Raw genomic sequence first — 111734 nt, forward strand, 5'->3', positions numbered from 1 at the left:
AGATTGAACAGGAATTTGGCAGGATCATTGATGTTCCAGACCACTTGATAATCGATATCGACGACGTTTTCGTCACCGGTCAACATCAGGCCGTCATCACTGCCACGGGCACCGCCCATGTCTTCGTTCTGTTCGCGTGTCACCGGAATGACCTCAGCGGTAACAAACGGCCAGGGCGCAAAATTCAGACCGGGATTACCGACGGCCGAGAATTCACCCAAGAACAACTCAACCGACTGTTCTTCCGGTTTAACGGTGTAGAAACTCGCCAGACCCCAAAGACCTGCAGCGACCAGAACGCCAATTGCAATCGTGCCCTTGGTAAAGGCCGGACCACCGCCGCCTTGACCGCCACTGCCACCTTTGCCCGAACCGCCGCGACCGCCCATCAGAACGCGCAGTTGCTCTTGGCCCTTCTTCATCAGCTCATCGATCTCGGGAATCTGCGGGCCATCGCCTTCGGGCGGGCGACGCCCGTCCCCGTTATTTCCCCGATTTCCTCCGCCACCGGAAGAGCCTCCGCCCCCCCAGGGGCCACCGCTGTTGCCCGCCATATGTACATGTTCCCTTGTGTTTGACCGTGTGATCACGGCGTCCTTTGTAACTTGTGTGCGCGCGGTTGCAAATCAAGCCGTGCGCACAGGTTGCCGCATTGTCACCAGTTCTTCGGCCATCACCGGATGCACGGCGACAGTACGGTCAAAATCTTCTTTGGTCGCCCCCATCTTTACGGCGATTCCGGCAAGCTGGATCATCTCACCAGCACCGGGGGCGACAATATGGCAGCCAAGAACCTTGCGTGTGGCCTGACTGACCAGAATCTTCATCAGAACCCGCTGCGTTCCGCCCGCGAACGATTTCTGCATCGGCTTAAACGACGTGGCATAGACTTCGATCGGTTCTTGCGCCGCGGCCTCTTCTTCGCTCAGACCAACAGTTCCGAATTCCGGCTGCGTAAAGATCGCTGTCGGGATCAGTTCGTGATCCACAGGTGTCGGGTTACCTTTGAAGACGGTCTCTACAAAAGCCATTCCCTCGCGGATCGCGACCGGTGTCAGGTTCACCCGATCCGTGACGTCACCAATAGCGTAAATCGAAGGCACTGCGGTCTGGCTGTATTCATTTACGACAATCTCACCCTTGCGACCGCGTTCAACGCCCAGGTCTTCCAGCCCAAGGTTATCGGCATTTGGCGCACGGCCCGTGGCGTACATAACGACGTCAAAACGATCCTCGGTGCCATCGGTCGCCTTGACGCGGATCTGGTCCCCGTCTTTGGTCATTTCCAGCACGTTGGTGCCCAGTCGCACGTCTATTCCGTTCTGGCGCATCTCTTCACAGATCAACCCGCGCGCTTCTTCATCAAAGCCGCGCAGGATTTGCGCGCCGCGATAGAACTGGGTGGTCTTGACGCCCAGCCCATTCATGATCCCGGCAAACTCGCTGGCGATATAGCCACCGCCGACGATCAGGATGCTTTCAGGCAACTTGTCCAAGTGGAAAATCTCGTTCGAGGTGATCGCCAGGTCTGATCCCGGGAAATCAGGCACGACCGGACGGCCACCCGTGGCGATCAGAATATGCTTAGCGGTTTTTTGGGTACCATCAGTCAATTCGACTGTGTGCGCATCCACAAGACGAGCGCGCTGATCAAAGCTTTCCACTCCGTTGTTTTTCAGGATGTTACGATAGATACCTTCCAGCCGATCCAGTTCCGTCACCAACTTGCCGTGGAAGGTATTCCAGTTGAATGCACCGGGTTGAATGTCCCAGCCATAAGCTTGTGCATCACCCACCATGCCCGAGTATTCGCTGGCAAAGACCATCAGCTTCTTGGGCACACAGCCCCGGATCACGCAGGTGCCGCCATAGCGGTCTTCTTCGGCCAGCCCGACTTTGGCACCGGTTTCACCCGCCGCCACACGCGCAGCACGGACCCCCCCCGAGCCTCCGCCGATGGCAAAAAGATCATAGTCAAAGCTCATGCCGGTTTCCTTCGTTCAACTTGCAAAATCCTCTGGATATCTGGGCGCAAAAACCCTGGTGCCAACCCCTGGGCACAGAAAATTCAAACATTCACGGGCGCTTGTCGGAGATAAGAGCATCAAACTTAGTCCGAAACATCGGAAAACAGGTTATCGCGGGATCCGCTCAACAACTGGTCCAGTTGGATGGTACCTGCATTGATGTCCCGCAGTTCGACCCTGCCATCTCCGTGGCCCAGAACGACCTTGTCGCAGATATCGACGAACAGACCATTTTCCACCACACCCGGCACCTGATTCAGGATCAGCGCCATCTGGCGCGGATTGCCGATGCGTTGCAGGTGCAGATCCAGAATGTGGTTTCCTTCATCGGTTACAAAAGGGGCCTGACCGTTCATGCGCAGCGCAGAGGTGGTCCCCAGAACATCCATTGTGTCCAGCGCTTCTTCGATCAGCGTCCGCGTGGTTTGCCAGCCAAAGGGAACCACCTCGACCGGCAGCGGGAAAGCGCCCAGTGTTTCAACTTCTTTTCCGGCGTCTGCGATGACGACCATCTGATCGCTGGCCGTGGCGACAATCTTTTCCTGAAGATGTGCACCACCGCCGCCTTTGATCAAGTTCAGGTCCGCGTCAAACTCATCTGCGCCGTCAATGGTCAAGTCCAACCATCCGGCCTGATCCAGGGAAATGACCTCGATTCCAACCTCACGTGCAAGCTGGGCCGTTCGGGTCGACGTGGGCACGCCCTTGATCTGCAAGCCTTCGCCTCGTACGCGCTCACCCAAGCGGCGTACCAACCAAGCGGCTGTAGATCCCGTTCCCAGGCCCACACGCATTCCGTCTTCGACCATCTCGGCCGCACGGCACGCGGCCACGTATTTTGCAGTGTCGATGGGCGATAGATCTCCGGTCATGGCAGCTTTCCAAAGTTGGCCTGCCGAAGTTATAGGGAAAGCCTCGGGTGACTGCGACCCCAATTTGTGACCCAGCGAACTCAAAGATACCAAAGTACTACGCGTTTCCTATCGGAAACGTCGCAATCATGTCTTACAAGACCATCTTTGAGCTATAAGTTGCCGCCATGTCGAAGCCCTACCGCCTGCACTATATCCCTGATAACGCCTCGCTGGTAATCCGCCTGGTGCTAGAAGAGATAGGTGCGCCTTTTGACACGGTCCTGGTGGATCGGCGCCAGAATGCGCAGGACAGTACAGCCTTTCGGGCACTCAATCCCAACGGTCAAATCCCAGTGTTGGAAACGCTGCAAGGGCCAATCTTTGAAACAGCGGCCATCCTGCTTTGGCTATCCGAACAACATGGCCAGCGGGCCCCTGCAAAAGATGACCCGGAACGCGCAGGCTTTCTGAAGTGGTTGTTCTTTGCATCCAACACGCTTCACGCCGATCTGCGTATCGTGTTTTATGCCGAGAAATACATCGACCCACGGCAGGCCGACAAATTGCGGGCCGCTACACATCCTCGCCTGAGACGTCACCTTCAATTGCTGGACGCAATGGCCAAAAGCGCGCCGGGTTGGTTCTGTGCAGATCACCCTTCCGTTCTGACCTATAATGTCGCGTGCATGATGCGCTGGATGGCGCTTTACCCTGCTATGGCAGACCGAAGTTGGTATCAGCTGACAGAAACGCCTTGCCTGCAAACGCTGTTAATGAAGCTTGAAACACGCCCGGCGACCCGCTCGGCCATTTTGGCCGAAGGTCTTGGGGCCAACCCGTTCACCTCCCCTGTTCACCCAACCCCTCCAGAAGGCTCAGCTATCTGATATGTTTCTCTCTGTCTTCGATATGTTCAAAGTGGGCATCGGCCCGTCCTCCTCCCACACCATGGGACCCATGGTGGCTGCTGCGCGCTTCCTTGATATGATGCGTGCCTCGCCGTTTGAATTTTCCGGTCTTAAAGGGTCGCTGCACGGCTCGTTGGCCTTTACCGGTGTCGGCCACGCGACCGACCGGGCGACAATCCTGGGTTTGGCCGGTTTTGTACCGGACACCTATGACAACAACAAAGCCGAGGCTGCTTTGGCAGATATTGCCAGCACGCATACGGTCACCCCTGAAGGGTTGCCAACCCTACAGTTTGACCCCAAAGCCGATCTGGTTTTCGACTATGACAACACCCTGCCCGGGCACGCCAATGGCATGATTCTGATGGCAACGGACGCACAGGGTGACGTGATCCTGCGACAGGTGTTCTATTCCATCGGCGGCGGATTTGTCCTGACCGAAGAAGAACTGGCCGAGGGCAAAGCAACCGACGAAGGCGCTCCGGTGCCGTTCCCCTTCAAATCCGCGGCCGAGATGCTGGAGATGGCAAAATCCAGCGGCAAGAGTATTGCTGACATGAAGCGTGAAAATGAAATCGCGCGGGGTTGCGCCGACAGCTTTGCCAGAGGCTCCGCCCGTCTTTGGGAGGTCATGAACGCCTGCATCGAACGTGGATTAGCCACAGACGGCATCCTTCCGGGTGGGTTGAAAGTTCGTCGTCGCGCCAAGGGCATTTATGATGCTCTAATGGCTGAACGTGGTATGAACCTGACCGCCCCACACACAATCAACGACTGGATGAGCGTCTACGCGATGGCGGTCAACGAAGAGAACGCTGCCGGTGGGCAGGTTGTAACGGCCCCTACCAACGGTGCGGCCGGCGTTCTGCCTGCGGTGCTGCGCTATTATCTGGATCACGTGCCTGGCGCTTCGGAAAGCCATATCGAAGATTTCCTGCTGACCGCTGCTGCGATAGGCGGGCTGGTCAAATTCAATGCCTCGATCTCAGGCGCTGAAGCAGGATGTCAGGCCGAGGTCGGCAGCGCGTCTGCCATGGCCGCTGCTGGGCTCTGTGCCGTGATGGGCGGAACACCTGAACAGGTAGAGAACGCCGCCGAGATTGCTCTGGAACATCACCTGGGCATGACATGCGATCCCGTTGCGGGTCTGGTTCAGGTGCCTTGTATCGAACGCAACGGATTGGGAGCCATCAAGGCAGTGTCCGCCGCGTCATTATCCCTGCGTGGGGATGGCGAACATTTCGTGCCATTGGATTCGGTAATCGAGACCATGCGCCAGACGGGTCATGACATGCACGAGAAGTATAAGGAAACCTCGCTTGGTGGATTGGCGGTGAACGTGCCAAACTGCTGATCGCTAAATAATGTGGGGGTCGTAATGCGTGGACATTGCCTGTGCGGCGCAATCAAATACGAAGTCGACTCTTCGCCATTGTCTTGCGTGACATGTCACTGCGACAGTTGCCGTCGCCAATGCGCCGCCCCGATGACCACCTACTTCGCCGTCCGCGACGGCCAATGGCGCTGGACCGGGGAAGAACCCAAGCGCTTTAACTCCTCACCCGGAGTTGAGCGCAGCTTTTGCCCGCATTGCGGTACACCGATCTCGTTCCGTTCGGCCAAGATGTCGGATGTGCTGCATCTGTACGTGGCGACATTAGAGGTGCCTGATGACCTGCAGCCCACGCTGCATGTTTCCCACGAAGAAAAGCTGAGCTGGCTGCACCTTGATGACGGTTTACCCACGTGCATTGGGCCAGATTACACAAAGGTTCAGCCCTTGCCGAAAGACTAACATCCAGCCTTTCCACTGTACCGTGAAACGGCTAGCGTCGCGGACATGACACAGGATCGTCCCGTTTTTGGCATTGTCTTAATGCTTGGCTTTTGCCTGCTTGCCCCATTGGGCGACTCGATGGCCAAACTGTTGGGCGAGACCACCCCACTGGGGTTTCTGGTAACGGTCCGCTTTGCAGTTCAGGCCCTGATCCTGATCCCTCTGGTTGCACTGACCGGCAGACCTTGGCGGATGCGTGGCCGCATCCTGCGACTGACGATAATCCGCACGTTTCTGCACATCATTGGCATCACCGCAATGTTCAGCGCGTTGCAGTTCCTGCCTCTGGCGGATGCCATCGCAATCGCCTTTGTTATGCCGTTTATCATGTTGTTGTTGGGCAAGTTTGTTCTGGGTGAAGAGGTTGGCGCACGCCGTCTGATCGCCTGCATTGTAGGTTTCATCGGCACGCTTCTAGTCATCCAACCCAGCTTTGCCGAGGTTGGCGCGCCTGCACTGCTGCCCCTTATCGTCGCTGTTGTGTTTGCTCTGTTTATGCTGGTCACACGGCAAATCGCCAAAGAGACAGACCCTGTGTCGTTACAGGCGGTATCAGGTGTTCTTGCGACTCTGGTACTGGCCCCGGTTCTGGTGATCGGAACGCATCTGGATGTGTGGGAGATTTCTGTGACCCTGCCTGCCCCGCACATGTACTGGCTGTTGATTGCGATCGGGGTCTTGGGAACCGTTGCACACCTGCTGATGACCTGGTCGTTGCGTTATGCGCCCTCAGCCACGCTGGCACCGATGCAGTACCTGGAAATCCCTGTTGCAACCCTAATCGGCTGGGTCATCTTCAGCGACCTGCCTGACGGGCTTGCCGCGCTTGGCATTACGATAACAATCGCTGCCGGGCTCTATGTCATTCTTCGCGAGCGGGCCACTGCCCGGTCTGCTCCGACAGAAACACCTGCATAAGTGGATCCAACGCAGAACGCGGGATCATGATCAATAGTCCCGGCCCGTCCATATGCAACTCGACCTCTGCCAGCGCGCGGTTCGATGTGCCCACTTGACCTGCTGGATCGAATTTCAACCCGTCGATTGGCCATTCCAACCCGGTGCTGCGCCCTGTAACCGGGCGCAAAGGAAACAGCGAAACCACGTCGCCGGGATCAACTGGCAGACGGATGTGTGGCGGTGCGTGAAAAACCACTTCATGTTCGCCCAACAGAATACACGCCTGATCTTGTCGCCTGACCAGGGTATTCAATACGGCCAATTGATGATCCAGCCGCCCCCCCAGAAACCCCGCACCCAAAATCAGCGGACATTGCGTGCTGCGCAACGCTTTATCGAAGTCCGTACTATCCTGCTCGCGGATCGGGAATAGACGCTCGGTCGGTATTTTTGCCTGTGTCGACGCGCTCAGCGAATCGAAATCGCCGATAACGGCATCCGGGATATGACCTGATTCTGTCAAAACCTTTGCACCACCATCAGCGGCCACAACCGATTTGACGCGATTCAGCACCAGATTCAGGTCCTCGGCACCGACAAATCCCCCTCCGAACAGACCAATTGGATCAATCGAGCGTACAATGATCTCATTTTTATTAAGATTGGCCATTTTTCCCGGATTTGGACACATTAAGACCACAAAATGATAGGTTCATGCAGAAAGTTCCGAGCCAGTGTGTGCTCCCGATTCCGGGTAAGCTGGCTCTCGTAGTTTGTAAAGGACGTGCGTCTGATGGTACAGAATAACAAGGTATTGACCGTTTCTTATGGAACCTTCTCCTGCACTTTGGAAGGATTTGACGATTCCTTTGAGACGATGAAAGCCATCGCCGAGTATTTTCGCGATCTTGCAGCAGATGACCGCTATTTCGGCTCTGAACCCCCTCAACCTGATGCCGAGATGCTGACACGCATTGCCAGACGCGATGCGTCCCAACGGGTGGAAGCCAGCCAGAACGAATCCGGACTTCTTTTGCGCGCCACACAGACACCTGAGACCCCCCGTCAGGAGCTAGCCCCGCAAGCCGGCGCGATGACCATGGCACACACCCCCACTCACGAGCCACCCAATCCGGCCCCAGCCGGACTTGCCGATGCGGAACCAGTCGGAGAACCCCCTGCTCCAGCGGCTGACAGCATCTCGGCCAAGCTGCAGCGCATTCGCGCAGTTGTCTCTCATTCGGATGTTCCTCCATCAGCATATTCCGAAGACGAAGACACATCTCTGCTGGCAAGTTCCACCCCCCCTGTGGACGCAGTAGCCGCAGCTTTTGAAGCTGGTGCATTGAACGCAGAAGATTTTGCCGAACCTGCGGCGCCAATGCCTGAGGAGCCGCAGCAGCCTGTTATCGATGAGGCTGACGCAGAAGAGACAGATGACCTTTCAGCCGAAGCGCCAACAACGTCTGACGAGATGGAAGAAGCTGAAGCAGCAGAAGTCCCAACTGTTGAATCAGAAGAGCAAACTGCGGAAGCCGAAGAACTGCATGTGCCCATGACCCCCGAGCACGTGCAAGCCGATGACCTTGAAGACGCTCCCGAAGCGGCGAAACTTCCTGCCGAACCCCTCTTTGCGGAGCTGGAAGAAGATATCGAGGAAGAACTCGAAGAAGAGGACGTTCCAAACATCCTTAACGTCGAGGATGTGACGGTCGAAACTGCTGACGAAACTGCCCAGGATGATCAGGACACTCAGACGCATGGGTTGTTGACCGCAGAAGATGAAGAGAACCTGCTGAGCGAGATTTCCGAGATCGAATCTGAGTTTTCTGAACGCTCGAGCCAAAAACTGACTGATGATGTTGATCCCGAACAGGATGTCCTTCGCTTAATGGCCAAAACCGGCGAGCACATGGAAGATCCTTCAAGCAGCGACGCGCGTGAAACTTATTCGCACCTGCGCACAGCGGTTGCCGCGACAGAAGCAGAGCTTGACGACGAAGCCGCTACACATTCGAAGGACGCCGAGTATCGCGGCGATCTGGAATCCGTTGTCAGCCCCCGCCGCCCCCAAGTGAAGGTTACAAGCGCGCGCCCTGAAGCAGACGCTCCGGCCCCGCTGAAACTGGTTGCCGAACAGCGCGTGGACGATCAAAGCGAACCAACTGGTCCTGTCATGCCTCGTCGCGTCACTTCGGATCTAGAAGATACCGGATCGGAAGAAAGCGGCTTTGCGCAGTTTGCACAGGATCAAGGCGCACAATCACTGCCCGATCTGTTGGAAGCAGCAGCAGCTTATCTTTCCTTCATCGAAGGCCAGGAACAGTTCTCGCGCCCGCAACTGATGAACAAAGTCCGCTCTTTGAAGCAGGACGAGTTCAATCGCGAAGAAAGCCTGCGGTCGTTTGGCCAACTGCTGCGCGATGGGAAAATCGAAAAGGCTGGTGGTGGCCGGTTCGCGGCCTCCAATCTGATCGGTTTCCGCCCAGATGACGAGCGCGCAGTCGGCTAACTGCAACAACATCAAAAGACAAAGGGTCGGGTAATTCCCGGCCCTTTTTTGTTGCAGTCTTGGCAAAGCGCGGCGGAAAAAACTCCTGTTAGTGGAAATGCTTAAAAATTTATGCTGCGTCGCAGAATTCTGGTGTAATCTCACGGCAGAAATCTCGTCATGACACCCGTTTCAGACAGAGGTATTGCTATGCAAGACATCATGATTCGACGACTTCGAAAATACGACCAGGCCTTGATAGAAAGCCATTTCAACAGCTTGGATGATGAGGCACTATATTCGCGCTTTGGCACACATGTTCCGTCGCAGGGGCTGCAAAACTATCTCTCCGACATTCTTGCAGATGCAGCATTCATATTCGGAGCCTTCCCAGATTCGTGCCTTCGAGGCGTGGGCGAATTGCGTTTGATACCTGATCATAGGCACCACGTCGCCGAGGCCGCATTTACCGTCGAGAAAGCCTGGCAAGATCAGGGGATTGGCGATGCCTTGTTGTCACGTCTGATTACAATCGCTCAGAACCGAGGGATCAGGGAAGTTCACATGCTTTGCCTTGCGACCAACCAAAAAATGAGACGCCTGGCCGCGAAACACGACGCAGAGCTAACTCTTGTACCAGGTCAGGTCGAGGCGACGCTGACGACCCCTTGGCCTACACCGTTCAGCATGGCCAAGGAATTTACAAGTGAGTACCGCGCGTTTGCACGCGCAGTGCTCAGCTGGCCAAACCAAGCGCCGACATCTCAAGTGGCTCAGGACTGATCGGGGTCTTCTTTCCCGACACCGCGAAAGATGAACTTGAACGGCAAAGCCCAAAGAACGCCCAGGACGACGTAGACCAAAAGCTCCACCCAAATCGGGGGGCGATCCAGCCAGTTCACAACTGTCACCACAGCCACAATGTAGAGTGGCAGACCAATTACAAGGATTACCAACGACCACCGGCGGCGCGCCTTATAACTCAGGCCTGGTTTGTTTTCTTCGGCCATCAGTCTGCAAACGGGTCGGTCACCAGAATGGTGTCGTCCCGCTCCGGGCTGGTGGACAAAAGCGCTACGGGGCATTCTATCAGCTCTTCGACCCGTCGTACGTACTTGATCGCATTGGCGGGCAGATCAGCCCAACTGCGCGCGCCTTCCGTCGACTCGCTCCAGCCCGGCATTTCTTCGTAAATCGGGGTGCAGCGCGCCTGCTGGTCAGCCGCAGTTGGGAGGTAATCCAAACGTTCGCCGTCCAGATCATACCCGGTACAGATTTTCAGTGTTTCAAACCCGTCCAGAACATCCAACTTGGTCAACGAGATGCCGTTTACTCCGCTGGTCGCGCAAGTTTGTTTTACCAAGCAAGCGTCAAACCAGCCACAGCGGCGTTTGCGGCCTGTCGTCGTTCCGAACTCATGGCCGCGCTCACCAAGGCGCTGACCATCCGCATCTTCCAGCTCGGTCGGGAACGGTCCTTCGCCGACCCGTGTGGTGTATGCTTTTACAATACCCAACACGAAATCAATCGAACCCGGCCCAATCCCAACGCCCGTAGCGGCCTGACCCGCGATCACGTTGGACGAGGTCACGAAAGGATAAGTGCCGAAATCGATGTCCAGAAGGGCACCTTGCGCCCCTTCGAATAAGATGCGCTTGCCAGCTTTACGCTTTTCATTCAGCACTTTCCAAACCGGAGCCGCAAAAGGCAAAATCTCCTGCGCGATCTCTTTCAACTGAGTGATCAGTGCATCACGATCAACCGGCTCGATCCCCAGACCTTTGCGCAACGGGTCATGATGCTGCAAGGCACGATCCACGCGGGCTTCAAGGGTTGCTTCGTCCGCCAGATCGGCGACGCGTACGGAACGACGCCCGACCTTGTCTTCGTAGGCGGGCCCAATTCCGCGCCCAGTGGTCCCTATCTTTGTGCCCTTGCTGGCCGCTTCTTCACGCGCACGGTCCAACTCTCCGTGGATCGGCAGAATCAACGGAGTGTTCTCAGCAATCATCAGTGTCTCAGGAGTAATCTCCACACCCTGTGCGCGGATGGTCGCGATTTCCTTGACCAGATGCCAGGGGTCCAACACGACACCATTGCCGATCACGCTCAGCTTGCCGCCGCGCACAACGCCCGAGGGCAGCGCGTGCAGCTTGTAGACTTCGCCATCGATCACCAGCGTATGGCCGGCATTATGCCCGCCCTGAAAACGCGCGATCACGTCCGCCCGTTCGCTGAGCCAGTCGACAATCTTGCCTTTTCCTTCGTCGCCCCATTGAGCGCCGACAACAACCACGTTGGCCATATCCGGTCCTTTTCGTGCTGAGTAATCAAACCCGGCTCGTATAGCGGGGCTCAGACGGCAGGGAAACCGATATTTCGCCGCAGATGATAATCGCGCGGGCGCGCGATGCCTCCGGCGGAGGTATTTTCGGCCAGATGAAGAACGGATCCCCTACTTCATCTGCTCAAAATACCTCGGGGGAGTCGCCCGGAACGGGCGGCGGGGGCAGAGCCCCCAATTTTTGTCAGCGTAGATGCACAGGTTGCCCATGCGGCGTTGTCAAATACGCGTCCTCCCAAGCCCGGTGCAGCGCTTTTACATCCTGTGGTGGCGCGGCGCCCTGATCGGCAAGCAAATCCTCAAGGGTTTCCAACCACGCCTGGAAATAATCGTCGCCACCATCCAGGTCCCGGGCTATTCCATTTCGCTTTAATGTGTCCGCGAAACGGGCCGCCCAGTCGGACCACGCGAAACGGCCCGCCTCGTTCAGCGCGACTGTGACGGCAAAGACTTGCGCGTGCCAGGGTTGGTCAAAAACGGGCTCTGGGGCCGTATGGGTGACACAGTTGTTCATGTGGGCTCCAAATAGCTTTGCCAGAGATCCAGCACCACTTCGTCGTCGGGATGCTCCGGACTGACCCAAAGTTCGGATGCCGGGAACGCCACCGCATAGATCGGTTCAGGCGCTTCGCCTAATCCATGCGCATTGGAATCGGGCAGAACATGTGTGCCGTGCAGGCGAAGGATGCGCCCCTTGGCGCCGGACGCATAGATCGGCAACCGTGTGTGGCCACCGTCCACAAGGCGATTTGCTGCGGGCCGAGTCGTGACAACCTCTTTTCCAATTGAATAGCGCACAGCGACATTGGAGGGTCTGTCTGCGGGACCACCTTTGGCCAATGCTGCGGACACGGCCTCTGCTTTCAGCATCTTTTCTGCCAGCGGGTGCGGTTCGTCGTTCCCGCCACCCCGCAGATCTTCATGGGTCAACACTCCGTTCTCTACCAATAGATCGGCCAGGCCCGAGATCCACTTCTCATAATACGAAAACCGCGTGTAATCCTTGGGTGAGAGGCGTTCGCGCGCATGGCGGGACACATCGATGTTCCATTGCCCCAGAAACCCAGAGGCAAGCGTCACCGCCAAGGCTCGCGCGTGCCAGTCCTCGGCAAAGACAGGTGCATCCTCTGCTTCGGGATTTATCGGCCCATCCCCAAAACGGCCACCCATGTCGTGAACGCGAGTCATGAGGCCACCCTGGGAAAGCCGGTACCGATCATGCTGTCACGTGTCACCAGCGAGGCAAGTTCGTCTTCACTCATCCCGTCTGTGCCTTCGGGGCGCATGGGCAGGACAAGGTAGCGAATCTCAGCGGTCGAATCCCAGACCCGCACAGATGTGCCCTCGGGCAAAGTGACGCCGAATTCGGCCAGCACTTTGCGCGGTTCGCGCACGGCGCGGGCGCGGTAGGCATCCGACTTGTACCAGCCGGGCGGGATACCCAATAACGGCCATGGGTAGCAGCTGCACAAGGTACAGACGACCATGTTGTGTTGGGCTGGAGTGTTCTCGACAACAACCATGTGTTCACCCTGTCGACCGTAATAGCCAAGATCCGCCACAACAGGTGTGGCATCTTCCAGCAGGGCCGCCTTGAAAGCCGGGTCGCTCCACGCTTTGGCAACAACCCGCGCGCCGTTCTGCGGGCCGATCTTGTTTTGATAGGTGTCGATAATCTCATCCAGAGCCGCCGGATCAATCAGCCCTTTGCGGGTCAGAATCGTTTCAAGCGCTTTGACGCGCAGCGCGGGTTCCGGCGGTAACAGGGCGTGCGGGTGGTCGTGATCGTCATGTGGCATGGGCCGCAGCCTGCGTCACTCATCAGCGTTCTGTCCAGTCCCTTTACCGTGATATGGTATATCACACGTCGTGATGCCAACTCCTGACTTGCCCCCGCGGACAAACTTGCATAAGTACCACGCGATACACGCCACGCTGTACAGGACCACCATGGAAAACGTCGTTCTCATCATCCACCTTCTGTTGGCCTTGGGCCTGATTGCCGTTGTTCTGATGCAGCGGTCCGAAGGCGGTGGCCTTGGCATGGGTGGCGGTGGTGGTGGCGCCATGACGGGCCGCGCAGCGGCAACCGCGCTGGGCAAGCTGACCTGGATTCTGGCCGCTTGCTTTATCGTGACCTCGATCACACTGACCATTCTGGCTGCACAGAAATCCTCGGGCAGTTCGGTGATCGATCGTCTGGGCGTTCCGGCCCCGGCTTCAACCGAAGAGAACACTCCGGCGATTCCGTCGGCAGATGATCTTCTGCCACCGGCACAGGGCGACAACGCGCCACTGATCCCGCAAGCGGACTGATCCACAAAACCTAGAAACCTAAAAGAGGACTGCAACAGCATCTTGCGGTTCTCTTGCGCTTTTGGCGCGAATCCTTTATACGTGAAGTCCCGTGATGCAGCGGTTTTTCGGAACCGCCGGGCAGCTGATTTTGACGTCTCACGGGAGCAGCCGAAAAACTATGGCGCGTTTTATTTTCATCACTGGTGGTGTGGTTTCGTCCTTGGGCAAAGGACTGGCTTCGGCGGCTTTGGGATCGCTATTGCAGGCGCGAGGGTACTCCGTTCGCCTGCGCAAGCTTGACCCCTATCTGAACGTCGACCCAGGCACGATGTCGCCTTTTGAACACGGCGAGGTTTTTGTCACTGACGATGGGGCCGAAACCGATCTGGACCTTGGGCATTATGAACGTTTCACTGGCGTGGCGGCCCGTAAGACCGACTCGGTAAGCTCGGGGCGCATTTATTCGAATGTGCTCGAGAAAGAGCGCCGTGGTGATTACCTGGGCAAAACAATTCAGGTGATCCCTCACGTCACCAATGAGATCAAGGATTTCATTTCAATTGGCGAAGATGAGGTCGATTTCATGCTCTGTGAGATCGGCGGCACCGTCGGCGACATCGAGGGCCTGCCCTTTTTTGAAGCAATCCGTCAGTTCAGCCAGGACAAGCCGCGCGGCCAGTGTATCTTTATGCACCTGACACTGCTGCCCTACATCAAAGCGTCGGGTGAGTTGAAAACCAAGCCGACTCAGCACTCGGTGAAAGAGCTGCGCTCGATTGGTCTGGCACCCGATATTCTGGTCTGCCGCTCTGAAGGCCCGATCCCGACCAAGGAACGCGAGAAACTGGCGCTGTTCTGTAACGTCCGCCCTGACAGCGTGATTGCGGCGCAAGACCTGAGCACCATCTATGATGCACCGCTGGCTTATCACCGGGAAGGTCTGGATCAGGCGGTTCTGGACGCGTTCCAGATCAGCCCTGCCCCGAAACCCGATCTGGCTAAATGGGAAGACGTTAGTGACCGCATCCACAATGCCGAAGGCGAAGTCAAAGTTGCCATCGTCGGCAAATACACTCAGCTCGAGGATGCCTATAAGTCGATTGCTGAGGCTCTGACCCATGGTGGCATGGCCAACCGGGTCAAGGTGAAAATCGAGTGGGTCGATGCCGAGGTATTCGACACAGAAGACGCAGCACCGCATCTGGAAGGCTTCCACGCGATCCTCGTACCCGGCGGATTTGGCGAACGCGGCACCGAAGGCAAGATCAAGGCTGCTCAGTATGCGCGCGAACACAAGGTCCCCTATCTGGGCATTTGTTTGGGCATGCAGATGGCGGTGATCGAAGCGGCACGGAATGCTGCTGGCATCACCGAGGCGGGTTCAGAGGAGTTCGACCACGAGGCCGGAAAAAAACGTTTCGAGCCAGTTGTTTACCACCTGAAAGAATGGGTGCAGGGCAACCACAAGGTTGAACGCAAGGTCGGCGACGACAAAGGCGGCACCATGCGCTTGGGTGCTTATAACGCGGTTCTCGCCGAAGGATCCAAGGTTGCCGGTGTCTATGGCAGCACCCAGATCGAGGAACGCCACCGTCACCGCTATGAGGTCGACATCAAGTATCGCGAACAACTTGAGAAAGCCGGTTTGAACTTTTCAGGCATGTCGCCGGACGGTCGTTTGCCCGAAATCGTGGAATGGTCGGACCACCCTTGGTTCATCGGCGTTCAGTACCACCCGGAACTGAAGTCCAAGCCTTTTGACCCGCACCCGCTGTTCCGCGATTTTGTGCGCGCTGCAAAAGACACCTCGCGTCTGGTGTAATCCCCCGCTGTGTCGGTCTGTCACCCCCACGTTGTTTTGTGGGGGCTGACCTCTTAACTGTATGAGGATGCGAAGTTTCTGCTTCGTGCCTTGGATACAGTTCAGAGATTCAGGAGATTTCCGATGAGCAACGCAACAACCATCACCAACCTCCAACAAGCACTGCATATGGAACTGACAGCGGCGCATCAGTATCAGCTGCACGCCCATGTGCTAGAAGATTGGGGCCTCGACATTCTCGCCGAAAAGATGCGCGGTGAGATGCAAGAGGAGATTGGGCATTCTGACGCCTTCATCGAGCGAATTCTGTTCCTTGGTGGCGTTCCTGAACTTGAGTTTCAGAAAACTCCGGCGGCCGCGGGTTCTTTGGAAGAGATGTTCGCTGCGGATCTGAAGGATGAAACCGAGGCCGTTGATTTCTACACCAAAGCCGCGCTGCAGGCTGCCGAGGTCGGGGATGTCGGCTCGCGTACTCTGTTCGAACGTATCCTTCTGGAAGAAGAAGGTCACAAAGACTGGTTGGACACTCAATTGAACCTGCTGAAGCGTTTGGGTGAGGCGAATTTCAGCGCGAAATTCGTATCTGGCGCGTCAGAGCAAGCCTAACGGTTTTGACCAACCTATCAGACGGCACAGGTATTTGACGGATCTGCACAGCGCCTGTGTCGTCACTTCAAAGTGACGTGTGGGATGGAAAAAACTCTATTCCAGTCCTCTTCAACTGACTAACTGTTGCACAGACCACAACAGGAGAGTTCCGATGACCGATCAGATCCAGGACGCTAAAACCTTCACCAGCCTTCACAAAAAAGGCGATCCGGTCATCCTTTTCAACATCTGGGACGCAGGCAGCGCAGGCGCAGTTCGGGATGCGGGCGCACAGGCCATTGCGACCGGAAGCGCACCGGTTGCCATGGCTCAAGGGTTCAGTGACGGGCAGAACATCCCCCTTGAGGCTGCTTTGGATAATGCCCGCCGCATTGTCTCAGCCGTCGATCTGCCGGTGACGCTGGACTTTGAAGGGGCCTATGCGGAAACTTTGCAGGGGGTCGCGGAAAACGTGAAACGTGCGCTGGAATGCGGCGTAGTCGGGTTCAACTTCGAAGATCAGGTCATCGGTGGCGAGGGCCTTTATGACATGGCGGTTCAGGCCAAGCGTGTTGAAGCCATGCGCAAAGCCTGTGAAAGTGCAGGCATCCCCGCGTATGTCAACGCGCGCACCGATCTCTTCCTCAAGACACCGGCTGACACGCATGACCAGGCTATGCTGCAGGATGCCATTGCGCGGGCCGCGGCCTATGAAACGGCGGGCGCCAGTGGATTTTTCGCGCCGGGCCTGAAAGACGAAACAATGATTGGCCAGCTTTGCGAGGCGACCAACCTGCCCGTCAATATCATTGCCCTGCCCGGCACACCTGAAACGTCCAAACTGGCCGAATTGGGCGTGGCGCGTGTCAGCTATGGGCCGGTGCCCTACCGTCAGATGATCACGTGGCTGACCGAGCAGGCGCAGGCCGCTTTGAACTATCAGGGCTAACCGCGCCCAATTCGGTAGTATTGCCTTCCGAAGTAGTTTTCTTCACCTTACGGTTGAACACTGCAAGCTGTGGATACCGGCTCTGAGGGACACGCGATCAATCGGCAATCTTGTGACCATTCTGACCTATGGCAGGTAGTCTTCGCTTGGCGGACCACAAAATATGGAATAACCTGACTTTATGTTGAAAAAATTCTTTCAGGCGCTCAGGCCGCCTCAACATGAACACCTGCCCGACCCGGATGCCGAGCTTGCCCTGGGCGCGCTCATGGTACGTGTGGCGCAGGCGGATCGGGATTACAAACTGGAAGAGATCAGCCTGATCGACAAGATTCTAGCCCGTCTTTACCAGCATAATGCGATCGAGGCGGCAAAAGTTCGGGCAACTTGCGAAAAGCTTCATGCCGCTGCGCCCGAAACCGACACTTTTGGTAAGCTGATCCGGGAGACGACGGACCTGAAAGAGCGTCTGGCCGCGCTCGATGCTTTGTGGGAAGTTGTTTTGGCCGATGGCAGCACGGATGAAGGCGAGATGAAGATCGTCGAAGAAGCCCGCGTCGCCATGGGTTTGAGCTTTAATGACAGCAAGGCCGCACGCGAACGCGTACAAAGCCGCTTGGATGTGAGTTAGGCGCTCGCTATATCTAGCCCATGTTCAGCGACTTTCTTTCCAGGCTCACGCAGCCTCAACCCGACCCGCTTGTTGACGACGACGCCCGCCTTGCATTGACCGCCTTGCTGGTGCGTCTGGCCCGTTCCGACAACGACTATTCCGATTCCGAGATGGCGCGCATCGACCGTATTTCTGCGGAACGCTATGGCTTGTCTCCGTTCGAAAGCGCCGCCCTGCGCGCGCAGGCCGAGGATTTGGAAGCAGAAGCCCCCGACACGGTCCGCTTTACCCGTGCCATCAAAGAGGCTGTCGCCTATGAGGACCGGCTGGCCGTGGTCCAGGCCCTGTGGTCCGTAGCGCTTGCTGACGGTCATCGCACTGGCGAAGAAGACTCTCTGCTGCGTCTCGTGGTCAGCCTTTTGGGTGTAAGCGACGTGGATTCGGCCTTGGCGCGCCAAAGGGCTGCAAAATCGTGATCGCAATGCTTGGCATGTATGACATGCCTGCGCTTCAAGCTGCCAATGACCGGTTCTGGACCTTGATCCGCAATCATCTGGGTTATGGCCCAGATCACCTGACCAGAGATCAGGACATGTGGGGGGTCTGGCAAGATCCGAATCTGATTCTGGCTCAGACATGCGGAATGCCGTACCGGACCCGACTGCATGGTCATGTGCAATTGGTTGGAACGCCAGATTATGGCCTGCCAGATTGCCCGGCTGGCCATTACAACTCGGTTTTTGTCAAACGTCGGGATGATACCCGCGACCTCACAGATCTGACACAAGGTACCTTTGCCTATAACGAGGCTGTGTCTCAGTCCGGTTGGGCGGCCCCAATCACGCATTTGGCACAGTTGAACCTGCGCCCCGCCGCAGTTTTGGAGACGGGCGGGCACGCGCTTTCTGCGCAAGCCGTGGCCGAGGGGAAAGCAGACTTTGCCGCTTTGGATGCGCTGACATGGCATCTGCTGCAGGAATACACCGACCAGAATGACCGCCTGCAAGAGGTGACGAGGACCGTGCCAACCCCAACTTTGCCCTACATTACCGCACAAGGGCAAAACGCTGCGCAAATCGCGCTTGCCGTGCGCGCAGCCATTGAAGGTCTAGAGGACACGGATCGGCAACAACTGTCCCTGAGGGGCCTAGTGGACATTCAGGCTTCGGATTACCTGGCTGTTCCCAACCCTCCGACCCCAAACGCCTTACTTTCGAACAGCTGACCAAATTGTCGAACGCATTTAGTCATTTTGGGCGTTTGAGGTCTTGATTCTGTCATTTGCGCATTGCATTGACCTATTTTTTCGGTCCTAGTACCGCACCAACACCACCAACCACTGGACTGCCCGTGACAGAAACCGCTCCCGTCATCGAAATCAAAAACCTTCACAAAAGCTTCGGTAATCTCGAGGTGTTGAAGGGGGTGGATATTACAGCTCATCGTGGCGACGTAGTTTCGCTGATCGGCTCATCGGGATCGGGAAAATCAACGCTCCTGCGCTGCTGCAACCTTTTGGAAGACAGCCAGCAGGGAGAGATTCTGTTCAAGGGCGAACCTGTCAAATGGTCCGGTGAAGGCCATGCGCGTCGCCCTGCCGACCCCAAACAAGTCATGCGCATTCGCACAAACCTGTCGATGGTTTTTCAGCAGTTTAATCTATGGGCGCATATGACCATCCTGCAAAACGTGATGGAGGCCCCCGTGACCGTTCTGGGCCGTGACCGGGCCGAAGTGGAAGACAGTGCGCGCAAATATCTGGAAAAGGTCGGCATCGGGGACAAATGCGACGTCTACCCCGCCCAGTTGTCCGGCGGTCAGCAACAGCGTGCCGCCATTGCGCGTGGTCTGTGTATGGAACCCGAAGCGCTGCTGTTTGACGAACCGACCTCGGCACTGGACCCCGAGCTTGAACAAGAGGTCATCAAGGTGATCAAGGATCTGGCCGCCGAAGGGCGTACCATGATCATCGTGACCCATGACATGAAAATGGCTGCCGACATCTCAAGCCACGTGGTGTTTCTGCACCAAGGTCTGATCGAGGAAGAAGGCACGCCCGAAGATATCTTTACGTCACCCGAATCCGAACGGCTTCGGGGCTTTCTCTCCGCCACTCAGGCGGCTTAACTTCAAATACAGAACCAAACTGGGGAGTAACCAATGAAAAAACTGATTCTGTCCACCGCAGCACTGGCGCTGACTGCCGGTATCGCCATGGCCGACACCGTCCGCATGGGCACCGAGGGCGCCTACCCTCCGTATAACTTCATCAACGACGCCGGTGAGATCGACGGTTTCGAGCGTGAGGTTGGCGACGAGCTGTGCAAACGCGCAAACCTGGAGTGTGAGTGGGTTAAGAACGATTGGGATTCGATCATTCCAAACCTGGTGTCGGGCAACTACGACACTATCATCGCCGGCATGTCGATCACCGACGAACGTGACGAGGTCATCGATTTCACCCAGAACTACTTCCCGCCTGCGGCTTCGGCCTATGTCGGTGCAGCGGAAGGCGTTGATGTTGCCGGCGGTATCGTCGCCGCGCAAACCGCAACTATTCAGGCCGGTCACGTAGCCGAATCCGGCGCGACGTTGGTTGAATTCGCAACCCCGGAAGAAACGATCGCAGCCGTGCGTAACGGTGAAGCCGATGCGGTCTTTGCTGACAAGGACTTTCTGGTGCCGATCGTCGAAGAATCGGGCGGTGAGCTGGTTTTCGTAGGCGATGATGTCCCGCTGGGCGGCGGTATTGGCCTAGGCATCCGTGAATCGGATGGCGAACTGCGTGGCAAGTTCGACGAAGCGATCACGTCGATGAAAGCAGACGGTTCGCTGAACGAACTGATCGTCAAGTGGTTCGGCGAAGGCGTTCCAACTTACAACGCTGACGGTTCGGTCGTTACAAACTAATCCGTATCAAGCGGTTCGGCGTGCCAGTCGCGCCGAACCTCGCCCGACAGCAACGCGGGCACGACGTTCGAAAGACGCTACATGTTTTCCTACTGCGCTGATCCAGACACGCTCGGAACATTCCGTTGGTTTTCTTGTTACCTGACCAACGGTGTCCACTGGTCCTTCTACCTGTCTTTCCTGAAGGTATTGGGATTGCTGGCCGTGACCGCGCCTGTTGCGTTGGCGTTTGGCTTTATGGGTGCAATGGCAGCCCGTTCTCATTTCCCACCACTAAGCTGGCTGGGAAAAGGGTACATCGCCATTGTGCGCGGCGTCCCCGACATCGCATTCTTCCTGTTTTTTGTTATTGCCCTGGATCAGGCGTTCGAATGGACGCGGCATAAAATCCTGTGCCCCGAATGGACCGACCCGATCCGTCAGGGAAATGATTTCATCGTGTGTCAGGCGGCCAAGCTGCCATTGGGGACTGCGCCGGAATGGGTGCACGAAACCTATGGGTTCTTTCTGGCCATCATCACTTTCTCAATCGTTTTCGGAGCCTTCGCCGCAAACGTTCTGTTCGGCGGCATGCGGGCGGTACCGCACGCACAGCTGGAAACAGCCGAAGCTTATGGCATGACCCGTCGCCAGACCTTCTGGCGCATCCTGGTACCACAAATGTGGGTCTACGCCCTGCCCGGCCTGTCGAACCTATGGATGGTTCTGATCAAGGCGACGCCGCTTCTGTTCCTGCTGGGGATCGAGGATATCGTCTATTGGGCGCGCGAGCTTGGTGGCACCAAAACCTCCAGATTCACCCAGTACCCGCACGGAGACTGGCGGATGTGGTACTTCCTGTTCCTGCTCATCTTCTATCTGGGTATGACCCGCGTATCCGAGATTGGATTGGAAAAACTGATGCGCAAGCTGTCGCACGGACAGGCCACCTCGGGCGGTGAACTGCTACGCAAGGAGACCACGGCATGAGCTGCTTGCAGACCATTCAGGACTATGGCCTCCGTTCTCTTGGCATTGGCGAGCGTCTGCTGCCCAAGAACGATTTCACCCTGTGCGAGCAGTTTACACTGATCGGGTCAGGTATGATCTGGAATGTGTATTTCGGGATCATGGCACTGGCCACCGGGTTCTTTCTGGCCACCGCCCTGGCCGTCGGCAAAGCCTCGACAAACAAGTGGCTACGCAAACCTTCGGAATGGTTCATCTTCCTGTTCCGCGGTTCGCCCTTGTTTATCCAGTTCTTCTTTGCCTATTTCTTCTTCCTATCGCTGAAGAAATCCTACCCGATGTTTGATGCCTTCACCTCAGCCTGGTTGGGGGCGCTGATCGTGCTGTTCCTGAACACCGCTGCCTATTCGGGCGAGATTTTCTATGGTGCGCTCAGATCCATTCCCAAAGGCGATATCGAGGCTGCTGATGCTTATGGCATGACAGGTTGGGCTCGCTTCCGCCGGATCGTCTGGCCCACCATGCTGCGCCTGGCGTGGCCTGCTTATACAAACGAGGCGATCTTTCTGTTCCACGCCACAACGCTGGTTTTCTTCTCGGCCTTCCCAGCGTGGCAACAACGCGGAGACGCGCTGTATTACGCCAGCTACTTTGCCGACAAGACGTTCAACCCATTCGTTCCCTATCCGATTCTGGCGTTCTATTTCATTCTGCTGACACTGGTGATCGTCTGGGGGTTTGGCATGATCAACAAGCGCTTGAACCGACATCTTCCAGCTGCCAGGCAAACCAAGATGCGCTTCAAACTAAACCTCGCGCGCTGATCTTCAGCGCGCGCATCGCATCAACTTTCAAAGCTATTCGAATGGCGCAACGCGTGCAGTCGCGTGAAAAACAAACCTGTTTTGAGAGAAGTGGTACCGCCTCCCTGGCTTGAACAGGGGACCTCTGGATCCACAATCCAGCGCTCTAACCAACTGAGCTAAGGCGGCACTCGTGAGGGGCGATTTACCGAACGCGCCGGGGGAATGCAAGAGGATTAAAGCCGAAATTTCCAGCTTTGTTCGACAAGATCGACCCCAAAGGAATGCACCGGTTTGCTGTCTGTCAGTTCCCACCCAAAAGCCTTGTACAGCGCACATGCCGCCCTGTGGCTTTCATGGGTCCACAGAACCATTTCCTGATAACCGGCGTCCCTTGCAAAGCCTGTACAGGCTTCCAGTAGCCGTTTCCCAACCCCATGACCGCGAGCCTCGGGGACAAGCAGAAACAAGCGCAGTTTTGCGGTGTGTTGATCGACACCTACACAAAAAATGCTGCCCAGCCGTCGCCCGCCCTGCTCTGCAATCCACCCCTTTTCGCGGGTGGGATCGTGGGATGCGATGAACTCGTCAAGGATACGTGCAACCAAAGGCGCGAAACTGTCGTCAAACCCTTCATCACGCGCATAGAGCGTACCGTGCTGTTCGACCAGCCAGGCAGCATCATCCGGTTGAAAGGTTCTGAGTATGACATCATCCATGATTTATCTGACCGCAAAGGTGACTTGATTCTCAACCCTGCGCGCGCTAGCAGGAATGCTCAGTCTCGGAGGCACAGATGGGCATCAATACCGAACGCGACATTCAGGCGAATCTGCAAATCGGCCCAACCGATCAGGGTATGGTACGCTTGTTCATCGAAGCAGACGGTGTGGAAATTCCGATGGATTTCGACCCGGAAGAAGCCGAAGAAATTGCCGATGAAATCCGCGCGGCTGTCCAAGCCGCTCTGGCCGTCAAAGGCTGACGCTAAAGCCGCGGATCGCGCAACGCGTGCAGACGACGTGCCGCATCTGTTGCAAACTTCTGGATCATCTTCTTCCGCCGTGCAGGGGCCAATTTGTCTTCGGGCGACATGCGCACAATTTCTGCGTCATATGCGTCGGCGATGATCAAACCGGTTTCCGCGGGCAAAAGATCGACCGGAAAATCAGTGTCGACAGCCCAGAAAAACCGATCACACCACTCCAAATAGCCCTGCCATTTCGAATCTGACTGATAATCGGCCCGGCTGGATTTGCATTCGATCACCCAAAGCTCACCCTTGGGGCCTAACCCCATCACATCGACGCGCAAACCGCGTGCCGGGACAAATTCCTCAACAGATACAAAACCATGCGTCGCAAGGTGTCGCGCGACACCCCGCGCCAGTTTTTGTCCAGGCTGCAAATCCAAAACCATTTCTCAAATGTGAACAATTAGTGAACAAAAGTAAAGCACCCCTTCAGACTTGACATGATACCTTTTGGTACTGCATTAATATGATACCAAATGGTATCTCATTTGAGGGTGCTTATGGAAAACCAAACTCAAAACGCGTTTCGTGCGCTGGCTGATCCAACTCGCAGGGACATCGTGCAACTGCTTGCAGTTCAGGACATGACAATCGGGCAATTGACCGACCGGTTCGACATGACCCGAGCTGCGGTCAAGAAACACCTGACTGTTCTTTCTGACGGTGGCTTGATCTCGGTCGAAGTGCGCGGTCGGGAACGCATTAATCGACTTGAACCACTGGGGATGGCCCCTGTTCTGGATTGGCTCAGCTATTTTGACCAGTTCTGGGACGACCGCCTCAACTCTCTCAAGGAAGCTGTTGAAAGGAAATCAAAATGACCGATTCTGTATTGAAGAAATCAATATTCCTCAGGGCCGAACCGGAAACCGTATGGGCTTATCTTACGGACCCTGACCATTTGGCAGAATGGTTTCACAAACCGGAACGGCCGTTGGTCGAAGGTCAAAAGCTTGAGATGTTTGGCACCACAAGTGGAGACTTGCTGATCTGGGGCGAAGTTCGCGTCGCTAAACCTCCCAAGTATCTTGAATACACGTTCACAGTGAAACCCATGGGCGATGCTGTAAGCACCGTGAAATGGACCTTGGAGCCTGTGGCAGGTGGAACGCGTCTTGATCTGCGGCACGAAGGCTTGCCGCAGGGTACTGATGCCTTCGGACTGATCCTGGCCTTGGACAAAGGGTGGGACGAACACTTTGGCAAGATGCGCGTGGCTTTGCACGAAACTGTTGATGCCTGACCCCTTGTGCGAACCCGCCAGACACCCTAGTTAAACGCGTGGCGGGTTCTGCCCTTCTTGTGACAGGTAGCATTCTGGTGGCCTTAAGCAATTCCGAGGGGGCTGGCTCTGTTCAGGTCCTGGCCTGATTACCTGGCGCCCACCTGTACATACAGGTCCTCGGGAATCACACCGCACGGTTGACTGGTGGTCCCGCCGCAATTTCCCCTGAATTTCAGCGCTCTGCGCGGGCTTCCTGCTTGGCAAGTGCAGGCTTGAAGCTATGCACGACAGGCGATCCACGCCGTGGACCACCGGGCTTTTCGGCCATGCTCATGATCTTGTAGGCGAATTGTACCCCGGCAAAGACGATACCGTTCATGAACCAGATCATGATCAGCGCGATCAGACCGATTTCCGAGCCCGTGATCAGGTTGCGCAAGTTCGCCACGTTCAACGCCAATAGAACCCCGACAAACACTGCCGATATAACAAAACCCCAAGCGACTTGAGTGATATACAGACGGATCAGTTTCGGCATCGCATCTCTCCTCGCGCTGATATCAGAAGTCTAGCGCTTGGAGGGCGACGGTAAAGGCGTCAGAACGCCTCGGGCTGAGCCTCGCGTGCCATGTGGTCCAACACGGCGTTGACGAATTTGGGCTCTTTGCCTTCGGGGAAGAAAGCGCGCGCAACGTCAACGAACTCGGTGATGACCACTTTGGGTGGCGTGTCGCTTTGGGTCAGCTCTGCCCCAGCCGCGCGGAACAGCGCCCGCAGGGTCGGATCGATGCGCGAGATCGGCCATTTTGCGACCAGAGCGCGGTCGGTCATCTGATCGATCGGCGCCTGATAGTTCACCGCGTTGTCGACCAGCGATCGGAACACGCTGATATCGCCATCCAGCATTTCTTCGCCCTCATAGACGGCGCCAAAACGGTGATCCAGAAACTCGTTAACAACCTGTTCAGTTGTCTGACCCGACTGCTCCATCTGGAACAGCGCCTGCACAGCATAAAGCCGGGCGGCGGATTTCATCAGGCGTTTCTGGTTGGCCGGTTTCGGCGCGTCTGTCTGGGTCATGCTGTCGTGGGTCCGTTGTTGTCGCCCGCCACAAGGATGGACTCGGACGGCGGCTTGAAGCCAACGCCCTTTTTGGAAGAGCCCCACTTACGGCTGAGTGCGATCAGATGCAAGGCCGCAGCGGCCGCCCCGCCACCTTTATTCATCTTTTCGGGGTTAGCCCGGACTTCGGCCTGTTCATCATTCTCGACCGTCAGAATACCGTTGCCGATACACAGGCCCTGCAGACCCATCAGCTGGATGGCGCGGCTCGAGTCGTTGCAGACGGTCTCATAATGCGTGGTCTCACCACGAATGACGCAGCCCAGGGCGACATAGCCGTCGAAATTGCACTGACGGTCGGCCATGGCGATGGCGGTGGGGATCTCCAGCGCGCCCGGAACTTCAACAACCTCGCAGGTGCCGCCTGCGGCATCGATCTCGGCCTTGGCACCGGCGATCAGATTGTCGGCAATCGCGCGATAGAACGGGGCCGCCACGATCAACAGCTTCACCGGCTTGTCGAAACTGGGCGTCGGCAGGATGCCATGCTTGTCTTGTTCAGCCATGATCAGTCTTCCTTCAAAATCGAGCGGGTGCCCACGATGGACAAACCAAAGGCGTCGAGCCCCAGATACACGGTTTCAGGCGAGTCGGTCAGCAGCACCAGGTCCTGAATACCCATTTTGGACAGGATCTGCGCGCCCAGCCCGGTCTGCTTGATGGTTCGCGGGCCATCATCGTCAATTGCGTAAAGTGAGTTGCGTGGTTGCCGGAACAGGCAGACGACACCGCGCCCCTCTTCGGCGATCTTTTCCATCGCACGCGGCAATTCGCGCGAAGATTTCGGCCCGAGACCCAGGATATCCGGCGCTTCGTGCAGCGCGTGCGTGCGGGTCAAAACCGGCTCAGGCGTCGAGATGTCGCCCTTTATCATGACCACGTGTTCGATGCCGTGGGTCTGATCGGTGAATATCCGCATTTCCCAATCGCCGCCATATTCTGACGTGACGGTCTGACGCGAAGTTTCCACCACCAGATTGTCATTGCGCGAGCGATAGCTGATCAGATCACTGATCGTGCCGATTTTCATGTCGTGCTCTTGAGCGAATTCAACCAGATCAGGCAGACGCGCCATGGTGCCGTCGGGCTTCATGATCTCGCAGATCACCCCGGACGGGTTCAACCCTGCCAGACGCGAGATATCAACGGCAGCCTCTGTATGGCCCGCACGCACCAGCACCCCACCCCGCTTGGCCCGCAATGGGAAGATATGGCCAGGCGTCGCGATGTGCGCCATTGTGTTCTGCTCATTGATCGCGGTAGCCACGGTCAGCGCACGATCAGCAGCGGAAATTCCGGTACTGACACCTTCGCGCGCTTCAATCGATACGGTGAAGGCCGTCTCGTGCCGGGACGAGTTGTTGACGGCCATCATCGGCAGCCCCAGCGCATCCACGCGTTCCGCTGTCATCGGTAGACAGATCAGGCCGCGCCCATGGGTCGCCATGAAGTTGATTGCCTCGGCATCGGCGAATTCAGCGGCAATGACCAGATCACCTTCGTTCTCACGATCTTCGTGGTCGACGAGGATATACATCCGGCCTGCGCGCGCTTCTTCGATGATGTCTTCGATCGGGCTGATCGCATCGCGCAGCTGGGCCTCAACCGGACCGGGGGTTTCAAAGCTCATGGGGCAGCCTTTCAGATGGCATGTTTGCACGGCGGAATAGACCACTCAGGCCCCAAAGGCCAGCCTGCAAACGGCGCAGATCGGGCGCGACGCGACGTATCAGGACATCTCGGCCAAACGCGCGACGTAACGGGCCAGCGTATCGATCTCAAGGTTGACACGATCGCCAACACGAACGTCGCCCCAGGTGGTCACCTCTTTGGTGTGCGGAATGAAGTTGATACCAAAATCGCAGTCTTTCACATCGTTGACCGTCAGAGAGGTTCCGTTCAGTGCCACTGACCCCTTTGGGGCGATAAACCGCGCCAAGTCTTTGGGCGCGCGCAGAGTCACACGGGTGCTGTCGCCTTCGTCTTCGACGGCAACCACCTCGGCCACGCCATCCACGTGACCGGATACGATATGGCCACCCAATTCGTCGCCAACCTTTAGCGCACGTTCAAGATTGACGCGTTTGCCAACAGTCCACGTATCCAGGTTGGTTTTCGACACGGTTTCAGCGCTGATCTGAACATCATACCAATCATCCCCCAGTGCGATCACTGTCAGGCAAACGCCATCACTGGCAATTGAAGCCCCGATATCAATACCGGACGTATCATAGGCTGTTTTGATACGGGCGCGCAGGTCTCCCTTCTGCTCCAGTTCGGTGACGGTGCCCATGTCGGTAACGATCCCTGTAAACATTCCGTTAACCCTCAGTCTCTACGCTGTCCTAGTCTCACCGCCGAGGTAAGCCTATCAGACCGCGCGAGCAAGCCCTGCCTTGCCGCGCCTTGCCCAAACGGGCATAGTTTCGACAATAAAGCCAAACGAGCAGTCCAAATGCAGCATACGCCCTTAGATCCAAAAGATCGCGTATTCCTATTTCTTCAGGGACCACATGGGCCGTTTTTTTCCGCATTGGGAAAAATGCTGCGTTCCACTGGGGCTCAGGTCTGGCGCGTCGGGTTCAACGCTGGTGACCAAGCGTTCTGGGCCGATAAGGCAAGCTATGTTCCATTCCTCGACGCAGCCGAGACCTGGCCTGAAACGCTTGCCGGGATCATCACGGAAAAGGGCATCACGGATATAGTCCTCTATGGGGATACACGGCCAGTACACGCGCATGCAGTTCAAGTTGCCAGGGCGCACGGGGCAATCGTTCATGTGTTTGAGGAAGGCTATCTGCGTCCTTGGTGGGTGACGTATGAGCGGAACGGGTCAAACGGGAACTCGCACCTCATGTCACTGGGCACAAATCAGATGCGGCTAGCATTGGAAGACGCGGACAGCAAAACGCCCCCGCCACCATCACACTGGGGGGACATGCGGCAGCACATTTTCTATGGCGCCCTTTACCACTGGTTCGTCATGTTCATGAACGGGCGATATCGCAACTTCCGGCGACATCGGGAACTGCCTGTGTCAACTGAGTTCAGGCTTTACTTCAAGCGACTGATTTTGATGCCTTTTCACAGACTTCGCCGCAGTATTGCGACAGCCCGTGTCAGATGGCGTGGTTATCCGTACCACCTGGTCCTGCTGCAATTGGGACATGACAGCTCGGTCCGGGCACATTCCAACTATTCTGGCATGTGCGAATTTCTGGATCAGGTGATCGAGGGCTTTGCGCAGGGCGCGCCTGCACATCACAGGCTGGTCATCAAGGAGCATCCTTTGGAAAACCACCGCGAACCATTGCGCCGCCACGCGATGGCATGCGCCAGAAAGCACGGTATCCAAGAAAGGGTTCACTATGTCCCCGGCGGAAAACTCGCCAAACTTCTGGATGACGCGAATTCAGCCGTGACCGTGAACTCAACAGCCGGGCAGCAGGTTCTTTGGCGTGGTATTCCACTGCGGATTTTCGGACGGTCCGTTTACGACAAACCCGAATTCGTGTCTCAGCAGCCTATTGCTGCCTTTTTTGCAGCGCCTGAACATCCCGATAGCGAGGCATATCGGTGTTATCGACAGTTCCTTCTGGAAACCAGTCAGGTGCCAGGCGGTTTCTATTCCCGTCGTGGTCGACGGCAGGTTCTGCGGCGTGCTGTAGACATGATGCTGAGTGCGAATGATCCATATCAGGCGATCCTCAACAAGAACGCGGCGCGGACGCCACAGTTGAAAATCGTTGAAGGACAAGGGCGTGCTGTGACTGGAAGTTGAGCGTCTGACCGGATAGGCTGCGCACAAGTACAAAAAGACTGAGGACACCGGCAGTGAAGATCTCTCCTATGCGTTGGATGCGGGGGGTTTCCCTTGTGGCCGCAATCGGCCTGATGGCCGCGTGCCAGCTTCCGAAATCCGGACCGAACAAAACCGAAATCCTGGCAGGTGCTGTGCAGAACGGTGGCAACGCGTTTGTTGTCGAGGTCGATGATCGAGTGACACGTGCCACATCCGCGATCCCACAATTCGGCTTTTCCCCTTCGTTCAGCAGTGCCCAGACCTTGACCGCTGATACGGTTCGCCCCGGTGATGTTCTGAGCCTGACCATTTGGGAAAACGTTGATGACGGCCTTTTGACCACCGAAACTGGCGCGGCAACGGCGCTGGAAGAGGTGCAGGTTGATAGCGAAGGCTTCATCTTTGTTCCCTATGCAGGTCGCTTACGGGCTGCCGGAAACACACCGGAACAATTGCGCGTTCTGATCACAAACAAATTGCAGGAACAGACACCGGATCCACAGGTCGAAGTGCGGCGCGCTGCAGGCGACGGGTCCACTGTATCGTTGACCGGCACAGTAAACGCACCGGGCATATACGCGATCCAACGGCCGACCCGCTCTTTGTTGGGCATGTTGTCTCAGGCGGGGGGCGTCTCGGTGGCGTCTGACATTGCATTGGTGACACTGATCCGTGGCGGACAAAGGGGCACTGTCTGGTACGAAGACCTGTATCGGAATCCCAAGCTTGATGTGGCCCTTCGCGGTGGCGATCGCATCCTGGTGGAAGAAGACAGCCGGTCCTATATCGCGCTTGGCGCTACAGGCGGCCAGTCCCGCGTGGCCTTTGAAAGCCAGGACCTTTCTGCCCTTGAAGCACTTGCCCAAGTAGGTGGATTGCTGACGCTATCCTCGGATCCGACAGGTATCTTCATCCTGCGCAAAGAACGCGAGAGCGTGGCTCGCAGCATCACCGGCCGTGCGGACCTGAAGGGCGACCAACGCATGATTTATCTGCTGAATCTGACAGCACCCAACGGCCTGTTCATCGCGCGGGATTTCGTGATCCGCGACGACGACACAATCTATGTGACCGAAGCGCCATACGCACAGTGGAGCAAATCGATCTCACTTATCGCGGGCGGCCTGACACCTATTGCCAACGTTGCCACACTGACCGGAAACTGATGCATGATCCCCGACGAGGACAGCTCAGCCGGGGACAGCCGTACCCGGCTGTTTGTCTATAATGGTGGCTTTTTGACGCAAAAGCGCCTGACGCGGATCTTGTCCCTTGCTGGCTTTGACGTTCGTTTGGGCATTCCCAAAAGCGGTGATTGCGTAGGGGTTTGGGGCGACAGCCCAACTGCACATCGCGGCCTAACGGTCGCCGAAAAACACGACGCGCCGGTTGTACGGATCGAAGATGCATTCCTCAGATCGTTGCACCCGGGACGCGAGGGAGAGAGCCCCCTGGGCTTATTCATAGATCGCTCGGGGCTGCATTTCGACGCGTCAGCCCCATCGGACCTTGAAAAGACTCTGATCAATGAGCCGTTGGACGACACCGCCCTGCTGAATCGCGCGCGCGCTGCAATCGAACGGATCAAAGAACTGCATCTCAGCAAATATTCCGCCTTTGATCTGGCCTTGACCCCTCCGGACCCCGGATATGTTCTGGTCGTCGATCAAACGGTGGGCGACGCTGCGGTTACAGCCAGCGGCGCGGACCGGGCTCGTTTTCTTGAAATGCTGTTTGTCGCGCAAGAAGAAAACCCTGGCGCACAGATACTGATCAAGACACACCCGGAAACGCAGGCGGGTCATCGCCAAGGGCATTTCACCGATCAGGACCTTTCAGATCGGATCTCGCTGTTCAACGCACCGATCAGCCCCTGGCCCCTGCTGGAAGGTGCTGTTGCCGTTTACACTGTGTCCTCACAACTGGGGTTCGAGGCTGTTCTGGCCGGGCACAAACCACGTGTGTTCGGTCAGCCATTCTACGCTGGCTGGGGCCTGACACAGGATGAGAACCCAATTGCGCGCCGCCAACGCAACCTGACCCGCGCGCAGCTTTTCGCTGCAGCTATGCTGCTGTACCCCACATGGTACGATCCTTTTCGGGATAAACTATGCGAACTTGAAACAGTGCTGGACACGCTCGAAGCGCAAACCCGCGCGTGGCGGCAGGACCGGAACGGATGGACTGCCTCTGGTATGCGGCTGTGGAAACGCAAGCATCTGCAGCAGATATTCGGGCAGCACGCAAAGCTGCGATTTACAGCGGCACAGCCCGAAACTGCAGAGCGCCCACATATGATCTGGGCCAATCAGGCACGCGACACCGATGGTGCGGTGCGGGTCGAAGACGGGTTTCTGAGGTCGCGTGGCTTGGGGGCAGAACTTGTCCCTCCACTCTCGTTGGTGACGGATGAAATCGGCATTTACTACGATCCGACAAAACCTAGCCAGTTAGAAGACCTGATCAGTCGACGTGAAACTCTGCGCCCGGATCAGGAATTGCGGGCCGAGCGCCTGATACAGCGGTTGTTGGCAGAGGGATTGAGCAAATACAATATGGGCCAGCCCGCCTCCGCCCTGCCCGAAGGGCATCGTATTTTAGTGCCGGGACAGGTTGAGGATGATGCCTCGGTCCTGCTGGGCACCAGCACGGTGCGCAGCAATTTGGATCTGCTGAAAGCTGCCCGCAACGCCAATCCAAACGCAATCCTGATCTACAAGCCGCACCCCGATGTTGAAGCCGGGCTGCGCGAAGGCAGGATCGACGCCGCGACGTTGGCCGACATAGTCGTCGCTGACACAGATCCCGCCTCGCTTCTGCCCCATGTCCAAGAAGTCTGGACAATGACATCGCTTCTGGGGTTCGAGGCTTTGTTGCGCGGGGTAAAGGTTACAACCCTCGGCGCACCGTTCTATGCCGGTTGGGGCCTGACCACCGATCTAGGGGCGGTTCCAGTTCGGCGCGGTGCGAGACCGTCGTTGACGGGGTTGGTACATGCAACCCTGATCGACTATCCCCGCTACTTCGATCCCGTCACAGGCCAGCCCTGTCCGGTGGAAGTGGCGGTAGAGCGTCTTGCCCAAGGGAATTCTGTGCCCACTGGGCCGGTAAATCGAGTGCTGTCGAAACTTCAGGGCGCGTTTGCGACCCACGCGCATTTGTGGCGTTAATCCTACAGCGAGGGTTTGCGCCAGCAGTGCAGGATATCCCCGCCCACAACCTGCGTTTCAATCAGCTCGAACCTTGGTGCTTCGTCCAGTGTCTTAAGTTCCAGAGATCCAACGGCCGAAAGCCCGTCGGCTCCGATGGTCACCCCAGCGGTGAAGCCCACCAGTTCGTCCACCAGATCCTCGGCCAAAAGCGAAGCCGCAAGAGCCGCCCCGCCTTCGCAGAATACGCTTGTCAGGCCGGCCTGCCCCAATTGCTGAAGCAGATCCAGCGCGTCAATATGATGATCTTTCAAGGCGCACGGGATAAGTTTTGCGCCAAGACCCTCCCAAGCGCGTGCACGCTCTGGATCAGGATGATGGGCATGACAGAGCCATACCGGTGTTTTCGCTGCAGTGCGTGCCAACTGCCCCATCAAAGAGATGTCCATGTGACGCGACACCACCACGCGCACCGGCTGATGCGCGACACCCAGGTCTCGCACTGTCAGCGAGGGATCATCGGCACGCGCCGTCCCTGCCCCTACCATCACCGCATCGTGGCGGGCGCGCATCGCGTGCACGACACGCCGCGCCTTAGGTCCGGTGATCCATTGACTGTGTCCGGTTGAGGTAGCGATCCGACCATCAAAACTGCTGGCCAGTTTGAGGGTCACAAACGGCCGTCCCTGTTCGGTCTTTAAGAAAAAACCTTCCAGATCCTGCTCCGCCTGTTCTGCCAGAACGCCCGTTTCGACCTCGATTCCAGCCTCGCGCAACATGGCAAAGCCCTGCCCTGCCACCCTCGGGTCGCTGTCTTCCACGGCGGCCACAACGCGGGCGACGCCGGCTGCAATCAAAGCTTCGGCGCAGGGCGGCGTTTTGCCGTGATGCGCGCAGGGTTCTAATGTTACATAGACGGTAGCGCCACGCGCGGCCTGTCCGGCTTGGGCCAACGCCTCGGTCTCGGCATGCGGACGCCCCCCCGGTTGGGTCCAACCGCGCCCGATGATCCGGCCATCGCGCACGATGACACAGCCCACAGCTGGGTTCGGCCAGCACGTCCCTTGGCCGCGCCGCCCCAATGACAGGGCCAGCGCCATAAATCGCTTATCTGTTTCGTTCACTCGTCCGTCGGAGGCTGCGGCGGGCGCAGTTCGTGGACAAACTCCTCGAAATCATCGGCCGCCTGGAAATTCTTATACACACTCGCAAAGCGAACATAGGCGACGGTATCGATCCGCGCCAGAGCTTCCATGACGATCTCACCGATCTTGTTTGACGGAATATCAGTGTCGCCCATGCTTTCCAGCCGACGCACGATGCCCGAGATCATCTGATCGATCCGTTCCGGATCAACAGGCCGTTTCTGCATCGAGATGCGGATCGAACGCTCCAGCTTGTCGCGGTCGAAATCCTCGCGCTTGCCGTTGGTTTTAATGACCACCAGATCTCGCAGTTGCACACGCTCGTACGTTGTGAACCGCCCTCCACAGGCCGGGCAAAACCGGCGTCGGCGGATAGCCACGTGGTCCTCTGCCGGGCGTGAGTCTTTTACCTGAGTGTCGATATTTCCGCAAAACGGGCAGCGCATCCGCCGTCTCCTCGTCCCTTGTTCGGCCTCTTTTTGTAAGCGCTGCGGCTTACTTATCCACAACTATAGGGCAGCCGCTAGGATTTGGGTAGTCGGAATTTTCAACCGCTAGATAAAGGGTCAGGCCAGATGCGCGGCGACACGTCTTTGATGAGGTGCAGTGCGGTGTTCAAACAGGTAAATCCCCTGCCAGGTTCCAAGAACCATCCGCCCTTGAGACACAGGGATCGTCAACGACACAGGCATAAGTGCAACCTTGATATGCGCAGGCATGTCATCTGGTCCTTCATATGTGTGCCGCAGGTAAGACATTGCCGGATGGTCGGACGCAGGCACAAGTCGTTCGAAAAACGCCTGAAGGTCGGTTTGAACCTCGGGGTCGGCGTTTTCTTGGATCAGCAGGGAACACGAAGTATGGCGAACGAACAGCGTCAGAACGCCATCGGCAGACCACTGATCCACCCATTCCCGGATGTCAGACGTGAATTCGTAAAGCCCCGGACCTTGGGTGTGCACAACGAATTCAGTCTGCATCGTGACGATCCTGTGGGTTTATCAGTCGTTGAAGAACGGCCGATAGTTACACCGTGAGTTTGCACCTTGTACAGATTCACTGTTGCCGGGTTGAAACCCGAACGAAATAAAGCTGCTGGGTTGCACCTCGGCGGTCTCAGGTTGCTTGATCGAAAACTGAACTGCCGTTCTGCGACCGGTGGTGACACTGGGCCCGTATCCGCGCAACACGTAGATCCTGTCTTGCCAACCCAACCCCAAGGTCCGGCGCGCATAATCCGCAGCCGCACACCAATAGCCTTCTGTGCGCTGATCCCCACGCGGTATAACTTCGAAATCCGTGGCGTTGATCGGCTCAGTACGATACCCGTTCCGCGCAGCATCGGCGGCCATGGGAACACTAAAGGCAACGGTCGCCAACGCGGCAAATGTGTATAACTTTTTCATCGTTAATCTTCCCTGATTGTGTGTCCCAGATAGGTTAGTCCAGCTTCTTGCATTGCACAGTGCCCCTCACGACCAATTCAGCCAGCCCCCTGCATTGTGTGATCCGGCGTGAGCCACCCGCGATACCGGATCAGCAATCCCAAACCCGGTGCCCGGGCTGAGACATCAAACCGGAATCGCCCTTGTGCATCCTGCCATTCTCGCGTGCGAGAGCGCGGCAACGCAAAGGCGGGCATCAAAATACCAAAGATGGTCAAGCGATGAATTTCGATGTGCAGTGCATCGTTCTGCCAAGCGGGTCGCAACCAAATCGAAATCGCACCAAAGTCTTCACGAACGCATTTCCGGTTTTCATCGTATGTCAGGTGCGAAGTGGTGCGATGCCCGCCAAAGTCGCGCTCCCAGGACACTGCTTTGCCCCGGTCGCGGATCGAAACCGAGACCGCAACATCTTTTCCACTAGGGGGAAATCCGGCCAGATAGGTGGCAACCGCCGCCAACACACCTCTGCCTGGCTCGATATCACATTGGCCGGAATACAATCCTTCTGTGCTGTGCAGGCGAAGAACCGCAGCGGGTAAATACTCGACCGATCCCAATGCCTGCAAGAACGGGTCATTCATCATCAATAACCATCGCTCACAAATCGCGCCCAAATGTCAGGCCCCGGCACCAGACAAGTGCTGGATTTTCCGAACAGTTTATACCTGTTTCGCGCGATCAGACGATACGCAGGGTTTTTGAGCGCATTGGGCAAGAAACGGCACAGTGACAACAGCCGCCACATTCCGGGAAGTTGACGCATAGCTGCGGCAAACGCATCCAGATGCTGATAGACCACTCCATCCACGATCACCAAGTTGGTTTCAAAGTCTTGCGTGCGCAGGTCCAGCTCTTGATAGAGCTTCTGCCCAAGCGGGGATTGGGCAGTTGCGAACAGAAAGCACCGCGACCGATCATGTCTGAGCATGAATCTGAAGAAACCCGAACACAGCACGCACTGGCCATCAAACACAATCAAGTTTTGACCGTAGACTTTTGAACTTACAGCACTTTCCGGCATATCGTTAACATTCGTGAGACCGCCATTCTCACAGGGTGTCAAATCTGTAGCTCCTGAACAATGCGACATCTGTGAAGGAGGGCGTGCCGGGGAGCGCTGAGCAGAGAGTGGTGATTTCTCCGAAGGCTCTGACCTCATCCCCTAAAGGTGCTGACCCGGCAACACAGCTTATCTGGGTGTTCACACCGCAAAACCCATGTGCGATCTGGCCAGTTTCTTTTGCGTTTCTGCCATCACATGATGTCGCGACCGTCAAAATCCCAAGTGTCATTCGAAATTCTATGATATGCTGTCTATTGTTTTGTAATCGTAAGGTATTGTTGCGCGATGGACGTGGATGTTGGCCGTCTACATTTCATTATTCAGGCGCTGGATCGTCACAGTGGAAACGGAGAGTTGTCTAAGGCTGTCCTGAAGCGAACCGGCCTCAGGCCGCAGGATGTCGCCCCACCGGTTGAAACCTGCAGTATTCAGACAGAGGCCCTGTTCGTCCGCTTCGCATGTGACGCGACCAAAGACATTACCTTTGCGGCCCGTACCGGGCTTGAGGTCACATCCGCCTCGACCGTGACGGCTTATATCAGCAAGTATTCACGCGACCTGAAACAGGTGATGGAGAACCTTTCGCGCTTTCACGGCATCATCGACCCGGCCATCGCGCTTAGTCTGCGTATCGCCGGGAATTTCGCTACTTTGGAAGCCGATTGGAAAGATGCGGGTTTTGCCCGCTATCACCGGCGCACCGAATTTCTGATCTTCGCCGCCCTCGCAAGAATGCGGAACCTGACTCAGATCAACCTGAACCCGATTGAGATAAGGTTTCAGCATGAGGTTGGGGATCATATCAAAAGCTTTGAAAAACTTGCAGGTTTTCCGGTGGTCTTTGGATCGGAAAAGATTGAGATTGTTTTGCCCCTTTCGGCACTGGATCTGCCGGTTCCGACTTATGATCCCAAACTGCGCGAGCATCTTTTGGAATACGCAGAGCGCCTACTGGCGGAACGCAAGAAACCCGAACACTCGATCCGTGCTCGGACCGAAGGGCTAATCACCCGATCCCTGCCCGGCACAATCCCACAGGCCGAGGTCATAGCTTCGAACCTTGGAATGAGCCTTAGAACCTTTGGCCGTCGCCTGAAAGAAGAAGGCACAAGCTATCGCGACATCGTGGACGACCTCAGGTGTGATCTTGCCCAGACCTTCCTGACCAACCGGATGACTCTGTCAGAGATTTCATTTTCACTCGGGTACGCAGATCAGGCCGCCTTCTCGACCGCCTTTAAACGCTGGACTGGCCAACCACCAAGCGCTTTCAAGACCCGCGTCGAACATCCCCTTCAGCGGTGAGACCGGGGGTCATAAGCCCGAAAGCCTCGCCCCGGCCCCGTCCCGTGAGTGGACAAAACAGATATAGACAGGGACGCCGCCCATCCCGTGTGATTTCCCGCCAATGTGATAAGAGAACAGGCCATCGTGAAGACCGAATAAAAAAGGCGCCTCGGACGAGGCGCCTTTGGACTTACTGATCCAGGAAAGACCGCAGTTTTCGAGATCGGCTGGGGTGCTTCAACTTGCGCAGCGCCTTCGCCTCGATCTGACGAATCCGTTCGCGGGTCACGCTGAATTGCTGACCCACTTCTTCCAAGGTGTGATCGGTGTTCATACCGATGCCAAAACGCATCCGCAGAACGCGTTCCTCACGCGGCGTAAGCGAGGCCAGAACCCGTGTCGTGGTTTCCTTGAGGTTTTCTTGAATGGCGCTGTCCAGCGGCAGCACAGCATTCTTGTCCTCGATGAAATCGCCCAACTGGCTGTCTTCCTCGTCGCCAATCGGAGTTTCCAATGAGATCGGTTCCTTGGCGATCTTCATCACCTTGCGAACCTTCTCAAGCGGCATCTGCAGCTTTTCGGCCAACTCTTCCGGCGTCGGCTCGCGACCGATTTCGTGCAGCATCTGGCGTCCCGTGCGGACCAGCTTATTGATCGTTTCGATCATGTGAACCGGGATACGGATCGTCCGCGCCTGATCCGCGATAGACCGCGTGATCGCCTGACGGATCCACCAAGTCGCATAGGTCGAGAACTTGTAGCCGCGACGGTATTCGAACTTGTCCACCGCTTTCATCAGGCCAATGTTGCCTTCCTGAATAAGATCAAGGAATTGCAGGCCACGGTTCGTGTACTTTTTGGCGATCGAGATCACCAAACGCAGGTTGGCTTCGACCATTTCTTTCTTGGCCTGACGGGCTTCTTTCTCACCCTTTTGAACCTGCTGCACGATGCGGCGGAATTCCGAGATATCGAGACCAACATACTGACCGACCTGCGCCATGTCGTTGCGCAGTTCTTCAACCTTGGCGGTCGAGCGTTCGATGAACATTTGCCAGCCACGGCCCGGCTTTTCAGCCATCTCTGCCAGCCAGTTCGGGTCCAGTTCGCGGCCCCGGTACGCTTCGATGAACTCACGACGGTTGATGCGTGCCTGATCCGCCAATTTTACCATCGCGCTGTCCAGAGACATGATTCGACGGTTGATACCGTAGAGCTGGTCGATCAGCGCTTCGATCCGGTTGTTGTGCAGGTGAAGACCATTCACCAGTTCAACGATTTCGGCACGCAGCTTCTGATAGGTTTCTTCGTCCTTTTTACTAAACGAGCCGTCCTCGTTCAGGGTGGCTGAAATCCGGCTGTCCTGCATTTCCGACAACATCGAGAAATCGGTCGAAATGCGTTCGAGCGTGGTCAGAACCTGATCCTTCAACGCCGCTTCCATCGCGGCCAGCGACATGTTGGCCTGATCATCGTCGTCGTCATCGTCGTCATTGTTCAGCGGGTTGCCGTCAGCATCCAGCTCGGGGCCGGTATCTTTCGCAGGCTTGGCCGCCTGCACAGCGGACGTGTCGACCACAGGCTCTTCCACATCGCCGTCTTCGTCCATCTGGTTGCCAAAGGTGGTTTCCAGATCGATGACGTCGCGTAGAAGAATGTCTTCGGACAGCAATTCGTCATGCCAGATTGTGATCGCCTGGAACGTCAACGGACTTTCGCACAATCCAGCGATCATGGTGTTGCGGCCGGCTTCGATCCGTTTAGCGATGGCAATCTCGCCTTCACGGCTCAGCAGTTCAACCGATCCCATTTCGCGCAAATACATGCGAACGGGATCGTCGGTCCGATCCAGTTTTTCGGTGGCGGCCCCGGCCAACGCAACCTCACGGTTGCTTTCGGTGGTGGTCAGTTCGGTCGAGCCCTTGTTCTCTTCCTCTTCTGCCTCTTCATCTTCGATGATGTTGATGCCCATCTCGGACAGCATCGACATTACGTCTTCGATCTGTTCCGAGCTGACCTGATCCGGTGGCAGAACCTGGTTGAGCTGGTCGTAGGTGATGTAACCTTTCTCGCGGGCCTCGGCGATCATCTTCTTGACCTGGGCCTGGCTCATGTCCAGCGAGATTTCCTGTTCCTGCTCTTCGGATTTGCGATCTTCGGTCGTGTCTTTGGCGGCCATTCAATGCTCCTGCAGGGATGGGTGATTCGTTTGAACCGAATCATTAGCGCTTAGAAGTGATTCGGCCACCCGTTTACCCGTTTTTCTTTTCCAGTGCCTTATGAAAACACCAGTTTACCGGCGTTTCCGCTCGAAATTGATACCGGACATGATTGCCTCGAACGCGTCTTTCTCGTCGCGGTTGATTCGCGCTCCATTGTCGGCAATGTCGAAAACGGCCCTGTCTTCGTTCTGGCTGCGGCTTGTTCGGTTGCGCTCTTCAGCGGCTTGCGCCAGCCGATATGTCAGCGCCTCATCGGCCAGATCAGACAATTCCTCCGCCGCTTCGGCTATCTCAGCATCCAACCCCCGGAGCGCTTTGATCTTTGCGAGTTCCTCGGCCAGTGTCATCTCGGCCTTTTCAACATCGCCCGGTTTGTACACACAGGGGATCACTGCGACATGGCGAAGGGCCAGCAGGTTTTCAAGGGGCTGGTGACCTAAAGAATCCACAATGTGGTCTTTCAGATGATCCGGATCATCAATCGCGTGGCGCAGAATGGCGTCCCGCAGGGCAGCGTATTCGGGGTTGAGACATTCCATGTCTTCAAGCTGGTGCTCGAACTGGACAACGACCTGTGGGTTGAGGATAGAAATGGCGAGAATGGCCGCCTCGCGCAGTTGAATATCAGCGGTCTCGGACGATGCCAGGAAAGACGCCCGCGCACCCGGCGTTGCCGATTGCGGCGGTTGCCACTTACCACGCGGTTGCCACTGTCGGTTCTGTGGTTGGCGCTGGGGACGGAAAAGTTGCCAGCGCAAATCCTTGATCTCTTGCCCGTAATGCGATCGGATCGACGGGTCACGGATCAGCTTGAGCTTTTCCCGCAGGGATTTATCCAGTGCCGCCTTGCGCTCGGGGCTGTCAAAAATCTTACCTTCGGTTTCGCGCTGCCACAGCAGTTTGACCATCGGAATGGCGCTTTCCAACACCGATTGCACGGCCCCCGGCCCTTCTGCCCGCAACAGATCATCGGGGTCTTTGCCTTCTGGCATCAAAGCAAAGCGCAGAGATTTTCCTGCCTCGAGCAACGGCAAGGCCAGATCGACGGCGCGCATCGCCGCACGCAGACCCGCCGTGTCACCGTCAAGCGCGATGATCGGTTCATTGGAAACACGCCAGAGCAATTGTAGCTGATGCTCGGTGATGGCTGTGCCCAAAGGGGCAACTGATGCTCCAAAACCCGCCTCGGCCAGCGCGATTACGTCCATATACCCTTCAGCCACGATCAGCGGCTGCCCCTTGCCGGACGCCTGCCGCGCAGGACCATGGTTATAGAGACTGCGCCCTTTGTCGAATAACTCGGTCTCGGGAGAGTTCAGATACTTGGCGTTGTCATTTGGATCCATCGCCCGACCGCCAAACGCGATACAGCGTCCACGCGCATCGCGGATGGGGAACATGATCCGGTTACGGAACGTGTCGTAGGGCTTCTTACCCTTGTTCGACGGCTTGGCCAGCCCCGCCCCAAGGATCAGATCCTCAGCCACATTCTTACCGCGCAAATGATCCCACAGCGCCTGCCAGCCGTCCGGGGCAAATCCGATCTCCCACCGATCCAGCGCCTGGGCATCCAGCCCTCGGCCCGCAAGGTAATCGCGTGCAGTCGCCCCTGCACCGGTCTTGAGCTGCAGGCGGAAGAACTGCACCGCCTGCTCCATCACATCGGCCAGTTGCGACCGGCGGTCCAGCTTTTCCTGCGCTTTGGGATCGCGTGCGGGCATGGGCATCCCAGCCTCACGCGCTAGTATCTCGACTGCTTCGATAAACGAGACATTCTCGGTCTCCTTCACAAAACTGATCGCATCGCCTTTCGCGTGACAGCCGAAGCAGTAATAGAATCCCTTTTGGTCATCGACGTGGAACGAGGCCGTCTTTTCATGGTGAAACGGGCATGGGGCCCACATATCCCCCTTGCCCTGATTAGATTTGCGCTGATCCCACATGACTTTGCGCCCGACGACCTGAGACAGGCTTAGCCGGGTGCGCAACTCATCCAGAAATCCGGGGGGCAAAGACATAGATCAAACCTGCCAGAAATGAAAACCCACGCCAAGGGGATGGCGTGGGCTTATCCACAAGGAAATGCGGGAATGTGGATTACTGCTGCAAACACAGCTCCAACCAGGCCGCGCCCAAATCTTTCTTGCGCACGTCTCGCATCTTCTGTTCGTAGACCCAAGGCGTAATCAGTGGGATTGCGGCATTGTAATTCTCGGGCCAGGTCGGGCCACTGTCAGCCACAGCCTTCGGAACGTCGCGCTCCTTCACCCTGTCCAGACGCGCCTGCTGGATCGCGGCAACGACGTCGGCCTGATACTTGCAGCTTTGTTCCTTGGTTTCAGCTGCAGCCAAGGGTGTGGCAAGCACAACGGCAGCGATAGCGATACGCAACATTGAGGTCTCCCGGAATCATTGGTTTGACCGCAGCTTACCCGCCCATAGACAGACCCGCCATTACCATTTGGAAAACGTGTTCAGGGTTTTGCGTTGCGGAGGGGGTGGAACGCCCTCCCCCTCCGGCCGTGATCATAGCCCCTTGGCCCGATAGCTGCTGGCCACACGGTCAATTGCGACGATATAGGCCGCGGTCCGAAGATCCTCGACATCATCACGGCTGTGCCAGACCTCGCGCATGGATTGATAGGCAATGCGCATAGTGTCATCCAGGCCCGACCGGACAAGTTCCAACTCATCCGCACCTTTAAGGTATTTGGCTTTGAAATCCGGAGACATCGACCAGGCCTCGCCCAGATAACGGTCCAAACGCTCCAATTCACTGACGATCAGTTCATGGCGCGCTTCTTCCTGGCGTCGCTGCATCCGGCCAAAGCGGATATGGCTGAGGTTTTTGACCCATTCGAAGTACGAGACCGTCACACCACCAGCGTTGGCATACATGTCCGGGATGATCACCGTGCCCTTTTTTCGCAGGATTTCATCCGCACCCGCCGTCACTGGACCGTTCGCCGCTTCGATGATCAGCGGTGCTTTGATCCGCTCGGCATTGGACAGGTTGATCACCCCCTCCAAGGCCGCCGGGACCAGAATGTCGCAATCCGCTTCCAACACACTTGCACCTTCGGCCGAGTGGGTCGCATCAGGGTAGTCCTTGACGCCGCCATGTTTGACGATCCACTGCCGAACCGCCTCTACGTCGATACCGTCGGGGTTGTACAGCGCGCCATCCCATTCGATGATCCCCACGATGCGAGAGCCATCTTCTTCGCTGAGGAACTTCGCCGCGTGGTAACCCACGTTGCCAAGCCCCTGCACAACAACGCGCTTACCGTCCAGGCTGCCTTCCAGCCCCGCCTTGGCGATGTCTTCGGGATGACGGAAAAACTCGCGCAGCGCGTATTGAATGCCGCGCCCGGTTGCCTCAACCCGCCCGGCTATACCGCCTGCATTCAGCGGCTTGCCGGTCACACAGGCCCGTGCATTGATATCAGTCGTATTCATGCGCGCGTATTGATCAGCCATCCACGCCATTTCACGTTCGCCCGTGCCCATGTCAGGGGCCGGTACGTTTTGCGACGGGTTGATCAGGTCACGCTTCGCAAGTTCATAAGCAAAGCGCCGCGTGATTTGTTCCAGTTCATGCTCTTCATACTGGCGCGGATCGATGCACAACCCGCCTTTCGATCCACCAAACGGCGTTTCGACAAGCGCGCACTTGTAGGTCATCAGCGCAGCGAGCGCCTCAACTTCGTCCTGGTTAACGGCAGTGGCGTAACGAATACCACCTTTGACCGGCTCCATATGTTCAGAGTGGACTGAGCGATAGCCAGTAAACGTGTGGATTTCACCCCGCAGACGCACCCCGAAGCGAACCGTATACGTTGCGTTGCACACCCGGATCTTTTGTTCCAGCCCTGGCGGCAGGTCCATTAGTGACGCTGCCCTGTTGAACATCAGATCAACACTCTCACGAAAGCTGGGTTCTTTGATGCCGGTCATACATTCCTCCGTATCGATACCAGACGTAACGTCATGACGTTTTGTCGCACCAGTTGCGTCAGGCTGCAATCAAACAATGCACTTTTTTTCATCATTTCGTTAACAAATACGTCACCAAACGAGGTGAGTCGGGCAATCGCCTCAACAGTTAATGAATTGTTTTCATTTCATCGACAGAACGGTAACGGCGCACAGTTTTATACCCGAAATACGCGTAAAAAGGCCAAAACCAAGCCTTTTTCGCCCAATTCACGCCATGATTGAAAATTAAATTTAACCCAAATCTCTTTTCATATCGCACGAACTCCATGTGCGGAGCGGAGTCATCAAAATGATTAAATACTCGCTTCAGAATAACGGTTCGACACTCAAGCGTCGCGCTTCCGAAATTCGCAAGTTTGCCAAAGAAGAAGATGGTACATTCACTATCTTTGTTTTGTTTATGATGGTTCTCATGCTTGCGGTCACAGGCATGTCGATGGAATTCATGAAGTATGAACGCGACCGCGCGAGCCTGCAATCCACTTTGGACCGTGCTGTCCTGGCCGCGGCTGACCTTGACCAGCAACTTCCTGCCAAAGACGTTGTAGACGCGTATATGGACAAAGCTGGACTGGGAAACCTCAATGCCGTTACCACAGTGGTCGAAGGTTTTGGTTCCAGATCAGTAACAGCGTCTGCTGAAGCGGTCATGGAGACTCGATACCTGCGTTACGGACAAGTAACCGAACTGGGTATGAAGGCCACCAGCGCAGCGGAAGAATCGATTGGTGCGGTAGAGATTTCGCTGGTCGTTGATATTTCCGGATCCATGTCTCAAGCATCTGCGACACCTGGGGAATCCAAGATCAAGGTTCTGCAGCAGGCAGCGTCCGAATTTGTCAAGCTTATGCTCGACAAATCCGGCAATGGCGAGATTTCTATCTCAATCGTACCATACGCAACGCAGGTCAACGCTGGCGCGTCAATTCTGGACAAGTTTACCGACGTTACGCAGGAGCATAGCTATTCGCATTGCGTGAACTTTATTCCGGAACAGTACAGCGATGCCGACCTGCACGTAGGTGACAGGTTGGAACGCACGGCTCATTTCGATCCTTTCACCTATTCCGAAGGTTCAATCGCCCTGCCCGTTTGCCCAGTTCGCGCAGGCAGCGCAATCACTCCTGTGACCGATAATATGCCTAAGCTCCTTGGGCAAATCGCATCGCTCACGCCGGGTGGGAACACATCGATTGATATCGGAGTGAAGTGGGGAACTGCCCTTTTGGACCCCAGCACGCAGCCAATTGTACAGCAACTGTCGACGGAACAAGACCCGGCATATCCATCGACAACAATTGTTCCCGGCAAGTTCTCGGCACGTCCGACTAGCTACGACTCGAACGTTCTTAAAATAATCATCGTAATGACGGACGGTCAGAACACAGACCAATACATGCTCAATCCTGCGCTGCGCGAAGGTATGTCAGACGTTTGGTACAATTCCGATGCTGGTGAGTATACCGTGTATCACTCCGAGGGCCGACCGAACTATTTCTGGCCCCAGCAAAACGCTTGGGCGGATCATCCCTTCGGAAACCCCGAGCCTGAGACGGAATTGAACAAGGAAACCGGAACGGCGGTTCGCCTGACCTATCCCGAGCTGTTTAACCGTGTCTCATTGGCCTGGAACGCCAGATACAATTACTACTGGCAATCCAGCGGTTGGGCGGAATGGTATTCCAAAGCCTACTCGAAAGTAGAGACTTCGGCGAAAAACCAGCACACGAAACATGTGTGTGGTGCAGCGAAAGACCAAGGTATTATTGTCTATGGCATCGCATTTGAAGCACCGCGTGCGGGCTTCAGAACGCTCAAAGACTGCGCAAGCTCGGACAGCCACGTCTATGATGTTAGTGGACTCGACCTTGAAAAAGCATTCGAATCCATCGCCTCTTCCATCCATAAATTGAGGCTGACCCAATGATCCGCAGAATGCTGTCGAAACTCGGGCCGTTTCGTAGGTCCGAGACGGGGAGCGCGACGATCGAGTTTGTCATGCTTGTTCCGTTTTTCTTGGCATTTCTTGTCGCGGGTGCCGAACTGTCGTTAATCACGATGCGTCACGCGGCGTTGGAACGCGGAGTTGACCTTATCGTGAGGGACATTCGTTTGGGCACTGGTACCAACTGGAACCACGACGACATCAAGACAAGGATTTGTGACGTATCTGGCATCACGGACTGTGTTGGGAACCTGCGACTGCAGATGATCCAACAAGATGCGTTCACAGGTATCGTTCTTTCGGACAAAGTTCCATGCACTGACAGCTCGGAAGATCCAAAACCCGTGCTGGACTTTAAAAGTGGGCAATCCAACGAGTTGATGATCTTGCGGGCCTGCTTGCGTATCGATCCAATTCTGGAGGCGTCCGCAATTGCAAAAGTTGTTCCCGATGACACTGGCCATTACGCAGTCACCGCGACGACAGCATTTGTACAGGAGCCGCTGTAAGATCATGTCTACACTCAGTAATTTAAAAAACCGCATCAAAGGCTTCAAGAACGATGAAAGCGGTATTCTTTCCGTTGAAGCGCTTATGATCTTCCCGCTTATGTTGTGGACGATCACGTTCACCTTCACAGCGTTCGAAGGGTTTCGTCAAAGCGCGTCGAATCTTAAGGCCGCTTATACAATCAGCGATTTAATCTCACGTGAAACTCAAGCCGTAACCGATACATATTTCGACTCGCTTCACGATTTGGCGGGCAAGATGATCAATAATCGGTCTGAGATGAAAATGCGGGTGTCGCTTATCTTATTCGACGAAGACGATGACCGTCACTATGTGCGGTGGTCCACTGTACGCGGTTTTGAGCAATCGTGGGACAACAACAACATCGACGAAATCGAAACCCGTCTGCCGCCGATGACCAATCAGGACACGCTCATTCTGGTCGAGACATCAAACGAGTATATTCCGACATTTAGACCCGGCTGGGACTTCGCCACTGGAATTACCTTTGAAAACTTCATCTTTACCAGGCCGAGATTCACAAACGAAGTGGCGTGCAATTTAGCGAAGACGCCCTTTGTCTGCGATAATAACGTTTAAAGCCTCTGACATGAACTTGGCCTCGGCGGCAGCTGTCATGCCGCCCACGCCCACCCTACGACCAAGCCTCCACCAAAGCCCTGGTGCCCATTTGTATGACATCTTGTGGCGCATGCGAACCAGAAAGCCATTTGACGGTTTGAAGGCAAAAACACCTCTATCGACAGTCTCAATATCTTCGATTCTTGCGATGATCTGACCCGAGCCCGTGCGTAGTTCGGATTGAGTCAGTTCTATGCAATCCTGTGTCGCATGCCAGACGCGGTAGGCCAGCCATAGGGATGCGCCACCCACAGCAAACAAAAACACTTGCCACATCGGCTCGGGCGGCGACGCCAAGGCAACATACGTCACCAGCGCCCCGACCGTTGTCAGCATCCCTACCCCGGCCCAGCGTCTGGGCGAGGATGCCTGAATCGTTGCCAACACGTCGTCCTGCATCAATATCTCCCAATTTGTTCCCCTCGATTTAGCTTCTTTGAATGGGAAACAACAGGGGGTTGGTTAAGTTGCAAATTCGCACAGGTTCGGTTTGTTCGCGCAAATTGACTGCACAGGCGCAGAGATTACATGCTGCTCAAACGAACCGGAGTTTATCATGTCGCTCAGACCTACATTGGAAACGCGTCAGGCCATTCCCACGATGGAAGGGGCCGGAGTGAAACTGCATCGTGCGTTCGGGTTTCAAGACCCGTCGGAACTGGACCCTTTTCTTCTGTTTGACGACTTTCGAAACGAAAGGCCGCAGGACTATCAGGCCGGGTTTCCCTGGCATCCGCATCGCGGGATCGAGACAATCACCTATGTTCTGGCCGGATCGGTCGAGCATTCCGATTCATTGGGCAACACCGGCACCTTGGGTGCGGGCGACGTGCAATGGATGACGGCCGGGTCAGGTATACTGCATCAGGAAATGCCGCACGGAAACACCTCGGGGCAGATGCACGGATTTCAATTGTGGGGCAACCTGCCCTCGGATCAGAAGATGACCGCCCCTCGCTATCAGGATGTTCAAAGCAAAGACATTCCCGAAATCATCGATGACGACGGCACAACTGTTCGTGTGATTGTTGGAGACTTCTGGGGTAAGACCGGGCCGGTGGATGGTATCGCGGCAGACCCGCAATACCTGGACATCTCGATCCCCGCAGGTGTGAAAAAGACCTTTCGGATCGACACCTATCGCCGAGCCTTCGCGTATGTGTTCCAGGGTCAGGCCGCCTTTGCCGACGCTTCGCAGCCAACAGGCGTGCTGTTGGAAAAAGAGGTCGCCGGGCAAGAGGTCAACATCCGCGATATGTCTGGCGACCGGACCCTTGTCCGCTTTGGCACCGGGGACGAAATCACCGTTCAGGCAGGCCAGGAAGGTGTTCGGTTTTTGTTGATCTCTGGTGCTCCGATTGATGAACCAGTCGCGTGGCACGGTCCAATTGTGATGAACACAAGGGCCGAACTGGAACAAGCGTTTCGGGAGCTGCGAAACGGGACGTTCATTCGCCCCGCACACTGACCTATTGGCGGCTTGACGTTGTCAGGCCGTCACCGCCTTGTGTACCATGTTCCAATAGATCTGTTCGACCTCATCCAGCGACAATCGACCGCCAGATCGATACCAGGTCATCACACCGTTCAACATGGCAATCACGGCAAGCGTCGCAATCTTAGTGTCTGGAATTGCAAACTGACCGGCCTGCTGCCCCGCGTGAAGGATGTTTTCCAGCGCGTTTTCGTACTGTCGACGAAGGTCTTCTATTTCGGCGAAGTTTTCTGGCGAGAGATTTCGCAACTCCATATAGGCTATGAAGACCTCATCAGGGCGTTGCAGGTGGAAGCGAATGTGAAACCCGACGAACTGGCGCAATGCTTGTGGAGCGTCTTCGCCGCCCTGCAATTCGCTAAATGCAGACAACAACTCCTGCATGTGTTCACGCATCAATCGGTACAACAAGCTTTGCTTGTCCGGCGTGTAATTGTACAACGCCCCAGCCTGCACTCCGACTTCTTTCGCGATCTGCCGCATCGAAACGGCGGCATAGCCGTGTCGTGCAAACAAGTTCAGAGCAGCCTTGCGAATGCGCGGGCCGGTTATGTCCGAGTGAGAGCCTTGAGTTCGTGCCATGTACCTACGATATCTGAACAATTGTTCAGATAGAACCCCGCTTGATCGACAGCCCCAAAAGGTGCATCACAATACGGCACACAAAACAAAAAAGCGCACCCTATGAAACTGCTGCCTATACTGTCGTTTATCCTTCTTTGCGCCGGCTGCGCAGATTTCCCCGAGTTGGAAGGCAGTGAACCGGCCTCGGTGAAAAAAGCTCCCTACCCGCGCCTTGTTCCTCTGCAAGAAACACTGGGACCTGCCATTGATCCGGTCAGCCAAGCTGCCACGGTCGAAGAAGACCTAACGCAGCGAAGCGAAGCGCTCGCCCAAAAGGCCCAAGCGCTGCAAAACGCACAAACCAACTAACGCACAGCATTTCACCTCCACATTCGCCCGGTGACGGATTGCACCCTTGGCCCGAACCCGCTAATGCAGCGCTGATCGGACAAACGTCCGAATACAGTTAGAATCCGGCGGAAAGGGACATACGACATGACACAGGCACTGCGGCTGGGAATTGCGGGCTTGGGAACGGTCGGCGTCGGTGTCGTAAAGATTGTCCGCCGCCATGCCGACTTGCTGAAAGCGCGTACGGGCCGCTCGATTGAGATCGTGGCCGTGTCAGCACGAGATCCCAACAAGGATCGTGGCGTAAACCTGTCGGATTATGCCTGGGAAACCGATCCGGTGGCACTGGCAAAACGCGACGATGTCGATGTTTTTGCCGAGTTGATGGGCGGCGAAAACGGACCCGCCAAGGCGTCGGTCGAGGCCGCTTTGACCTCGGGCAAGGATGTTGTCACTGCCAACAAGGCATTGCTTGCCATCCACGGACAAGAACTGGCAGAACAGGCAGAAGCTGCGGGTCGTGTCATCCGCTTCGAGGCTGCTGTTGCTGGTGGTATCCCGGTAATCAAATCCCTAACGGAAGGTTTGGCCGGGAATGAAATCACGCGTGTTATGGGCGTGATGAACGGCACCTGCAACTACATCCTGACCCGAATGCAATCACAGCGTCAGGGGTATAACGCCCTGTTCGATGAATGCGCCGAGCTTGGCTATCTTGAGGCCGACCCCAATCTGGATGTGGGCGGCATCGACGCTGCACATAAACTGGCGCTTCTGGCCTCGATTGCCTTTGGCACCAAGCCGAATTTCGATGGCATCGAGATTGAAGGCATTCAGCACATCAGCCTCGATGATATCGATCAGGCCGACGACATGGGTTTCCGCATCAAATTGCTGGGTGTCGCGCAGCGCACCGCACGCGGGCTAGAGCAACGTATGCAACCTTGCCTCGTACCCAGCGATTCTCCGCTGGGTCAGCTGGAGGGTGGCACCAATATGGTGGTGATCGAAGGCGACTCGGTCGAGCAGATCGTTTTGCGCGGTCCCGGTGCAGGCGAAGGCCCCACGGCCAGCGCGGTGATGGGCGATGTTTGTGATCTGGCGCGCGGGATGCAGATTTCGACCTTCGGCCGCCCTGCTACATCGCTCGAGGCTGCCAAGCCCGCGGTCACTGGCCTGCCTGCGCCGTATTACCTGCGGCTTGGCCTGTTAGACAAACCCGGTGCTCTGGCAAAAGTTGCGGCTATTCTGGGCGACGCGGGCGTTTCGATCGACCGGATGCGCCAGTACGCGCACGCGGAAAGCACAGCCCCCGTTCTAATCGTTACGCACAAAACCACCCGCGCCGCACTGAACGTGGCGCTGGACGGTTTCCGCAATACGGATGTAGTGGCAGGTGAGCCTGTTGCGCTGCGGATTGAAAAGGTTTGATCTTGCAGCCCGCATGAAACGCAAGCTATGCCGAAAGAAACGGCTTTACTGACCAAGGGATACTGAACAATGAGTGCTGCCAAGACCGATTTCAACGACCGCCTGCTGTCTCTGGGGCTGGCAAGGGTGGCGGAACAGGCTGCACTGGCCTCAGCGTCGCTTGTGGGGCGCGGCGATGAGAAAGCTGCCGATCAGGCAGCCGTAAACGCCATGCGCGAACAGCTGAACCTGCTGGACATTGCCGGTGTCGTGGTGATCGGTGAAGGTGAGCGCGATGAAGCGCCCATGCTGTATATCGGCGAAGAAGTTGGCACCGGCACCGGCCCCGGTGTGGACATCGCGCTGGACCCGCTGGAAGGCACAACGCTGACCGCCAAGGACATGCCCAACGCGCTGACCGTGATCGCCATGGGTCCGCGTGGATCGATGCTGCACGCGCCGGACGTTTATATGGACAAGCTGGCCGTTGGTCCCGGCCTGCCTGAGGGCGTCGTTAACCTGGACATGTCCCCGCGCGAGCGCGTCGAAGCATTGGCAAAGGCCAAGGGCTGCAAACCGGCCGACATCACCGTTTGCATTCTGGAACGTCCCCGTCATGAAGCCATGATCGCCGAAGTGCGCGAGACCGGTGCCTCGATCCGCCTGATCACCGATGGTGATGTGGCTGGCGTCATGCACTGTGCCGAAAGCGAAGTGACCGGAATCGACATGTATATGGGTCAAGGTGGTGCGCCCGAGGGTGTTCTGGCTGCCGCCGCGCTGAAATGCATGGGCGGTCAGATCTTTGGTCGCCTCTTGTTCCGCAACGATGACGAACGTGGGCGCGCGGCCAAAGCAGGCATCACGGATCTGGATCGCGTTTATGCGCGTGATGAGATGGTGACCGCAGATGTGATCTTTGCCGCAACCGGTGTTACAGGTGGTTCACTGCTGCCGCGCATCAAACGTGAACCGGGCTGGGTTGAAACCACAACCCTGCTGATGCGGTCCAAAACAGGGTCAGTGCGCCGCATGTCCTATCGCACGCCCACCTGGCCGCACGACAAGGCGTGACGGCTTGCGCCATTGCCTTTGGCGAGAGTATTTCTGAAAAAATGAAAAGGCCGGGTCCGCAAGGGTCCGGCCTTGGCGCATAAGAGGCGAGCGATGAGTTTTCTAGGAGTCGAACAATCATTGACGGGGCGACGCTGGGTTGGCCCCAGCGCCGAAGTCGAGCGCGCCTCAGAAATGATGGCACAGCAGACTGATCTGCCACGCGCGGTGTGCCAGGTTCTGGCCCGACGCGGTGTGCCGGTGATGGAGGCTCGCGGTTTCCTTGACCCAAAGCTCAAGGAATTGCTGCCCGACCCGCGTGCGATGAAAGACATGGAGGTTGCAGCGACACGCTTTCTTGACGCGGTTAGACATCGTCAGAAAATCGCTGTGTTTGCCGATTACGATGTCGACGGCGGCAGCTCTGCCGCGCTGCTGATGGTCTGGCTGCGCCATATGGGTTTGCAGGCGACGCTGTATGTGCCAGACCGCATCGACGAAGGATATGGCCCCAATGCACCTGCCATGCGGGATTTAGCGGAAGCGCATGATCTGATCATTTGCGTTGACTGCGGGACGCTTAGCCATGACCCGATCGCAGCGGCCAAGGGGGCCGACGTGATCGTTCTGGATCATCATCTTGGGGGCGAAACCCTGCCCGATTGCGTCGCTGTCGTGAATCCGAACCGCCAGGACGAAAGCGGCGATCTGGGGTATCTTTGCGCAGCAGGTGTGGTGTTCTTGATGCTGGTCGAAGCCGGACGACAATTGCGCGAAGCAGGAGCGAAGGGGCCGGACCTGATGTCGATGCTGGATCTGGTGGCGCTGGCTACCGTGGCCGACGTCGCACCTTTGATCGATGCCAATCGCGCTTTGGTTCGGCAGGGCTTGAAAGTGATGGCGCAGCGGCAGCGCCCCGGTCTTGTGGCCCTGTCCGATGTCTCGCGCATGGATACCGCGCCGAACAGTTATCATCTTGGATTTCTGCTGGGCCCTCGTGTGAACGCAGGCGGACGGATCGGTCAAGCTGATCTGGGCGCGCGATTGCTAAGCACAGAGTCCCCGCACGAAGCGCAAGCTTTGTCAGAGCGTTTGGATGCGTTGAACACAGAACGTCGTGATATTGAGAACGCTGTTCGCGCGGCAGCCATGGAACAGGCCGAGGATCGTGGCCTGGACGCGCCCTTGGTGTGGGCGGCGGGCGAAGGCTGGCACCCCGGCGTGGTGGGGATCGTAGCATCGCGCCTGAAGGAAACCGCCAACCGCCCGGCCATCGTGATTGGCTTTGATGGGGATGAAGGCAAAGGCTCGGGTCGGTCAGTTTCGGGCGTTGATCTGGGGGCCTCAATCCAGCGTCTCGCCGCTGAAGGTCTGTTGGTCAAGGGCGGCGGCCACAAGATGGCGGCGGGTCTGACGGTGATGCGCGACAAGCTTGAACCTGCCATGGAGCGTCTGAGCGAGTTGCTGGCCAAACAAGGGGCCGGTCAGAGCGGCCCGGCCGACCTGAAGCTGGACGGCGCACTCATGCCCGGCGCGGCGACGGTTGATCTGATAGAACAGGTTGAAAAGGCGGGACCATTTGGCGCCAGCGCCCCTGCCCCACGCTATGCTTTGCCGGACCTGCAGGTGCGCTTTTCTAAACGAGTCGGGGAAACACATCTGAAACTGTCGCTGGCCGATGGCATGGGCGGTGGGCTCGACGCAATTGCCTTTGGCGCCTTTGACGGACCCATGGGTGAGAAGCTGTCAAATCATGGTGGCGCGCGTTTCCATTTCGCGGGACGGCTTGAGGTGAATACATGGGGCGGGCGCCAGTCCGTGCAACTCAGGCTGGAGGATGCAGCAGAGACAAATTAGCGCTCTGCGACAGTGGCCCAAAAAACTTTCACATCCCTGCATTTTTCCGCTTGCGGGGGTCACAGTGAAACCGTAAAAGGCCCTCCACAAGCCAGCGTGGCCCGTTCGTCTATCGGTTAGGACGCCAGGTTTTCAACCTGGAAAGAGGGGTTCGATTCCCCTACGGGCTACCACTTGTGCTTGCGCCACTACCAAATGGCCCGTTCGTCTATCGGTTAGGACGCCAGGTTTTCAACCTGGAAAGAGGGGTTCGATTCCCCTACGGGCTACCATTTTCTTCCCTAAGTTCCGAATTTTTCGCGGCATAGATCTTTGATCTGGGTCCAAATCGATTTGTATTCTGGCGTATTTTCCGCCGCATAATGGAAGTTCTTTATCAACCCGGTCAGCTGCGTAAACACCTGCCGTACTTCGGCTTTGTCCGAGAAGGCCGCTTTGGATTGCGTGACATCATAGATAAGCTTGAACGTCATTTTCTGCCGCTCCAGCGGAACGGTCGCATCGACCTTGTCGAAGGCGTCTTGCTGCAAGTAGACCATGTCAACAAAAAGCGCTTTTTGCTGTGTTACAAAATCGTCGATCGTGACACCCTCTTCCCCCGTGACCTGCATCATCTGGTCAACCTGTTCGCCCTTTTCGATCAGAGCGATCAGGTCGCGCACTTTACCCGTCCAGCCGGGTTCGGCATTCTTGTCGTACCAATCCGACAACTGATCTGTGTACCGAGACCAGCTGAGCATCGGGTCAACCGCCGGGTAAAAGCGTTTATAGGCACGCTCGGACGACAGGCCGAGGAAGCACTTGACCGTCGACAGGGTGGATTGCGTGACAGGCTCGTCAAAATTACCGCCCGCAGGTGAAACCGTTCCGATCAGCGTCAGACTGCCCAGATCACCGTCGTTGGTTTTCAGGGCCCCTGCCCGCTCGTACAACCCTTTGATGGAGCTTTCCAGATAGGCGGGGAACCCTTCTTCGCCGGGGATTTCCTCAAGCTTACCCGAAGTTTCACGCATGGCTTGCGCCCAGCGACTGGTGCTGTCGGCGATCAGCAACACGTCATAGCCCATCTGCCGGTAGTATTCGCCCAACGTAATGCCAGTGAAGATCGACGCCTCGCGCGCGGCAACCGGCATCGAGGACGTATTGCAGATGATAATTGTCCGATCCATCAGGCTGCCCCCCGTGGTCGGATCGGTCATCTTCGGGAATTCCTCGATGGTTTCCACCACCTCACCCGCACGTTCGCCACAGGCCACAACGATCACGATATCGACCTGTGCATTCCGTGCGATCAGGTTCTGCAGCACGGTCTTGCCTGCCCCGAACGGCCCGGGAATACAGGCGGTTCCACCGCGTGCGATCGGGAAGAACGTGTCGATCAGACGTTGCGAAGTTAGAACAGGCTCGGTCGGATACAGTCGCTCAGACAACGTGCGTTTCAGGATGTTTTCCGGCAATGGCCGCCGAACCGGCCATTTCTGCGACAGGGTCAGAGTATGCTCGCCCCCGTTCTCGTCTTCCAGACGGGCCACAATGTCATGGATCGTGGCCGCGCCCTTTTGAACCCAGACCACCTTGTATGTACCGGACCAATTGAATGGCAGCATGATCTTGTGGCTAAAGTGTCCTTCGGGCACTGTCCCGATACTGTCCCCGGCAGTTACTGTGTCGCCAACCTTGACCGAAGGCGTGAAGGACCATTTCGCCAGCTCATCCAAGGGCGCAACATCTGCACCGCGTGGCAGGAATGTGCCAAATTCGGCGGCCACTTTTGGCAGAGGCGATTGCAACCCGTCAAACACCTGCCCCAATAGTCCCGGCCCCAGCTCAACCGACAGCAACTGACCCGATTGCTCAACCGGATCGCCAACAGCCACGCCGTCGGTACTTTCATAGACCTGTACGTCCGCGGTATCGCCACGCACTCGCAGCACTTCGGCTTTCAAACGTTCCTGACGCCCACCGGGACTGGGGCGCGATGGCAGGATGAACACCACCTCGTTTTTGACCAATTGGCCTGGCTGACCGGTCGCGTCCGGGTTGGCTTGTATTTGCACAAGCCCTTCCTGAACCGAGACGACCCGTGCGGTCGAGGTTTGCTTAGCTGAGGTTGGGGCTGTCATGCGCTTGCTCCCTCAAAATCGATATCTGCGACATCGGCCATGGCCTGTTGCGCCAGTTTCTCAAATCGCTTGGCCGCCTCGGTGGCGCTGCTTTGCGCCCAGCGGTCAAAAATATTCCAGATCAGGACATAGATCGCGACCGCCTCAAAATCGAACATGTGGCGGGCTGCGTGTCGCTTGAGTTGCTTGTGGCTAATCGACAAAAGCAGACGTTCCAGTCCAAGCGGATCTTCGTCTTCGAGCAATTGGTGCGCCTCTTTCAGCCACGGCATGGGCGTATCCAGCCCAAATGTAGGATCGGTCCAGTAGGCTGGAATGTGGCGGCTCCATCGTCCGACGCCGAACGAGCCTGAAGGCGCGGGTTCTCCGCGTTTTCTAAGGCGCAGTGCTGCAACAACCGAGCGGAGTTCCATGCGCTCCACAAAGAGCTTGCGTAAGGTGGGCTGTGGGATGTCCATCAACGCCTGTTTACAGCGCTGGATTGCCTGAACGTCAGTGACATCCATGTCATAGGCGCTCCAGCTCAGCGTGTGCTCAAGAACATTCAAGACCTTGGCATCATCCGCTGTCAGAGCCGTCAACCGACGGTCGAGCCTGATGCGCGAAAGCGGAGGCTGTTTGGCAACAAACAAGCGCTCCGATCCCGGAAGACTGCACATCAATGCGATATAGGCGTCCTGCTCTGACATCTCAGCGGATGACCCCTTCCAGAACGGCACGGAATCTCGGCTGCAAATGCTCCATCAGCAATGAAGCCACCGCCTTGTCTGTGAGGTCCAGAACGACTCCCTCGTCCTCTGCGCGAACGCGGATGCCTTCTTGGGTATCGTCTGCCACATGCAGTTCGACATTCTCGCGCAGCATCTTCGCCGTCAGTCCAAGAACATACTTCGTCAGCTGGCCAGATTGAATGTCATCCGCGTTTTGCTTGATGTCTTCCTGCGTGGCGACGTTGGTAGGCAAAATGACCTGAACCTTGCCGTCCAGATTGGCTCCCTCACTGGCCCGACCGACAACCTCCAGTATCATTTGCCTAATAAGCTCAGGATTAGACATCTCTTTGGTCACAAGGCGTTCAACGTCTTCTTTGAAGCGATCCGTCAGACCGGCTTTCATGGTCAACACGGCATCCCGCATCGCGGTGTTCAACGCCTCCTCACCCGCTGCACGGTAATTGTCGGATTCTGTGCGGGCTTTCTTTTTGAACTCATCGGCTTCGCGTTTGGCATCTGACAGAATGCGCGCGGCCTCGGCTTTGGCGTCTTCGCGTAGCTTCTCGGCTTCGGCCTGACCTGCGGCAACCCCATCGTTGCGCAGCTTGTCGATCAGGGCATCAACGCCATGTGAAATTGCTCCGGTCTGTGCCATCAGCTGATCCCCGCACTAATGACCAAAGCGAATACAAAGGCAAAAACACCAAAGCCTTCGATAATCGCAGCCGGTGCGAGCGCGAGGCCAAAAATCTCGGGCTTTTCCTTGGTGGCGTTGATTGCCGCTGCACAGGCCCGGCCCTGCCAGATACCGCAATACATCAGTGCAATGCCGGACAGGATACCAATGCCGAACAATCCGCCTGCATTTTCCGGTGTCACGGCGCGGTTCAGGGTGAACATGATGACAATCCCATAGATCACCATCGTGGACGGAAAGGCCGAAACGCCGACGAAACGCCCGTAGCCGCCTTCGGTTTCTGTCATAGCTCCGATACTGGCCATCCCCGCAATCGAACAGCCAATGGCGCTTGCTGCAGCCCCCAACGCCATAGGCGCATAGATGCCCAGCCAACCCAGTGTAAGAACAAGCTCATTCATTCCTGAACCTCCTTGCGGGCAAACGGACGAAACACGATGCCTTCGTCCGGCAGACCCCATTTAAAGAATTCGATGTAATTGAGACGTAAGCCGTGGACGACGCCGCTCATCATTGCGAGCGCGAAATTCAAAACGTGACCGATGATCAGGATCAGCAGCCCAAACAGAATGCCCGGCCCTTTCAGCGCCTGCATGACGGAAACGGCCAGATCGTTGAACGTGATCGCCAGCGACGCCGAAGCCAGACCAAGCGCAAACAGGCGCATATAGCTAAGAACATCGCCAAACGCGCCCATCGCCCCTGCTAGGCTTTGCAAACCCTCGATCAGACGCCAGATCCAGTCTGTCGGCTTCTGGATCATCCGCTCACTGGAAAACAAGACAATCGCCGCAACGCCGAGGATCAGGATCGCCGACCCCGGCACAGGCGATTTGCCGTTCATATAGCTAAGCCAAAGTACAAACCCGCCGATCAAGGCAGCAATCCAACCCAGATTGGCAATCGCCTTGCGTTGCCCCCACGCGGCATGGGCCGCTAATGCGTTGGCCAGAACCAGATGCAAGACACCAACCACAATCGACACCATCATCATTGCGCCGAAATTGTTCAAATCCAGCACCTTGAGCTTTGCCCAGATCGAACCTGCAGATGGAGAAACCCCAAAGTAACTGCCGACCAAGATGCCGTAGAGGATTGTAGCCCCAGCAACGATCAGCCCATAAAGACGCCACGATCGCTGTCCCGCAGTCGCGCCCATACGCTTCCAGAACAGCAAAAGGCCCAGCAGAATGACGACCCCGTATCCAGCATCTGCCACGATCATTGCGAAGAAGAACGCGAACGAGGCCGCAACGATCACGCTGGGGTCCCAATCCTTATAGCCAGGCACTTGATAAAACAGCGCCAAGTCCACAGCAGAACTACGTTTTTCAGGCTGTTCCAATAATGTGGGCGGGGTATCTTCTGGCCCCGGTTCTTCGATCAGAACTGCCGCATCTTTTGCTTTCGCCAATTCCAATACAGCGTCCATACGGTCTTTGGGGACCCAGCCCTGCACAGCAAAAACTGCCTCTTCATCGCGTACTTTCTGCTTTGCATGAGCCAGTTCGGCGGCGCTTTCTGCAACGGACAGGTTCCGGCGCATCAAGGTCAGATAGCGGGTTTGCGCCACGCGCTCTGCCTCTAAGGCCTCAAGCGCGATTTCGGCCTCCTCCAGTTGCGCCTCAAGCTCGTGAATGGGCAACGAACCCACATGCGTGCGCGGGATCGGAAGAATGTCATCGTCGGGCTCGTCGGGAGAGATCAGGACCGCGTAAAGAAATCGGTGGTCTTCTTCCAAAATCGCCCAGGGCAATTTGACCTCTGACAGAGCTTCACGGTGTTTCAGTGGCAACTGATAGAACCACAGCCGATTGCCTGCCAAAACATCCGTTGGCGGGAAGTCCAGATCACCCCAGGGCCGCACCTGAGCGATACGATGCGCCAGAAAATCCCGCCGGTCCATCGTATCCCGAGTGCGCTGCATGAGGTCAGTCACCTCATTCACGAAACCGTCCATGTCAAAACCGGGGTTTCGCTGGATCTGGCGCCGTGGCTCGGGAACTTCTGCAAGGAAACGCAACGCTTTATACGCTTCTCTTGCACCACGTTCGCTGATCTTTTCAGGTTCATTCGGCGGGGGAACAAGCGGTAGAACATGCATACAGCCAAGGTCTTGCAGCGCCTCAAGCGTGTCCGATTTTTGGGCTGCCGGCCCGATCAGAGACATCTTCTTCAAACGTGCGACGCTCATGTCAAAACCTCTCGCGCGTGTTTGCGTTTAGAGATTTTTGACTGCACGACCGCCTGCATTTGTTCGTCACTCAGATAGATGCGGATCTTCTTGATGTTGGCCTTGGCACGGGGGATCAGAACCTTTTCGAACAGGTTGACCCGCTGCGTAATCGTGGCCACCGCCTTGTCGAAAATGCGCACGCGCTCCTCGGCGATTTTGACCCGCAGGCGCGCTTCGATCATGTCATGTAGCAACTGCGCGGCGGCATCAACCCAATGGGGTTTGGCAAGCACGGAATAAGGACGCACGACAACTTCGATCCGGTCAAGGTCAGGCATTTTGACGCCAACCACGTTGACCTCTTTGACCTTGTAGTCCTTAAGCTCAACCAGACCGTCCAGATCGATACCCTGCTGGGCCAGCATGGGAAGCTTTTCACCCACCTGCTGCGCTAGGGCCGCCACCTCTTGCTCAAGGCGTTTGACGTCCTCACGCGCTTTCACTCGTTCGGCCATCAACTGCTGGCGCTTCAGGTCCAGCGACGGCAGGAACCGCTCGTAGCTTTTCAGCTGCGTCTGCTGGCGGGCCAGTGACGATTTATTCAGCTGCAACCGCGCCATTGGCATCCTTTGGGAAATACTTGTCGATCAGGGTCTGTTTCATCAACAATTGTTCTGGCGCAAAACACTCTGCTAGTGTCTTCCAGCCCAGGTCCAGCGCCTCCTCCAGAGGGATGGAAACGTTGATGTTCATGAACCGTGCACGGAACAATCCTCCAAACTTCAGCAATTGATGGTCATAGTCGGAAAGATCAAACGCCATCGCCTGCTTTTGCGCGGCATCGCGGCTTTCTGAATAGAAACGGATCATCGTGTTCATGATCTGGCCGTGATCTTCGCGCGTGGTCTTGCCGATTACGTTCTGCTTGAGGCGCGACAGGCTGCCGAACGGATCAATCACGCCAGAGTGGAGATAGAACTGGCCTTCAGTGATGTAGCCGGTGTTATCGGGGACCGGGTGGGTTACGTCATTACCGGGCATCGTTGTCACAGTCAGAACCGTGACCGATCCACCCTTGGCGTAATCGCACGCCTTTTCGTACCGGCGTGCGAGCTGCGAATAGAGATCGCCCATATAGCCCCGCTGGGACGGCACGCGTTCCTGACTGATCCCCACTTCTTTCATCGCGTCGGCATAAGCTGTCATATCGGTCAGCAGAACGAGAACGCGCTTGCCCTCTTCCACCGCAAATTTCTCAGCCACCGCCAGAGCCATGTCAGGGACCAACAGTCGTTCGACCAAAGGGTCCATTGCCTGATTGACGAACATCACAGTGCGTGAGAACACGCCAGCATCCTCGAACGAAGTTCGGAATGTGTGGTAATCGTCAAAGATCAGCCCCAAGCCGCCGAAAACGACAATGTCCGCATCTGCCTGAATGCCGATTCGGCTGAGGAACGCGTTGAATGGCTCACCCGAAACTGAAAAAATCGGGATTTTCTGACTTTCGACCAATGTGTTGAACACGTCGATCATTGGCACGTCGGTGCGGATCATTTTGTTGGGAACGGCGCGCTCAGCCGGGTTTACGGTCGGTCCGCCAATGTCGATTCGGGGCTCGGAAGACAGATCTGGCCCACCGTCTATCGGCACCCCTGCGCCATCAAAGACCCGCCCCAGAATATTGGCCGAATACGGTGTCTGCATCGGGTGACTAAGAAAGGTCGCCGTCGCCTCGGTCGAAATCCCCTTGGTGCCGGAAAACACCTGAAGCGTCACAACATCCCGGTCGATGAAGATCGCCTGGGCCAATGTTTTTCGGCCATCTACAGTTTCAATGACGGCGAGGTCGTTGTATCGAACAGCAGGGTTTCCTTCGCCCTCAACCGGCACCCGAACTTTGATCGTGTCGCCTACAATTTCCAGAACTCGGGTGTATTTCAACAAGCTTCGGGACATCATCTACCCTCGCTGATCCAAGTTGTTTTCTGTTAAACTCGCGGCGTTGTTCACCGGCAATTTTTTGCAATAACGGCATTAGCTTACAACGAATTCACAAATTAGCAAATGAGTTCAACATCACCCATCCAAAGATGCCCGGGCGTCAATTACTAAAAATTTAGTTTGACAGGTACGCAAAAAATCGCTGATGCTGTCCGGCATCCGGTTACCGCCGGAAACCATAATCTTTGGGAGGAGACAGATGCGGAGACATCTACTTTCCGCAGTGGCGGCGGCTGCCGTCATTGCGGGGCACGGTTCTGCTTGGGCCGACGAAGCCGCAGCACAACGTTGGATCGACGACGAATTCCAGCCATCAACCCTGTCGAAAGACGAACAGATGGCCGAGATGCAGTGGTTCATCGAAGCTGCACAACCTTATGCTGGCATGGAAATCAACGTCCTGTCGGAGGGCATCCCGACCCATTCCTATGAGTCCGAGGTTCTGACCAAGGCGTTCGAGGAAATCACCGGCATCAAGGTAAACCACCAAATCCTCGGTGAAGGTGAAGTGGTTCAGGCTGTTCAGACCCAGATGCAAACGGGCCGGAACCTGTATGACGGCTATGTCAACGACAGTGACCTGATCGGTACGCACTCGCGCCTGCAACTCGCCTATCCGCTGACCGACATGATGGGTGGTGACTGGGCGGCGACAACTTCGCCGACTTTGGATCTGGATGACTTCATGGGCATTCAGTTCACGACTGGCCCGGACGGCAAGCTGTATCAGCTGCCCGACCAGCAGTTTGCGAACCTGTACTGGTTCCGTAAGGACTGGTTCGATGATGAGGCCAACAAGGCCGCGTTTAAAGAGAAGTACGGCTATGACCTGGGTGTTCCGGTCAACTGGTCGGCCTATGAGGACATCGCTGAATTCTTCACCAATGACGTGAAAGAAGTCGACGGCGTGACGATCTATGGCCACATGGACTATGGCAAACGTGCGCCCGACCTTGGCTGGCGCATGACCGACGCCTGGCTGTCGATGGCCGGTGCCGGCGACGTTGGCGAGCCGAATGGTGTTCCGGTCGATGAATGGGGCATCCGCATGGAAGCGGGCACCTGTAACCCCGTTGGCGCATCCGTATCGCGCGGTGGTGCAGCCAATGGCCCGGCTGCGGTCTATGCGATCCGCAAATGGGATGAGTGGTTGCGCGCCTATGCGCCTCCGGGTGCGGCGTCTTATGACTTCTACCAGTCGCTGCCTGCACTCAGCCAGGGCAACGTGGCGCAGCAGATCTTCTGGTACACCGCCTTTACCGCCGACATGGTGAAGCCGAAGTCCGAAGGCAACAACACCGTGGATGACGAAGGCACACCGCTGTGGCGGATGGCACCCAGCCCGCATGGCCCCTATTGGGAAGAAGGTCAGAAGGTTGGATACCAAGACGTGGGATCGTGGACTTTCCTGAAATCGACCCCCGAGGATCGTGCTCAGGCCGCGTGGCTCTATGCTCAGTTCGTGACGTCCAAAACTGTTGACGTGAAGAAGTCCCATGTGGGTCTGACCTTCATCCGCGACAGCTCGGTCAATCACGAGTCGTTCACCGAACGCGCACCCAAGCTGGGTGGTCTGGTTGAGTTCTACCGCTCGCCTGACCGTGTGGCGTGGTCGCCGACCGGCATCAACGTTCCGGATTATCCGAAGCTGGCCCAGATCTGGTGGCAGCAGATCGGTGACGTGAACTCGGGCGCCTTCACCCCGCAAGAGGCGATGGACCGTCTGGCTGAGGAAATGGACATCACCATGGCCCGTATGCAGGCCGCGGATGAAAGCGCCGGTGTCTATGGCGGCTGTGGTCCGCGCCTGAACGAGCCGCAGGATCCGTCCTTCTGGTTGGAAAAAGCAGGTTCGCCCAAGGCCAAGCTTGAGAACGAAAAGCCACAGGGCCAGACCGTCAACTATGACGAGCTGGTTCAGCGCTGGCAGTCTCAGTAAGCCAAAGCAATCGGGGATGCCGTATGCGGCATCCCCATCCCAAGGCCAGTGCGATGCACTGAAGGACCGGAACTCACGGACATGATCGAACTTCAAGACGCGACCAAAAGGGTCGGCAACGTCATCCATATCAAGCCCACAAACCTGAAGCTTCATACAGGTCACTTCAACGTTCTGTTGGGAGCGACCGGATCGGGCAAAACCTCTCTGATCAAGATGATGGCCGGGCTGGACCCGATCGCCTCGGGCAAGGTCCTTATGGATGGGCAGGACGTGACTCGGCTGAACACGCAAAAGCGACAGATCAGCCTGGTGCACCAATTCTTCGTGAACTACCCCCACATGACCGTTTTTGACAACATCGCCTCGCCCTTGCGCGTAGCTGGCATGGTAAAGTCCGAAATCGAGGGCCGCGTGGAAGAGGCCGCCGATCTGCTTCAATTACGCCCCATGTTACACCGCCGCCCGCATGAGCTGTCGGGAGGCCAACAGCAACGTACTGCGCTGGCTCGGGCCATCGCGAAAGAAAGTCGTGCGGTCTTCCTGGATGAACCGCTGGCGAACCTGGATTACAAACTGCGCGAGGAACTGCGCGAACAGCTGCCGGACCTGTTCGCTGGACGCGGCGCAGTGGTGGTTTACGCCACCTCGGAACCCGAAGAGGCTCTTTTGCTGGGCGGCTACACGGCCTTGATGGAAGATGGTCGCGTGACTCAATTCGGACCGACCGCAGACATTTACCGCAACCCTGAAAACATCGCCGCCGCGCGCGTCTTCTCTGACCCGCCGATAAACGTGGCCAGCATCACAGTTTCGGGCGCTCAGGCGCAACTGGCGGGCGGCGGAGGCTGGGCTGTTTCTGACATGGCTGACGGCGATTACATGGTTGCCGTGCGCCCGCACAGAGTGACGCCATTCCGTACGTCTGACGCGGACGTCGAACTGACAGGCCGCGTCATCGTGACAGAACTGTCCGGCTCGGATTCCAGTGCGCATTTTCGGCACGGATCGGATGACTGGGTCTCTCTGGCCGCTGGCGTGCACCCTTATCAGGTTGGTGAGGATCACAATTTCTACCTGAATCCGGCCCATTGCCGGTATTTCAGCCAAGACGGCAAGAGGGTGGCCTGACATGGCACAGATCAAGCTTTCAAACCTGCGACACAGCTACATGCCCGCGCCGAAAGGCCCCGAGGATTATGCGCTGAAAGAAATTGATGTGACCTGGCGCGATGGTGGGGCATACGCTCTGCTCGGGCCGTCGGGCTGCGGCAAGTCCACGCTGCTGAACATCATATCCGGCCTTCTTACCCCCTCGGAAGGTCGGATCCTGTTTGATGACCAGGACGTCACCGCCCTGCCCCCCGATCAGCGCAACATCGCACAGGTGTTCCAGTTCCCGGTGATCTACGACACGATGACCGTGGGCGAAAACCTGGCCTTTCCGCTCAAAAATCGGGGCGTAGATGCAGCGACGATCAAGCGCCGCGTCGATGAGATTGCCGAGATGCTGGACGTCACGGATATGCTGAATACCCGCGCCAGCGGCCTCAGCCCAGACAACAAGCAGAAGATCTCGATGGGGCGCGGTCTGGTCCGTGATGACGTGAACGCGGTGATGTTTGATGAACCGCTGACCGTGATTGACCCGCATCTGAAATGGAAACTACGGTCCAAGCTGAAAGAGCTGCACCAACGCGTCAAGGCCACCATGATTTACGTGACCCACGACCAAACCGAAGCGCTGACTTTCGCGGACGAAGTGGTCGTGATGCAAGAGGGCGAGGTCGTGCAGATTGGCACCCCGGTCGAGCTGTTCGAGCGGCCCCAACACACATTCGTCGGCCATTTCATCGGCTCACCGGGCATGAATGTTCTGCCCTGCGAGGCCAAGGGTGACCGCGCGGTGTTCGAAGGACACGAGGTCATGTTGGAAGGTCCCACCTTGGGCGAAGGTGGCCGCACCGATCTGGGTATTCGCCCGGAATACATCAGCTTTGGCGAAACAGGCGTCCCTGCGCATGTGACCAAAGTTGCGGACATCGGTCGCCACTATGTGGTCAGCGCCATGGTTGGAGACACGCCGGTAAAGGCGGTGGCGGAACACAACGCGCCCAACCCAGGCTCGCATGTCTTTCTGCAATTCAAACCAGAACAATCCCGCGTCTACCGTGACGGCTGGATCGCAACTCAGGAGCGGGCGCAATGAGAACGGAAAACCAAAAGGCCTGGTTCTTTGTCCTGCCAGTGCTGGCGCTGGTCGCGTTCAACGCGCTGGTGCCAATGATGACGGTGGTCAATTACTCGGTGCAGGAAACCTTCGGCAACAACCAGTTCTTCTGGGAAGGGCTTGGCTGGTTTGAACAAATCCTACGGTCGGACCGGTTCCAAGCGGCCCTCGGTCGGCAATTCCTGTTCACCTTCCTGATCCTGATCATTGAGGTTCCACTGGGCATCATCGTGGCGCTGTCCATGCCCCGCAAAGGGTTCTGGGTGCCGGTCTGTCTGGTCCTGATGGCGCTGCCCATGTTGATCCCATGGAACGTGGTCGGCTCGATGTGGAACATCTTTACCCTGCCCAAGATCGGCCTGCTGGGATACTTCTTGAATGATGTTTTGGGCATCAACTATGACATGACGCAACAGCCGATCTCGGCCTGGATCACTGTGATTGTCATGGATGTCTGGCACTGGACCTCGCTGGTCGTGCTGCTGTGCTACGCGGGCCTCGTGTCAATCCCGGACGCCTATTATCAGGCAGCCAAGATCGACGGTGCCAGCCCATGGTCCGTGTTCCGCTATATTCAATTGCCCAAGATGAAGACCGTCCTAACCATCGCCGTTCTGCTGCGCTTTATGGACAGTTTCAACATCTATACCGAGCCCTTCGTCCTGACCGGCGGTGGCCCCGGCAACTCCACCACCCTGTTGTCGATCGACCTTGTGAAGATCGCGCTCGGACAGTTCGATCTAGGCCCGGCGGCCGCGATGAGCCTGATCTATTTCGCCATCACGCTGCTGGTCTCTTGGGTCTTCTACACACTGATGACAAAGGATGACGCGGAATGAAAAAGCGGTCCCTGATCCCGATCCTCTATATCGCGTTCCTGATGCTGCCGATCTATTGGCTGGTGGCGATGTCCTTCAAGACCACGAACGAGATTCTGTCGGGCTTTTCCCTATTTCCTCAGACCTTTACGCTGGAGAATTACATCACCATCTTCACCGATCCGACGTGGTATTGGGGCTATATCAACTCGATCCTCTATGTGACGATCAACACGGTGCTTTCGGTCTGTGTGGCACTACCTGCGGCTTATGCGTTCTCTCGCTATCGGTTCCTGGGGGACAAGCAATTGTTCTTCTGGCTGCTGACCAACCGAATGGCACCGGCGGCGGTGTTCGCTCTGCCGTTCTTCCAGCTCTATTCCTCCATCGGCTTGTTCGACACCCATCTGGCGGTTGCACTGGCACACACATTGTTCAACGTGCCATTGGCAGTGTGGATTCTGGAAGGCTTCATGCGCGGCATCCCGAAAGAACTGGATGAGACGGCCTATGTCGATGGCTATTCCTTCCCGCGCTTTTTCGTGACGATCTTCCTGCCCAACATCAAAGCGGGCGTCGGCGTCGCAGCCTTCTTCTGCTTCATGTTCTCATGGGTGGAAATGCTGCTGGCGAAAACCCTGACTGCAGTCGAAGCCAAACCCATCGCCGCCGTGATGACCCGCACCGCATCAAGCGCGGGGTATGAGCTGGGCCTACTGGCTGCCGCCGGGACGCTGACCATCATACCCGGTGCCATCGTCATCTGGTTTGTCCGCAACTACATCGCGCGCGGTTTCGCGATGGGCCGAGTGTGAGGTTCGATATGCGTAAACTACTATTCACCCTCCCCTTCCTGCCCACCATGGCTGTCGCTCAGCAAGCGGGTTGGGGCAATGTCGGCCAGCAAGAAGAAAAGGGGTTTTCCTGGACCGATCCCCTTTGGCCCGATTTCTGGATGGCATGGACGCCAGCAACTCTGGCCCTGTTCGTCGGTATTTTTTCGGCAATCGCCCTGATTGGCTTGCTCGAAGGGTTCAAGTACCGCGATGGGATCGAACGGCGTGGTGTGCTGGGATTGACGACCACATTGGGCGACAGGCTGTTCATCACGCTTCTCGGCTCGGCCTATATCTTCCTCGCCTGGCTGGGAATTGTCGGACAACCTGTCTGGACGCCACTTTTCCTGTCGATCGGCTGGGGTATCTTCGTCTTCTGGAAAGTTTAAGCTTTGCGAAACAGCGAAAGGATGCTTGTCTGTCAGGCATACGAACCATGACGACACCGAGATCGATGCGAAAGAAAAAGACGACTAATCTGCTGACCGAGGTCGAACTGGAGTTCATGAACGAGCTCTGGGCTCTCGGGGAAGGCTCGGTGCGCGATGTCCTGGACCGCCTGCCCTCAGAACGCAATCTGGCCTATACGTCTGGTGCCACGATCCTGCGTATTCTGGATGAAAAAGGTTTTGTGGAAAGCCGCAAGTCAGGAAAAACCCTGATCTATACGCCGCTTTTGGAAAAGGACAGATATCAGGCCCGTTCGCTGCAAAACCTGTCCCGCACTCTGTTCGACGACACCCCAGCTACACTGGTGGCACGGCTCGTCGATGATGCCGGGCTGAGCGAAGCCGACCTGGAGGACATTCGAGCGCTGGTAGAGAGGAGACTGCAAAATGACAGCGGTTAGACCGGTTCTCGACGCATATATCGAACTCAACATAGTGCTGGCATTGTCGGCTGCCATCTGGTTGATGGCACGCGTCGCCCTGGCCCGCACGACTCTGCGCCATGGCTATGTCGCACAGCTGCGCGCTCTCAAGGTTCTGTGCATTTGTATTCTGATCAGCCCTTTTCTAGCGTTGGGTGTGTCGTCTTTGGCCGCTCACGCATGGCCGGGGAGCGCCGTCGCCCTTGGTGACATAGCAGTTGCCGCTTATCTGCGCGGTGATATCGCCATGCCTGCCGTGCAGTTCGAGGCCCTGCTGAATACACGTGAAAGATGGGTTGATCTTGCTTTGTCAGGACAGCAGCCCGTTTTCATCTCACTCGCCGCCCTGTTCGCTGTCGCTGCGGCTGTATATGCCATTCGAGCTTTACGGGACGCAGTGATGATCCGACAAACGGTCAGGTCCAGCTTCCTTTGGCGGCAATCGGCAAAGGTGGATATCCGCCTCTCTGATCGCATTACCGTGCCGTTCGCGGTGCGTGGTCTGCGCCGTCGTCATGTCGTTCTGCCCAGCCATCTTCTGGACACACCGCGCGAGCTACGCTTTGCGCTGGCCCATGAGTTTCAGCACATTCGCGCGGGCGATGTGGAATGGGAACTCGGCTTTGAGCTTCTGCGCCCTCTGCTGTTCTGGAATCCGGCATACCTGATGCTCAAGTACCAATTCGGCCGCTTGCGTGAACTGGCATGTGACCAATCCGTTGTTGCGCGCAAAAGGATCGATGCGCGCGAATATACCACGTGTCTTCTGGACTATTGCGCGCGCACTCTTTCAACAAGAAATCCGCGCGTCTTAAACGTTGCCTTTGTGACCGGTGGAAAAGCCAAACGCGTACTGCGTCAGCGCGTGATTGCATTGACCGATGCACAGCCCGCCGAGACGCCTTTGCCGGCGGTGTTTCTTGGCATGTCACTGACGTTCGCCACCCTTCTGGCGCTTGGGGCGGCTTCGATCCAGCAAACACAAGACTGGAGTCATGACCGTCTTATGCTGTCGACCGTGGTCAATCTGGAACGTCTTGAGGCACGCAATCAGGGCAACTGATGCGATGCGTTACCAGCCGCGGCGCCCAAACAGGGAATGAATCCGGCCCTGATCCACAAATGGTTCGGGCGCGAGCGAACGTCTTAGTCGGCCAACCACGCGCTCAACCATGACCCAGCTGATTAAGGCGAAAATGACGCCGCCAAAAGCTTGTCCCAACAGAACACCGGACGCCCCCGCGAGATTTGATCCGATGGTTGCGAAAACCCAGGTTCCTACCGTGTGACGCCCCCAATTGATCCAAGTTGAATAGACTGGATGCCCAAGATTGTTAAAGCTGGCATTCGAAACAAAAATCACACCGTTGAAAAACGATGCCAGCGCCAGAGGTCCGCAGAACAAATAAATGAGAACCCGAGTTTCACCTTCGGCCGCAAACAAATCCGCAATCGGCGCCCGCAAGAGAAACAGAATCGCAGCCATACCCAGAACATAAAGCCCCGTGAATTTGATTCCGGCCAGAAAGGCCGTGCGCACCCGATCGAATTTCTCAGCTCCGAAATTCTGCCCGATGATTGGCCCTATTGCCCCCGACAAGGCAAAGATGACCGAAAAGGCCACTGGCAGCAGCCGCCCTATGACGGCCATACCCGCCACCGCGTCCGTTCCGTATTGCGCAATTTCCCGCACAACGATGGCATTCCCAATGGGCGTAGCTACATTTGTCAGAACGGCAGGAATCGCGATGGCCCGCACAGGGCGCAAGTCCTGTGCCACCTGCTTCAAAGACGGGCGTGCAAAGCCCTGATGAACCCGCAACGCGGGCCATAGCGCCGCCGCCAGCATGCACAGCCGCGCCAGAACCGAGGCAATCGCGGCCCCATCCAGCCCCAGCCCCACAGCAAAGATCAGGATCGGGTCCAGAACGGCATTCACCACTCCGCCATAGATCGTTGCCATCATCGACCGTCGTGCATCGCCACGAGCGCGCAGCACGGCCATGGCCGCCATGGCAATCGACATGACGCACATTGTCGGCAGGATGATCGAGACATAGCGCATTGCCAGCCTAAGAACCTCACCTTCTGCGCCAAGCAATGACAACAGATGGCTAAGGTTCAACAAGACCAGAACGGGTACGACCAACCCGACGATCAAACCCAGCACCGCCACACTGGAGGCATAGTGCCGGGCTTGCTCGGCGCGCCCCGCCCCTAGTTCGCGCGCGACCAGTGCCCCAGCAGAAATCGAAAGGCCGATATTGATCGCATTGGTGAAGAACAGCAGCGTTCCCGCATAGCCCACCGCCGCCGCCAGCGCGTCGTTGCCCAGCATCGAAATGAAGACCATGTCCACAAAGTCGACGGCAAAAATTGCCATCAGCCCGATGCTTGTCGTCAACGACATGCGGGTGACGTGCCGCATCAGACTGCCGCTCAGGAATACGGCTTCGGTTTGAGATTGGTTGGACATTCTAACCTGTGGTGGTCGGTGTGTTATCTCGCCAGCATCACAGATCGCCGCCACGGGTCAACGGTTTCGTTCCGATCTTTATGGTCGCGGATGAACACCCGACACAACCCGCTATCCCGTTTTGCCATCTACAGCCCCATGAGGACGTGTTAGAACTGCCGAAACACCAATTGTCCGAGGTGAGGCAGAGCATGAAACTGGAATTCCACCACATCAACTTCGTGGCTGATGATGTTGATCGTATGCATGATTTTTACACTAACGTGCTGGGGCTGGATGATATCCCGCAGGATAATTTCCCGCGCACCGAAGCTGACAAAGACAGCGGCTATGACGGCAAAATCCGCTTTGCGACCGAAGGCAACATGCAGATGCATTTGGCCCAGCGCGCCTTTGACGTGGCCTTCAAGAACGGGCGGGTGATCAACCCAGTCGAGCGCGGCCACATCGCCTTTCGCACCGATGATCTACCCGCCTTCCTGAAGCTGCTGGACGAACGCGGCATCCCCTATTCAGACTATGGCACAACGTTTGCGAAAGAATGGCATCAGGTGTTCTTTCACGACCCCGAAGGCAATGTGATCGAAGTCCATCAGCAGGTCGTTCAGGACGACTGATCCGCAAAGGGCGGAGCCAACCGCCCTCTCCCGGACCCTGGCCCTCAGACAAATCGGTTGACGTAGTTTTCCAGCATTTCCTGACGACCCGATCGCGGCTGCGGATTGATCCCCTCGGCCAAAACCCGCGCAGCAATCTCGTCCAAACCGGAACTCAGCATCGCCTGTGCCTCGGGCGTCTTCCAGCCTGCGTAGCGGTCAGCCAGCGCCTGTTCCAAACCGCCATCTTCAAGCATTGCAGCCGCAGCTTTCAGGCCCCGAGCGCAGATGTCCATCCCGCCCACATGCGCGGCAATCAGATCTTCGGCGTCGATGGATTGTCTGCGCAGCTTGGCGTCGAAATTGGTGCCGCCCGAGGTAAACCCGCCTGATTTTAGAATGTGGTAATAGGCCAGCGCGACTTCGGGCGTGTTGTTAGGAAACTGATCCGTGTCCCAACCCGATTGATAATCGTTCCGGTTCATATCGATGGACCCCAGCATCCCTTCGGCTGTGGCCACGGCGATCTCGTGCTCAAAGCTATGCCCCGCAAGGATCGCGTGCCCCTGCTCGAGGTTCAGTTTGACCTCATCCTCCAGACCGTACTTGCGCAGGAACCCGATGCAGGTGGCAGCGTCAAAATCATACTGGTGCTTTGACGGCTCCTGAGGTTTGGGCTCAACAAGGATCGCGCCTTTGAACCCGATCTTGTGCTTGTACTCGACCACCATGTTCAGGAAACGGCCCATATGATCCAGTTCAGCCTTCATGTCGGTGTTGAGCAGCGTCTCATACCCTTCACGCCCGCCCCAAAGCACATAGTTCTCGCCGCCCAGCTTGTGGGTGGCGTCCAGACAGGATTTCACCGTGGCTGCGGCAAAAGCATAGACATCGGGATCAGGGTTGGTGCTGGCACCACCCATCCAGCGGCGATGGCTGAACATATTGGCCGTGCCCCACAGCAGCTTGGTGCCCGACACCTGCATCTTTTCACCGATATAGTCGGTGACCTCGTTCAGTGTCCGCAAATTGTCGGCGAAATTTCCCTGTTCGGGGCGAATGTCCGCATCATGCCAGCAGAAGTAAGGTTGCCCCAAGATTTCAAACATCTCAAAGGCCACATCGGCCTTCATCTTGGCGCGGCCCATGTCGTCCTGCGGATGCCAGGGGCGCTCGAAAGTGGGGCCTCCAAACGGATCCCCCCCTTCCCACGCGAACGAATGCCACCACGCCACGGCAAAACGCAGGTGATCCTCCATGCGTTTACCCATGACGATCTCGTCCCGGTTGTAGTTACGGAATGCGAGCGGGTTCTTACTGCCCTCGCCCTCGAATTGGACCTGCTCGATCCCTTGAAAGAAACCGCTCGTCATCTCGCTTACCTCATTCCGTCTTTTCGCCGGGCTTCTTGCCCAGAATGATCATCGACAACAGGTCGTCATCGGTGACATCAGGGATGTCCACGGTACCAACCAATTGCCCGTTCTTCATGACCGAGGCCCGGTCGCACAGCTCCATCACCGCGTGCACATCGTGGTCGATCAGGAAAATCCCGATGCCTTGCGCCTTTAGCTGTTGGATCAGGTCCGCCACCATTTGCGTTTCATGCGGACCCAGCGCGGCCGTAGGCTCGTCCATGATCAGGATGCGTGCGTTGAAATACACCGCGCGCGCAATGGCCACCGATTGCCGCTGACCACCCGACAGGGCCGAAACCGGGTCGTTGAACTTCTGAAAGTTCGGGTTCAGCTGCGCCATAATCTTGCGGCACTCAGCCTCCATCGCAGCATCGTTGACCAGACCAAAGGGGGTGACCATCTCGCGCCCCAAAAACAGGTTCGAGCTTGCATCCAGATTGTCTGCCAGCGCCAGCGTCTGATAGATCGTCTCGATATTGTTGGCGCGCGCGTCACGCGGGTTGTTGATCTCAACCTTCTTGCCATCAATCAGGATTTCACCATGGTCCATCTGATAGGCGCCCGAAAGCACCTTGATCAGAGTGGACTTACCGGCCCCATTGTGCCCCAGTAGGCCCACAACTTCGCCCGGGTACAGATCAACTGAGACGTGGTCTACCGCCTTGATGCCCCCGAAAGAAATCGAGATATCGCGCATTTCCACAAGCGGAGGCTGGCCGGAACCACGGCCCGAAGCTTGGTTCTGTGTTTCTTGAGCTTGCATCATTTCGCCCCCAGACGTTTGCGATAGACGATGTCGATATAGACAGCCAAAACCAGGACAGTGCCGACGACGATGTTCTGGAACGGCGCATCCACGCCGACCATGGCCATGCCCGATTGCAGCGCCTGCATGATCAAAGCACCAAGGATTGCGCCGTAGATCGTACCAATACCACCCGACAGAGCGGTTCCACCGATCACCGCAGCAGCAATCACGCGCAGTTCATCCAGCGTGCCAATATCGTTCGAGTGGTTGGCCAGACGGGCCGAGGCCACAACCGCTGACAACGCACACAAGAATCCCATCAGAGCAAAGATTTTGACGGTCATCATGCGCGTGTTGATACCGGACAACTCTGCCGCATCCGGGTTGCCGCCAGTGGCAAAGATGTAACGGCCAAAGCGGGTTTTGCGGGCTACAACGGTCAATGTCACGGCCACCAGGATCAGGATCAGAACCGAGATCGGAATGCCGTAGCCAACAATCAGCCCCTCGGGCATGGTCTCACCCCGCGCTTCGAACATCCGTTCCAGACGGCGGGTCGGGATTGCATAGCTGTTGACGATCAGGACATAGCCCATGATGGCGATGCCAATGATTCCAGCCAGAGTTGTCTCAGCCCAAACAGGTTTCACAGGGAACCCGTGGGCGGCTTTGGACCGGCGGCCGCTCCACAACGCCCAGATTGCAATAGCAGTGGCGGCAAGGCCGAACAAAAGGCTGACGGTAGTTCCCAACGTGCCGTTTGTCCCCCCGAACATCAGGAAGGTGCTGTCCAGCGGGCCGATTGTCTGGCCATCGGTCATGTACCAGGCAACGTTGCGCCAGACCAGAAAACCGCCAAGCGTCACGATAAAGGCCGGAATGGTCAGGTAGCCCACCATCCAACCATGGAAGGCGCCGATCAATGTGCCCACCACAAGACCCACGACCAAAGTGATCGCCCAGGTCGCCGGGTGGTTCAAACCCATTCCCAATACGTTGGGCAATAGCTCGGTCTGAGTCATCGCCATGACCGCAGATGTGGTCGCCAGAAGCGCCCCAACCGACAGGTCAATATGGCGCATGACGATAATGAACACCATGCCACAAGCCATGATCGCAACCGAAACGGTCTGGATCGACAGGTTGAACAGGTTTCTGGGTGTCAGAAAACGGCCATCCGTAACGATGTTGAAGCCGATGCACAGGATGATGAAGGCGCCGATCATGCCCAATAGCCGCATATCCAGTTCCAGCTGCTGGAACAGGTTGGCCTTTGCTTTTTGGGGTACCGGCTGAGACGAAGTTTCGGTCATATCCGATCTTTCATGTTCAGCTATGATCTCTGGCCCACCCTTGCGGGCCAGAGACGTTGTGATTTGGAACTTGGTTTAGTTACAGGGCGCAGGGCCGTTTTCGACGCCCTGGCAAAGGTCTTCCAGCGGGATCCAGCCCGCGTCGACCACAACGGTCAGGTTGTCCTTGGTGATCGGCACAGGCGCCAGGAAGACCGAGTTCATCTCGGTGCCACCGGGCGAGGTCCAGCTGATCGCGCCTTCGACATCCGCAGGGCTTGTTCCGCTGCTCAACGCAACCGCGATTTCACCGGCAGCTTTGCCTAGCTCACGTGCGTCTTTCCAAACCGAGACGGTCTGCGTGCCCTTGGCAACACGGTTCAGCGCCGCGTGGTCACCATCCTGGCCCGAGACCGGAATACCGTCCATGCCTTGCGCGGTCAGAGCAGCAACAACGCCACCAGCAGTACCGTCATTCGAGGCGACCACGGCATCAACGTTGTTTTCGTTCGCTGTCAGGATCTGCTCCATGTTGCGCTGCGCGTTCGCAGGCAGCCAGCCGTCAGTATAAGCCTCACCCACAATCACGATGTCACCACTGTCAACGGCGCCCTGGATGATCTCTTGCTGACCACCACGCAGGAAATCCGCGTTCGGGTCGGTGGGCGAACCCTTGATCATCACGTAATTACCCTTGGGCATCGCGTCGAATACAGCGCGCGCTTGCATCCGGCCAACTTCTACGTTGTCAAAGGTCAGATAAAACGCCCGGTCATCTTCGATCAGGCGGTCATACGCGATAACTGGAATGCCCTCGTCAGCGGCTGCCTGAACCGCCGGACCAATGGCCTGAGAGTCTTGTGCCAGAATGATCAGTGCATCAACGCCCTGAGCAATCAGACTTTCAATGTCCGACAACTGCTTGGCCGAGGACGATTGCGCATCCGACGAAATGTATTCGGCTCCACCCGCCTCGAGCGCGGCTTTGATCGCGGCCTCGTCGGTCTTCCAACGCTCTTCCTGGAAATTCGACCAGCTGACGCCCACAACAGGTTCGGCAAAAGCGGCCGTACCCATCAACACCGCCACAGCGGAAGCGCTGAGAATTCTTTTCATGATTTCCTCCCGGTTTCATTGAGCCATCGCTTCATGATTCGTGGCCCCGATAATTCTGAGTAGCATATTTATTTCAGTCGGTAAAATATTTATGCTATCGGTAACAGAAAAAACCGCCTAGGTTGAAACAGGGATTAGATTCGCGAGGGCAAGATGCTGAAAAGCAAAGCTTCTTCAAACGCCACGGACCAAAGAAACATCACCCGATTGCGGGTGCTGGAGCAGATTCGCGCAACCGAAGCCATCTCGCGAATTGACATCGCCACGGCGCTTGAAACCAGTCCTGCAACAATCACATCTGCCACAGCAGACCTGCTGTCCGCCGGTCTTATCCAGGAAATTGAAGGGGAGTCGCAGTCAAAATCCACACGTCGTGGCAGGCCACGTGTGCTTTTGAAACTGCACGGCGGTTGTCACATGATTGCGGGTGTAAAGGTCGCGCGGCATCAGATCTCGGTCATCTTGGTGGATTTCGAAGGTACCGAAATCGCCTCTTATACCCATCCATTGGATGAGGCGCGTATGGCACCCGAAATCTTCACACAAACGATCCGCACTGCCCTTGACCTTGCCTGTGGCACTGCGAACCGGTCGCTGTCTGATCTGTCCGGCGTCTGTATCGGCATTGCGGGGTTGATCGACGCAGAAAAGAACTTTGTACATTGGTCGTCTTCTTTGACAGAACGCAACGTAGACCTGAGCCCGCTCTTGTCCAAGGCGCTGCCCTGCCCCGCCTTTATCGAAAATGACGCCAATCTGGTGGCCAAGGCCGAGCAATTGTTTGGGCTGGGAAAAGGGCTGAAAACATTTCTGGTTGTGACCATCGAACACGGCATCGGTTTGGGTATCGTCGTTGATGGCAAACTTTATCGCGGCGAGCGCGGATGCGGCGCGGAGTTCGGGCATTTGAAGGTTCAACTGGACGGCGCGCTGTGCCAGTGCGGACAGCGCGGATGTCTGGAAGCCTATGTCGGAGAATACGCGTTGATCCGCGAAGCGACGATTGCCAGCCAGGCCACGGATCCTCGCACACTTACAGATATTCTTACGGCCGCAAATGCCGGCGATGCTCGGTCGATTTCCGTACTGTCCCGGGCCGGTCAAATGTTTGGAATGGGGGTTTCGAACCTGATCAATTTGTTCGATCCGGAATGCATTATCCTGTCCGGCACAAGGGGCAGTTTTGAATATCTGCACTCGGAAGACGTAATGACGCGTATCAGAAACGGTGTCGTCAGCGTTGACGCACCCCTGCCCGCGATCAAAGTGAATCACTGGGGGGATTCAATGTGGGCAAAGGGGGCGGCTGCTTATGGAATCGAACAGGTCTCGATTCTGAAAGTCAGGGAATTGGCGGCACATGCGAACTAGTTTGGCTTTCCTGCTGACCACAGCAACAACCGTTGCGGCGGATGCGCCTTCCCCGCAGTTTTTTGGCGTTGACGTTCAACCCCATATCTATGACGGCGGGTGGGAACATTTTGTGGGCGGTGGGGTCGCTGTTTTCGACTGTAATGGCGACGACCGCCCCGAACTTTTTGCTGCCGGAGGTTCAAACCCAGCGCAGTTTTTTGTAAACGTATCCGAGGAAGACATTCAGTTTCGGGCAGACACGCCCAGCGCTTTGTCCCTGACTGGTGTGACCGGCGCATATCCGCTGGATGTAGATGGCGACGGGTTGCTTGACCTGGCAGTTCTGCGCGTGGGTTCAGATCTGTTGCTGCGCGGCGGGCCGGATTGCGCGTTCGACCTTTTCAACTCGCTGAACTTCACTTCTGAGGATCATTGGACCACGGGTTTCTCTGCCACTTGGGAAAGCGGGCAAGCGCTGCCCACGCTGGCGTTTGGCACCTACGTTGACCGCAACAACCCCGATGGACCATTTGAGACATGCGGGCCGACCTTGCTGTACCGACCGCATGACAGCTCATATGGCGCCCCTGTTCATCTGGAACCGGGGCACTGTTCCCTCTCAATTCTGTTTTCCGACTGGGCGCGGTCGGGGCGTGCGGATCTGCGTGTCAGCAACGACCGTCACTACTATGTGCGCAACGGGCAAGAGCAACTTTGGGCGATGGAGGACACCCCACGGCTTTATGGGCACGCAGACGGATGGCTGCCTTATTCGATCTGGGGCATGGGCATCGCCTCGCGCGATTTGACCGGCGACGGGTTTCCAGACGTCTACCTGACCTCGATGGGGGATCAAAAATTCCAGACATTCGATCCGTCGACTAAGGGGCCAACATGGCGGGACGCAACCTATGATCGGGGGACGACAGCACATAGGCCACACACAGGTGGTGATGGTCGTCCTTCAACCGGCTGGCACGCCCAATTCGGTGACGTTAATAATGACGGGCGGGACGATATTTTTGTCGCTAAGGGCAATGTCGAACAGATGCCAGACGCCGCTCAAACCGATCCAAACAACCTACTGATACAAAACGACAATGGGCAATTTGTCGAAACAGCAGAACAAGCGGGCGTGGCTTCTATGGCAAAGTCCCGCGGCGGGGCCTTGGCCGATCTGAACGGGGATGGCTGGCTGGACATGGTGGTCGTCAATCGCGGTTCATCACTGGAGGTTTTTCAGAACAAGCCGCAAAATGGCAACTGGTTGATGGTGGATGTGGGTCAAGCACAACCCAACCGCTTGGCCATCGGCAGTTTTATCGAGGTCAAAACGGACGCCGGAGTGCAGACCCGGGAAGTCACAGTTGGCGGCGGTCATGCCAGTGGCATTGCTGGATTTCACCACTTTGGTCTGGGCGATGCGGAAAGCTTACAGATCAGGGTGATCTGGCCCGATGGCAAAGCAAGTGATTGGCGGACCGCCAACCCCAATCAGGTGATACGCCTTAGCCGCTGACCGCTGACTATTGGTCAACGGGCAAACCGCTTGGAACCGTCTTGGGCACCCCCAACCGAACTGCCGGGTCCTCCAGAGTGCCAAGGAAACTCAGGATGGCGTTGATGTCATCATCGCTCAGGCTCATTGGGGCCAATGTGTTTGAGGCGGCAATTGCCTCCACATGCGTGGGGTCTTGCATAGCCTGGGCATCCAGCGCGCCATCAAATTCGGGCAGTTCGGCTTTCTCGACCGAATAATTGCGCAAGGCTGCCACAGGATCCAAATGGTGACGCACCACATCTTCAAGCTCAGCATACGCGCCACTGTGCCCATAGGGCGCGGTCAGTGTCACGTTCCGCAATGAGGGCGTGCGAAAAGCAAACGCATCCCTTGCATCCCCTGTGACGCGCAACCGCCCGTCATCGCGCACGTGGTTTTCGAACCTGGCCGCTTTTCCGGGGCCGATCTGGGGCATGGCGATGGAATGGAAACTGTGATCCGTCTGGAACCATCCGCTATGACAACTGCTGCACCCGGCCTCACCGTAAAACAGGGTCATACCCAATTGCGCTGTCGCGGGCAGAGTTTCTTCACCCCGCATCGCGCGGTCAAAAAGGCTGTTATCTGCCCGCCATTCAAAAGCGATGAAATCCGCGATGACATTGGCGATGGCGGTAAAGGTGATCTCTTCCCCGGGCGCGACGTCCTCAAACCGCTGCGAATACTCCGGTATCCCCGCCACCCGCGCCGCGATCAGGTCCCAGGCCCCGCCCTCCTGGGTCAACAAGCCAAGCCGTACCGCCTTGCTCACCTCGTTTTCAGAATAGTGACCCGCCATCTCGTCAGGTGAAAGCACCGGGAACATCGCTTGCGCAGCCAGAGCCGATTGAAAGCCGCGCCGCATATCCGTCCCCAATGGCGTTCTGATGCCATTAGGTTGTGACGGATCAGCCTCCAGCCGACCATCATGAAAAAAAGTTGTGAATTCCAACGCACCAAGATTCCACAGGCCCGGCGAGTTTCGCGGAATCCGCTGTTCGGGAGAGTTATCCTGAGTGATCTTACGCTCGGCCCCAAGCCCCACACCGCCTTCTCCGATTCCAAGTGAAAGCCCATCAGACGTGCCCAGTTTCGGATGATGGCAGGTGGAGCAACTGATATTCTTGTTCCCCGAAAGAATGGGGTCGTAAAACAACAACTGTCCCAGTTCGACACGTTCCAGGTCCGGCTCAAGAAATTTCGGAACGGGTCCAAGGTCCTGCGCCTGAAGTGCTGATGCCATCAGCCAAAAGCCTATTGAAGCTGCCGAAATCCGAGCTTTCATGTTTAATCCTCGAAAATCTCTAGCGTAAGTTTCTGACGATAGGGTTTTTCCGGCGTGTAGATCACAGAAGGAAAGGCCGGATTGTTCACCGCGTCGGTGTATCCGGCGGGCTCAATACAAAGCGCCGCCCCGGGTCTGAAAGGATCAGACAAATGTGCAGCTGTATAGACCTGTGCGCCCGGTTGATCTGAATAAACCTTCATCTTTAAACCCGATGGCGTTTCGACTTCTGCAACAGGCATGGTCAGGTCCCGTCCATCTTCAAACACAAAATAGTGGTCAAGAAAGCCAGCTTCTTGGCCGATTACGCGACTGCGCGTGAAATCCAGGCTTTCTGCATCGGCTTTTAGAATGCGGCCGGTGGGTGTGGCGTTTTCGTTCAATTCAAGAAGGGTTTTGGCATGTAGTTTGAGACGGCAATCGAGAATGCCCTGCGGGCAACCAATTGAGTAATAATTGTGCTGCGCGATGCTGATCGGCGTGGGCCGATCCGGATGCGCCGTGATCGTATAGATCAGACACGGATAAGCCAGCTCCACCTTTATCACGAACTGGACTTCCGCAGGAAACCCGCCCTCACCATCAGGTGAAGTTATCGACAAAACCGCCTGATTTAGAGCAGTTTTCTCGACACTCCAATACTGATGGGACAGACCATCCCGACCGCCGTGTAGCGCGTTTTTGCCTTCGTTCGCCGTAACTCTGATGGTTTCACCCAGCAAATCGAACTGCGCCCCACTGACACGGTTGGCCAAGCGCCCGACGATTGCACCCAGGTAATATGGGTCCGTCAGATAGTCCTGCGGTGTGTCATAGCCCAGTATCAGTGGCGTTTGCCCCAACCACCACCCTTGGGTGATCGCACCATAGCTGAGCAATGAGGCGGACATGTCACCGTCTTCCAGCACAACCCGTTCTATGGTTGCTGAGCGTTGCCCCGCCATCACGACGCGGAAAGCGGTGCCAACGCCGCATAGTATTGGCGATAAAGCTGATAGGCATTCTCATACCCGTCGCATAGCTCGGTCCTTGGCACAATGACTTCAGCCGTTTCCGGAGGGGTCATGACGCCCGCCGGGTCTGCCCCCCGTAATGCGCAGGCCGCCAGACGCGCTGCGCCGGTCGCGGCACCAAACTCACTCCCCTTGGGCAGAACAAGACGTGTATTCAGGACAGTCGCCAGTGTCTCTAGCCAGAACCGAGATCGCGCTCCGCCGCCCACAACGGTCAGGCTTTCTGGCGTGGTTCCCGTGGCCTTGAGCGCCTCAAGGCAATCACGCATGGCAAAGGCAACACCTTCCATCACGGATTGCGTCAGAGCCTTCGGATCCGTGGCGATATCCAGTCCAAGGAATGCGCCTCGGATAGCGCTGTCGTTATGCGGCGTCCGTTCCCCTGACAAATAAGGCAAAAAGGTCGTACCAGACGGCCCATTGATCTGATCCGGTAGCGCCGACGCCAACGCCCCAACGGGCTGTCCCAAGTTTCGAGACAGCCAGTTCAAGCTGTTTGTGGCAGACAGAATGACGCCCATCTGAATCCAACGCTCAGGCACGGCGTGACAAAAGCAATGAACCGCTGTTTCCGGCGCGGGTGCATAACTTTCTTTGGCCACCAGCAGCACACCAGAGGTACCCAATGACAGAAAACCCGCCCCCTCGTTAATGCTGCCAATTCCACAGGCTGCCGCGGCATTGTCGCCTGCGCCGCCTGCAACAATTACAGGCCCGGCCAATCCCCAGTTCAGCAATATCTCGGGCCGCAACTGCCCTCCAACCGCGCTGCCCTCAACCAGTTCTGGCATCTGATCGCGGTGCATGTGACCTTGCTCAAGCGCTGTGTCGGACCATTCGCGACTGTCAACATCCAGCCAGGCGGTTCCGGCGCTGTCTGACACGTCGCTGATAAACTCGCCCGTCAGCCACAAACGAAGATAATCTTTTGGTAACAGCACTTTGGAGACTTTTGCGAAGACCTCGGGCTCATGCCTGCGCACCCATTCCAGTTTAGGCGCGGTGAAACCCGGGAACACGATATTACCTGTGATCGCACGCATCCCCGCGGCACCGTCCAGATCAGCAGCCTCAAGCGCGGATCGCGTGTCGTTCCACAAAATGCATGGCCGTAATGCGTTTCCATCTTTGTCGATCAGTGTGGCACCGTGCATGTGCCCACTTAAACCAACAGCACGCACAGCGGAAAAAGCCGCGGCATTTGCCTTTCGCAATTGGGTAACCACTTTTTGGCAGGCCTCAATCCACTCACCCGGCACCTGCTCGGACCACCCGGAACGAGGTGTTGAGGTTTCAACACTTGCATCGGCCTCGGCCAGCACATGGCCGCCTTCATCAACGACAATACCACGGAGACCGGACGTCCCCAGATCCAGACCAAGATACACCTGTTCTCCCCCCTTCTTGCCTACCGTAGAGCTTCGTGACGCAGGCGGGCCTGCGCCGGGTCACTACTTACTTGCGGCAAAATAGTTTGCGCTAACGTATTACGCCAATTTCAAGAAAAGAGACACCCTATTGTGCGAAATTCAGCACGGCATGGACTTTCAGTTCGCAATACCGGCCACGTCACCGAAGAGACGCAACGCGCAAGGATGCTTTAACGTTAGCCCGCTAGGTCTGTTCTATTGAGTCACGACTGTCTGTGAGGGAACGAAACCAAGATCGCATCGCGGTCTACTCGGCCCCTACCCGCTGGTTGTACCTGGTGAACATGAGTTGACCCGATGGCATGTCCGATCTGAAATCAGCCGTTCTGCCAAGAAGCGTACGGTAAAACCGGCGGAGACCTGGCTCGGTGTCTTCAGCCAGATCTTCGCAGCGCCGACACAGTTCTTCGATCCTGCCCTGAGGGTGTCGGCTTTTTATCGCTGAAATCAATTCGCTGTGCAGAGAAGTAAGATCCTGGAACGCCCGCGCCTTCAGGACCGATTGATCCCCCACCAGAACAAACACAGGTTCGGGGTTGGCTTTACCTTTCAGATCAACACGCCCTGCCTCCAACAATGCCAGATCCGCTTGCCCCGCGCGGGAAACCCCGTTTGATACGACAATATCATAGTCAACCGCACGGCAACTTTGTTCAAGCCTTGCTGAGACATTCACGACGTCGCCGATAACAGTATAATTGAAGCGCTTTTCTGATCCGATGTTCCCAACGCACGCCTGTCCTGTGGCAATTCCTGTTGCCAAAGCAATGGGTTGCCTGTTTCGCATAATGCTGGACGCATTGAATTCTTCTAACGCGCTTCGCATCTTGAGCGCCGCGAATGCTGCACGGCACGGATGGTCTGCAACAGGGATTGGCGCGTTCCAGAAGGCCATGATCGCGTCACCAATAAATTTGTCGATCGTTCCGCGCTCGCGCAGGACCTGATCCCCAATTTTGGAAAACAGCGCGTTCAGAACGGAGACAAGCTCGGTGGCGGATGCTGTTTCGGACAGAGACGTAAAACCCCGAATATCCGAGAACATAACGGTGATTTCCTGGGTTTCTCCTCCCAGCTGCAATTGGTGGCCCGTACTTTCCATTTCATCGAGAATTTCAGGGGCAACGTAGTGCGAAAACACCTTTCGAATCTCACGCTTTTCGCGTTCGGTCGAAATGAACAAGTAGCCTGCCAACAGACCAAAATTCACCATACCCCCGATTAATGGGAAGGTCGCGTCAAACAACACAGACTGATTCTGAAAGACCAGCCAACTGATCGTCAGAACGGCAGCCGCGGCAATGCCACCAGCAATAAAGGAGGCAACAGCACCAAAAATGGACATGACAGCAATAACGACAAGTCCCAAAAGGGCAAAGGCAAGCAACTCCTGCGCCGCCGTTACATCAGACCGGCTCAGCATCTCTTGGGTCAACACTTGCTCGATCATCTGCGCATGAATTGAAACACCTGGGACACTTTCGCCAAGCGCCGTTTGATGAATATCGAACAGACCGGCAGCAGATGTGCCGACGAGTATTATGCGACCCTCGATTTCGGCCCGCAAAGACGGATCGGAGGAACCTGCCATGACATCGTTGGCCGAAATATAAAGGTCAGGTGTGTCACGCCGGTATTTCAGCCAAAGTTCACCATTCTCGGTTGTTGGCATCCGGTAGCCCCCGACTTCAACAGCCAGCATGATGCCTGCTTCGTCTGACGCGCCTTCGGCAAAAATGGTGGTCTCCCCAAGTGCAACCCTCAGAGATTCGATTGCCAGACCTGGCATGGGCCCGTCCGGCCCGTCCCAAAGAACCGGCACGCGGCGCACGATACCAGTTCCACCAATGGGTGAGACATTGACGCCACCAATTCCTGCCGCAGTTCGGTCCAGCGGAGGCGCGATTGGCGTCCAATGAGGAACTGAAATCAAACCCTCAGCAGGGTTTTCCCCAAATTCGACAATTCCTGCTTTGGGCGTGATGTTTTTACCTTCCTGCGAAAGACGCGCAGCGGCACCCAGAACTACTGGCCAATATGCAATTTCCATTCCAAGTAACACATCGTTGTCCAGCTTCTGGGCATGGTGCTCCACCGTCAAAATACCCTTAAGCGATGGATCGTTCAGAAGGCGTGATGGTGAATACCTGTCAGGCTCGGCGAAAAGCATATCGAAAGCGATGGCTGCAGCACCGTAGTCGCCCAGATTCTTCACCATCTGAGCGACCAGAGTGCGCGGCCAGGGCCACTGTCCCCAATTGGCCAACGCATCTTCATCGATATCCACAACGCGTATGGGAAGATCCGGATTGAATTCTCGCGGAGACAACCTTTGAAGCACATCGAAAAAAACCAGGCGAGTCATTCGAACCGGGTAAGGATCCACTGCACGGATGAAACAGCCAAAGAGGATCAAGACCAGCCCAACAAGACGAAAGGCCCATCGCCCATTCTTGGTTTTACGTGTCTTTTCGCTCACACCATCCTCCGGGAAAGAGGAAAAACGCGCCGTCAATCAAAAACGTTTGTTGAGAACCCTTCTTCAGATCCCGTTCTATCGGTCGTTTCGTGATCCGGTTCCTCGCGCTCTGGCTCCTCATGATCGATTTCTTCTCTTTCTGGTTCTTCCCGCTCTGGTTCCTCTCTTTCAGGCTCTTCTTGTTCCGGTTCTTCTCTTTCCGGTTCCTCTTGTTCCGGCTCTGGTCTTTCGGGCTCACTCTGTCCCGAAGTTGACGGGCTTGACGCAGGAGTCGCGTCTACGGTGTCCGTTCTTTCCCGCCGTTGCGGGGGCGCGTCGCGAGGCTCTGCCCTGTTTGGCTTGACACGACGTATGGGCGCGGCTTCTCCGGCGCAACCTTCAACTCTGACCTGTAACGGGGGCAACAGACCTTCCTGAGATTGAATGAAGGGAAAGCCGCTTTGCAAAGCCTGTTCGTATTGCGCCTGACTTGCAGGGCGCCCGACGGCTCCGCTTCCGCTTGTTGCGTACATGCTGCACTGACGCCCCGAAGATCTGCAGGTGCCCTGAACCCCACACATTCTGACAGTCCCCTCAAGCACAAGCATTGCGCTTTGCTGTTCGGAAACGACCCACATGTCGAAGGTTGTTCCGCGCACTGCCATTGTCGCCGAAGGTGTCGTGATTGAATAAGCGCGCTTTCGGCTTTTACCGGAAATGAACCGAAAGCTGCCGCCCAGCGCCTGAACGGCAAAACTTTTGGCTTTGCGATTGCCACGCAGCAGGCTCACATCCAGCACCATGCGGGCGTTGGGACCAATTGCGATCTTAGTGTCATCCACAAAGACTATCTGGATCAAACCCGTTTGATCTGTGGTGATCGCATCTCCGGATTCGACATCCATACCAGAAACAACAGGCTGCGTTTTTCCTTCACGAACAAGCTGGGCGCCCTGCTTGGCGCTGATAACTTTTCCAATGTTGGCAACAGCTTGCAACGGCATGGTAACAACAAGGCAAAGAACCAATACAATCTTTAACCACGACAAAACCGAGCCCCTTCCCCCTTTGGGTCCTGATGTGTGCAAATCGCACTGTGCTCGATGATCGCCCCTGCAAAAGCATAATTTTTTGTTAATTTATGTGCAAAAAATATAGACAAATATGCGCCATTTCATGCGCGTTTAGCAAGTTTAATGTTCAAGTCACGATCAAACCATCGTTTCTCGCACCTCTGACACGGCAAGTGGATGGGCCTTTCTGGGTTGCCAAGCACAATAAAGTCTTACTTTTTCCGAGGCGCAGAAATGGCCAGGATCGGTGTTGCCGTGCACAGTTGAAATTCTGTTTGCGCCCCGTATCTCTTAGCTTGTGAAAGCACTCATCAACTTGCGCTGACGATCCTTTTACCCCACGACCCTTGGTTAGGCTTTACTTGACGAATGACTGGGTCGACAAACAAATAGGTCTACTGATCGTGCCGCCCCTGAAACGAGCGCAGCAAAACGGAGTAAGTTTATGTTTTCCAGTCGCATTTTAGCAGCGGCAGCGTTTTGCGCCAGCCTGTCGTCTACCGCGCTAGCGCAATCTGATACCAAACAGGATGGCAAACTCTTCGTAGAACTGAATGCGGTCCAGGATGTCACCGGATCATGCAGGCTAACCTTTTTGGCCAAGAATGAAACCGGGCTTACGATTGATGGCGCGGTATTTGAAACCGTTGTTTTTGATGCCGAAGGTGGTGTTGTGACCTTGTCCCTGTTCGATTTCCGTGACTTGCCGGCGAACAGACCCCGCGTACGCCAGTTTGATTTACCAAACCGAACTTGCGCCGAAGTTGGGCAGGTCTTGATAAACGGAACGAACTCTTGCCTGGTCGATGGCGCTGAAAGCCAGATATGCGGAAAGACCCTGTCGCTGAGCAGTCGAGTAGCCATGGAGCTTTTGGGATGAGTCCTTTAACCGCACTTCGTGAGATTTTCGCACTTGGCGGGCCGGTCGTGGCGATCCTGATCGCGATGTCCGTGCTGACGCTGGCTGTCACTCTTTACAAACTCTGGCAATTTGCGGCCTGTGGTGTCGGGAGACATAAAGTGCTGTCCGAAGCACTTGCCGCATGGAACGCTGGCGACCAACACGCCGCCCGAGCAAAGCTGGCCGGTAGCAAAAGTTATCTGGCCCCTATTGTCGGCGCGGCGATGGATGCAGCGGGCGTAGCCGGAGCCGATGACAGACTGGATGCCGAAACCGGCCTTGTGCTTGCCGGGCTTGAGCGCGGTTTTCGCCTGTTGGACACTGTGGCGCAGCTTGCACCCTTACTGGGACTATTTGGCACCGTTCTTGGTATGATCAGCGCGTTTCAGAGCCTGCAGGCCGCAGGGTCGTCAGTGGATCCTTCGGTTCTGGCTGGCGGCATCTGGGTCGCCTTGATAACCACTGCGGTGGGGCTGGCCGTTGCAATGCCAACGTCCATGGTTTTGTCTTGGCTCGAAAGCCGCACAGCGCGCGAGCGTGTGTTTGCGGACAAAGCCCTGCGCACGGTTCTGGTGCCCGGGCCCTCGATCAATAGCGCAGCAGGTACCGCACCGGTTTCGGCTGCACCAGAACATGCGTAACACGGCACCATTTGTCCGGCGGCGGATGTCGATGACGCCCCTGATCGACGTGATCTTTCTGCTTTTGCTGTTCTTCATGCTGTCCTCGACTTTCTCGAGGTTCAGCGAGATTGAACTCAGCAGTGCAACCCAGGGCGCAGCAAGCGAAACAACGACAATCGAACGCTTTTTTGTGCAGCTCGGCGCCGAGCGGGTCGCGCTGAATGGTCAAGTTACGTCGCTTGAAAACTTGGACAGTCAGATTAAGTCCGGTCAGGTTTTAATCAGCCTTGATCCGGATACATCCGCACAACGCCTTGTGGACCTTCTTGTTCGCCTGCGCGGGCGCGAAGGTCTCATGGTTAGAGTGTTGGAGTAAAAGAATGATCCGCCACATCCGAACCAGCCGAAACCGCGATTCAACCATCCCGCTGATCAATGTTGTCTTTCTTATTCTAATCTTTTTTCTGATCGCCGGCACAATAGCTCCTCCATTGGATCCGGACCTGGAATTGGTGAACACTGCAGATCTTGAAGGCCGTGAACCACCCGATGCGCTTGTTCTTCATCAGGACGGAACACTGAGCTTTCGCGGCAGGCCAACAGACGCCGAAGCTTTCATGGCCGATCGAGAAACCGGGCCGGTGCGCATCGTGCCAGACAGAAATGCGTCTGCGCCCCGATTGATGGAAATCACCAGCACCCTGCGCCGGTTAGGCGCTCCGTCGGTTTTTCTTGTGACAGAACAGGCCCTCGAATGATCAGGCGGTCTATCTTTGTCGCGATTCTCGCGATCTCGGTATCGCTGTTGATGCATCTCGCGGGCCTGAGCCTGACCGTGCCAAACCTGTCAAACCAAGCCGCAGGTGAAAGCCGTACCGATACTGTCGAACTGAGCAACAGTTTTGAAGAGTTTGCAGATGCCCGGCTTGAACCTGTCGAACCCGAACCGGCAGAGACACCACCCCCTCTGGAAGAACCGCCAATTGAGCCCAGAGAGGCCGAAGCCCCCACAAGCGACGCCCGTGTCGCGTCGCCCGACCCAAAACAGACCTACGCGCCCGATACCGGAGACTCCGCAATCATTCAGCCCAGAGCACCGGAAGAAGCGGTCACCGAACCTGTGGAACAGGGCCCGGATGATACCGGTGAAGCTGCGCAAACCGCAGGGGCTGACACCGTGACTGAAACGCCAGAAGCGCCCCCAGATCAAACAGCATCTCCGGTTGAACCGTCTTCGGTCGAAGATCCGGTATCAGAAGAACAGCTTGCTGCGCTGCCAGCCGAGCTATCTCCTGTCGACCCGGAAAACGGTGAAACCGTCGAACCTGTAACACCCCAAGCAACCCAGGAACCGTTGGATGAGGAGGCAGATCTGCCCATCCCCGAAGCGGAAGCAGACGAAACCGAACAAGCGCTGGTTTCGTCTCTTCGACCACGGCCGCCCAACCGCGACGCGCAACACGCCCAACCAAGAACACTGGAGCGCTTCAACAATTTCGACAATCTGCGCTTTCCAGAGCAGACGATTGAATCGCCGCTCTCTGCCTTCAAAAGAGAAGGTGTGGACGTCTTTCGACAAAGCAGAAGCAGCAATCGATCTGGTGGGCGCGGCCCAGGAAACTCGGATTCAACGAATTATGCCGGTGAGGTTCTGGTTCATTTAAACCGGGCCCCGATTGTCTATGTCGCAGCGCGCGGATATGCGCGCGTGTTTTTTGAAATCAGTCCCGATGGCACTTTGGCGTGGGTCGATATTGTCGAAAGCTCTGGCTCACCCGATATAGAGCGCGCCGCAAAGCAACAGGTTCGCACCGCCGCGCCGTTCCCGCGCCCACCTGGCGGCGTCAGTCGAAAACTGTCATTCTACTACCAGATTAGATGATTAGGTGGGCCTTTTAGCATCGTCTGTTACGCAGCTAACTGGCCCCTGACACTCTCAGACCTCCTGTCTGCTCCAACAAATCCACAATTGCGCCAACCCCTTTTCGATTGCGAAGTGACGAGAACAGAAAAGGTCTTCCTTTGCGCATCTTTTGCGCGTCTCGTTCCATAACCTCCAACGACGCACCGACATGAGGTGCCAGATCGGTTTTGTTGATTACCAGGATGTCCGACTTGGTGATCGCTGGCCCACCTTTTCTAGGTATTTCCTCGCCAGCAGCCACATCAATTACATAGATTGTAAGGTCAGCAAGTTCGGGGCTGAACGTCGCGGACAGATTGTCACCACCACTTTCAATCAGCACAACGTCCAGATCAGGATGACGCGCCTGCATTTCAGCGACAGCGGCCAGATTGATCGAGGCGTCTTCGCGAATTGCAGTGTGCGGGCAGCCTCCGGTTTCCACGCCAATGATCCGGTCCCTGGGCAGGACTTGCATACGCATAAGCGCTTCGGCATCCTCTTGTGTGTAAATATCATTGGTTATGACGCCCACTGAACAGACATCTCGAAGAGCTTCGGACAGTGCAGCGGTCAACGTGGTTTTTCCAGCTCCTACCGGGCCGCCAATGCCGACGCGAAGTGGGCCGTTCATATTCGTCATGTTCGGAATATCCTCGAATATTGTGTTTCGTGCTTCATGGATGCGATGTCCGTCAGAAACGCTGTTGAGCTCAGTTGATCCAAGCCAGCCTTTTGTGCCCTGCTAGCGATCTTCTCACACAATGGTGTAAGGGTGCGGATCAATCGCTGCGCGTCAGTTTGGCCCAAAGGAACTAGGCGCGTTGCGCAAGCTACAAGATTGCTGGCGAATGCTTGCAGAAACATCTTGGTCGTTAAAGACACGGGGAGATTCTGCCGACAGGCAGCTTGCCCTACACTGACCGGGTACGTAAGTTGGCGTAGATCCAACTCCCAGACATCTCGCGTCACATTTCCAAACGCCTGCCCCAACAAATCGGTCTCCATAAGCCGTTCGGATGACGCGCAGAAGGCCCGTGCGGTCGCATCGATGTTGACCAGTTCACCTTGTGTCCGCGCCCTGTATGCCGCGACAACAAACAACGCGTCATTCCACCCCGAGCCGTGCTCCAGCACATCCGAAATCCATTCTTCGGCGTCCTGTGAGCACGTGACACACCCTTCGTCAATCGCTGCCTCCAGGCCATGAGAATAGGCAAAACCCCCTACAGGGTAAGCAGGGGACAGCCATTGGGCCAAGGTCAGGATATCGGTGTCAGTGGGTGTGGCCATGAGTCCGACCGTGACCATAAGCGCCACCTTCGGGTGTGAACGGTTGGTGCACTTCCTGCACCGTAGCCCCGATTTTCAAAAGCATGTCATTGATGACATGGTCGACCTGTATGAACAGGCGGTCTTTCTCGATTTGGCACGGTGTATGACGATTGCCAATGTGCCAGGCGATGCGCGTCAGGTCCGGGGCTGTCACCTGAAGCAAAGCTTCCGGCGCTGCCCGGATTTCCACCTCGCGCCCGTCATCGAGGATCAGCGCGCCTCCGTGATCTAACGACGTTGTCTGCGCCAGATCGATCAATATCTGCTCGCCACTTTCGCATGTCAGAACCTTGCGACGCAGGAACCGATCATCATAGGTCAGGTACAAGCTGTCCGCCGGGTCGCTGTGCGTGTGACCCGAATACTGACGCGCGGTACACAGAAGGGCAGTCATGCGATCCCCTCCTCAGCACCGGAAACAGTCAGAGCCAGATAGAATCCGCAAATACCTGATGCACAATCCGTTCGCGCGTAAGGCCGCGCTTTTTCAGTTCTTCGTCGCTGAGCGATTGCAAGTAGTTGACTTGCCGCACGCGCGATTGCGCTTCGGCCAAGCTCATTAGAACTGAAAAGATTGATGACCCGATGGATGCGATCAAGCCACGCAGCGAAATCCGTGCGTGCGTCTGAGTTGCTGAGTCTGCCATTTGGACCCTCGTAATCGTTGGTCCTCCCTTGGGTTTGAATATTTGTCATATCGGCCTCATTGAGTAGTGCATGTTTGCTCATGGCTCCGTTGCGCGCGCTGCAACGCAGCACAATTCTTAGTCAAAACAAAAAATAGCGTTGCGCCATTGGCAGCACTTCAGCGGGTTGGCAGGTCAATAATTCGCCGTCTGCCCGCACCTCGTAGGTTTCCGGATCAACCTCGACATGAGGTGTCGCACTGTTCAGCAGAAGGTCCTGTTTGCCGATCTCCCGTGTGTTCCGTACAGCCACGGTTTGCTTGGCTAATCCCAGTGTATCACCGATCCGATCCTCCTGCGCGGCCTGCGAGACAAATGTGATCGCGGAATGTTCAACCGATCTCCCATAGGCGCCAAACATCGGGCGGCTATAAACAGGTTGCGGTGTAGGGATCGAAGCGTTGGGATCACCCATTTGAGCGCAAGCAATGGTACCACCCAGCAAAACTATCTCGGGCTTCACTCCGAAAAAGGCTGGGTTCCACAGGACCAGATCGGCACGCTTGCCTTCTTCGATGCTGCCGATTTCGTGGCTCAGTCCATGCGCAATGGCCGGGTTGATAGTGTACTTTGCAATGTAACGCCGAACACGAAGATTGTCGTTGTCTCCGGTTTCCTCGCTCAGACGTCCGCGTTGTTTCTTCATTTTATCGGCGGTTTGCCACGTACGGATCAGCACCTCGCCCACGCGGCCCATAGCCTGACTGTCAGACGCGATGATCGAGAAGGCACCCATATCGTGCAGGATATCCTCGGCCGCAATGGTCTCGCGCCGGATACGGCTTTCGGCAAAGGCCACGTCTTCGGGAATGGATTTGTCAAGGTGATGGCATACCATCAGCATGTCCAGGTGCTCTTCAACCGTATTGACGGTGAAGGGGCGTGTTGGGTTGGTCGAGGATGGCAGAACATGGTTCTCGCCGCAGATCTTGATGATGTCTGGGGCGTGGCCGCCACCTGCACCTTCGGTATGGAAGGCATGGATCGTTCGGCCTTTCATGGCAGCCACGGTATTTTCTACAAAACCAGATTCGTTCAGCGTGTCGGTATGGATCATCACCTGCACGTCCATCGCATCCGCAACCGAAAGGCAGCAGTCGATGGCGGCAGGGGTTGTTCCCCAGTCCTCGTGCAGTTTCATCGCGCAAGCGCCTGCCTTGACCTGTTCCTCCAGCGCCGCTGGCAGTGAGGCGTTGCCCTTCCCCGCGAAGGCCAGGTTCATGGGAAAGGCATCCGCCGCTTGCAACATCCGGCCGATATGCCAGGGCCCCGGCGTACAGGTGGTCGCCAGAGTGCCATGTGCAGGACCGGTGCCACCACCAAGCATGGTCGTCAGGCCGGAATGCAGCGCATCTTCGATCTGCTGGGGGCAAATGAAATGAATATGACTATCAAACCCGCCTGCCGTCAGGATGCGCCCCTCGCCTGCGATGGCCTCGGTCCCTGGGCCGATAATGATGTCTACACCCGGCTGGGTATCGGGGTTCCCTGCTTTGCCGATTTTAGCGATCCGCCCGTCCTTCAGCCCCACATCTGCCTTGTAGATACCGGAATGATCAACGACCAGAGCGTTGGTGATCACCGTATCAACAGCCCCCTGAGCACGCGTGACCTGAGATTGCCCCATCCCGTCGCGGATTACTTTACCGCCGCCAAACTTGACTTCTTCGCCATAGACGTCTTCGCGGTGACCCGTTTTGCTGAACCGCGCGGCTGTCGCGCGATCCACAATCAGATCTCTTTCCACCTCGATAATAAGATCGGTGTCGGCCAACCTAACCTTATCACCCACAGTTGGGCCGAACATGGCGGCATAATCACTCCGGCTGATCTTGCCCGGCATCTTTCAAAGCCCCCATGATGTGCATGTTAAAACCATAAATGTGCCGCCGCCCGTCATAAGGAACCAGCATCACTTCGCGGGCCTGACCCGGTTCAAATCGAACGGCCGTCCCCGCAGGAATATCCAGCCGCATCCCCAAAGCTGCATGGCGATCAAAATCCAGGGCAGCGTTCGCCTCGGCAAAGTGGTAATGGCTGCCGACCTGTACTGGCCTGTCACCTGTATTGGCGACCATAACAAGGCGACTGCTGCGCCCGGCGTTCAGCGTCAGTGAGCCGTCGGCCGGAATGACCTCACCCGGAATCATTTGGTCAGCTTGGTCAGCAGCGCGATGAGAGCAAAAGCAATCAAAGCCAGCCCAGCGCCCAACGTGGCATAGTCGGTTGGGTGTGCGTGAATATGCGTGCCAGTGTGGGCTATTGCCGGGCCAGAAAGAACAAGGGCGGGAAAGAGCATGCGGATCATAACGCGTTCCTTTTTTGATTAACGAATGGGATTGTGAACAGTGACAAGCTTGGTTCCATCGGGAAACGTTGCCTCGACTTGTACTTCGTGGATCATCTCTGGCACGCCTTCCATACAGTGTTCCCGGCTGATGACTTCAGCCCCGGCTTGCATCATGTCAGCGACCGATCGACCATCGCGCGCACCTTCGACCACGGCGTCCGTAATCAGGGCGATGGCTTCGGGGTGATTCAGCTTAACGCCGCGGGCCAGCCTCTTGCGGGCAACTTCCGCGGCCATAGCGACCAACAGCTTGTCTTTTTCACGTGGGGTCAGGTTCATGTCAGAGCATCCAGCATCGGGGCAATGTGCCTTTGTTCAGTTGCCGCAAAACCGGCATCAGGGTACGGCGCAGGGCAAAGCTGTTTTCAGCCAGGGCGCGAACAATCAGCAATTCGTTTTGTATAAGTGTCGCCCCTGCCGTATCCGGCAGCATGTCGCGAACCGGGCCCAAATGAGCTTCAACAGCCTTCGAGGCAAATACGATCAACGCCATTGCCCCAGCGCCGTTTGCGATATGCGGCTTGGACAGATGAGCGTTCAAGTCGCCTGAAAACTGTATCGCATCCAGAAAAACCGGACCTTTTTGGCGGTGTATCTCGATCCGATCACTGAGACGGATTTTGCTGAGCCGCTCTCCCATCGCCGCGCGCCCGAAGACCATTGGCTCGATCATCAACAACTCAGCCTCAGGAGCTAAATCGATCTTCAGCCGACGCTCCAACGCGCTATCGTTGAACAGGATCGTCTCTTGCGGCAACCAATTCACACGAGCGCCAGACTGAACTGTCAGGTGGTTGGTAATCTGGCCGATTTCTTCAGGCTGCGCTTTGTAGACACGTTCGCAAGCCTGCGTTGTCAGCGTCAGCGTAGTGCCTTCTGCAGCTTTGCCTGAAAACCGAAATCTATCGCCCCCGGTCACTCCACCGGCCGTGTTGAGAAGAACCGCCTCCAAATGCGGCGTTGTGGTTCTTGGGAACAAGCACTTGAAGGACCCGGAATGGTGAAACCTGTCTAATACACTCTTAGCGCCCAGCAGCTTGGTGCTTAGGTTAACTGAACCAGCGGCGCGTGGTGGGTTCGCACTTTGCGCGGGTTTTATAACAGCAGCTTGAGTAATAAGGCACCTTTGGAAGACCTGTTGGTGCCATCTGTTTCCTTGCTGACGCGCCGAAACGCCAATTTGCACCGTCGCAGAATGCCTAGTTTCGCGTCATCCGATCAAATATTAACCGAATGCACGCCCGGCGGCCTAAAATTTAAGCAGGTTCACCCTATAAATGAATGCGTCTCACCCTAAACCCGCAAGTCGCACTGCGTTGCGGAAGTCGAAAGGACCGCCGCAACGCAAAGCACGTTCGTTAAGTTTGGCCGCTGCGCTTAGCCAACGTATTGATCGGCAACAACTTCCCCAAACCTGTCAAAAAACTTGGCCGAGAGTTTTTTGGCAGTTCCTGAGATCAACCTGCTGCCCAGTTGTGCAATTTTACCGCCAATTGCGACCTTGGCGGTATAAGACAGCACTGTTTCTTCCCCATCAGCCACAAGAGAGACATCAGCGCCACCATTTGCGAAACCTGCAGCTCCTCCCTTCCCTTCTCCACTCAACGAGAACGCATCAGGCGCTTCTGAATTGTCCAGCGTAACCTCGCCATTGAATCGCGCCTTAACGGGGCCGATTTTCAGCACAACTTTGGCCTCAAGATGCTCAGGTGAATGCTGGATAAGCTCTTCGCACCCAGGAATGCATTCGCGCAGGACATCCGGGTCATTCAGCGCGCGGTACACTACGTCTCGGGGCGCAGAGATGCGAATTTCGTCATTTAGCTCCATCTGAGGATCCTTTTCTCAACAACATCTTGGGAAAACACGAAGTGCCACCTCGGTCGCTTCTTCCGGGGTCGAATCCGGTTTTGCAGCCCGGAAGGACGCCAACCAGTTAAGCCATTTTTTCTTCATGCGAAGTCTCCTCGGATTTATCTGAGTTCCGCCAAAGGATAATTTCAGCAAGGATCGACAGGGCAATTTCGTGTGGGTCGATCGCATGGATGTCCAAACCGGCAGGCGACTTGAGCCGCTTGGTTTGTGCAGAACTCAAACCTTGCGCTTCCAACCTGTCGCACAACACCTCAGCCTTTCGGTGGCTCGCAACCATTGACACACGGCGCGCCGGTGTCTCGAGCGCGGCTTTCAATGCGGCGCCATCACCTTTTCCCTGCGAAGCGACCACTGCGAAATCGCGTGGCTCAACACCCAAAGCGCTTAAGTTTTTCGGATCGAAACTGGTAAAATCCACTTCACTCTCAGAACCTTCGGGCAAGCAAACACGCAATCCGATAAGCGCTGCGTGCTCTGCGAGGGCATGGGCAATCGGGGACTCTCCAAAGATGATCAAACGCGGCGCATGCTGATACGGCTCAATCAGCAAGTCGACCGTTCCACCCGAAGGGCAACCGCTCTTGAAGGTTTCCACGCCGTCCGGGTCTGTCATTGCCACCACCTTGTCCGAGGGTTTCACGCGGATCATTTTCGGAAAGCCACCTGTAAGTGCTTCCTGAGCTGATGCCCGTACAACGCGCTGCACACAGGCTCCACCCAGATGTCCCAATATCCGACCGTCTCGCGTGACTACTGCCTTGCCGCCCGCCTTGGCCGAGGTCGCGTCGGCGGTGCGAAGGACAGTTGCCACGCAAAAAGCGTCCCCCTGCTGGCGCAGCTGTTCAATCGTGTCGAAGATGTCGAAACCTGCCATGGTTTTATCCTTTCACAGTTTTCGGAATTCAGGTTCTAGTGCCGCCAGTGCTTCAAGCGTGTTGGCAGGAAGATGCGCGTCCAGGTACGGCTCTGCGGCCTTCATGGCAGCGGCAATGGGCTGGTAATCTTTCCATCCTTTAAGCGGATTCAGCCAAACCACCCGTCGTGCCTTGCGTCGGACCCGCGCCAGTATATGCCCCAAAGCCGCAGGCGACGAGCTGCAATAGCCATCCGAAAGGATCAATACCACCGTCCGCCCGTTCAGGGCACGGGCACCGTATCCATTCAAAAATTTTTCAAGGCTACCCGAGATGTCAGTACCGCCGCCAAACCCTTCGGCCATCAGCGACAATCGGCCAGCCGCGCGCAGCGTGTCGTGATCGCGCAGTACATCCGTCACCCGCATCAAATGCGTATGAAATAAATACGCATCCGCTTCGGCTCCGCTGCCAATCAACCCCTTGAGAAAGGCAAGGAAAACTCGCGAATAAACTGTCATCGAACCGCTAACGTCACACAAAGCCACGATCCGCATAGGGCGTGGCGGGCGAGCACGACGGTAAAGATCAATCGGCTCACCACCCCTCGCAAGGCTGGCGCGTTGAATACGGCGCATATCCAAAGCCGGGCCGCGCATCGCAAGTTTGCGTCTGCGCGAGCGACGGTCCCGGATGGCTCGCGCGATGGCGGTTGCCGCCTGTTCCGCTTGCTTCAACGCGTCTTCATCCATCAGCTCACGCAAATCCCGACGCGACAGGTTAGCCGTACGGGTTGCGATCAGCCTCCCGTCTCTCCCCAAGGCCTCCCCGTCGCCAGGATCAGGTTCTTGCGCCTGATCCGTGCCGGTTTCCGCCTCCCGAGCGTCTTGGCTTTGCTGCTGCCAAATCATCGGCTTTGCGGATTGAACCCGCACATGAGCCGTGTGGGCAGTTCCAGTTCGGTGCTTGCCTGTATTTAACCAGTAGGCATCGAACAAGTCCTCGAAGCGACGCCAATCGTCAGCGTCGCCTGCCAGCAATACACAAAGCGCCCGCTGAGCCTGTCTGACATCCGTTGCGTCAACTGCTGCCAGAGCAGCCAGCGCGTCTCCTGTCTCAGCAGATCCCACACGCATCCCGTTCATGCGCAAATGTGCGATGAAACCGGACATGCGATCCGACAAACCAGATGCGCGGGAGGGAAACCGAGTGACTTGCATCAGGCGACTTTCCCGATCAGGCGATCCATGACTTCGGGCGGCGCGGCATCGTAGTCAGCGGCAGTTTTCAGAAGACACACAAGGGTTGCCTGAACCTCTTCCTTAGACTGCGCCATGTCGTTGACACCCAATCCTGATAGCGCGGCTGCCCAGTCCAGCATCTCGGCGATGCCGGGTGTCTTTTCTAAGTCTTCCTTCCGCAAAGCCTGCACGACCCCGATGATCTGACGCGCAAGCCGCCCTTCGACGTCAGGCATGCGCGCATTCAGGATCGCCATTTCAGTTTCTCGCGATGGGTAGTCGAGGAAACTGTAAAGACAGCGACGCCGCAGCGCGTCGGACAGATCTCGTGTCCCGTTGGCCGTCAGGATTACAATCGGGCGCGAACGCGCCTTCAGGGTGCCGAGTTCGGGGATGGTGATCTGAAAGTCTGACAGAATTTCAAGCAAGTAGGCTTCAAACTCTTCATCGGCCCGGTCGATTTCGTCGATCAGCAGAACCGGCGGATCTTCTTCGCTGATTGCCTCCAGCAATGGACGCTTCAGCAAGTAATCATCGGTGAACAGTTGCGCCTCGCTGGTGCCTCCGCCAGCCTCGCTTGCACGAATGGCCAAAAGCTGACGTTGGTAGTTCCACTCATAAATGGCGTGACTGGCGTCCAGCCCTTCGTAACACTGCAACCGGATCAATCGCGTCTCACGTTGAGCCGCAAGAGCCTTGGCAACCTCGGTCTTGCCGACACCCGCAGGCCCCTCAAGCAGCAACGGACGACCCAGCGTCTGCGCAAGATGCAGGGCCATGGCCAAACGATCATCGGCAACATAGCCCTGTGCGGCCAATCCGTTCTGAACGTCAGTCAAAGTCAAAACCAGGATCCAATCTTCATCTGGCCAAAAATACCTCGGGGGTCCGAGGGGGCAGAGCCCCCTCGCTTTGGTCGGGCCGGCGCCAGCCGGTCCGGACCATTTCACCCATGCATCCCAAGACCATTGGCGATCTTCCAGATCCGCCAGTGGTCGTGCGGCATGTGGCTTTGCACCAACCCAAAGGGCCGGAACGCATCATGCACCGCGTTCGAGAAGCAAGGAACGCCGCCCACGTTCGGGCTTTCACCCACTCCTTTTGCACCAATCGGATGGTGCGGGGACGGTGTCACCGTATAGTCGGTGATATAGTTCGGTGTCTCCCAGGCGGTTGGCAGGAAGAAGTCCATCAGGGTGCCTGTCTTTACATTGCCCATCTCATCATAGGCAATTTCCTGGCCCATCGCGATCGCCAGCGCTTCGGTTACACCACCATGGACCTGCCCGTCGATGATCATCGGGTTGATCCGCGTGCCGCAATCGTCCAGCGCATAGAACTTCCGCACTTCCCATTCGCCGGTATCCACGTCAATTTCCATAACGCAGATATAGGCCCCGAACGGATAGGTCATATTCGGCGGGTCGTAGTAGCTGACGGCTTCCAGCCCCGGCTCCAACCCCGGGATGGCCTGATTATAGGCGGCGAAGGCGATTTCTTTCATGGTCTTGAACCGCTCGGGCGCGCCTTTGACAGCGAACCGGTCCACATCCCATTCGACGTCGTCATCATGCACCTCGAGCAGATAGGCAGCAATCATCTGCGCCTTCGCGCGGATCTTGCGCGCGGCCATAGCCGTCGCCGCCCCAGCCACAGGCGTGGACCGAGAGCCATAGGTCCCAAGACCATAAGGCGCGGTGTCCGTGTCGCCTTCCTCCAGCGTGATATCGTCGGCGGGCAGGCCGATCTCGCTGGCGATGATCTGGGCAAAAGTCGTGGCATGGCCTTGACCCTGACTGATCGTCCCGAGCCGCGCGATGGCTGAACCCGTTGGATGTATGCGGATTTCGCAACTATCAAACATTCCCAGCCCAAGAATATCGCAATTCTTGACCGGCCCGGCCCCGACAATCTCGGTGAAATGTGTCAGGCCAATCCCCAGCAGCTTACGAGTCTTGCCAGCTTTGAAGTCCTCGACCCGCTGCGCCTGTTCGGCCCGCAGACCGTCATAGTCTACGGCCTTCAACGCCTTGTCCCAAGCGGTATGATAATCGCCCGAGTCATACTCCCAGCCCAGCGCCGACTGATACGGGAACTGATCCGCCTTGATAAAGTTGATCCGACGCAGCTCGGCCGCGTCCATGTTCAGCTTGATGGCCAGAACCTCGATCATGCGCTCGATGAAATAAGCAGCCTCGGTCACGCGGAAGGAACAGCGATAGGCCACGCCTCCCGGAGCTTTGTTGGTATAGACACCATCGACAGCAAGATACGCGGTGGGGATGTCATAGGAACCGGTGCAAATATTCATGAATCCAGCTGGAAACTTGGTCGGGTCGGCACAGGCATCAAACCCACCGTGATCGGCGGTTGTATGACACCACAGCCCGGTGATCTTACCATCCTTGGTGGCTGCGATTTTGCCCTGCATCCAGTAGTCGCGGGCAAAGGCGGTGGACATCAGGTTCTCCATCCGGTCCTCGACCCATTTCACTGGTTTGCCGGTAACGATGGAAGCAACGACCGAGCAGACGTAACCTGCGTAGGCCCCCACTTTATTGCCGAAGCCACCGCCAATATCGGGGCTGATCACGCGGATATTGTGCTCGGCCAGGCCAGAAATCAGCGACACAACCGTGCGGATCGCGTGCGGGGCCTGGAACGTGCCGTACAGCGTCAGCTTTCCAGTCACTTTGTCCATCGAGGCCACGCAGCCGCAGGTTTCCAGCGGACAGGGGTGGGTCCGGTGGTAATAGACCATCTCTTCAGCCACCACATCGGCCTCGGCCAGAACGGCCTCGGTCGCGTCCTTGTCACCCTGTTCCCACGTAAAGATATGGTTGTGGTGCTTGCGTGGGCCGTGCGCGCCCTCGGTCTGGCCTTCAAGGTCTTCGCGCAGGACAACATCTGATTTCAACGCCTCGAAAGGGTCGGTGATGACAGGCAGTTCTTCGTATTCGACCTCGACCAGTTCCACTGCGTCTGCCGCAATGTACCGGTCCTCGGCCACGACATAAGCAACTTCCTGGCCCTGAAACAGCACTTTGCCATCGGCCAGCACCATCTGCTTGTCACCTGCCAGCGTCGGCATCCAGTGTAAACCCAGAGGTGCAAGATCCTCAGCTGTTAGCACGGCGACAACGCCGGGTACCGCCAAGGCTGCCTCTTTGTTCACGCTGACAACGCGGGCATGTGCGTAGGGGGAGCGCACAAAGTCACCGAACAGCATGCCGTCAAGCTTGATATCATCTACATAGTTGCCCTTGCCTTGGGTAAAGCGCACGTCCTCGACGCGTTTGCGGGCGCAGCCCATACCTTTGAGGTTGGCGGCGCGTTCTTCGGGGGTCAGAGTCTGGTCGTTCATTCCGCGGCCTCCTTCTGAGCGTTCAGCATGTCAGCCGAAGCTGAGATCGCCTTGACGATGTTCTGATATCCGGTGCAGCGGCACAGGTTTCCGGCCATGCCAAAACGGATTTCTTCCTCGGTCGGATTAGGGTTTTCCTGCAACAGACGATGCGCGCGGGTGATCATGCCCGGCGTGCAGAAGCCGCATTGCAACCCGTGATGTTCGCGGAACATCTCTTGTAAGACGCCCAAGCTGCCATCATCATTGGTCAGCCCTTCAACGGTGGTAATATCTGCCCCGTTCACCTGGGCCACAAAGGTGGTGCAGGACTTGACGGATTTGCCATCGATATCAACGGTGCAGGCCCCACAATGGCTGGTCTCGCAACCGATATGAGGACCGGTAATTTTCAGATCTTCCCGCAGGAAATGGATCAACAACGTGCGCGGTTCGGCCAGACCTTCGACCTCTTTGCCGTTCACGGTGAGTTTGACGTGCATTTTCGACATTGCTTTCTCTCCTCACCCTGCGCGGCTTTGCGCACGGTCGATGGCGCGGCGCAGCATTACGGCGGCCACGTGTTTCTTGAATTCAACGGGTCCTCGATTATCGGCGACGGGATCGATCGCATCGAGCATAGCGGCAACGCAGCCCTCGACGTCACCACCTGCGAGAGCGGTGCTCGCGTCTGCGGACCAAATGGGTGTGTCGGCCAGATTGGTCATTGCAACCGAAGCGGTTCCCTGCCCAAACATCACCGCGGCAGCGGCCGTCGCATAGTCGCCAATCTTGCGCTTTTGCTTTTCATAGGCTTGCCCAACGCCGGCAGCGGGAACAGGTATTGAAATCCGGGTCAGGATCTCTTCATCTTCGCGCGCAGTGAAATATGCGGCCTCATAAAAATCACGGGCGGCTACGCTGCGGTTGCCGTCAGGCCCCGACAGTTCGAACGTGGCATTCAGGCATTGCATCAAACCCGGCATGTCATTGCCAGGATCCCCATTGGCCACGTTGCCACCAACGGTGCCCATGTACCGCACCTGAGGATCGGCGATCTGCAAAGCAGCTTCGCGGATCAAAGGGATTGCCGAGGCCAGACCGTCATGCGTAATCATCTCGTGCTGCGTCACCATCGCCCCCAAGGACACCGTGTCGGAACCGATCTTGACCCCTTTGAGTTCGTCGATAGCCTGCAAATCGACAAGATGGCCCATCTCGGCCATGCGCAGCTTCATCATCGGGATCAGGCTGTGCCCGCCCGCGATCACGCGCGCCTCATCTCCGTGCTCCTGCAAAATGCCAATGGCCGAGGCGATGTCGCCTGGCCGGTGATACTCAAAACCGGCTGGTATCATGTTTTTCCTCCCTGGGTCCGAGCGATATGCCTTGGGGGACCTGGGGAAAGGAGAGAGCTATGCAGCCAGCCGTTCCAGCAGCGAACAACAGAGCGCGCGGCTTGTTTCACGAAATGCGAATAAGCTGCACGAACTGCGATCAGAGACCGAGCGCCTCGCGAATATCCGTCAGACGGGAACGGCTTACCGGGACTTTGGTCAGGGCGTCGACACCGTCGAAATAACATGTGCCGTTGTCCTTGTGACGCTCAAAGCCTGAGACGTGTTTGGGGTTCACCAGATAACTGCGATGAGCGCGTAAAAAACCATCTGGCTTTAGTCGCGTTTCGGCCTCGGTTATCGACCAAGGGCAAAACAGTTTTTCGGCACCCATATAGAGAACAGAATAATGCCCCTCGGCCCTGATGGCTGCGATTTTTGCAGGTTCTGTAAAAAAGGTCTGACCTTCTCGCTCGAACGGAACACCGGCGCGAAATGCGGCCGGTTCCGAGGCGGGTTCGGGCTTGGGTGTTTCCGTGGGCTCAATAAACGAGATGCCTGTCAACAGAAACGCCCCGCATATCAGAAACACCGAAACGGTCACGCCCATCGCCAGAACCTGATTGTCCAACGCAGGCCCTGCACCACCGACACTGTCGCTTGCGACAAAGTCGGTCAGACCGGTTGCTACGAAATGCATGGTAAATACAGCCAGCCCAAAGCACACTGTCCCAAGCAATATGTTGCGCTGTGTGCGGTTTCCATAAGCGACCCAGATGGCCGCCACGGACAGGATCACCGAAGCCAGTGTCGCCACGAATACATCCAGAACATTATATACAGGACGACACAGCTGCATTCCGGCCATGCCAATATAGTGCATCAACACAATCCCCAGCCCAACGATCATCCCTGATCCAATCATCGTCTGTGGCGTGCGTGGGCGAAAATGCAGCAACAACAGCGCCAGCCCAACCATTAGGATTGCGACCAGCGCGGAAATCAGAGTGATCAAGGCATCATAATAGAACAGGATCGGCAGTTGCAGGCCCAGCATGGCAACAAAGTGCATCGACCATATACCGCCGCCCAGAATAACTGCTGCCAGAGCGACCACAAGTTTGCGCCGCTGCGTGTCCAGGCGAGACGCCCCATGAGTCAGATAGAGGCCAGTAAACCCAGCCATCAGCGCCACGGCCAGAGACGCTGCCACGAGCCACACATTGTGCGAGTAGTCCAACATTCGGGTGTCCACGCCCTCCCCAGCGCGTGCTTGACGTTAGCAAACAGGAATTCCCGGTACAATCTAGTCTGGCCAAACTGTGAAAAGCGCTCTCAGACCAATTTTACCAGCGTAAGTCCCTTCAACTAAGTGCTTTTTCACACCTTGCCAGGATTGTGTCACCGCGAAACAGTAGCACGATCAAGCGAATTCACCTGCATCGTGCATTCCCATGGCTCACTTAGACCGCACGCTCGTACAACAAACCTTCTTCTTTTCGAAGCGACAATGGGAACAGACCGTACTGCATCACTGCAAAACGGACTTTCTCGGAGCGGGTTACAAAAACTTGATTGGCGATTAGCTTTTTATACGCGCAAGCTACGACAGCCTCTCGCTCGCCATTAGTTAAGTTCTTTCGACGTGACCCAACCCACTCTGGATCAGCGAATTACGTGAACCGAACATTTCGCATGATGCACAACCCTGTTTGCGGTTGATCCGAGGAATATGTCCTCGAAACCGGGCTTGTGCGATGCCAAAACAATGCAATCCACATCGTTCTCGTTCGCGAAATCAACGATCGCTCTACCTGCTTGACCCGAGATAAGTCGCGTCTTCGCTCCTGGAATCTCAGAGGCCGTCTGATGTAGGTTGTCCAAGATTTCATGCCGCGTGTTCGCAAGCACCTCACTTGGAATCTGAGACCCTACATAGGCCGGGATTGGTTCCTGGGCGTGTATCACAGTGAAAACAGCGTCCTCATCGGCCAATTGGCGCGCCGCCTCAAAGGACGCGCGCGTGTCGTGCTCTTGGTCCAGAGCAACCGGGATCAGGATGTTCTTATACATTTGGTCTCCTATCTACAGCTCCATCGACGTCAGCCTGAAATTTGCGACAGCAGGAAACCTACACAGGTTCAGACTTCGATGATTTGCCAGCACTCTTCGTTGCGGTCGCAACATCATCAACGGTTTTCTCGACAGCTTCAGCTTCGGTTTCCGCGACATATGCGGCACAACGGGCCACAGTTTCGAACCATTCCTGAGCATCAGCAACCAACCGCTCAACCGAATGGCGTTGCCATTCCGTCATGCTCTGAAGGGCTTTCGTAGGTTCAGACGGGTTGGCGGAAGATACTTTACGTGCAGCTTGCAGGGCCGTCCGGACCGCCTCGTGACGCCGTTCGAACCAATGCTGCGCAAAGGCTTCTGTTTCTTCTAACATTTTTTCTTGCGCGTCCCAAAACTGTTCGATCTGGGCACCGAAAGCTGGATTGCCAGAAACGGGCGGCTGCATTTGCTTGAATACGTCCATTAGTGAAGCCGGGTGGCTAGGGTTAGATTTCTTTGTCGACATCGAAAATTCCTCCTCATTCCCTGATGACCCATTGTCCCACCTGCAGCGAGCTTTCGCCTTAATACAGATCAATATTCCTTGTTTTCATGCTTCTTGGCTTACGCCGCGAGAGAACACTCCTAACCTTTCGACATCGGTTCCTAGATGGCAGGATTGGAGTTAAAGTAGATCAAGCAAGAACTTAACGCTTGGTTTCAAATGAACATTGCGGGTTTTCTGATTACTCTTGGCGTCCTTTTCCTTGCCGGATTGGTGGCTGATCAGCTTGGTCGGGCCACGCATCTTCCTCGGGTTACGACCTTACTTTTCCTCGGCATGATCGCCGGGAACGCCGGAATGGGGTTGATCCCGCTTGACGTTGCAATGTGGTTCGATGAGGTATCCATCGTGGCTTTGACCATGGTTGCGTTTCTTCTTGGAGGGTCCTTAACCCGCGAGAACCTTGTTCGACATGGCCGGGCCATTCTGGCAATTTCCATTTCGATCGTGGTTGCCACCCTCATTATTGTGTCGGTTGGACTGACCGCAATTGGCGTACCTTTCGGGTTGGCGTTCGTATTGGCGGCAATTGCTACAGCTACGGCTCCGGCTGCCATGACAGACGTAATTAGACAGTCTGGGGTATCCAACAATTTCACCGAGACCTTAAAGGGCGTTGTCGCAATTGATGATGCTTGGGGTCTGATCGTTTTCAGCATCGCCTTGGTTCTGGCCGGTCATTCGGACGGTTGGGCCACCGTCACGACCACAGCGATCTGGGATTTCGGGGGCGCAATTGTTCTGGGCGGCGTGTTGGGCATTCCGTCCGCTTACCTGACCGGTCGATTAAAGCCAGGTGAACCAATGCAGGCCGAAGCGGTGGGGATCGTCTTTCTGACAGCGGGTCTTTCGCTCTGGCTGGAAGTTTCGTTCCTTGTAACAGGCATGGTCGCCGGAGCCGTGATCGGGAACCTTGCCCGCCACCATGACCGAGCCTTTCACGAAATCGAGCACATTCAATGGCCATTCATGATCCTGTTCTTCCTGCTGGCCGGAGCCTCATTGGATATTGAGGCTTTTGGCTTGATGGGCTGGGCCGGAGCCCTTTTCTTGCTTTTACGAACCATTGCACGACTTGTGGGCGGCTTTTGTGGCGCAAGACTAGGAGGCTTACCACGCCGTCAGGCTTACTGGTGTGGCCCCGCTTTACTGCCGCAGGCAGGGGTTGCAGTGGGGATGGCTTTGGTCGCCGGGGAACAGTTTCCAAATTGGGCGGCATCCATAATGGCCTTTACCTTGGCCAGTACGGTGGCATTTGAAGTGTTTGGGCCGCCACTGACGCTTATGTCGATCAGACGCACCGCGGATACCGAGTAGCTGCACGCTCGTTCGGAGCCTATTCAGCCTGAACCGATTCAAGAAAGACGAGCAAATTCGCCAGCGGCAGGCCCACCATCATAGGTTGGCCATTAGGCAAAGCGACAGCGATCTGTTGGTCCGTCTCAAAAACCGCGCCGAAGATTGGCATTTCGCCCCCATGCGCAAGCAATTGCGAGCGACCGTCAATCTGCTGAGCTATGCGATCTATCGGAAACACGCCGCCGTTTTCGGCCGCCAACTTGGTGAGGTCAGGTGTTTGAATAGCAAGCATTTCGGCCATCGGCCCATCGCCAGTCGCTTCGAAACCGTGGCATTGCCAGCAATACGTCCGGTACAAATCGCTTCCGTCGCTCACACTTACGTCCTGCGCCAGTGCAGAGCCGGTGACGAACAGCGTCAAAAATACCCCGTGAAATAACTGCATTTGCTCCTCCAATTCGCTGCTTCCGATGATGGTCCCATTAAATGGCATACTTAAGAAACTTCTTTGACCTCGCTCATGTTGTATGCGCCAAGACGAACGCTGGTGTTTCAGCTTTATAGCGTTGGAGCACATGCCTGATTTAATCTGCGTCGACCTCCGACTTCGCAGCCTCGGCATGGACCTCGCCACGCTTGCCTCCAAAGGAGGCTCCTTCCAGTGCATTCAAATGCCAGCGAATTCGCCAAAGATGATAAGACACTCGATGCATCCATCTCAGAGAATCCAACCGAGCCCAGACCACCTCGTCCGGCAAACTGTCAGTCGCAGCGTCGGAAATGAGCAAGTCTCTGCGAAGTTTCCTCTGTCGTCGCAGAAAGCGACGAACACGGTTCAGCGTGTTTTCACATTCCTCTTGGTCATCGATTTTCAAGTAACTGTCAGTTGCCGCAATCACCACCAAAGCAAGCCGTTTCAAACGCCGGTCTTTTGGTAACTCGCTGATCCTGTCAACTTGGCTACATCGGTAAAGCAACCGATCCAGATGATCGAGTATGTGGTACATACCTTTGATCCTGGAAATCTCGACATCGGACTCGCGGGAAAGCTCTATCTTGTCTAGATACGCGCGCGCTTCGGCCAAGGCCGTCTCAATGCTGTCCCGCCCGTAGTCGGTTTCGCCTGGCAGCCGCACACCCATACACGACCGAAGGTGCGCCACTTCGGCCAGCACAATTTGATCGACTGAGGCTTTTGCCGCATCCACCGCTATCTCCGGCAACCCTAGCACGAGCGGATCTAAAGATTTTGTTAGCTCAGCTCCTCGATCGGGTATAAGCGCCTCGACAAATCTGGCAAACGGCTTGGCGAACGGCAGGATCAAAACCACCCCCAAGGCGTTGAAGAAACTGTGGAATGCCACAAGCGCGGTCAAAGAGTTTTGGGCCCCCGCCCCGCTTACAAAGACCGAAGTAAATGGCCCCAGCAAAAAAAACGCCATTACTCCTGTCATCACGTTGTAGATCACATGGGCAGAACCGGTTCGGCGGGCCATCGTGCCCCCGCCCAAAGTAGCCAGAACGGCCGTAAACGTCGTACCCACATCCATTCCAATGACCAACGCCGCCGCTTGAGGGAAGCTCACAGCACCAGCGCTCAGTGCCGCCAAGGCCGTGGCGACACCGGCGCTCGAAGACTGCGTCACCATCGTGATCAGGACACCAATCAAGACAAGCTTCAGCCTGCCTAGAAGTGTATCTGGTGGAAAATCAGCAGGCGTAACTACGCCACGAAATGCGTCCAGGCCGGACTTGAGTTGTTCGATTCCTATGAAAACCAAGCTGAACCCGGCTAACGCCAGCCCAAAGTTAGAAACCGCTTTCCTGCCCGAAAGCGCGAACAATGCGCCAACAAAAACAACAGGCAACATCGCTTGCCCAAGGTCCAGCTTGAACCCCAAAAGCGCGACCAGCCAACCTGTCATGGTCGTTCCGATATTGGCTCCAAAGATGATCCCAAGCGCTTGCGGGAACGTGAGCAAACCAGACGCGACAAAACCCACGGCCGCGACAGTGGTTGCACTGGACGACTGTATTGCAGCTGTCGTGACAGCGCCGGTCACCGCACCCGTAAGAGGCGTGGACGTGAACCTGCTCAGAACATCGCGCAGCCGCGCACCAGCCAATGCCTTCAACCCGTCCGTCATCAACAGCATTCCAACCAGGAAGAGACCGATGCCGCCAAATGCTGGTAATAGATTCCAGAACATCACAAACAACTTGCCTTGCTTAGCCAATGTACGACGGGCACGTTCGCTGTACCCTCGGGGCCGCGAGCAACAGACTGCGGCCCACTTTCAGCCTTGCAGACCCGATGTGACGCGTTGGTTGATATAGATCAAAGCAGCAACAAGATTCACATAGTGAAATAAGAATGTTTTAGCGTAGTCTACGTTCGCCGACCTGTCCCCAAACCAAACAAAGAGGCGAACGGAATTTTGGAGGAGTGGAAGTTCCACCCACGGGGCTCGGCAAAAGTGATGGCGAGCCCCGAATTTTATTGGCGCCCAATTCGCCCGAACGTTGAGACAAATCGAATTCGATGGATTCAACTGCGGGGACAAGGTGAGCCGCAAATCGCTAACCGTAAGGAGAATGGCATTATTGGCAACAGACAAACAGACCAGTCGGTGAAAAGCGCCTATGAACTCTGTTGATCCCAAAGAACAGAAACTTAAACGGGCCCTTACGACCCCATTGCTAACGCTTTATGGCCTTGGCGTAACGGTAGGAGCTGGCATTTACGTTTTAGTCGGTGCAACAGCAGACATTGCCGGACCTTTCGCGGCGTTGTCATTCGTTGTAGCCGCGCTCGTCGTATCACTAACCGCGCTTTCTTATGCAGAACTCGCAACACGATTTCCTGTGAGTGCTGGTGAAGCAGCCTATGTTGAGGCGGGGTTCCAGAAAAACTGGATGGCGGTTTTCGTTGGACTTGCGGTGGCAGCCTCGGGCGTTATCTCCGCGTCGGCCGTTGCAATTGGCGCAGCATCCTATCTGCATGCATTGACCGGCTTAGCCATCCCTTTACTGACCATCAGCGTAGTATTGATCATGGGCGCTATTGCACTTTGGGGAATAACGGAGTCGGTTCTCGTTGCAGCAATCATTACGATCATCGAAATCGCAGGTCTTCTCTTTGTGATTGGCTGGGGCATGTCCATTCAGGATCCGCAAGGATACAGGATCAGTTCAATGCTTCCCCCGCTTGAACTTGACGCGTGGAGAGGCATTTTTGCAGCATCGCTTCTCGCCTTCTTTGCCTTTGTTGGCTTCGAAGACATGGCCAATGTCGCAGAAGAGGTTAAAGACCCGGTACACACCATCCCAAAGGCTATTTTGCTAACGCTGGTTCTGGCGACCGTGTTGTATCTTGGGACCTCAATGACAGTTCTGCTTGTTGTTCCAATTGATGTTCTTTCAATGTCCTCGGCACCACTTGCGCTTGTGTTTTCAAATGCGCCTGAGGTGATCAAACAAGGCTTTTCTGCAGTCGCGATTGTGGCGACGGTCAATGGGGTACTAATCCAGATGATCATGTCATCACGGGTGATCTACGGGCTTGCTGACAGGGATCACCTGCCGAAAGTCCTGGCAACAGTACCTCAAGCAACGCAGACACCGGTTGTCGCTACTTTGCTGGTCGTGGCGATCATCGTTTTGCTAACCCAAACGTTGCCGATAGGTATTCTGGCTGAACGCACGTCTCAGATCGTTCTGGGCGTCTTTGTGCTTGTCAACATCGCGCTGATCCTGCTGAAGATGAAGCCAAGCGATACTAAAGAGCACTTCAAAGTTCCACTTTTCGTGCCCATCCTTGGAGTCATCACAAGCACAATGCTCTTCGGAGCAGGGTTTCTCTAGCCATATGACTACCAGTCGACCGTCCATAGGATTGCGCCTTTCAGTCTGGTGGCACAGAACCTTCGTGGATCTGGCTCAGCAACTGCAATGGTCCTATCTGCCGCCTTTGATGGTCTACTTCGCGGCGGGTGTATCAGGGCTGACCTCGGTCGTCGGAGCCTTTTTTCTGAAAGACTATCTCAACTTGTCCGCCTCATTCGTTGCAGGGCTCGCGTTTTGGGCGGGTATCCCTTGGATTCTTAAAATGCCGCTTGGTCATGTCGTGGACCTGTTTTGGCGCTGGAAATCCCTGCTGATCCTGTTTGGCGCGTCCCTCATCGCGTTATCGTTGCTCATCATGTATCGGCTCGTGGTAGCACCCGCGCAGATGGCCTCCACGATGCCGCTGGAAGACTGGTATGTTGTTGCGCTGCTGTTGGCACCCTCGGGCTATGCCATTCAGGATGTCGTTGCTGACGCCATGACGGTCGAGGCGGTTCCAACGGTTGACCAGCACGGCCAACCGTTTACGCCTGAAGAAACCCGTGCACAGCACACAACAATGCAAACTCTGGGCAGAGTCGCGATCATTTCCGGGTTTGCGGCGGTTGCGGCTGTGAACATCTGGATTTTCTCTGGAACAGAAAACCTTCAAAAATCCGATCGCCTCGCGCTTTATGGCCAGGTTTACCTGATAGCGCTGGCAATCCCGGTGTTGTCCGTGAGCGGCGTTGTTCTTCACAGCTTGATACAGCGGCAGCGCATCCGGCGGGGCCACCCGACACACGCGCCAGAGGGCGCCACCGAAGTCAAGTGGTCCATATTACTCGGCGGCCTCGCATTCGTTGTTCTCAGCATTGTACTGGGAACCGCGGACTTCGAATTTGCGCAAGAAACAGTCTTTGCCGTTTCCCTGACGGTGATCCTGTACCTTATGTCGCGTCTGCTGAAAGAGTTGGAACCGGCTCAGGCCAAGGCTCTGATTGGAACGGCCACAATCATTTTTGTGTTTCGCGCTGTGCCTCTCCCTGGGCCTGGTCTGACTTGGTTCGAAATCGATGAACTGGGGTTCGATGAACAGTTCCTTGCAATCTTGGCTTTGTTAACGTCACTGCTGGCGTTGCTCGGATTAATCGTTTTGCGCCCCTTCATGGCGAACCGCTCGATTGCGCATGTAGTGATATTGCTGACAATCGCGGCAGGCATACTCGCCCTGCCTAACCTTGCTCTCTACTACGGCATTCATGAATGGACAGCGGAGCGAACCGGCGGAATTGTAGACGCAAGATTTATTGCCATTCTCGACACCGCTGTTGAGTCTCCACTCGGACAGATCGCTATGGTCCCGATGTTGGCTTGGATCGCGCGCAATGCTCCCGTTCAGTTAAAGGCGACTTTCTTTGCAGTGATGGCATCGTTTACCAACATGGCATTGTCGGCAAGCAGTCTCGGCACCAAATACCTCAACCAAACATTTATCGTCACTCGCGCTGTCACAAATCCAGAAACTGGCGCTGTCACCTCTACCGCAGACTACAGTCAGCTTGGATACTTGCTGATCTCAGTCGCGTTGATCTCAGTGATCGTTCCGCTGGTGACAGTGTTCTTTGTTCAAAGCTCTCGCTTCCAAACGAGCGAGTGATCACTGGCTTTCGACCTCTCCCAGCAAAGCTTTGAGATGTGCCACTGGAACACCAATATTCGA

At 56.4% G+C, this 111734-nt stretch carries 118 protein-coding genes and 3 tRNA genes (2 of these 121 only partly in view); 53 read left to right on the forward strand and 68 right to left on the reverse strand.

From position 1 onward, the window contains the following. From hflK to rpiA, 3 genes are all read right to left on the reverse strand, one after another. A protein-coding gene (hflK, locus tag GS630_RS08785) for an FtsH protease activity modulator HflK (RefSeq protein WP_171174770.1) crosses the window boundary here: on the reverse strand, positions 1 to 554 show its start. 589 nt of this gene lie to the left of the window's left edge; the window shows 554 of its 1143 coding nt (coding positions 1–554); it begins with the start codon at positions 552 to 554; the stop codon falls past the left edge of the window. A 72-nt stretch (positions 555 to 626) separates the two neighbouring features. Next, positions 627 to 1985, reverse strand: coding sequence for a glutathione-disulfide reductase (gene gor / locus GS630_RS08790; protein ID WP_171619335.1), 1359 nt, complete (start codon positions 1983 to 1985; stop codon positions 627 to 629). 125 nt (positions 1986 to 2110) lie between these two features. Beyond that, positions 2111 to 2899, reverse strand: coding sequence for a ribose-5-phosphate isomerase RpiA (rpiA, locus tag GS630_RS08795; protein WP_171174774.1), 789 nt, complete (start codon positions 2897 to 2899; stop codon positions 2111 to 2113). 167 nt (positions 2900 to 3066) lie between these two features. Here rpiA and GS630_RS08800 point away from each other — a divergent pair, with 167 nt between their 5' ends. From GS630_RS08800 to GS630_RS08815, 4 genes are read left to right on the forward strand one after another with little or no spacing between them, the layout of a single operon-like run. Continuing rightward, complete coding sequence (locus GS630_RS08800; RefSeq protein WP_171619337.1) at positions 3067 to 3768, forward strand: glutathione S-transferase family protein; 702 nt, start codon at positions 3067 to 3069, stop codon at positions 3766 to 3768. A gap of 1 nt (position 3769) precedes the next feature. Then, on the forward strand, positions 3770 to 5143 hold the full coding sequence (locus tag GS630_RS08805; protein ID WP_171174778.1) for an L-serine ammonia-lyase: 1374 nt from the start codon (positions 3770 to 3772) through the stop codon (positions 5141 to 5143). A gap of 24 nt (positions 5144 to 5167) precedes the next feature. Continuing rightward, positions 5168 to 5584, forward strand: a complete 417-nt coding sequence (locus tag GS630_RS08810; protein ID WP_171237366.1) for a GFA family protein — start codon at positions 5168 to 5170, stop codon at positions 5582 to 5584. Positions 5585 to 5629: 45 nt separating this feature from the next. Beyond that, entirely contained in the window at positions 5630 to 6544 is a 915-nt protein-coding gene (locus GS630_RS08815; protein WP_171619339.1) for a DMT family transporter, read from the forward strand. Here GS630_RS08815 and GS630_RS08820 read toward each other — a convergent pair. After that, complete coding sequence (locus tag GS630_RS08820) at positions 6489 to 7196, reverse strand: thiamine diphosphokinase (RefSeq protein WP_171174784.1); 708 nt, start codon at positions 7194 to 7196, stop codon at positions 6489 to 6491. The genes GS630_RS08815 and GS630_RS08820 overlap by 56 nt on opposite strands. A 123-nt stretch (positions 7197 to 7319) precedes the next feature. Between GS630_RS08820 and GS630_RS08825 the strand changes: the two genes are divergently transcribed. Both GS630_RS08825 and GS630_RS08830 read left to right on the forward strand, forming a co-directional pair. Continuing rightward, positions 7320 to 9038 carry a hypothetical protein gene (locus GS630_RS08825; protein ID WP_171619341.1) on the forward strand — a complete coding sequence of 573 codons (1719 nt, stop codon included), beginning with the start codon at positions 7320 to 7322 and terminating at the stop codon, positions 9036 to 9038. A gap of 189 nt (positions 9039 to 9227) precedes the next feature. Continuing rightward, on the forward strand, positions 9228 to 9800 hold the full coding sequence (locus tag GS630_RS08830; RefSeq protein ID WP_171174788.1) for a GNAT family N-acetyltransferase: 573 nt from the start codon (positions 9228 to 9230) through the stop codon (positions 9798 to 9800). Here the strand turns inward: GS630_RS08830 and GS630_RS08835 are convergent. From GS630_RS08835 to nthA, 5 genes are all read right to left on the reverse strand, one after another. After that, positions 9791 to 10027: a DUF2842 domain-containing protein gene (locus tag GS630_RS08835; RefSeq protein ID WP_171174790.1), complete on the reverse strand. Its 237-nt coding sequence runs from the start codon at positions 10025 to 10027 to the stop codon at positions 9791 to 9793. The genes GS630_RS08830 and GS630_RS08835 overlap by 10 nt on opposite strands. Continuing rightward, positions 10027 to 11322, reverse strand: a complete 1296-nt coding sequence (locus GS630_RS08840; protein WP_171174792.1) for an adenylosuccinate synthase — start codon at positions 11320 to 11322, stop codon at positions 10027 to 10029. Before GS630_RS08840 ends, GS630_RS08835 begins: the two co-directional genes overlap by 1 nt. A 223-nt stretch (positions 11323 to 11545) precedes the next feature. Further along, complete coding sequence (locus GS630_RS08845; RefSeq protein WP_171174794.1) at positions 11546 to 11875, reverse strand: nitrile hydratase accessory protein; 330 nt, start codon at positions 11873 to 11875, stop codon at positions 11546 to 11548. Continuing rightward, positions 11872 to 12549 carry a nitrile hydratase subunit beta gene (nthB, locus tag GS630_RS08850; RefSeq protein WP_171619343.1) on the reverse strand — a complete coding sequence of 226 codons (678 nt, stop codon included), beginning with the start codon at positions 12547 to 12549 and terminating at the stop codon, positions 11872 to 11874. The genes GS630_RS08845 and nthB overlap by 4 nt, the downstream gene beginning before the upstream one ends. Further along, a complete protein-coding gene (nthA, locus tag GS630_RS08855) occupies positions 12546 to 13160 on the reverse strand; it encodes a nitrile hydratase subunit alpha (protein ID WP_171619345.1) in 615 nt (204 codons plus the stop codon). Before nthA ends, nthB begins: the two co-directional genes overlap by 4 nt. 151 nt (positions 13161 to 13311) lie before the next feature. Between nthA and secG the strand changes: the two genes are divergently transcribed. The 11 genes from secG (at position 13312) to GS630_RS08910 (ending at position 22313) form a co-directional block, all read left to right on the forward strand. Continuing rightward, positions 13312 to 13677 carry a preprotein translocase subunit SecG gene (gene secG, locus GS630_RS08860; protein WP_171234007.1) on the forward strand — a complete coding sequence of 122 codons (366 nt, stop codon included), beginning with the start codon at positions 13312 to 13314 and terminating at the stop codon, positions 13675 to 13677. A 160-nt stretch (positions 13678 to 13837) separates the two neighbouring features. Next, positions 13838 to 15481 carry a CTP synthase gene (locus GS630_RS08865; protein WP_171174802.1) on the forward strand — a complete coding sequence of 548 codons (1644 nt, stop codon included), beginning with the start codon at positions 13838 to 13840 and terminating at the stop codon, positions 15479 to 15481. Positions 15482 to 15604: 123 nt separating this feature from the next. Next, a complete protein-coding gene (locus GS630_RS08870; protein WP_171174805.1) occupies positions 15605 to 16087 on the forward strand; it encodes a bacterioferritin in 483 nt (160 codons plus the stop codon). 154 nt (positions 16088 to 16241) lie between these two features. Further along, positions 16242 to 17018 carry an isocitrate lyase/phosphoenolpyruvate mutase family protein gene (locus GS630_RS08875; protein ID WP_171619347.1) on the forward strand — a complete coding sequence of 259 codons (777 nt, stop codon included), beginning with the start codon at positions 16242 to 16244 and terminating at the stop codon, positions 17016 to 17018. Between the two features lie 181 nt (positions 17019 to 17199). Next, entirely contained in the window at positions 17200 to 17649 is a 450-nt protein-coding gene (locus GS630_RS08880; protein WP_171174809.1) for a TerB family tellurite resistance protein, read from the forward strand. Positions 17650 to 17669: 20 nt separating this feature from the next. After that, positions 17670 to 18107, forward strand: a complete 438-nt coding sequence (locus GS630_RS08885; protein WP_171234005.1) for a TerB family tellurite resistance protein — start codon at positions 17670 to 17672, stop codon at positions 18105 to 18107. Next, on the forward strand, positions 18104 to 18856 hold the full coding sequence (locus GS630_RS08890) for a PhnD/SsuA/transferrin family substrate-binding protein (protein WP_171174814.1): 753 nt from the start codon (positions 18104 to 18106) through the stop codon (positions 18854 to 18856). The genes GS630_RS08885 and GS630_RS08890 overlap by 4 nt, the downstream gene beginning before the upstream one ends. A 125-nt stretch (positions 18857 to 18981) precedes the next feature. Then, positions 18982 to 19758 carry an ATP-binding cassette domain-containing protein gene (locus tag GS630_RS08895; RefSeq protein WP_171174816.1) on the forward strand — a complete coding sequence of 259 codons (777 nt, stop codon included), beginning with the start codon at positions 18982 to 18984 and terminating at the stop codon, positions 19756 to 19758. A 33-nt stretch (positions 19759 to 19791) separates the two neighbouring features. Further along, positions 19792 to 20541 carry a transporter substrate-binding domain-containing protein gene (locus GS630_RS08900; protein WP_171174818.1) on the forward strand — a complete coding sequence of 250 codons (750 nt, stop codon included), beginning with the start codon at positions 19792 to 19794 and terminating at the stop codon, positions 20539 to 20541. A gap of 81 nt (positions 20542 to 20622) precedes the next feature. Beyond that, complete coding sequence (locus tag GS630_RS08905; RefSeq protein WP_171237358.1) at positions 20623 to 21510, forward strand: ABC transporter permease; 888 nt, start codon at positions 20623 to 20625, stop codon at positions 21508 to 21510. Continuing rightward, a complete protein-coding gene (locus GS630_RS08910; RefSeq protein ID WP_171619349.1) occupies positions 21507 to 22313 on the forward strand; it encodes an ABC transporter permease in 807 nt (268 codons plus the stop codon). Before GS630_RS08905 ends, GS630_RS08910 begins: the two co-directional genes overlap by 4 nt. Before the next feature lie 91 nt (positions 22314 to 22404). Here the strand turns inward: GS630_RS08910 and GS630_RS08915 are convergent. Together GS630_RS08915 and GS630_RS08920 are read right to left on the reverse strand one after the other, a co-directional pair. Further along, positions 22405 to 22481, reverse strand: a tRNA-His gene (locus tag GS630_RS08915). A 47-nt stretch (positions 22482 to 22528) separates the two neighbouring features. Next, positions 22529 to 23011 (reverse strand): GNAT family N-acetyltransferase, encoded by a 483-nt coding sequence (locus GS630_RS08920; RefSeq protein ID WP_171619351.1) that lies wholly within the window; start codon positions 23009 to 23011, stop codon positions 22529 to 22531. Positions 23012 to 23088: 77 nt separating this feature from the next. Here GS630_RS08920 and GS630_RS08925 point away from each other — a divergent pair, with 77 nt between their 5' ends. Continuing rightward, complete coding sequence (locus tag GS630_RS08925; protein WP_171089264.1) at positions 23089 to 23277, forward strand: DUF6324 family protein; 189 nt, start codon at positions 23089 to 23091, stop codon at positions 23275 to 23277. Between the two features lie 2 nt (positions 23278 to 23279). Here GS630_RS08925 and GS630_RS08930 read toward each other — a convergent pair whose 3' ends face one another. Further along, positions 23280 to 23711, reverse strand: coding sequence for an MmcB family DNA repair protein (locus GS630_RS08930; protein ID WP_171174837.1), 432 nt, complete (start codon positions 23709 to 23711; stop codon positions 23280 to 23282). Positions 23712 to 23825: 114 nt separating this feature from the next. On the opposite strand from GS630_RS08930, the gene GS630_RS08935 reads away from it, so the two are divergent. Then, entirely contained in the window at positions 23826 to 24146 is a 321-nt protein-coding gene (locus GS630_RS08935; RefSeq protein WP_171174839.1) for a helix-turn-helix transcriptional regulator, read from the forward strand. Further along, positions 24143 to 24568 carry an SRPBCC domain-containing protein gene (locus tag GS630_RS08940; RefSeq protein ID WP_171174841.1) on the forward strand — a complete coding sequence of 142 codons (426 nt, stop codon included), beginning with the start codon at positions 24143 to 24145 and terminating at the stop codon, positions 24566 to 24568. The genes GS630_RS08935 and GS630_RS08940 overlap by 4 nt, the downstream gene beginning before the upstream one ends. A gap of 214 nt (positions 24569 to 24782) precedes the next feature. Here GS630_RS08940 and GS630_RS08945 read toward each other — a convergent pair whose 3' ends face one another. The 5 genes from GS630_RS08945 to GS630_RS08965 form a co-directional block, all read right to left on the reverse strand. Continuing rightward, positions 24783 to 25088 carry a hypothetical protein gene (locus GS630_RS08945; RefSeq protein ID WP_171237349.1) on the reverse strand — a complete coding sequence of 102 codons (306 nt, stop codon included), beginning with the start codon at positions 25086 to 25088 and terminating at the stop codon, positions 24783 to 24785. Positions 25089 to 25147: 59 nt separating this feature from the next. Then, positions 25148 to 25630, reverse strand: coding sequence for a transcription antitermination factor NusB (gene nusB, locus GS630_RS08950; RefSeq protein WP_171174846.1), 483 nt, complete (start codon positions 25628 to 25630; stop codon positions 25148 to 25150). Next, positions 25627 to 26178 (reverse strand): 6,7-dimethyl-8-ribityllumazine synthase, encoded by a 552-nt coding sequence (locus GS630_RS08955; RefSeq protein ID WP_171174848.1) that lies wholly within the window; start codon positions 26176 to 26178, stop codon positions 25627 to 25629. The genes nusB and GS630_RS08955 overlap by 4 nt, the downstream gene beginning before the upstream one ends. A 2-nt stretch (positions 26179 to 26180) precedes the next feature. Next, positions 26181 to 27302 carry a 3,4-dihydroxy-2-butanone-4-phosphate synthase gene (ribB, locus tag GS630_RS08960; protein WP_171174850.1) on the reverse strand — a complete coding sequence of 374 codons (1122 nt, stop codon included), beginning with the start codon at positions 27300 to 27302 and terminating at the stop codon, positions 26181 to 26183. A 99-nt stretch (positions 27303 to 27401) separates the two neighbouring features. Next, positions 27402 to 27989 carry a riboflavin synthase gene (locus GS630_RS08965; RefSeq protein WP_171174852.1) on the reverse strand — a complete coding sequence of 196 codons (588 nt, stop codon included), beginning with the start codon at positions 27987 to 27989 and terminating at the stop codon, positions 27402 to 27404. Positions 27990 to 28127: 138 nt separating this feature from the next. On the opposite strand from GS630_RS08965, the gene GS630_RS08970 reads away from it, so the two are divergent. The 3 genes from GS630_RS08970 to GS630_RS08980 are packed head-to-tail and all read left to right on the forward strand — an operon-like array spanning position 28128 to position 32644. Then, entirely contained in the window at positions 28128 to 29453 is a 1326-nt protein-coding gene (locus tag GS630_RS08970) for a capsule biosynthesis protein (protein ID WP_171619353.1), read from the forward strand. Between the two features lie 53 nt (positions 29454 to 29506). Further along, positions 29507 to 30640: a polysaccharide biosynthesis/export family protein gene (locus tag GS630_RS08975; RefSeq protein WP_348540074.1), complete on the forward strand. Its 1134-nt coding sequence runs from the start codon at positions 29507 to 29509 to the stop codon at positions 30638 to 30640. 3 nt (positions 30641 to 30643) lie between these two features. After that, positions 30644 to 32644 (forward strand): capsular polysaccharide biosynthesis protein, encoded by a 2001-nt coding sequence (locus GS630_RS08980; RefSeq protein WP_171619355.1) that lies wholly within the window; start codon positions 30644 to 30646, stop codon positions 32642 to 32644. 2 nt (positions 32645 to 32646) lie between these two features. On the opposite strand, the gene ribD is transcribed toward GS630_RS08980, so the two are convergent. From ribD to GS630_RS09010, 6 genes are all read right to left on the reverse strand, one after another. After that, positions 32647 to 33747, reverse strand: coding sequence for a bifunctional diaminohydroxyphosphoribosylaminopyrimidine deaminase/5-amino-6-(5-phosphoribosylamino)uracil reductase RibD (gene ribD / locus GS630_RS08985; protein WP_171174858.1), 1101 nt, complete (start codon positions 33745 to 33747; stop codon positions 32647 to 32649). Then, positions 33744 to 34214, reverse strand: coding sequence for a transcriptional regulator NrdR (gene nrdR, locus GS630_RS08990; RefSeq protein WP_050602693.1), 471 nt, complete (start codon positions 34212 to 34214; stop codon positions 33744 to 33746). The genes ribD and nrdR overlap by 4 nt, the downstream gene beginning before the upstream one ends. Before the next feature lie 120 nt (positions 34215 to 34334). After that, complete coding sequence (locus tag GS630_RS08995) at positions 34335 to 34748, reverse strand: secondary thiamine-phosphate synthase enzyme YjbQ (protein WP_171619357.1); 414 nt, start codon at positions 34746 to 34748, stop codon at positions 34335 to 34337. Positions 34749 to 34769: 21 nt separating this feature from the next. Beyond that, positions 34770 to 35174 carry a hypothetical protein gene (locus tag GS630_RS09000; protein WP_171174862.1) on the reverse strand — a complete coding sequence of 135 codons (405 nt, stop codon included), beginning with the start codon at positions 35172 to 35174 and terminating at the stop codon, positions 34770 to 34772. Between the two features lie 77 nt (positions 35175 to 35251). Then, positions 35252 to 35797, reverse strand: a complete 546-nt coding sequence (locus GS630_RS09005) for a DUF4166 domain-containing protein (RefSeq protein ID WP_171174864.1) — start codon at positions 35795 to 35797, stop codon at positions 35252 to 35254. 2 nt (positions 35798 to 35799) lie between these two features. Next, positions 35800 to 36237 (reverse strand): thiol-disulfide oxidoreductase DCC family protein, encoded by a 438-nt coding sequence (locus GS630_RS09010; protein WP_171619483.1) that lies wholly within the window; start codon positions 36235 to 36237, stop codon positions 35800 to 35802. Positions 36238 to 36564: 327 nt separating this feature from the next. Here GS630_RS09010 and GS630_RS09015 point away from each other — a divergent pair, with 327 nt between their 5' ends. Next, positions 36565 to 37584 carry an AraC family transcriptional regulator gene (locus GS630_RS09015; protein WP_171174866.1) on the forward strand — a complete coding sequence of 340 codons (1020 nt, stop codon included), beginning with the start codon at positions 36565 to 36567 and terminating at the stop codon, positions 37582 to 37584. A 172-nt stretch (positions 37585 to 37756) separates the two neighbouring features. On the opposite strand, the gene rpoD is transcribed toward GS630_RS09015, so the two are convergent. The 4 genes from rpoD to GS630_RS09035 all read right to left on the reverse strand — a co-directional run bounded on the left by rpoD (position 37757) and on the right by GS630_RS09035 (position 43745). Then, the gene (gene rpoD, locus GS630_RS09020; RefSeq protein ID WP_171174868.1) at positions 37757 to 39745 is read right to left on the reverse strand and encodes an RNA polymerase sigma factor RpoD; all 1989 of its coding nucleotides are present in this window, start codon (positions 39743 to 39745) and stop codon (positions 37757 to 37759) included. 114 nt (positions 39746 to 39859) lie between these two features. Next, a complete protein-coding gene (gene dnaG, locus GS630_RS09025) occupies positions 39860 to 41806 on the reverse strand; it encodes a DNA primase (protein WP_171237343.1) in 1947 nt (648 codons plus the stop codon). A gap of 79 nt (positions 41807 to 41885) precedes the next feature. Continuing rightward, a complete protein-coding gene (locus GS630_RS09030) occupies positions 41886 to 42182 on the reverse strand; it encodes a hypothetical protein (protein ID WP_171174871.1) in 297 nt (98 codons plus the stop codon). Between the two features lie 132 nt (positions 42183 to 42314). After that, positions 42315 to 43745 carry a Glu/Leu/Phe/Val dehydrogenase gene (locus tag GS630_RS09035; RefSeq protein ID WP_171174873.1) on the reverse strand — a complete coding sequence of 477 codons (1431 nt, stop codon included), beginning with the start codon at positions 43743 to 43745 and terminating at the stop codon, positions 42315 to 42317. Between the two features lie 331 nt (positions 43746 to 44076). On the opposite strand from GS630_RS09035, the gene GS630_RS09040 reads away from it, so the two are divergent. Genes GS630_RS09040 through GS630_RS09050 form a run of 3 tightly spaced genes read left to right on the forward strand, consistent with a single transcriptional unit; the run spans position 44077 to position 46842 of the window. Further along, complete coding sequence (locus GS630_RS09040; RefSeq protein WP_171236435.1) at positions 44077 to 45714, forward strand: TadE/TadG family type IV pilus assembly protein; 1638 nt, start codon at positions 44077 to 44079, stop codon at positions 45712 to 45714. Further along, complete coding sequence (locus GS630_RS09045; RefSeq protein WP_171174877.1) at positions 45711 to 46241, forward strand: TadE/TadG family type IV pilus assembly protein; 531 nt, start codon at positions 45711 to 45713, stop codon at positions 46239 to 46241. Before GS630_RS09040 ends, GS630_RS09045 begins: the two co-directional genes overlap by 4 nt. A gap of 4 nt (positions 46242 to 46245) precedes the next feature. Further along, positions 46246 to 46842: a TadE/TadG family type IV pilus assembly protein gene (locus GS630_RS09050; RefSeq protein WP_171174880.1), complete on the forward strand. Its 597-nt coding sequence runs from the start codon at positions 46246 to 46248 to the stop codon at positions 46840 to 46842. Here the strand turns inward: GS630_RS09050 and GS630_RS09055 are convergent. Then, on the reverse strand, positions 46804 to 47283 hold the full coding sequence (locus GS630_RS09055; protein ID WP_171174881.1) for a hypothetical protein: 480 nt from the start codon (positions 47281 to 47283) through the stop codon (positions 46804 to 46806). The two genes, GS630_RS09050 and GS630_RS09055, sit on opposite strands and share 39 nt — an antisense overlap. A gap of 157 nt (positions 47284 to 47440) precedes the next feature. On the opposite strand from GS630_RS09055, the gene GS630_RS09060 reads away from it, so the two are divergent. Next, positions 47441 to 48352: a pirin family protein gene (locus tag GS630_RS09060; RefSeq protein WP_171174883.1), complete on the forward strand. Its 912-nt coding sequence runs from the start codon at positions 47441 to 47443 to the stop codon at positions 48350 to 48352. 21 nt (positions 48353 to 48373) lie between these two features. On the opposite strand, the gene GS630_RS09065 is transcribed toward GS630_RS09060, so the two are convergent. Further along, a complete protein-coding gene (locus tag GS630_RS09065) occupies positions 48374 to 48961 on the reverse strand; it encodes a TetR/AcrR family transcriptional regulator (RefSeq protein WP_171174885.1) in 588 nt (195 codons plus the stop codon). Between the two features lie 102 nt (positions 48962 to 49063). Between GS630_RS09065 and GS630_RS09070 the strand changes: the two genes are divergently transcribed. The 6 genes from GS630_RS09070 (at position 49064) to GS630_RS09095 (ending at position 53886) form a co-directional block, all read left to right on the forward strand. Beyond that, entirely contained in the window at positions 49064 to 49312 is a 249-nt protein-coding gene (locus GS630_RS09070) for a hypothetical protein (RefSeq protein WP_171174887.1), read from the forward strand. A 126-nt stretch (positions 49313 to 49438) separates the two neighbouring features. Further along, positions 49439 to 50725 (forward strand): homoserine dehydrogenase, encoded by a 1287-nt coding sequence (locus GS630_RS09075; RefSeq protein WP_171711982.1) that lies wholly within the window; start codon positions 49439 to 49441, stop codon positions 50723 to 50725. 69 nt (positions 50726 to 50794) lie between these two features. Then, complete coding sequence (glpX, locus tag GS630_RS09080) at positions 50795 to 51778, forward strand: class II fructose-bisphosphatase (RefSeq protein WP_171174891.1); 984 nt, start codon at positions 50795 to 50797, stop codon at positions 51776 to 51778. 93 nt (positions 51779 to 51871) lie between these two features. Then, complete coding sequence (gene recJ / locus GS630_RS09085) at positions 51872 to 53614, forward strand: single-stranded-DNA-specific exonuclease RecJ (protein ID WP_171619363.1); 1743 nt, start codon at positions 51872 to 51874, stop codon at positions 53612 to 53614. A 98-nt stretch (positions 53615 to 53712) separates the two neighbouring features. Continuing rightward, a tRNA-Glu gene (locus tag GS630_RS09090) sits at positions 53713 to 53787 on the forward strand. Positions 53788 to 53811: 24 nt separating this feature from the next. Further along, positions 53812 to 53886 (forward strand) — tRNA-Glu (locus GS630_RS09095). 9 nt (positions 53887 to 53895) lie between these two features. Here GS630_RS09095 and GS630_RS09100 read toward each other — a convergent pair. Genes GS630_RS09100 through GS630_RS09130 form a run of 7 tightly spaced genes read right to left on the reverse strand, consistent with a single transcriptional unit; the run spans position 53896 to position 61282 of the window. Beyond that, on the reverse strand, positions 53896 to 55737 hold the full coding sequence (locus GS630_RS09100; protein WP_171619365.1) for a V-type ATP synthase subunit A: 1842 nt from the start codon (positions 55735 to 55737) through the stop codon (positions 53896 to 53898). Beyond that, positions 55734 to 56456, reverse strand: coding sequence for a hypothetical protein (locus GS630_RS09105; protein ID WP_171174897.1), 723 nt, complete (start codon positions 56454 to 56456; stop codon positions 55734 to 55736). The genes GS630_RS09100 and GS630_RS09105 overlap by 4 nt, the downstream gene beginning before the upstream one ends. Then, positions 56428 to 57105, reverse strand: a complete 678-nt coding sequence (locus tag GS630_RS09110; RefSeq protein ID WP_171619367.1) for a hypothetical protein — start codon at positions 57103 to 57105, stop codon at positions 56428 to 56430. The genes GS630_RS09105 and GS630_RS09110 overlap by 29 nt, the downstream gene beginning before the upstream one ends. Further along, on the reverse strand, positions 57105 to 57548 hold the full coding sequence (locus GS630_RS09115; protein WP_171089197.1) for an ATP synthase subunit C: 444 nt from the start codon (positions 57546 to 57548) through the stop codon (positions 57105 to 57107). The genes GS630_RS09110 and GS630_RS09115 overlap by 1 nt, the downstream gene beginning before the upstream one ends. After that, entirely contained in the window at positions 57545 to 59341 is a 1797-nt protein-coding gene (locus GS630_RS09120; RefSeq protein WP_171619369.1) for a V-type ATP synthase subunit I, read from the reverse strand. The genes GS630_RS09115 and GS630_RS09120 overlap by 4 nt, the downstream gene beginning before the upstream one ends. Continuing rightward, a complete protein-coding gene (locus tag GS630_RS09125) occupies positions 59338 to 59943 on the reverse strand; it encodes a V-type ATP synthase subunit D (protein WP_171174903.1) in 606 nt (201 codons plus the stop codon). The genes GS630_RS09120 and GS630_RS09125 overlap by 4 nt, the downstream gene beginning before the upstream one ends. Continuing rightward, positions 59921 to 61282: a V-type ATP synthase subunit B gene (locus GS630_RS09130; RefSeq protein ID WP_171711984.1), complete on the reverse strand. Its 1362-nt coding sequence runs from the start codon at positions 61280 to 61282 to the stop codon at positions 59921 to 59923. The genes GS630_RS09125 and GS630_RS09130 overlap by 23 nt, the downstream gene beginning before the upstream one ends. 244 nt (positions 61283 to 61526) lie before the next feature. Here GS630_RS09130 and GS630_RS09135 point away from each other — a divergent pair, with 244 nt between their 5' ends. The 8 genes from GS630_RS09135 to GS630_RS09170 all read left to right on the forward strand — a co-directional run bounded on the left by GS630_RS09135 (position 61527) and on the right by GS630_RS09170 (position 69084). Continuing rightward, positions 61527 to 63266: an ABC transporter substrate-binding protein gene (locus GS630_RS09135; RefSeq protein ID WP_171089189.1), complete on the forward strand. Its 1740-nt coding sequence runs from the start codon at positions 61527 to 61529 to the stop codon at positions 63264 to 63266. A gap of 81 nt (positions 63267 to 63347) precedes the next feature. After that, a complete protein-coding gene (locus GS630_RS09140) occupies positions 63348 to 64397 on the forward strand; it encodes an ABC transporter ATP-binding protein (protein ID WP_171237333.1) in 1050 nt (349 codons plus the stop codon). A 1-nt stretch (position 64398) separates the two neighbouring features. After that, a complete protein-coding gene (locus GS630_RS09145; protein WP_171237332.1) occupies positions 64399 to 65475 on the forward strand; it encodes an ABC transporter ATP-binding protein in 1077 nt (358 codons plus the stop codon). Beyond that, entirely contained in the window at positions 65472 to 66335 is an 864-nt protein-coding gene (locus tag GS630_RS09150; RefSeq protein WP_171089183.1) for a carbohydrate ABC transporter permease, read from the forward strand. Before GS630_RS09145 ends, GS630_RS09150 begins: the two co-directional genes overlap by 4 nt. Next, a complete protein-coding gene (locus GS630_RS09155; RefSeq protein ID WP_171236423.1) occupies positions 66332 to 67129 on the forward strand; it encodes a carbohydrate ABC transporter permease in 798 nt (265 codons plus the stop codon). The genes GS630_RS09150 and GS630_RS09155 overlap by 4 nt, the downstream gene beginning before the upstream one ends. Positions 67130 to 67137: 8 nt before the next feature. Then, positions 67138 to 67539, forward strand: coding sequence for a DUF2160 domain-containing protein (locus GS630_RS09160; protein WP_171174917.1), 402 nt, complete (start codon positions 67138 to 67140; stop codon positions 67537 to 67539). Positions 67540 to 67604: 65 nt separating this feature from the next. Continuing rightward, positions 67605 to 68000, forward strand: a complete 396-nt coding sequence (locus GS630_RS09165) for a BlaI/MecI/CopY family transcriptional regulator (RefSeq protein ID WP_171174919.1) — start codon at positions 67605 to 67607, stop codon at positions 67998 to 68000. Continuing rightward, complete coding sequence (locus GS630_RS09170; protein WP_171174921.1) at positions 67987 to 69084, forward strand: M56 family metallopeptidase; 1098 nt, start codon at positions 67987 to 67989, stop codon at positions 69082 to 69084. Before GS630_RS09165 ends, GS630_RS09170 begins: the two co-directional genes overlap by 14 nt. A gap of 9 nt (positions 69085 to 69093) precedes the next feature. Here GS630_RS09170 and GS630_RS09175 read toward each other — a convergent pair whose 3' ends face one another. Then, positions 69094 to 70497 carry an MATE family efflux transporter gene (locus tag GS630_RS09175; protein ID WP_245223141.1) on the reverse strand — a complete coding sequence of 468 codons (1404 nt, stop codon included), beginning with the start codon at positions 70495 to 70497 and terminating at the stop codon, positions 69094 to 69096. A 191-nt stretch (positions 70498 to 70688) separates the two neighbouring features. Here GS630_RS09175 and GS630_RS09180 point away from each other — a divergent pair, with 191 nt between their 5' ends. Further along, complete coding sequence (locus GS630_RS09180) at positions 70689 to 71114, forward strand: VOC family protein (protein ID WP_171174923.1); 426 nt, start codon at positions 70689 to 70691, stop codon at positions 71112 to 71114. 44 nt (positions 71115 to 71158) lie between these two features. On the opposite strand, the gene xylA is transcribed toward GS630_RS09180, so the two are convergent. The 4 genes from xylA to xylF all read right to left on the reverse strand — a co-directional run bounded on the left by xylA (position 71159) and on the right by xylF (position 75628). Beyond that, entirely contained in the window at positions 71159 to 72466 is a 1308-nt protein-coding gene (gene xylA, locus GS630_RS09185; RefSeq protein WP_171619371.1) for a xylose isomerase, read from the reverse strand. 10 nt (positions 72467 to 72476) lie between these two features. Further along, a complete protein-coding gene (locus GS630_RS09190) occupies positions 72477 to 73274 on the reverse strand; it encodes an ATP-binding cassette domain-containing protein (protein ID WP_171174927.1) in 798 nt (265 codons plus the stop codon). Further along, the gene (locus tag GS630_RS09195; RefSeq protein ID WP_171174929.1) at positions 73274 to 74572 is read right to left on the reverse strand and encodes a sugar ABC transporter permease; all 1299 of its coding nucleotides are present in this window, start codon (positions 74570 to 74572) and stop codon (positions 73274 to 73276) included. The genes GS630_RS09190 and GS630_RS09195 overlap by 1 nt, the downstream gene beginning before the upstream one ends. Before the next feature lie 75 nt (positions 74573 to 74647). Continuing rightward, complete coding sequence (gene xylF / locus GS630_RS09200) at positions 74648 to 75628, reverse strand: D-xylose ABC transporter substrate-binding protein (protein ID WP_371732105.1); 981 nt, start codon at positions 75626 to 75628, stop codon at positions 74648 to 74650. 192 nt (positions 75629 to 75820) lie between these two features. Between xylF and GS630_RS09205 the strand changes: the two genes are divergently transcribed. Next, positions 75821 to 77038, forward strand: coding sequence for an ROK family transcriptional regulator (locus GS630_RS09205; protein WP_171174933.1), 1218 nt, complete (start codon positions 75821 to 75823; stop codon positions 77036 to 77038). Then, positions 77028 to 78539: a CRTAC1 family protein gene (locus tag GS630_RS09210; RefSeq protein WP_171619373.1), complete on the forward strand. Its 1512-nt coding sequence runs from the start codon at positions 77028 to 77030 to the stop codon at positions 78537 to 78539. The genes GS630_RS09205 and GS630_RS09210 overlap by 11 nt, the downstream gene beginning before the upstream one ends. A 7-nt stretch (positions 78540 to 78546) precedes the next feature. On the opposite strand, the gene GS630_RS09215 is transcribed toward GS630_RS09210, so the two are convergent. From GS630_RS09215 to GS630_RS09235, 5 genes are all read right to left on the reverse strand, one after another. Then, positions 78547 to 79803, reverse strand: coding sequence for a cytochrome-c peroxidase (locus GS630_RS09215; protein WP_253285857.1), 1257 nt, complete (start codon positions 79801 to 79803; stop codon positions 78547 to 78549). A 44-nt stretch (positions 79804 to 79847) separates the two neighbouring features. Beyond that, entirely contained in the window at positions 79848 to 80789 is a 942-nt protein-coding gene (locus tag GS630_RS09220; RefSeq protein WP_256368690.1) for an aldose epimerase family protein, read from the reverse strand. After that, a complete protein-coding gene (gene xylB / locus GS630_RS09225; protein ID WP_171619379.1) occupies positions 80789 to 82246 on the reverse strand; it encodes a xylulokinase in 1458 nt (485 codons plus the stop codon). Before xylB ends, GS630_RS09220 begins: the two co-directional genes overlap by 1 nt. 289 nt (positions 82247 to 82535) lie before the next feature. Further along, positions 82536 to 84767 (reverse strand): CHASE2 domain-containing protein, encoded by a 2232-nt coding sequence (locus GS630_RS09230; RefSeq protein WP_371809051.1) that lies wholly within the window; start codon positions 84765 to 84767, stop codon positions 82536 to 82538. 32 nt (positions 84768 to 84799) lie between these two features. Next, positions 84800 to 85795, reverse strand: a complete 996-nt coding sequence (locus tag GS630_RS09235) for a FecR domain-containing protein (protein WP_253285858.1) — start codon at positions 85793 to 85795, stop codon at positions 84800 to 84802. A 469-nt stretch (positions 85796 to 86264) separates the two neighbouring features. On the opposite strand from GS630_RS09235, the gene GS630_RS09240 reads away from it, so the two are divergent. Genes GS630_RS09240 through GS630_RS09260 form a run of 5 tightly spaced genes read left to right on the forward strand, consistent with a single transcriptional unit; the run spans position 86265 to position 89225 of the window. Further along, positions 86265 to 86699 carry a hypothetical protein gene (locus GS630_RS09240; protein WP_171619383.1) on the forward strand — a complete coding sequence of 145 codons (435 nt, stop codon included), beginning with the start codon at positions 86265 to 86267 and terminating at the stop codon, positions 86697 to 86699. Then, complete coding sequence (locus GS630_RS09245; RefSeq protein WP_171711986.1) at positions 86696 to 87361, forward strand: MotA/TolQ/ExbB proton channel family protein; 666 nt, start codon at positions 86696 to 86698, stop codon at positions 87359 to 87361. The genes GS630_RS09240 and GS630_RS09245 overlap by 4 nt, the downstream gene beginning before the upstream one ends. Continuing rightward, entirely contained in the window at positions 87354 to 87719 is a 366-nt protein-coding gene (locus tag GS630_RS09250; protein ID WP_253285859.1) for a biopolymer transporter ExbD, read from the forward strand. The genes GS630_RS09245 and GS630_RS09250 overlap by 8 nt, the downstream gene beginning before the upstream one ends. A gap of 4 nt (positions 87720 to 87723) precedes the next feature. Beyond that, complete coding sequence (locus tag GS630_RS09255; RefSeq protein WP_171619385.1) at positions 87724 to 88101, forward strand: biopolymer transporter ExbD; 378 nt, start codon at positions 87724 to 87726, stop codon at positions 88099 to 88101. Next, on the forward strand, positions 88098 to 89225 hold the full coding sequence (locus GS630_RS09260) for an energy transducer TonB (protein WP_171619387.1): 1128 nt from the start codon (positions 88098 to 88100) through the stop codon (positions 89223 to 89225). The genes GS630_RS09255 and GS630_RS09260 overlap by 4 nt, the downstream gene beginning before the upstream one ends. A 34-nt stretch (positions 89226 to 89259) precedes the next feature. On the opposite strand, the gene ureG is transcribed toward GS630_RS09260, so the two are convergent. The 19 genes from ureG to GS630_RS09355 form a co-directional block, all read right to left on the reverse strand. Further along, a complete protein-coding gene (gene ureG / locus GS630_RS09265) occupies positions 89260 to 89889 on the reverse strand; it encodes an urease accessory protein UreG (RefSeq protein WP_171174955.1) in 630 nt (209 codons plus the stop codon). Continuing rightward, a complete protein-coding gene (locus tag GS630_RS09270; protein WP_171174956.1) occupies positions 89886 to 90539 on the reverse strand; it encodes an urease accessory protein UreF in 654 nt (217 codons plus the stop codon). Before GS630_RS09270 ends, ureG begins: the two co-directional genes overlap by 4 nt. Next, complete coding sequence (locus GS630_RS09275) at positions 90523 to 90975, reverse strand: urease accessory protein UreE (protein ID WP_171174958.1); 453 nt, start codon at positions 90973 to 90975, stop codon at positions 90523 to 90525. The genes GS630_RS09270 and GS630_RS09275 overlap by 17 nt, the downstream gene beginning before the upstream one ends. A 28-nt stretch (positions 90976 to 91003) precedes the next feature. Further along, the gene (locus GS630_RS09280) at positions 91004 to 91228 is read right to left on the reverse strand and encodes a DUF1127 domain-containing protein (protein WP_171174960.1); all 225 of its coding nucleotides are present in this window, start codon (positions 91226 to 91228) and stop codon (positions 91004 to 91006) included. A 121-nt stretch (positions 91229 to 91349) separates the two neighbouring features. Further along, positions 91350 to 93110, reverse strand: coding sequence for an urease subunit alpha (gene ureC / locus GS630_RS09285; RefSeq protein WP_171237317.1), 1761 nt, complete (start codon positions 93108 to 93110; stop codon positions 91350 to 91352). Further along, entirely contained in the window at positions 93085 to 93417 is a 333-nt protein-coding gene (locus tag GS630_RS09290) for an urease subunit beta (RefSeq protein ID WP_171237316.1), read from the reverse strand. The genes ureC and GS630_RS09290 overlap by 26 nt, the downstream gene beginning before the upstream one ends. Beyond that, positions 93414 to 93575 carry a hypothetical protein gene (locus GS630_RS09295; RefSeq protein WP_171174974.1) on the reverse strand — a complete coding sequence of 54 codons (162 nt, stop codon included), beginning with the start codon at positions 93573 to 93575 and terminating at the stop codon, positions 93414 to 93416. Before GS630_RS09295 ends, GS630_RS09290 begins: the two co-directional genes overlap by 4 nt. An 18-nt stretch (positions 93576 to 93593) precedes the next feature. Beyond that, entirely contained in the window at positions 93594 to 93896 is a 303-nt protein-coding gene (locus tag GS630_RS09300; protein WP_152459090.1) for an urease subunit gamma, read from the reverse strand. A 1-nt stretch (position 93897) separates the two neighbouring features. Beyond that, on the reverse strand, positions 93898 to 94596 hold the full coding sequence (locus GS630_RS09305) for an urease accessory protein UreD (protein WP_253282908.1): 699 nt from the start codon (positions 94594 to 94596) through the stop codon (positions 93898 to 93900). A gap of 398 nt (positions 94597 to 94994) precedes the next feature. Beyond that, positions 94995 to 95447, reverse strand: coding sequence for a CoxG family protein (locus GS630_RS09310; protein WP_171174976.1), 453 nt, complete (start codon positions 95445 to 95447; stop codon positions 94995 to 94997). A gap of 106 nt (positions 95448 to 95553) precedes the next feature. After that, entirely contained in the window at positions 95554 to 96366 is an 813-nt protein-coding gene (locus tag GS630_RS09315; RefSeq protein WP_171174978.1) for an XdhC family protein, read from the reverse strand. A 12-nt stretch (positions 96367 to 96378) separates the two neighbouring features. Further along, positions 96379 to 97566, reverse strand: a complete 1188-nt coding sequence (locus tag GS630_RS09320; RefSeq protein ID WP_171619389.1) for a VWA domain-containing protein — start codon at positions 97564 to 97566, stop codon at positions 96379 to 96381. Further along, positions 97566 to 98432, reverse strand: a complete 867-nt coding sequence (locus GS630_RS09325) for a MoxR family ATPase (protein ID WP_171174982.1) — start codon at positions 98430 to 98432, stop codon at positions 97566 to 97568. The genes GS630_RS09320 and GS630_RS09325 overlap by 1 nt, the downstream gene beginning before the upstream one ends. 101 nt (positions 98433 to 98533) lie before the next feature. Beyond that, positions 98534 to 100951 carry an aerobic carbon-monoxide dehydrogenase large subunit gene (locus GS630_RS09330; protein WP_171236401.1) on the reverse strand — a complete coding sequence of 806 codons (2418 nt, stop codon included), beginning with the start codon at positions 100949 to 100951 and terminating at the stop codon, positions 98534 to 98536. Continuing rightward, positions 100948 to 101442: a (2Fe-2S)-binding protein gene (locus GS630_RS09335; protein ID WP_170355562.1), complete on the reverse strand. Its 495-nt coding sequence runs from the start codon at positions 101440 to 101442 to the stop codon at positions 100948 to 100950. Before GS630_RS09335 ends, GS630_RS09330 begins: the two co-directional genes overlap by 4 nt. Positions 101443 to 101454: 12 nt before the next feature. Beyond that, positions 101455 to 102288, reverse strand: coding sequence for a xanthine dehydrogenase family protein subunit M (locus GS630_RS09340; RefSeq protein WP_171174986.1), 834 nt, complete (start codon positions 102286 to 102288; stop codon positions 101455 to 101457). A 139-nt stretch (positions 102289 to 102427) separates the two neighbouring features. Then, on the reverse strand, positions 102428 to 103510 hold the full coding sequence (locus GS630_RS09345) for an MHYT domain-containing protein (RefSeq protein WP_171236400.1): 1083 nt from the start codon (positions 103508 to 103510) through the stop codon (positions 102428 to 102430). Between the two features lie 422 nt (positions 103511 to 103932). Next, entirely contained in the window at positions 103933 to 104340 is a 408-nt protein-coding gene (locus tag GS630_RS09350; protein ID WP_171236399.1) for a universal stress protein, read from the reverse strand. A 58-nt stretch (positions 104341 to 104398) separates the two neighbouring features. Beyond that, positions 104399 to 104920, reverse strand: a complete 522-nt coding sequence (locus GS630_RS09355) for a phasin family protein (protein ID WP_253284498.1) — start codon at positions 104918 to 104920, stop codon at positions 104399 to 104401. Positions 104921 to 105046: 126 nt separating this feature from the next. On the opposite strand from GS630_RS09355, the gene GS630_RS09360 reads away from it, so the two are divergent. Continuing rightward, positions 105047 to 106204, forward strand: coding sequence for a cation:proton antiporter (locus tag GS630_RS09360; protein WP_171174993.1), 1158 nt, complete (start codon positions 105047 to 105049; stop codon positions 106202 to 106204). A 19-nt stretch (positions 106205 to 106223) separates the two neighbouring features. On the opposite strand, the gene GS630_RS09365 is transcribed toward GS630_RS09360, so the two are convergent. Both GS630_RS09365 and GS630_RS09370 read right to left on the reverse strand, forming a co-directional pair. Further along, on the reverse strand, positions 106224 to 106631 hold the full coding sequence (locus tag GS630_RS09365) for a c-type cytochrome (protein ID WP_245223137.1): 408 nt from the start codon (positions 106629 to 106631) through the stop codon (positions 106224 to 106226). A 139-nt stretch (positions 106632 to 106770) separates the two neighbouring features. Continuing rightward, the gene (locus tag GS630_RS09370) at positions 106771 to 108396 is read right to left on the reverse strand and encodes a Na/Pi cotransporter family protein (protein WP_171619391.1); all 1626 of its coding nucleotides are present in this window, start codon (positions 108394 to 108396) and stop codon (positions 106771 to 106773) included. 433 nt (positions 108397 to 108829) lie between these two features. Between GS630_RS09370 and GS630_RS09375 the strand changes: the two genes are divergently transcribed. Continuing rightward, positions 108830 to 110050 carry an APC family permease gene (locus GS630_RS09375; RefSeq protein WP_171619393.1) on the forward strand — a complete coding sequence of 407 codons (1221 nt, stop codon included), beginning with the start codon at positions 108830 to 108832 and terminating at the stop codon, positions 110048 to 110050. Between the two features lie 4 nt (positions 110051 to 110054). After that, entirely contained in the window at positions 110055 to 111671 is a 1617-nt protein-coding gene (locus GS630_RS09380; RefSeq protein ID WP_171174999.1) for a hypothetical protein, read from the forward strand. On the opposite strand, the gene GS630_RS09385 is transcribed toward GS630_RS09380, so the two are convergent. Further along, positions 111672 to 111734 carry the 3' portion of a trypsin-like peptidase domain-containing protein gene (locus GS630_RS09385; protein WP_171619395.1) on the reverse strand. The gene runs 1530 nt beyond the window's last position, so only the last 63 of its 1593 coding nucleotides appear in the window; its start codon lies off the right edge, out of view; it ends in the stop codon at positions 111672 to 111674.

Origin of the sequence: Ruegeria sp. HKCCD7303, from assembly GCF_013111185.1 — a bacterium.
Classification (GTDB): Bacteria; Pseudomonadota; Alphaproteobacteria; order Rhodobacterales; family Rhodobacteraceae; genus Ruegeria.

What these genes read in the sequence shown, in the direction of transcription:
- gor (WP_171619335.1), bottom strand. Translation starts at nt 1,985, where the DNA reads ATGAGCTTTGACTATGATCTTTTTGCCATCGGCGGAGGCTCGGGGGGG.
- rpiA (WP_171174774.1), bottom strand. Translation starts at nt 2,899, where the DNA reads ATGACCGGAGATCTATCGCCCATCGACACTGCAAAATACGTGGCCGCG.
- GS630_RS08800 (WP_171619337.1), top strand. Translation starts at nt 3,067, where the DNA reads ATGTCGAAGCCCTACCGCCTGCACTATATCCCTGATAACGCCTCGCTG.
- GS630_RS08805 (WP_171174778.1), top strand. Translation starts at nt 3,770, where the DNA reads ATGTTTCTCTCTGTCTTCGATATGTTCAAAGTGGGCATCGGCCCGTCC.
- GS630_RS08810 (WP_171237366.1), top strand. Translation starts at nt 5,168, where the DNA reads ATGCGTGGACATTGCCTGTGCGGCGCAATCAAATACGAAGTCGACTCT.
- GS630_RS08815 (WP_171619339.1), top strand. Translation starts at nt 5,630, where the DNA reads ATGACACAGGATCGTCCCGTTTTTGGCATTGTCTTAATGCTTGGCTTT.
- GS630_RS08820 (WP_171174784.1), bottom strand. Translation starts at nt 7,196, where the DNA reads ATGGCCAATCTTAATAAAAATGAGATCATTGTACGCTCGATTGATCCA.
- GS630_RS08825 (WP_171619341.1), top strand. Translation starts at nt 7,320, where the DNA reads ATGGTACAGAATAACAAGGTATTGACCGTTTCTTATGGAACCTTCTCC.
- GS630_RS08830 (WP_171174788.1), top strand. Translation starts at nt 9,228, where the DNA reads ATGCAAGACATCATGATTCGACGACTTCGAAAATACGACCAGGCCTTG.
- GS630_RS08835 (WP_171174790.1), bottom strand. Translation starts at nt 10,027, where the DNA reads ATGGCCGAAGAAAACAAACCAGGCCTGAGTTATAAGGCGCGCCGCCGG.
- GS630_RS08840 (WP_171174792.1), bottom strand. Translation starts at nt 11,322, where the DNA reads ATGGCCAACGTGGTTGTTGTCGGCGCTCAATGGGGCGACGAAGGAAAA.
- GS630_RS08845 (WP_171174794.1), bottom strand. Translation starts at nt 11,875, where the DNA reads ATGAACAACTGTGTCACCCATACGGCCCCAGAGCCCGTTTTTGACCAA.
- nthB (WP_171619343.1), bottom strand. Translation starts at nt 12,549, where the DNA reads ATGACTCGCGTTCACGACATGGGTGGCCGTTTTGGGGATGGGCCGATA.
- nthA (WP_171619345.1), bottom strand. Translation starts at nt 13,160, where the DNA reads ATGCCACATGACGATCACGACCACCCGCACGCCCTGTTACCGCCGGAA.
- secG (WP_171234007.1), top strand. Translation starts at nt 13,312, where the DNA reads ATGGAAAACGTCGTTCTCATCATCCACCTTCTGTTGGCCTTGGGCCTG.
- GS630_RS08865 (WP_171174802.1), top strand. Translation starts at nt 13,838, where the DNA reads ATGGCGCGTTTTATTTTCATCACTGGTGGTGTGGTTTCGTCCTTGGGC.
- GS630_RS08870 (WP_171174805.1), top strand. Translation starts at nt 15,605, where the DNA reads ATGAGCAACGCAACAACCATCACCAACCTCCAACAAGCACTGCATATG.
- GS630_RS08875 (WP_171619347.1), top strand. Translation starts at nt 16,242, where the DNA reads ATGACCGATCAGATCCAGGACGCTAAAACCTTCACCAGCCTTCACAAA.
- GS630_RS08880 (WP_171174809.1), top strand. Translation starts at nt 17,200, where the DNA reads ATGTTGAAAAAATTCTTTCAGGCGCTCAGGCCGCCTCAACATGAACAC.
- GS630_RS08885 (WP_171234005.1), top strand. Translation starts at nt 17,670, where the DNA reads ATGTTCAGCGACTTTCTTTCCAGGCTCACGCAGCCTCAACCCGACCCG.
- GS630_RS08900 (WP_171174818.1), top strand. Translation starts at nt 19,792, where the DNA reads ATGAAAAAACTGATTCTGTCCACCGCAGCACTGGCGCTGACTGCCGGT.
- GS630_RS08905 (WP_171237358.1), top strand. Translation starts at nt 20,623, where the DNA reads ATGTTTTCCTACTGCGCTGATCCAGACACGCTCGGAACATTCCGTTGG.
- GS630_RS08910 (WP_171619349.1), top strand. Translation starts at nt 21,507, where the DNA reads ATGAGCTGCTTGCAGACCATTCAGGACTATGGCCTCCGTTCTCTTGGC.
- GS630_RS08920 (WP_171619351.1), bottom strand. Translation starts at nt 23,011, where the DNA reads ATGGATGATGTCATACTCAGAACCTTTCAACCGGATGATGCTGCCTGG.
- GS630_RS08925 (WP_171089264.1), top strand. Translation starts at nt 23,089, where the DNA reads ATGGGCATCAATACCGAACGCGACATTCAGGCGAATCTGCAAATCGGC.
- GS630_RS08930 (WP_171174837.1), bottom strand. Translation starts at nt 23,711, where the DNA reads ATGGTTTTGGATTTGCAGCCTGGACAAAAACTGGCGCGGGGTGTCGCG.
- GS630_RS08935 (WP_171174839.1), top strand. Translation starts at nt 23,826, where the DNA reads ATGGAAAACCAAACTCAAAACGCGTTTCGTGCGCTGGCTGATCCAACT.
- GS630_RS08940 (WP_171174841.1), top strand. Translation starts at nt 24,143, where the DNA reads ATGACCGATTCTGTATTGAAGAAATCAATATTCCTCAGGGCCGAACCG.
- GS630_RS08945 (WP_171237349.1), bottom strand. Translation starts at nt 25,088, where the DNA reads ATGCCGAAACTGATCCGTCTGTATATCACTCAAGTCGCTTGGGGTTTT.
- nusB (WP_171174846.1), bottom strand. Translation starts at nt 25,630, where the DNA reads ATGACCCAGACAGACGCGCCGAAACCGGCCAACCAGAAACGCCTGATG.
- GS630_RS08955 (WP_171174848.1), bottom strand. Translation starts at nt 26,178, where the DNA reads ATGGCTGAACAAGACAAGCATGGCATCCTGCCGACGCCCAGTTTCGAC.
- ribB (WP_171174850.1), bottom strand. Translation starts at nt 27,302, where the DNA reads ATGAGCTTTGAAACCCCCGGTCCGGTTGAGGCCCAGCTGCGCGATGCG.
- GS630_RS08965 (WP_171174852.1), bottom strand. Translation starts at nt 27,989, where the DNA reads ATGTTTACAGGGATCGTTACCGACATGGGCACCGTCACCGAACTGGAG.
- GS630_RS08970 (WP_171619353.1), top strand. Translation starts at nt 28,128, where the DNA reads ATGCAGCATACGCCCTTAGATCCAAAAGATCGCGTATTCCTATTTCTT.
- GS630_RS08980 (WP_171619355.1), top strand. Translation starts at nt 30,644, where the DNA reads ATGATCCCCGACGAGGACAGCTCAGCCGGGGACAGCCGTACCCGGCTG.
- nrdR (WP_050602693.1), bottom strand. Translation starts at nt 34,214, where the DNA reads ATGCGCTGCCCGTTTTGCGGAAATATCGACACTCAGGTAAAAGACTCA.
- GS630_RS08995 (WP_171619357.1), bottom strand. Translation starts at nt 34,748, where the DNA reads ATGCAGACTGAATTCGTTGTGCACACCCAAGGTCCGGGGCTTTACGAA.
- GS630_RS09000 (WP_171174862.1), bottom strand. Translation starts at nt 35,174, where the DNA reads ATGAAAAAGTTATACACATTTGCCGCGTTGGCGACCGTTGCCTTTAGT.
- GS630_RS09005 (WP_171174864.1), bottom strand. Translation starts at nt 35,797, where the DNA reads ATGAATGACCCGTTCTTGCAGGCATTGGGATCGGTCGAGTATTTACCC.
- GS630_RS09010 (WP_171619483.1), bottom strand. Translation starts at nt 36,237, where the DNA reads ATGCCGGAAAGTGCTGTAAGTTCAAAAGTCTACGGTCAAAACTTGATT.
- GS630_RS09015 (WP_171174866.1), top strand. Translation starts at nt 36,565, where the DNA reads ATGGACGTGGATGTTGGCCGTCTACATTTCATTATTCAGGCGCTGGAT.
- rpoD (WP_171174868.1), bottom strand. Translation starts at nt 39,745, where the DNA reads ATGGCCGCCAAAGACACGACCGAAGATCGCAAATCCGAAGAGCAGGAA.
- dnaG (WP_171237343.1), bottom strand. Translation starts at nt 41,806, where the DNA reads ATGTCTTTGCCCCCCGGATTTCTGGATGAGTTGCGCACCCGGCTAAGC.
- GS630_RS09030 (WP_171174871.1), bottom strand. Translation starts at nt 42,182, where the DNA reads ATGTTGCGTATCGCTATCGCTGCCGTTGTGCTTGCCACACCCTTGGCT.
- GS630_RS09035 (WP_171174873.1), bottom strand. Translation starts at nt 43,745, where the DNA reads ATGACCGGCATCAAAGAACCCAGCTTTCGTGAGAGTGTTGATCTGATG.
- GS630_RS09040 (WP_171236435.1), top strand. Translation starts at nt 44,077, where the DNA reads ATGATTAAATACTCGCTTCAGAATAACGGTTCGACACTCAAGCGTCGC.
- GS630_RS09045 (WP_171174877.1), top strand. Translation starts at nt 45,711, where the DNA reads ATGATCCGCAGAATGCTGTCGAAACTCGGGCCGTTTCGTAGGTCCGAG.
- GS630_RS09050 (WP_171174880.1), top strand. Translation starts at nt 46,246, where the DNA reads ATGTCTACACTCAGTAATTTAAAAAACCGCATCAAAGGCTTCAAGAAC.
- GS630_RS09055 (WP_171174881.1), bottom strand. Translation starts at nt 47,283, where the DNA reads ATGCAGGACGACGTGTTGGCAACGATTCAGGCATCCTCGCCCAGACGC.
- GS630_RS09060 (WP_171174883.1), top strand. Translation starts at nt 47,441, where the DNA reads ATGTCGCTCAGACCTACATTGGAAACGCGTCAGGCCATTCCCACGATG.
- GS630_RS09065 (WP_171174885.1), bottom strand. Translation starts at nt 48,961, where the DNA reads ATGGCACGAACTCAAGGCTCTCACTCGGACATAACCGGCCCGCGCATT.
- GS630_RS09070 (WP_171174887.1), top strand. Translation starts at nt 49,064, where the DNA reads ATGAAACTGCTGCCTATACTGTCGTTTATCCTTCTTTGCGCCGGCTGC.
- GS630_RS09075 (WP_171711982.1), top strand. Translation starts at nt 49,439, where the DNA reads ATGACACAGGCACTGCGGCTGGGAATTGCGGGCTTGGGAACGGTCGGC.
- glpX (WP_171174891.1), top strand. Translation starts at nt 50,795, where the DNA reads ATGAGTGCTGCCAAGACCGATTTCAACGACCGCCTGCTGTCTCTGGGG.
- recJ (WP_171619363.1), top strand. Translation starts at nt 51,872, where the DNA reads ATGAGTTTTCTAGGAGTCGAACAATCATTGACGGGGCGACGCTGGGTT.
- GS630_RS09100 (WP_171619365.1), bottom strand. Translation starts at nt 55,737, where the DNA reads ATGACAGCCCCAACCTCAGCTAAGCAAACCTCGACCGCACGGGTCGTC.
- GS630_RS09110 (WP_171619367.1), bottom strand. Translation starts at nt 57,105, where the DNA reads ATGGCACAGACCGGAGCAATTTCACATGGCGTTGATGCCCTGATCGAC.
- GS630_RS09115 (WP_171089197.1), bottom strand. Translation starts at nt 57,548, where the DNA reads ATGAATGAGCTTGTTCTTACACTGGGTTGGCTGGGCATCTATGCGCCT.
- GS630_RS09120 (WP_171619369.1), bottom strand. Translation starts at nt 59,341, where the DNA reads ATGAGCGTCGCACGTTTGAAGAAGATGTCTCTGATCGGGCCGGCAGCC.
- GS630_RS09125 (WP_171174903.1), bottom strand. Translation starts at nt 59,943, where the DNA reads ATGGCGCGGTTGCAGCTGAATAAATCGTCACTGGCCCGCCAGCAGACG.
- GS630_RS09130 (WP_171711984.1), bottom strand. Translation starts at nt 61,282, where the DNA reads ATGTCCCGAAGCTTGTTGAAATACACCCGAGTTCTGGAAATTGTAGGC.
- GS630_RS09135 (WP_171089189.1), top strand. Translation starts at nt 61,527, where the DNA reads ATGCGGAGACATCTACTTTCCGCAGTGGCGGCGGCTGCCGTCATTGCG.
- GS630_RS09140 (WP_171237333.1), top strand. Translation starts at nt 63,348, where the DNA reads ATGATCGAACTTCAAGACGCGACCAAAAGGGTCGGCAACGTCATCCAT.
- GS630_RS09145 (WP_171237332.1), top strand. Translation starts at nt 64,399, where the DNA reads ATGGCACAGATCAAGCTTTCAAACCTGCGACACAGCTACATGCCCGCG.
- GS630_RS09150 (WP_171089183.1), top strand. Translation starts at nt 65,472, where the DNA reads ATGAGAACGGAAAACCAAAAGGCCTGGTTCTTTGTCCTGCCAGTGCTG.
- GS630_RS09155 (WP_171236423.1), top strand. Translation starts at nt 66,332, where the DNA reads ATGAAAAAGCGGTCCCTGATCCCGATCCTCTATATCGCGTTCCTGATG.
- GS630_RS09160 (WP_171174917.1), top strand. Translation starts at nt 67,138, where the DNA reads ATGCGTAAACTACTATTCACCCTCCCCTTCCTGCCCACCATGGCTGTC.
- GS630_RS09165 (WP_171174919.1), top strand. Translation starts at nt 67,605, where the DNA reads ATGCGAAAGAAAAAGACGACTAATCTGCTGACCGAGGTCGAACTGGAG.
- GS630_RS09170 (WP_171174921.1), top strand. Translation starts at nt 67,987, where the DNA reads ATGACAGCGGTTAGACCGGTTCTCGACGCATATATCGAACTCAACATA.
- GS630_RS09175 (WP_245223141.1), bottom strand. Translation starts at nt 70,497, where the DNA reads ATGTCCAACCAATCTCAAACCGAAGCCGTATTCCTGAGCGGCAGTCTG.
- GS630_RS09180 (WP_171174923.1), top strand. Translation starts at nt 70,689, where the DNA reads ATGAAACTGGAATTCCACCACATCAACTTCGTGGCTGATGATGTTGAT.
- xylA (WP_171619371.1), bottom strand. Translation starts at nt 72,466, where the DNA reads ATGACGAGCGGTTTCTTTCAAGGGATCGAGCAGGTCCAATTCGAGGGC.
- GS630_RS09190 (WP_171174927.1), bottom strand. Translation starts at nt 73,274, where the DNA reads ATGCAAGCTCAAGAAACACAGAACCAAGCTTCGGGCCGTGGTTCCGGC.
- GS630_RS09195 (WP_171174929.1), bottom strand. Translation starts at nt 74,572, where the DNA reads ATGACCGAAACTTCGTCTCAGCCGGTACCCCAAAAAGCAAAGGCCAAC.
- xylF (WP_371732105.1), bottom strand. Translation starts at nt 75,628, where the DNA reads ATGGGTACGGCCGCTTTTGCCGAACCTGTTGTGGGCGTCAGCTGGTCG.
- GS630_RS09205 (WP_171174933.1), top strand. Translation starts at nt 75,821, where the DNA reads ATGCTGAAAAGCAAAGCTTCTTCAAACGCCACGGACCAAAGAAACATC.
- GS630_RS09210 (WP_171619373.1), top strand. Translation starts at nt 77,028, where the DNA reads ATGCGAACTAGTTTGGCTTTCCTGCTGACCACAGCAACAACCGTTGCG.
- GS630_RS09215 (WP_253285857.1), bottom strand. Translation starts at nt 79,803, where the DNA reads ATGGCATCAGCACTTCAGGCGCAGGACCTTGGACCCGTTCCGAAATTT.
- GS630_RS09220 (WP_256368690.1), bottom strand. Translation starts at nt 80,789, where the DNA reads ATGGCGGGGCAACGCTCAGCAACCATAGAACGGGTTGTGCTGGAAGAC.
- GS630_RS09240 (WP_171619383.1), top strand. Translation starts at nt 86,265, where the DNA reads ATGTTTTCCAGTCGCATTTTAGCAGCGGCAGCGTTTTGCGCCAGCCTG.
- GS630_RS09245 (WP_171711986.1), top strand. Translation starts at nt 86,696, where the DNA reads ATGAGTCCTTTAACCGCACTTCGTGAGATTTTCGCACTTGGCGGGCCG.
- GS630_RS09250 (WP_253285859.1), top strand. Translation starts at nt 87,354, where the DNA reads ATGCGTAACACGGCACCATTTGTCCGGCGGCGGATGTCGATGACGCCC.
- GS630_RS09255 (WP_171619385.1), top strand. Translation starts at nt 87,724, where the DNA reads ATGATCCGCCACATCCGAACCAGCCGAAACCGCGATTCAACCATCCCG.
- GS630_RS09260 (WP_171619387.1), top strand. Translation starts at nt 88,098, where the DNA reads ATGATCAGGCGGTCTATCTTTGTCGCGATTCTCGCGATCTCGGTATCG.
- ureG (WP_171174955.1), bottom strand. Translation starts at nt 89,889, where the DNA reads ATGACGAATATGAACGGCCCACTTCGCGTCGGCATTGGCGGCCCGGTA.
- GS630_RS09270 (WP_171174956.1), bottom strand. Translation starts at nt 90,539, where the DNA reads ATGGCCACACCCACTGACACCGATATCCTGACCTTGGCCCAATGGCTG.
- GS630_RS09275 (WP_171174958.1), bottom strand. Translation starts at nt 90,975, where the DNA reads ATGACTGCCCTTCTGTGTACCGCGCGTCAGTATTCGGGTCACACGCAC.
- GS630_RS09280 (WP_171174960.1), bottom strand. Translation starts at nt 91,228, where the DNA reads ATGGCAGACTCAGCAACTCAGACGCACGCACGGATTTCGCTGCGTGGC.
- ureC (WP_171237317.1), bottom strand. Translation starts at nt 93,110, where the DNA reads ATGCCGGGCAAGATCAGCCGGAGTGATTATGCCGCCATGTTCGGCCCA.
- GS630_RS09290 (WP_171237316.1), bottom strand. Translation starts at nt 93,417, where the DNA reads ATGATTCCGGGTGAGGTCATTCCGGCCGACGGCTCACTGACGCTGAAC.
- GS630_RS09295 (WP_171174974.1), bottom strand. Translation starts at nt 93,575, where the DNA reads ATGATCCGCATGCTCTTTCCCGCCCTTGTTCTTTCTGGCCCGGCAATA.
- GS630_RS09300 (WP_152459090.1), bottom strand. Translation starts at nt 93,896, where the DNA reads ATGAACCTGACCCCACGTGAAAAAGACAAGCTGTTGGTCGCTATGGCC.
- GS630_RS09310 (WP_171174976.1), bottom strand. Translation starts at nt 95,447, where the DNA reads ATGGAGCTAAATGACGAAATTCGCATCTCTGCGCCCCGAGACGTAGTG.
- GS630_RS09315 (WP_171174978.1), bottom strand. Translation starts at nt 96,366, where the DNA reads ATGGCAGGTTTCGACATCTTCGACACGATTGAACAGCTGCGCCAGCAG.
- GS630_RS09320 (WP_171619389.1), bottom strand. Translation starts at nt 97,566, where the DNA reads ATGCAAGTCACTCGGTTTCCCTCCCGCGCATCTGGTTTGTCGGATCGC.
- GS630_RS09330 (WP_171236401.1), bottom strand. Translation starts at nt 100,951, where the DNA reads ATGAACGACCAGACTCTGACCCCCGAAGAACGCGCCGCCAACCTCAAA.
- GS630_RS09335 (WP_170355562.1), bottom strand. Translation starts at nt 101,442, where the DNA reads ATGTCGAAAATGCACGTCAAACTCACCGTGAACGGCAAAGAGGTCGAA.
- GS630_RS09340 (WP_171174986.1), bottom strand. Translation starts at nt 102,288, where the DNA reads ATGATACCAGCCGGTTTTGAGTATCACCGGCCAGGCGACATCGCCTCG.
- GS630_RS09345 (WP_171236400.1), bottom strand. Translation starts at nt 103,510, where the DNA reads ATGTTGGACTACTCGCACAATGTGTGGCTCGTGGCAGCGTCTCTGGCC.
- GS630_RS09350 (WP_171236399.1), bottom strand. Translation starts at nt 104,340, where the DNA reads ATGTATAAGAACATCCTGATCCCGGTTGCTCTGGACCAAGAGCACGAC.
- GS630_RS09360 (WP_171174993.1), top strand. Translation starts at nt 105,047, where the DNA reads ATGAACATTGCGGGTTTTCTGATTACTCTTGGCGTCCTTTTCCTTGCC.
- GS630_RS09365 (WP_245223137.1), bottom strand. Translation starts at nt 106,631, where the DNA reads ATGCAGTTATTTCACGGGGTATTTTTGACGCTGTTCGTCACCGGCTCT.
- GS630_RS09370 (WP_171619391.1), bottom strand. Translation starts at nt 108,396, where the DNA reads ATGTTCTGGAATCTATTACCAGCATTTGGCGGCATCGGTCTCTTCCTG.
- GS630_RS09375 (WP_171619393.1), top strand. Translation starts at nt 108,830, where the DNA reads ATGAACTCTGTTGATCCCAAAGAACAGAAACTTAAACGGGCCCTTACG.
- GS630_RS09380 (WP_171174999.1), top strand. Translation starts at nt 110,055, where the DNA reads ATGACTACCAGTCGACCGTCCATAGGATTGCGCCTTTCAGTCTGGTGG.